A 113966-nucleotide genomic window follows, 5' to 3' on the forward strand; every position below is an offset into this window, starting at 1 on the left:
CGGCGCCCTGATGAGGAGGACAGATGAAGATCATGACGCTCATCCGGCAGGTGCCGGATGTCGAGGCGCGGCTACGCGTCACGGGGGGCGAGGTCGACCTGAGCGGCGCCACCTTAGTCATCGACGGGATGGACGAGTACGGGGTCGAGGCGGCCCTCGAGCTCAAGGAGGGGGCGCGCGGCGAGGAGGCCGTGGGCGCCGAGGTGGTGGTGGTCGCGGTCGGCCCTAGGCGCAACGAGGAGGCGCTGCGCACCGCCCTGGCGATGGGCGCCGACCGCGCGGTGCACGTTGAGACCGACCTCGCTCTCGACCCCATCGCGCTCAGCCAGGTCGTGGCCGAGCTCGTCCGCCGCGAGGGGGCCGAGTTGCTGCTTTTGGGCGCGCAGCAAGCCGACTGGGACTCCCAGGCCCTCGGACCGGCGACAGCCGAGCGCCTGGGGTGGCCGCAGCTCACCTGGACAAACGCGCTCACCGTACAGGGGGGGGTGCTGAGCGGCCGCCACGACGTCGACGAGGGGAGCGACGCCTTCGAGGTGCCGCTGCCCGCTGTTGTCACCACGCAGCAGGGGCTCAACGAACCGCGCTACCCGACCCTGCCCAACATCATGAAGGCCAAACGCAAGGAGCTGCGCAAAGAGAGCCTCGAGGCCTTCGGCGTGCGCCCGCTCCTGACGCGCGTCGCCGCGGACGTGCAGACGAAAGAGCGCTTGGGGCGCGTGGTCGACGGTAAAGACGCGGCCGCTGCGGCCGCGGCGCTCGTCACGTTTTTGCGTGAGGAAGCGAAGGTGAGCCGGTGATCTTGATCCTAGCCGAACACGACGGCGCGCGGCTGCGCAAGAGCGCCTACGAGCTCGTCTCGGCCGCCCGGGCGACGGGGCGCGAGGGGCCGGTGACGATGCTCGTCTTGGGCAGTGGCGTCGCGGCGGTCGCCGACGAGGCCGCCGCTTTGGCCGAACAGGTGTTGGTCGCCGACCTGCCGGAGCTAACGGCGTACGACCCGGAGCTGTGGGCGGCGGCGGCCGCGCAGATCGCGACGGAGGGGGAGGCGCACACGGTGCTCGTCGCGGGCAGCCGCAGCGGCCGCGAGTACAGCCCACGGCTAGCGGTCAAACTGGCGGCGCCGCTGCTCGAGGACGTGATCGCCCTCGTCGGCGAGGGCGACGCGTTGCGGGCGCAGCGCGGCGTCTTTCTCGCCCGCGTCACCGAGACGTTGCAGACCGACGCGCCGGTGGTGGTGGTGAGCGTCAAACCCGGCTCCTTCGCCCCCGCCCAGCCCGCTGACGCGCGCGGCGAGCAGTACGACGTCGAGCTGTCGCTCCCCGAGCGCCGCGTGCGGGCCTCGGACCGGCGCAGCGACAAGACCGGCCGCGTGCCGCTCACCGAAGCCGAGGTGGTGGTCACCGGCGGGCGCGGGTTGGGGAGCGCCGAGCGCTTCGCCGAGCTCGTCGAGGGGCTCGCCGACACCCTCGGGGCGGGCGTCGGGGCGACGCGGGCGGTGGTGGACGCGGGTTGGCGGCCCTACGCCGAACAGATCGGCCAGACCGGCAAGACGGTGCAGCCTAACGTCTACGTCGCGCTCGGCACCTCGGGGGCGGTGCAGCACCTCTCGGGGATGAACAAAAGCCGCTACGTGGTGGCGGTCAACAAAGACCCCGACGCTCCCATCTTCAAAGTCACCGACTTCGGCGTGGTGGGCGACGTCACCGAGGTCGTACCCGCGCTTATCCGCGCGCTCAAGGCCGGCTAAGCGAGCTAGCGAGAAGGGACGCCGTGCTGCCCCTAGACCACCAGATCGCCTTCGTCGTCTACGCGTGTTTGACCCTCACCCTCGGCGGGTGGGGGTTTTACCGCCTCTACAAACGCGTGCGCCGCGGCCGGCGGGCGACCGACGCGCGCTTTGACGCCCCCCTGCGCCGCCTCGGCTACGCCCTCCTGACGACCCTGACGCAGTCGCGCACCTTTCGCGACCGCCCCCGCTGGAGCACCTTCCACGCCTTTATCTTTTACGGCTTCGTCTTCTATCTGCTGGTCAACGTCGTCGACGCCCTCGAGGGCTTTACGCACGTGACGGTGCGCTCCACGACCCCGCTGGGGGCGCTCTACAACCTCCTCGCCGACGTGCTGAGTCTGCTCGTGTTGGTCGGCGTCGCCGCGCTCGCGCTGCGGCGCTTTTTCCTCACCGAGCGGCGCGACTTCCGCTTCGGCGCGCGCACGCCCCTGCACGAACGGGTGCGCGCGGGGATGATCCCCCTCGACTCGGCCGTGGTGTCGCTCTTTATCTTCGTCCACGTCGGGTCGCGCGCGCTGGCGCAGGGGGCCAAGCTGCACGGCGAGCGCGACCTCTTTCAGCCCTTCTCGAGCCTTCTCGCGGGGCTTTTCACCCCCGCGTCGGCCGAGGTGGGGCTCATCGTGGGTTACTGGGGGGCGTTGGGGAGCATCCTCGCCTTTTTGGCCTACTTCCCCTACAGCAAACACCTGCACATCTTCGCGGCCCCCGCGAAGTACTTCGTGCACCGCGAGGGGCCCTTGGGGGCGCTGCCGCCCTTGGGGACTGACATCGAGGCCGCCCTGGAGGCCGCGGCGGAGACCGGCGAGACCCCGCCGCTGGGGGCGGCGAAGCTCGAGGACCTCGCCTGGCCACGCCTTCTAGACGCCTACGCCTGCATCCAGTGCAACCGCTGCCAGGACGTCTGCCCGGCCTCGGCGACCGGCAAGGCGCTCTCGCCGGCGGCGCTTGAAATCAACAAGCGCATGGAGCTCAACGCCCTCGCCGGTTCGCCCCTCATCCTTAAAGAGGCCCCTTTTGAGGCGGGCGCCCCGAGCCCGCGGCCGCTGCTGTCGTTCGCCCTGTCGCCCGAAGCGCTCTGGGCGTGCACGACCTGCGGCGCCTGCATGCAGGTCTGCCCCGTCGAGGACGAGCAGATGCTCGACATCATCGACATCCGCCGCCACCAGGTGATGGTCGCCGGGGAGGTGCCCGCGCCCCTGACGACGGCCTTTCGCGGGATGGAGCGCTCGAGCAACCCCTGGGGCATCTCGCGCGACGCCCGCCTCGCTTGGGCCGAGGGCCTAAAGGTCCCCACGGTCGCCGAGAACCCCAACCCGGACGTGCTCTACTGGGTCGGTTGCGCCGCCGCCTACGACCCGAGCGCGCAGCGGACCGCCCGCGCGTTTGTGCAGCTGCTCGAGGCCGCGGGGGTGAGCTACGCCGTGTTGGGTAAAAGTGAGGGCTGCACCGGCGACGCGGCGCGGCGCGCGGGCAACGAGTACCTCTACGAGACGCTCGCCCGCAGCAACATCGCGGCGCTAGACGCCGTCAAACCCAAACGGATCGTCGCGACCTGCCCGCACTGCTTTAACGCGCTCGCCAACGACTACCCGCAGCTCGGCGGCCACTACCGCGTCACGCACCACACCGCGTACCTAGAGGAGCTGCTCGCCTCGGGCGCGCTGCCGGTAGAGACGGGTGCGCAGCGGGTGACCTACCACGACCCCTGCTACTTGGGGCGCCACAACGGCGTCTACGACGCGCCGCGCGAGTTGATCCGGCGGCTCGCGGGGGAGGTCTTGGAGCTCGAGCGCAGCCGCGAGGGGTCGTTTTGCTGCGGCGCCGGCGGGGCGCAGTTCTGGAAGGAGGAGGAGCCGGGGGGGGAGCGCGTCAGCGACAACCGCTTTCGCGAGATTCAGCGCCGCCTCGACGAGGCCACCGCGCGCGCGGCGGCGGCCGAACGCGGGGAGAAGGTACTCGCCGTCGGCTGCCCGTTCTGCAAGAGCATGCTCGCGAGCACCCCGAGCCGCGCCGAAGCCGAGGACGTCGCCATCAAAGACGTCGCGGAGCTGCTCCTAGAGCGCGTACCGGGGCTCGCGGCGGCCTCGGGGGCCGCCGCGCCGCGCGCACCGGAAGCAGCCGGCGTGCCCAACCTCGAGCGGACGCCGCCCGAGAACCTCCAAACCGCCCCCACCGGCGCCGCTGCTGGTGACCGACCCGCGGCGACCTCGGCGGTCGTCGCGGCGAAGGCCGCCGGGGAGCGCCCGGCCCGTAAGCCCTGGCGCCCGAAGGGGCAGGGCGAGGGGGCGCCCGCCGCGATTTCGGGTGAGGCGAGCGCGCCGCCGGAGCGCAAGGTGTGGAAACCTAAGCGCACCGAGCCCGACGCCGCCCCCCGAGCGGAAGGCGGGGCGGAGGCGCCCAAGCGCAAGGCGTGGCGGCCCAAAGCGTCCTCCCAAAAGGGGCAGCCGGCCCCCGACGCGGCGGAGACGCCGCAAGCCGAGGCCGCCGAGCCAGACGCGACGGAGCCCGACGCGGCGGGGGCCGCAGCGCCCCGCAAAAAGTGGCGGCCCAAAACCAAACCCCCGAGCGACGCCTAAGAGGAGCCCGCCGTGACCGACGCTCTGCTGATGATCGACCTTAAGCAGCCCCGCCTGACCCCGGACGAGCGCGCGTTTTTGGGCGAGCGCCGCGTGGGCGGCGTCTGCCTCTTCGCCCGCAACGTCGAAGACCGCGTGCAGCTCGGTGAACTCACCGCCGAGCTGCGCGCGCTCCTCGGCCCGGACGTGCTCATCGCCGTCGACCAGGAGGGGGGGGCGGTGGTGCGCGTGCGCGACGTCCCCTACCCGCCCAGCATGATGGCGCTCGGCGCGGCGGATGACCTAGGGCTCACCCGCAAGATGGGCGCGATGAGCGCGCGGGGGTTGCGGGCGGTGGGCGTCAACGTGAACTTTGCACCGGTAGCCGACGTGAACCACAACCCGCGCAACCCGGTGATCGCCGAGAGGGCCTTCGGGGGCGACCCGGAGGCGGTGGCGCGGCACGTCGCCGCCTTTGTCGCGGGGCACCAGGAGGCGGGGGTGGGGGCGGTCGTCAAGCACTTCCCGGGGCACGGCGACACCGACCTCGACTCGCACCTCGAGCTGCCGCACCTCGCGGCGGACGCGGCGCGCTTGGAGCGGCTCGAGCTGCCCCCCTTTCGGCGCGCGGTTGCGGCGGGCGTCGCGGGGGTGATGAGCGCGCACATCGTGCTCCCGGCGCTCGACCCCGCGCTCCCCGCGACGCTCTCTAGAGCGGTGCTGACGGGTCTTTTGCGCGAGCGCCTGGGCTTTGACGGGGTCATCTTCACCGACGCCCTCGACATGCGGGCGATCGCCGCGAGCTTCGCCCCCGCCGAGGCGGCGCTGCGCGCGGTCGCCGCGGGCGCCGACATGGCGCTCTACCTGGGCCCCTTAAAGGAGCACGAGGCGATCTTGCGGCGGCTCGAGGCGGGGCTCGCGAGCGGCGAGCTCGACCCCGAGGCCGTGGCGAGGGCCCGCGCGCGGCTGCGGGCCCTCGCGCGGCGCTTTCCTGTCGCGCCAGCCCCGGAAGCGGCCTGGGAGGTGGGCGACGAGGCGCGTCTAGAGGCGGCCGCCTTTCGCGGCACCGTGGCGCTCGGCGAGCTCCCCAAGCTTGAGCCCGGCGCGCGCGTGACGCTCGTGGCGGCCGCGGCGGTCGCCGCCGGGGGGGCGAGCTCCGCCGTGCGGGCTCCCGCCGAGGCGTTGGCGGCGGCCCTCGAGGGGGCGGGCGTGCGGGTCACGCGGGCGTTTTACGCGCGCGGCGCCGAAGGGGCGTCCGTGCTCGGCGCGCTGGCGGGGGCCGAGCTCGTCCTCTTCGCCTCGACCTCGCGGACCCGCATGGAGGGGGCGGAGTTGGCGCTCGCCAGGGCCGTGGCGCGCGCCGTGAGGCCGCCGCAGCGCTTTGTCCACGTCGCCCTCTGGAACCCGTACCACGCCCTCGACCTGCCCGGCCCCGCGCTGCTCACCTTCGGGTTTCGCGGCCCTTCGGCGCGTGCGGCGGCGCGCGCGCTGCTTGAGGGCGGGGCGCCGGGGCGGCTGCCCGTGGCGCTCGAGGTCGCGCGCGGCCCGTACGCGTAGGTGACGGCGTGCTGCGGCACCTGCCGCGCGGCTCTTGGGGGCGTCTGGTATCGTGGGGCCATGACCAGTGTCGGTGCATGGGGTTTCGTGAGCCTTGCGGCTCGAGGTGCCGGGTGAGGGGGGCGCTGCGGCGCCCCCTCGCGCGGGTCGCGCTGGGGGCGTGCTTGGCGCTCGGGGGGACGGGTGCGGCGCGCGCGCAAGGGGGGTGGCTCGACGCGGAGGCGGGGGGCGTCCGGTGGAAGACCGAAGCGCACGCGACCCCGAGTGCCGAGCTGGGCGAACTGCGCGGCATCTGGGTCGACGCCTTCGGGCCCGGTTTTAAAACCCCCGACGAGATCGAGGCGCTCGTCGCGGACGCGGAGGCGATGAACCTCAACGCGCTCTTTGTGCAGGTGGTGCGGCGCGGCAACTGCTACTGCAACCGCAGCACGCTCCCGCGCGCCGAGGACCCGGCGCTGGCGCCGGGGTTCGACCCCTTGGAGGCGCTTATCGCGCGGGCGCGCGCCGCCGGGTTGCAGGTGCACGCTTGGGTGGTGACCCTGGCCCTCTGGGGCGCCGACGCGCCGCCCCAGGACCCGGCGCACCCTTATAACCGCCACGGCCCCGCGGCGGTCGGTGAGGCGAACTGGCTGACGGTGCGCTACGACGGCGTCACCCGCCCCGACCGGGACGTCTACCTAGACCCCGGCCACCCGGCGGTGCACGACTACCTCGCCGGCGTGGTCCGCAGCCTGGCTGAAAACTACGACCTCGACGGCGTCGCGATCGACCGCCTGCGCTACCCCGACTTCAACTCGGGGGCGCTGCCGAGCTGGGGGTACAACGCGGTGAGCTTGTCGCGCTTCGCCGCCGAGACGGGCGCCCCCATCCCCCCGCCGCCCTCGGACCCCGTGTGGACCGCGTGGCGCCGCGAGCAGGTGAGCGCCCTGATGCGGCGGCTTTACGAGGAGATCAAGGCGGTCGACCCCACCCTCTGGGTGAGCGCCGCGACGATCGCCTACGGCGCCCCCCCCGAAGATGAAACGGACTTCGCCTCGAGCCACGCCTACAAGGTGGTGTTGCAGGACTGGGCGGGGTGGGCGCAAGGGGGGTTTTTGGACCTCAACCTGCCGATGAACTACAAACGCGCCGATTACCCCCAAGCGGCGGTCTGGTTCGACGCCTGGAACGCGCTCGCACCGCGCCTCGCGGGGGAGGCGCAGACGGCGATCGCCACGGGCCTCTACCTCAACGACCTGCCGGGGTCGCTGGCGCAGCTTGAGTCGGTGCGGCGCACGGAAGGGGTCATCGGTTGGGTCGGCTACGCCTACCGCAGCCCGGAGCGCCGCGCCTTGGCGGGGCAGGTTCCCTTCGAGGCCTCGCTCGCGGCGCTCGCGCGTGAGCTGACGGCGCTAGGCGCCCCCTTCGCGGCGGCGGCGGCCTTCGGGCGTCCCGGCCCCGCCGCCCCAGCAGCCGTAGAGGCCCCTTTAGATACCCTGGTCGGCGCGCCCGAAAACGCGCCCGCCGCCCCTTGGTACGCGCAGGCCGAAGTGGGCGGCCTCGTTGAGGGATGGGAGATACGATGACACTCTACCCGCTCGAGCTCGAGCGCTTTTTGAGCCCCCGCCTGTGGGGCGGGGACCGTTTGGTGTCGTACCTGGGCATCGCCGAACCTGCCGAGGAGGAGCCCCTGGGTGAGTCGTGGCAGGTCTACGCGGGGTGCCGCATCCTGAACGGTCCGCTGCAGGGCAAGACGTTGGCCGAAGCGAGCCGCGATCACGGCGCCGCCCTCCTCGGCACGGCCCCGATGGCGCGCTACGGGCACACCTTCCCGCTGCTCGCCAAATTTATCGACGCGGGCGAGGCGCTCTCCATCCAGGTGCATCCGGACGACGCTTACGCGCGTGAGCACGAACCCGAGACGGGCTTTTTGGGCAAGAGCGAGGCCTGGTACATCTTGGAGGCGGCGCCCGGAGCCGGGGTCATCTGGGGCTTCAAGGACGCCCTGACGCCCGAGGAGGTGCGGCGCGCGGCCGAGGAGGCGCGGCTCGAGGCGCACCTCAACTTCGTTCCGGTGCGCGCCGGTGAGGTGGTCTACAACCCCGCCGGGACGGTTCACGCCATTGGAGCGGGGGTCTTTCTCTTCGAGATCCAACAGACTTCGGACCTCACCTACCGCCTCTACGACTACGGGCGCAGGGGTGCGGACGGCAAGCCGCGCGAGCTGCACCTAGACCGCGCCCTCGAGGTCGCCGACCTCACCCCCGGCGAGCGCGCCAAGGTGCCGCCCAAGGAGCTGGGTGAGGGCAAGACCGAGCTGCTGAGCACGGAGCACTTCGTGCTCGAGCGTTGGGACGTCGCTGGCGACCGCGAGGAGAGCACGCGTGAGACCAGCGTCGAGCTGCTCACGACGATCTCGGGCGGGCTCGAGCTCTACGCGGGCGCGTCGCACGTGCGGCTCCCGCAGGGGCGGTCGGTGGTGCTGCCCGCGGCGCTGGGCGCCTACACCCTTAAGGGTGAGGGGGCGCTGCTGCGGGCGTTTGTCCCGCCGCGCTGAGTGCCCGCACGACCTTGAGCGCCTCGTCGACGTGCCGCGTGGCGTGAAAGAGGTCGTTAAAGACGTGCCGCACGGTGCCCCTTTCGTCGAGCACGAAGCTCACCCGGCCGGTCATGAGGCCTAGTAGCGCCGTGGCGCCGTACGCCCGCGCGACCTCGCCCTTCGGGTCGCTGAGCAGGATGAAAGGGAGGTCGTGCTGCTCGGCAAACGCCCGGTGCGACGCCTCGCTATCGGTGCTGATGCCGACGACCTCGGCGCCCGCCTCCTTAAAGACGAGGTAGTGGTCGCGGAAGGCGCACGCTTGGGCGGTGCAGCCTTTGGTGTTGTCCTTGGGGTAGAAGTAGACGACGACGGGGCCTTTGCCGAGGAGGTCGCGGAGCGCGACCGTGCGGCCGCTCGCGTCGCGCAGCGCGAAGTCGGGGGCGCGGTCGCCGGGTTGGAGGCGTGCGGGGGGCTTCATGCCCCCAACCTATCCCGCCGACGCGCCCGCAAACGCGGTGGCCGCTCACCTTGGTCTCGCGCTGCCCCCGGCCGCGCCGCTGCGCGCTCGCCAGAGAGGCTTTTAGGCCGAACCGCTCGGCGCGCTAGCGGTCCTGTCTGCGCTGCGCGAACAGCCAAGCGTAGAACGCCGGGTCGCGGTAGGTGCGGGTCCAGGCGTCGTGTGTCACATCCGGGTAGACCGTGAGCTTGGCGTGGCCCCCGGCGGCGTTTACGGCCCGCACCATCCGCTCGGACTCCTCTAGGGGCACCACCTCGTCCTCGGCGCCGTGAAAGGCCCAGATGGGGAGGTCTGTGAGCCGGCTAGCCAGCAGCGGGGTGCCGCCGCTGCAGACCGGCGCGAGCGCCGCAAAGCGCTCCGGGTGCTTTGTGGCGAGCGCCCACGCGCCGTAGCCGCCCATGCTGATGCCGGTGAGGTAGACCCGCGCGGGGTCTACCGGCAGCCTCGCGAGCGCGTCCTCTACAAGGGCGCTCAGGTGGTGGAGTTCAAACGGCCACCACGACTCCGCCGGGCACTGGGGGGCGAGGACGTGCGCGGCCTCGGGCAGCGGGTCGCCGGCAGAAAGCTCCCGCGGTAATCCGTGCGTTGTAACCCGCTTCAAGTCCTCCCCGCGCTCGCCCGCCCCGTGCAAAAAGAGCACGAGGGGTGCGGGTCGGCCCGGCGTCTGCGGGGCGTAGTGAAGATAGGGGAGCGGGCCAGTCGTGACGTGTTGGGGGCGTAAGCGCGTGGACACGCCACAGCATACGCCGCCTGGCGTACCATGTTCGCTGGAGGGCGCCCCCGCCGCGTCGACGGCGGTACGCTAGCGGTCTCATGATGCCTCGTTCACGCGCAGCGGACCCTCCCCGAGACCGCAAGGGGGCGCTAAAGACCCTGTGGCGGCTCATCCGCCCACGCTGGGCTCAGGCGGCCTCCCTCTCGCTCCTACTCACGCTCACCGCCGCCTTGGGGCAGGTGTTTCCGCAGTTCGTCCGCCTCGTCATCGACGACCTCATCCCGCGCGGTGAGGGGCGCCTGTTGCTCCTCGTGGGGGCGGGTATGCTCCTCTTTTACCTTCTTACCGCCGCCCTCGGTTACGCGGCGATGTACTTCTCCTACGCCTTTACCCAGCGGGTGATCAGCGAGGTGCGCCTAGAGGCGTACGGCAAGCTCTTGCGCCTGCCGCTCGCGCGCTTTACGAGCGAGCGTTCGGGGTCCTTGGTGTCGCGGGTGGTCTCGGACGTCAACGCCCTAGAGACCATGATTCAGTCGGGCGCGTCGCGGCTTCTGGGCCAGCTCTTTAGCGTCGTGTTCGTGCTCGCGGTGCTCTTTGCCACCGACTGGGTGTTGGCGCTCGTGGCGCTCGCGATCGTTTTCGCCATGGCCTTTTTCACGGGTGTCTACCAGGGGCCGCTGCGCGAGTCGGCGCGGCGCATCCGCTCCCGCGTGGGCGAGCTGACCGCGACCGCCACCGAGGCTATCGGCAACATCGGGGTGGTCAAGAGCTTTGCGAACGAAGGGCTCGAGTACCGGCGCTTCGAGCGCGACAACGACCGCTACGTCGCGGGTAACTTGGAGCGCCGCAAGCAGGTCGGTTTGATGGAGGCGCTTGTGGGCCTCTCCGCCGACCTGGGGCTCGCGGCGGTGCTCGTGCTGGGGGGCTGGCTGGTCGTGCAGCGCGGCCTGACGGTGGGGGAGCTCTCGGCCTTTCTGCTCTACCTGGGCAACCTCATCGGGCCGGTGCGTTCGGTGATGTTTTTTAACAACGCTCTGCAGGCGGGGTTGGCGGCCCTAGAGCGGGTCGACGAGCTGTTACACGACCGCCCCGAGCAGGAGGGGGGGCGCACGGCGGTGCCGCACGGCGGGCTCTCGTTTCACGGGGTGACGTTTCGCTATCCGGGCGGCGGCGCCCCGGCGCTCCGCGGGCTCTCCTTTACGGTCGCGCCGGGGCAGACGGTCGCCCTGGTCGGCCCCTCGGGGGCGGGTAAGAGCACGGTCGCCAAGCTCGTCAGCCGCCTTTATGACCCCGATGAGGGCGAGATTCTGCTGGGCGGTTTCGACCTGCGCACGTACGCCCTTAGCGCCCTGCGCGGGCGCGTCGCGGTGGTGCCGCAGGAGCCGACGCTCTTCTCGGGGAGCGTGCTCGACAACATCCGCTACGCCAAACCGGAAGCGGCGGACGACGAGGTCCGTGAGGCGGCCCGGCTCGCCAACGCCGAGGCGTTTATCCTGGGGCTGCCGCAGGGGTTTGACACCGAGATCGGTGAGCGCGGCGTCAAGCTCTCGGGCGGGCAGAAGCAGCGCGTCGCCATCGCGCGGGCGATCCTCAAAGAGGCCGCGGTGCTCATCTTGGACGAGGCCACGAGCAGCTTGGACACCGAGTCCGAGGCGGTCATCCAGGACGCTTTGGCGGGGCTTTTCGAGCGGCGCAGCCGGGTGACGACGTTGATCATCGCCCACCGCCTCTCGACGGTGCTGGGCGCCGACGCCATCTTGGTGCTAAACAACGGGCAGCTCGTCGAACGCGGGACGCACCGCGAGCTCGTGGCGCGGCGCGGGCTCTACTGGGCGCTGCAGCGCTTGGCTCAGGAGGATGGGCGGCGCCGTGCGGAGGTTCTCGGCGACTAGCGCGCGGGACTCAGGCGTTTAAGGCGGTCTAGAATGAGCTGCTCGAGCGCCTCGAGGGTCTGGCACCCATCGATCTCCGCTTTGGTGAGCCAGGGCTCGACGGTCCCCGCACGCCGCACGAAAGCCGCCGGCAGCGGCACGCCGAGGTCGCTGTAGGCGCGCCGCAGCTCGTCGGCGTGCAAAAAGCGGGTTCGCACCCCGAGCCCCGCGATGAAGCGGCGCCACTGCGGGCGCATCCGCACGCCCCCGTAGGTCAGCGCGCAGAGGCTGCAGGGGTAGGTCTGCGGCGAGACGAGCTTGTGCAGCGCGTCGCCGAGCGCGTTGAGGAGGCCGCTGTCGGCGTTGTAGACGAACACCAGCTCGAGCTCGTCGGCTGGGGGGCGGTCGGGAGGGGTGTCCATACGGTGGGTACGGGCGCGCCGTACGCTTCGGGGCCGCGCGCGTTAGAGTGCGCAGCGTGAAAGGGTTTTTTAAAGGCGTGGGTCTCCTCGCCCTCCTCGCTCTGGCCTTCGGCGCGGGGTACCTCTACCCCATCTTAAACCGTCCGCCCCTCGTGCTGCACCAAGACGCGGTCGTCGCGGGCGTCCCCCGAGAAGGCGTGCGGGTGCGCTGGCGCGAGGAGGCGGGCGGCTTTATCGACATCGTGCCCGCTGCGGGCGCGGACACGCTCCTGATCCTCTACCCGGGGGGGTTGGTCCGCCCCCAAGCCTACGAGTGGCTCGGGGTCGCGCTCGCGCCCCGCGGCGTACGCACCGTGATCCCGGCGTTTCCCTTCGACCTCGCGGTCTTGCGGCCAAACCGCGCGGCGGCCCTTTTGGAGGCGTTCGCCGTGGACCCCACGACGCGCGTCGTGCTGGGCGGCCACTCGCTCGGCGGGGCGATGGCGGCGCGCTTCGCCGCGCGGCGGCCGGACGCTCTCGACGCGCTCGTCCTGATGGGCGCCTTTAGCGCCGAGGGCGACGACCTGAGCGCCGCACCCCTGGACGTGCTGGTGCTCGCCGCCGAACACGACGGCCTTGCGACCCTCGCGGAGGTGCGTTCGGGGCTGGGGCGGCTCCCACCATCGGCCGAGCTCGTCGTCATCGGGGGGGCGGTGCACAGCTTTTTCGGGCGTTACGGCCCGCAGCGCGGCGACGGGTTGCCGACCACCACGCGCTCGGCGGCGGAGGCGCAGATCACCGCGGCGCTGGGGGCGTTTTTGGCGCGCTGAAGCTCAGCCGCTTTTCAGCGGCTGGGGCGTACAATGCCCCCATGGAAGCCTCTTTGCGCGCCCAAGCGGCGGCGCACGCCGAGCTGCTCAGCGCTTGGTACAGCGCCCTGCCCGAGCTCGAGCTCGCTACGCTCGACCCTAAGACCACCGCGCTCGTCAGCGTCGACGTCCTCGAGGGCTTTACCCGTTTGGGGGCGCTCGCAAGCCCTCGCGTCACCGCCATCATCCCACACGTGACCGAACTGCTCACGCGTTTAGACGCTCTGGGCGTGCCGCATGAGCACGTCGCTATCATCCAAGACGCCCACCCCGAGGACGCGGAGGAGTTTAACGCTTATCCACCCCACTGCGTCGTCGGGACGCCCGAAGCCGAGGCGGTCCGCGAACTCCGGGCGCTGCCCAACTGGGGCAGCTACCGTCACTTTCAAAAGAACAGCATCGCCAGCCACACCAGCGAGCCGTTCGTGGCGTGGTTGGAGGGGCTCGCGGTCGACACGATCATCGCCGTCGGTGACGTCACCGACCTCTGCCTCTACACCCTCGCGCTGCACCTGCAGGTGCGCACCCTCGCGCGCGGCTTAGGTCAGCGCGTCGTGGTCCCCGAACGCTGCACGCAGACCTGGGACGCCCCCGACCACCCCGGCGACCTCTACCACCTGCTCTTTTTGCACCAGCTCGCGCGTAACGGCGTCGAGGTCGTGCGCGCGCTCCGTTAGCCCGGCTAGTCCGTTAGCCCGGCTAGCTACCCAGCGCGGCTGTGCGCGTTGCCGCACGGCGCACCAAGGTTTCTGATAGCATGGCGTGCCCCCGGCGGAGGCTCGGGGGATAAATGGAATAAACCTATGGATTTTATAGACTAAAGGGTTGAGGAAAGGCGACTATGAGTTGGGAAGCCTGGTTTAGCGTCTTCGTGATTCTTTTCAACGTGGGGCTCTTGATCTTTACGCGCGTCGGCGCCGACATCGTGCTCGTCTCAGGGGTAACGCTTTTGCTGCTGACCGGGATCCTAACCCCTTCAGAAGCGCTCTCGGGGCTCGCGAACGAGGGGATGGTGACCGTCGGGGTCCTTTACGTCGTGGTAGCGGGGCTGCGCGAAACGGGCGCCATCGGTTGGCTGGGGACGCGGCTCTTCGGGCGACCCAAGTCGCTGCCGGGGGCGCAGCTTAGGATGATGGCGCCGATCACGGCGCTTAGCGCCGTTTTAAACAACACCCCGCTGGTCGCCATGATGATCCCCGCGGTCGGCGACTGGGCCAAACGGCAGAACCTGGCCCCCTCGAAACTCATGATCCCGCTCTCGTATGCAGCCATCTTGGGGGGGACGTGCTCGCTTATCGGCACGAGCACCAACCTCGTGGTCTACGGGCTCATGACCGAACGCACCGAGCTGCGCTTTGGGCTTTTCGACATCGCTTGGGTCGGCGTCCCGTGCGCGGTTGTCGGTATCACCCTCGTGGTGCTCTTTCACCGCTGGCTCTTGCCGGACCGCCGCTCGGCCATCGGCCAGCAGGGGGACCCGCGCGAATACACCGTCGAGATGCTCGTCGAGGAGGGGGGACCGTTGGTCGGCAAGACGATCGAGGAGGCGGGGTTGCGGAGCCTGCCGCAACTCTACTTGGCCGAGATCGACCGCGGCGGGCGGGTGATCCCGGCGGTCGGGCCGCAGGAGCTGCTGCAAGGCGGCGACCGGCTGCTCTTTGTCGGCATCGTCGAGTCGGTCGTGGACCTGCACAAGGTGCGTGGCCTCATCCCGGCGCCCGACCAGCTCTTTAAGGTGACGACCCCGCGCCCCCGGCGCATCCTGGTCGAGGCCGTGGTCTCGAACACCGCCCCCTTGGTCGGCAAAAGCGTCCGCGAAGGGCGTTTTCGCTCGTTATACAACGCTGTCATCATCGCCGTAGCGCGTAACGGCGAACGCATCAACCGCAAAATCGGCGACATCGTGCTGCAACCCGGGGATACGCTGCTCCTCGAGGCCTCCCCCGAATTCGCGCAGGCGCACCGCAACTCGCGCGACTTCTTCCTCGTCAGCCGCATCGAGAACTCCAACCCGCCGCGCCACGAGCGGGCGCTTCTGGCCCTCGGCATCCTCCTCGGGATGGTCGCTACGGTCACGCTGGGGTGGCTCAGCATGCTCCAAGCGGCCCTTCTCGCCGCCGGGCTCATGCTCGTGACGCGCTGCATCACGGGTTCGGTCGCGCGGCGCAGCGTCGACTGGCAGGTGCTTATCGTTATCGCCGCCTCGTTCGGCCTCGGTCGCGCTTTGGAGGTCACCGGCGCCGCCGAGACGATCGCCTCGAGCCTCGTGGCGCTCGCGGGCGGCGACCCCTACTTGAGCCTCGTCATGATCTACCTCATCACGATGCTTTTCACCGAACTGATTACCAACAACGGCGCGGCGGTGCTGATGTTCCCCATCGCCCTCGCGACCGCGACGGGGCTCGGCGCCAACTTCGCGCCCTTTGCCATCTGCATCATGATGGCGGCCTCGGCGAGCTTCTCGACCCCCATCGGTTATCAGACCAACCTGATGGTCTACGGTCCGGGCGGTTACAAGTTCACCGACTACTTCCGCGCCGGCATCCCGATGAACTTGACGATGGCGGCCGTGACGCTCCTGATCGCCCCGCGCGTGTGGCCGTTATAGGCCGGTAAGGCGTTCTGAGCGGTGAGCGACCGGCACAACCCCGAGCTCATCGCTCGTTGCGCGCTGGCCTAGTAGTACACGCTCACCTCGCCGTTGGTCAGGGTGATCCACTCCTCCGCGCTAAAGAGCACCCCGCCTGTAAGCGACGCGCCCAGGTAGTACCGCGGTTGGGCGATGAGCTCGGCGAGCGCGCCGCTATGGTTGGGGCCGCCGATGAGCACCCGTTGGGTCACGCCGGGGGTGAGCGTGATGGGCTCCGAGAGCGGCACGTCGGCGTCGCTCGGAAAGACGCAGGGGCTTTCGGGCGGGGTGGTGCGGCCGTACACGCGCACCGTGGCGGGGCCGTCCCCCACCGAAGTGTAGGTGGCGTCGGCGCGGTAGTCGGCGCCGCGAAAACCGCTTGGGGCGGACTCGGTGATGGGGCTAGGCGCGTAGCAGATGAGCCCCGCGCTGCTGTTGCCGGGGATCGTCACGTCACCGACGGGGACGCGGATGGGCGCAAACGAACAGCTCGCGAGCAGCGCGCTGCAGGCTGCGGCGCTCGCAAGCGTGGTGCGTAGCGAGGAAGGCGTCATCTACTCAGGATAAACCCCCGACGGTTAGAAACCGCCGGGGGCACCACAAAGCGCTCTTTCTGCGCGCGTGGCGGGGGGCGGGTGCTACTGCACCTGCGCCGCTGAGCTGACGCCCGCCTCGTCCCCCTTGGGCGGGACGAAGTCGGGCTGCGACTCGTCGAGGAGCATGATCTTGATCACCTCGTTGAAGTCGCGCACGGTCGTCACCTTGAGGTCGTTGAGGATCGCCTCGGGGACATCCTCGAGGTTGGCCTCGTTGGCCTCGGGGATGATGACGTGCGCGATCCCCGCTTGGTGGGCCGCTAGGAGCTTCTCTTTAACCCCGCCGATGGGGAGCACGCGGCCGCGCAGCGTGATCTCGCCGGTCATGGCGATGTCGCCCCGCGCGGGGCGTCCGGTCAGGGCCGAGACCACCGCTGTTGCCATGGCGATCCCCGCCGAAGGGCCGTCTTTGGGCGTCGCGCCCTCGAGAACGTGCACGTGCAGGTCGCGCTTTTCGTGGAAGTCGGCGGGGAGGTTGAAGTCGTGGGTGCGCGTGCGCAAGTAGGCGATCCCGGCCTGCGCGGACTCTTTCATCACGTCGCCGAGCTGCCCCGTCAAGGTCACCTTGCCCTTGCCGGGGGTGCTCACCGCTTCGATGTCCAAGGTCACGCCGCCGACGGCGGTGTAGGCGAGGCCGTGGGCGAGGCCGACCTGCGGTTCGCGCTCAGCGCGCTCGTCGCGAAAGGGCGGCACGCCCAGGAGTTTGCGTACGGCGCGCTCGTCAAGCACGCGCTCCCCCTCCCAGGGGCTGCTCAAAAACTCCTTGGCCGACTTGCGCGCAAGCTTTGCCAGGGTCCGGTCCAAGTTGCGCACCCCCGCCTCGCGGGTGTACTCGGTGATGGTGCGGCGCAGCGCGCTCTCGGTGAGCGCCAGCTTGCCCTCCAAACCGTGCGCCCTAAGCTGACGCGGGACGCGGTAGCGGCGCGCGATCTCGAGCTTTTCGTCCAAGGTGTAGCCCGGGATCTGGATGACCTCCATCCGGTCTAAAAGGGGCCGCGGAATGGTCGCGAGCGAGTTCGCCGTGGTGATGAACATGACCTTCGACAGGTCATAAGGGATCTCTAGGTAGTGGTCGGCGAAGGTGTTGTTCTGCTCGGGGTCGAGGACCTCCAACAGCGCCGACGAGGGGTCGCCGCGAAAGTCCGAGGTCATCTTGTCGATCTCGTCTAAGAGGAACACCGGGTTGAGTTTGCCGGCCGTTTTCATCCCCTGGATGATGCGCCCCGGCAGCGAGCCGATGTAGGTGCGGCGGTGGCCGCGGATCTCGGCCTCGTCGCGGACGCCGCCCAAAGACATGCGCACGAACGCGCGGTTTAAGCTGCGGGCGATCGACTTGCCGAGGCTCGTCTTACCGACGCCAGGCGGCCCGACAAAGCAGAGGATGGGGGCGCGGTAGTCGCTGTCTTGGCGGTCTTTGGTCAGCTGGCGGACCGCCAAAAACTCCAAGATGCGCTCTTTGGGCTCCTCGAGCGCGTAGTGGTCCTCGTTCAAGATGCGCTCGCTGTGGGCGATGTCGAGGTGCTCTTCGTCGACCTCCGACCAAGGCAGGTCCAAGATGGTGTCGAGGTAGGTGCGCACGACGGTCGCTTCGGGGCTGCCGCCGGGCATCTTCTCGAGGCGTTCGATCTCCTTGAGCGCGCGCTTCTCGGCCTCTTTGGGCATGTTCTTTTCGGAGACGCGTCTGCGCAGCTCTTCAACCTCGCTCAAGGTGTCCTCGCCGCCGCCGAGCTCCTTTTGAATCGCCTTCATCTGTTCGCGCAGGTAGTACTCGCGCTGGTTGGCGTCCATCTGCTGTTTGACCCGCGCCGAGATCTGCTTTTCGGTGTCGAAGCGCTCGAGGTCGCGCGACAAAAAGCCGTAGACGAGCTCCAGGCGTTTGCCCGCGTCGCTCTCCTCCAAGACCGCCTGTTTGTCGGCGACCTCCCAGGTGCTGTACTTGGTCACCACGTCGGCCAAAGCGCCGGGGTCTTTGAGGCTGCGCAGGTTTTCGAGGTGAAACGAGTCGAGGCGCAGGTTTTTGTTCTGCTGCGCGTAGTCGCCAAAAGCCGACTTGACCTGTTCGACGAGCGCGCGGGTGCGGGTCTCCCCGCTCGTGTTGGTCTCGCTCAGCGTGCGGACGCGCGCGCGCAGGGTCATCCCGGGGAGGTAGCCGATGACCTCGGCGCGCTCTTTGCCCTCGACCAAGACCTGCAGGGTGTCGTCGGGGAGGCGGATCACTTGTTTGATCACACCTAGCGTACCGGTGGTGTAGAGGTCGTCGCCGCTCGGGTCGTCGATGCGGGGTTCGCGCTGCGCGAGCAGCAGGACCCGGTTGTCAGCGGCCTGCGCCTCCTCGAGCGCGCGCTTGGACTTCGGCCGACCGACGTCGACGTTCTCCAAGGTGCGCGGCAGCACCACGACGGTGCGAAGGGCGATCACGGGCAGTTCCCATTCCATAGCGCTAGTAAACCGCACGGGGGTGCCTTTTACCGTAAGGTGGCTGACGCGAGAGCGCGCTCTAGAGCGAACAAATAGCCAGCTCCCCGGGGGTAGCCGTGGTGATCGTCGCCCGGGCTGTGGCGTCTAAAAGCCGCGCCGCTACGGGTTGAGGGGGCGTTTAAAGATGAGCGACGAGTTGGTCAGGTGCAGCTCGTGCGCCGCTTTGGGTTCGTCGACCGAGCTGAGGTTGAGAACGCCCGCGAGCTCCCAACCCTGCGCGCCGAGGTCGTTGAGAAGGTCGACGAGGCGGGTGCCCGCGCCTATGGGCGCCTGCTCTTGCCCGCGGCCAAGGACGATCAGGCGGCTGTGCCCCTCTTTCACCGGTTTGGTCGTCATCATCACCTGCAAGTATTCCCAAGCCATGCCCCTAGCCTAAACCAGCGAGCGGCACTTTGCACAGGCTTTGAATAGGCGTCGTGCCCCTCTAAAAGGGGCTTGGCAGGTGCAAACAAGCCAGCGTACTCGTCGCCGCAGCTGTATACGCCTTACAGCTCCCCTTATGAGTACACATCGAGCGGGTCCTTGACAGCCCCGAGGGGCTACCGTATAGTCCGGGCAATTTGCACGTGACAGGGGGGCATGAGCGTTTGGGTGGCGAGGCCACCGCACGGCTTTGCGTCGCGTGGGTGCTGCGGCGCCACACGTAAGCAGCGCTCGAGGTGGCGACCTCGAGCTGTGGAGCTTTCGCTCAGTAAGGAGTGGCAGATGAAGCGTGCTTGGTACCGACGGATCGCGCTGACGGTGGGTTTGGCGTCGCTTTTAGGGGTGAGCGCGGCCCAGGAGGTTCGCTGGACGATGGCGACCTCGTGGCCCTCGAGCCTCAACTTTCACCAGCTCGCCGAGGAGTTCGCGCAGAACGTCGAGCGGATGAGCGGTGGGCGCATGGTTATCGACGTGCAGCCGAGCGGGGCGATCGTGGGCGCTTTCGAGGTGCTCGACGCGGTCGACTCGGGCATCGTCGAGATGGGGCACTCCTGGTCGGGTTACTGGATCGGCCGTCACCCGGCGGCGCCCTTTTTCGCCTCCATCCCGATGTCGTTCGAGGCGCCCATGTACATGGCCTGGTTTTACGACGCGGGGGGGATCGAGCTGTGGAACCGCCTCTACCAGGAGCTGATGGGTCTAGACATCACCGTGATGCCCGTCGGGGTCTATCACCCCGAGACGTTCGCGTGGAGCAACGTCCCCATCCGCACCCTCGAGGACTTTCAGGGGCTGCGCTACCGCACCGCCGGGTGGTGGGCCGACATCCTGCGCGACACCGGGGTGTCGGTCGTGTCGCTGCCCGCTGCCGAGCTCTACCCCTCGCTCGAGCGCGGCGTCGTCGACGCCGCCGAGTTTAGCACCCCCTGGGCCGATCAGACGCTCAGCTTCCACGAGGTGACCCGCTACTACACCGGCCCCGGGATGCACCAACCGGCGATCGTCAACGAGCTCATGATCAACCGCAGCGCGTGGGAAGCGCTCCCCGAAGACCTCCGGGCGATCGTCGAGGCGGCCGCCGAGGCGATGGTGGTGCGCAGCTGGTCGCGCGATCTGGTGCGCAGCATGGAGGCGGTGGCCTTTTTCGACGAGTCGGGCCAAGAGCGCGTCGAGGTCGACGTCGAGACGCAGCGGGCGCTACGCGAGGCGTCGTTTGCCTACCTCGACGAACTGGCGACCCAGGACGCCTTTTTCGCCGAGGTGTGGGAGTCGGTACAAGCGTTTTACGACCGCTACGTCGAGTACGAGGCGTTTATGGTGCCGGTCCGCGCGGAGCCGCGCGAGTAGCGCGCGTTCGAGCTGCCGATCGAAGAGGAGCACAGCTCCTCTTTTCGCTTTTTCGCTGTGGAGGGCGCTGTGTCGGGAAGGGCGTTATGGCTGTTTTAAGGGGGCTTCTCAAGGGGATCGACGCGCTGACGGCGGCGATCGCCAAGGTCGTGGCGTGGCTTTTGCTGCCGCTCGTGCTCTTTATCGCCTACGAGGTGCTCATGCGCTACGCGTTCAACCGCCCGACGCTCTGGGTGTTTGACATGAGCTACTTTTTGACCAGCCTCGTCGTGAGCCTCGGCGCGGCCTACACCCTGCAGCGCAAGGGGCACGTGAGCGTCGACGTGTTCTACGAACGCTTTCCCGAACGCGTGCGCGCCTTTATCGACGTGCTCTTTTATCTCCTGCTCTTTTTCACCACCTGGCTCCTCATCATCAACGTCATGGTGCCGCACGTGATCAACTCGTGGCAGCGCGGCGAGCTCGCCGCGACCGGCATCTGGCGCCCCCCCATCTACCCCTTTAAAACCTGGATCCTCGTCGGGGTCGTGCTCCTCGTGTTGCAAGGGGTGGCCGAGTTTATCCGCGCGCTCTTCGTGCTCTTAGGGCGCCCGCTTGAGACCCCACCCCCCGCTGCCGCCGAGGGCGACGTGCGCGACGAGATCTTGCTGTGAGCGTGTGATGAGCGTCGAACTGATCACCTTTTTCATGTTCGCCTCGGTGCTCGTGTGCATCCTCCTGGGGTTTCCCATCGCCTTCGTCCTGGGGGGGCTGGCGGCGGTGTTCGGCTACTTGCAGTTCGGTCCGGCGGTCGCCAACATCTTCATGCTGCGCCTTTTCAGTGTGCTGCAGGACAACGTGCTCATCGCCATCCCGCTTTTCGTGCTGATGGGGGTGGTGCTCGAGCAGACCGGTATCGCCGGGCGGCTGTACGACGCGGTCCGCCTGATCCTCGGCCGCCTCCCGGGTGGTCTGGCGGTCGCGACCGTCGTTACGGCGACCATCTTCGCCGCGGCGACCGGTGTGGTCGGTGCGGCCGTGGTGACCATCGGTCTTTTGGCGGTGCCGTCGATGCTCAAGTACAACTACTCGCGCCCCCTGGCGACCGGCGCGATCTGTGCGGGCGGTACCCTGGGCATCTTGATCCCGCCCAGCATCCTCCTCGTCGTCTACGGCCCCATCGCCGGGGTGTCGGTGGGTCAGCTCTTTATCGCCTCTATCGTGCCGGGGCTTTTGCTGTCGGCGTTTTACATCCTGTACGCGGTCGTCCTCTGCTCGCTGCGCCCCGAAGCCGGCCCGCCGCTCAGCCGAGAGGAGGCGAGCGTCCCCGCGCGGCGCAAGCTGTGGCTCTTCGTGACCTCGGTGTTGCCGGTGTCGCTGGTGATCTTGGCGGTGCTCGGAACCATCTTTTTCGGCCTCGCGGCGCCGACCGAGGCGGCCGGGTTCGGCGCCTTCGCCGCGCTCGTCCTCGCCGCCTTGTACCGCCGGCTCACCCTAGCGACGCTGTGGAAGTCGGTCGAGAACACCCTGCGCGTCTCCGCGATGATCTACCTCGTGCTGATCGCGGCGGGGTTTTTTACAAACGTCTTTACCCGTATCGGCGGGGGGCGGGTGGTACGCGACGTGATCTTGGGGCTCCCTTTCGGCGAGCTCGGGACGCTCGTCGTGATGCTGCTCTTTATCTTCGTGCTCGGCATGTTTATCGATTGGCTGGGCATCATCATGATCGCGGTACCGCTCTTTACGCCCATCGCCACCTCGCTCGGCTACGACCAGCTGTGGTTTTCGATGATGATCATTATGGTCTTACAGACCTCGTTTATGACCCCACCCTTTGCCTACTCGATCTTCTACCTCAAGGGCATCTCGCCCCCCGAGGTCAAGACCACCGACATCTACGTGGGCGTGCTCCCGTTTTTAGGGCTACAAGCGCTGGTCATCGTGCTGCTCTACTTTTTTCCCGCCATCGCGCTCTGGTTACCGTCGTACATGCAGCAGTTTAGGTGAGGCTCAGCGTCTCGGGGAAAGCCTGGCGAGCTGCGCCGCTTCGGGGTGCATGTCTAGGTTCTGTTGACGTTTCACCGTAGCCAGATGAGGGTAGAGGCAAAATGGAGGAAACTGAGGTAATTGCGAGCGAGCTTGTCGAAGCGCGAGAAGCAACGTCTGTAGTGTTTCAGCTTGCCAATGAAACATTCGATGAGGTGGCGTTCTTTGTAAAGCTCCGGGTCATACGCGCTGGGGTCTTTGCGATTTGACCTGGGTGGAATAACCGCTTGTGCTCCGTTCTCGGCGATAGTGGTGCGGATGTGTTCGGCGTCGTAGCCTCTGTCGCCAAGAACGAAGTCGGCTTCGTACCCCGTCAGCAAGGCCTCAGCGTGAGGTGCCTCGTGCGCTTGACCTGCCGTGAGCAAGAGACGCAAAGGATTGCCCAAAGCATCGACGGTTACGTGAATCTTGCTGCTGAACCCACCTCTGCTGTAACCGAGGGCTTGCGCTTCTTGCCCCCTTTTACTTTGGGTGCGCCCGCAGCACAAGCATGTGCGCGAATCACTGAGCTGTCAATCATTACGCTTTCCATATCGGGGTCGGCGGCAAAATGCTCGAACATCTCATGCCAGACTCCCCGCTCGCTCCAGCGGTCAAAGCGTTTGTAGACGCTGTTCCAACTGCCATACTTCTCTGGCAACAAGCGCCACTGTGCGCCGCTGCGGTCCATCCACATCACAGCCTCGATAAAGCGTTTGCACTTACGCGCTTTGCCCACATGTACCCGAGGGTGCTCGCGTAGAAACTTGAGGATTTTTCGCCACTGGTCTTGCCTGAGTTCTACCGTGCTCATACCTATTTCTAGCATCTACGCTCGTTAAAGTGTCAACAGAACCTAGCTCGAGGGCCCACGCGTGCGCGGCAGCGAGCGCGTGCGCGGCAGCGAGCGCGTCCGGCTCAGGCTGGCGCGTGAGCAGCGCGACCCAGAGCTGCAGCTCGAGCGGGCGGTGGGGTGCGCGCCGCGCGGCGCGGCGACCCCGTTGTAAGGCGTCGGTGGCCGCCGCGCTGTCCCGGGTGACGAGCCCCAAAGCGAGACAGGCCCTGGCTTCCCCTATGGGGTCGGCTGCCTGAGCCAACGCGCGCGCGGCGAGCGCTTGGGCTTTGCCCCAGTTGCCCCAGAGACCCTGCGCCTGCGCGAGCCCCGCGAGCGGTTGGGTCACCGAGACGCCGCCTAGCTCGGTGAGGCCGAGGGCGCGCCCGAAGGGCACCAGCACCTTTTGCCGCTCCTGAAGCGCTAGCGCGACCTCGCCCAGCCCGCAGAGCGCGGCGACCGTAAGGGGCCGTGCCTGAAGGCGTTCACCAGCCTCTAGCGCGCTCCGGTAGTGCACCTCGGCCGCCGCGTAGGCGCCGAGAAAGCGCTTCGCGTGGCCCAAGTGGAGGGCTGCGTAGGGGTCGTGGAGCGTGGCGAGGAGCGCGGCGGCCTCGTGCAGGCGCCCGGCGCGAACGTGCTCGATGCCGGCTACAACCTCTGCGCGCGTCTCCACGTCCCAAGCTTACCGCGACGCGCGCTACGGCGCGCCCCGGCGACCGCCGAGTAGCGTAAGCGCATGAACGCGCTTATTGTCGGGGCAACCGGGGGGATCGGTTCGGCACTCGTGACGGCGCTCAAGGGGTCCTACGCGCTCACCTTGGTCGGGCGCGACGCGCGCAAGCTGCAGGGGTTGGGCGGCGGGGCGACGCTCGTCCCAACCGACGTCACCAGCGAGCTCGAGGTCGAGGCGCTGTTCGAGGACCTGCCGCCGCAGGACCTGCTCATCTACGCGGCGGGCGCCATTCAGCCGGCGCCTTTGAGCCGCACCTCGGCCGAGGCGTGGGCGCGCGTCGTGGACACCAACTTAACGGGGCTCTTTTACACGCTGAAGCACGCCGAGCCGAAGCTCGTGACGGGGGCGCGGGTGTACGTCCTCGGCGCCCGCCCCGAGCTCGTGAACTTTCGCGGCTTCGGCGCCTACGCGGCGGCCAAAGCGGGCGTCGCGGCGCTCGTCAAGGTGGCCGCTGCCGAGTGGCGGCGCAAGGCGCACCTCACGCTCGTACTCCCCAAAGCGGTCGCCACGGACTTCTGGCAGAGCGTCGGGCAGCCGCCCAAAGACGCGCTCTCACCCGAGGACGTCGCCGAAGCCATCGTGAACAGCTTGCAGGGGGAGCCGCAGGCGGAGCTGCGCGTCGGTTAGACCGGCGCGACCGCCGTCCAGCGGAGTTCGTTGTCGATAATGCTGAGCTCGACGCGCCCCGTCTCCCGCAGATAGCTGAGGTACGCGCTCACCACGCAGAGGTTGAGGTGGTAGCGGGGGAGGTCGTTTATGACGATGCCGAGCGCTCGGCAGCTGGCCCGCAACACGGCGCTCGTGGGAACCCCCGTGCAGGCCGCTGCCACCGCCGCCGCCGCCCGCTCGAACGCCGCGAGGTTGGCCCCGACGAGCGCGGCGACGTCCTCCGTCGGATCGCCGTGTCCCGGCAAGACGGTGCGCGCGCCCACATCGGCGACCCGCTCGGCGCTCGCTATCTGCCGAGCGACGTCCTGACCGAAGGGCAAGGGGTACTTGTCCAGCACGTCCGTCCCGAACACCGCGTCGGCGGCGATGAGCACACCGTCTACGTTGACCGCGTAGTGGGTGTGGGCGTGCCCGGAGGTGTCGAGGATCTCGAGCGCCAAGCCGGCCAGCTCGAGTCGCCCCGGCGCCAGCAGCTGGTTCACCGGCGACGGTTTCGCCATCAGCCATTTGGAGAGCAGCTCCTGGGGCGGTTTGGCGCCGTGAAAGAGGTAGACGGGCTCGAGGTAGGGGTTTTGCAGGATGCTCGCCTCGAAGGGTGGCGCGTAGACGCTGAGCCCCAGGTTGCGCACCAAAAAGTCGTTGCCGCCGTAGTGGTCGGCGTGGGCGTGGGTGTTGAGGATCGCTATGGGGGTCACGCCGAGGTGCGCGCACGCCCCCTTGAGGCGCCGTCCGGCGTCCTTGTCCTGGCCGGTGTCGACGATCACGGCCTCGCGCTCGTCGCCGACCACGAGCGCCGCGTTGACGCTGCCGGGGAGGTAGAAGACGCGCTCGCTGAGTTGGATGGGGGCGTCTGCGGGCACGCTTCAGCGTAGCTCGAGGGGTGGGGGTTAGGAAGCAGTAGCTAGTAGTCAGGGGTCAGTAGCTAGTAGTCAGGGGTCAGTAGTCAGGAGTTCTTCTGCGTTCTGACCCCTGACGACTGCCTTTTAAACCGCGCGATAAAAAAGCCGTCCAGACCCCCCAGCGGCAGGACGCTCGAGCCCTCCGGGGCGTTGTCGGCGGGGAGGTCGAAGAGAAACGGCTCGGCCTCGAAGTCCGGGTGCGTCTCCAGAAACCACCGCGCCATCTCCGGCCCCTCGGCTTGGGTGAGCGCGCACACCGCGTAGACGAGCAGACCGCCCGGGGCGGTGACGGCGGCGGCGCTCCGGAGCAGCTCGCGCTGCAGCGCTGCGAGCGACCGGGTCGCCTCCGGGGTCACCCGCGTGCGCAGCTCGGGGTGGCCGCGCAGCGTGCCGGTACCCGTGCAGGGGGCGTCGAGCAGGACCTTGGGGGCGGGGGGGAGGTCGGGGGGGGTGCGCAGGTCGTGCACCACGCCCCGCGCGCGAAGCCCCAAGCGGCGCAAGTTGGCCGCGGCGCGCTCGAGCTTGTTCGGGTGCAGCTCCACGCTCGTGACGTCCGCTCCCAACGCGGCGAGCTGCGCCGCTTTGACGCCGCTCCCGCTCGCGAGGTCGAGCACCCGTTCGCCGGGTGCGACCTCCAAAAGCCGTGCGGGGAGGCTCGAGGCCGGGTTTTGCGGCTGCACCCACCCGCGCCGGAACGCTGCGAGCTCCCCCAAGGGTTTGCTGGGTCGCACGGCGAGGGTCCCCTCGATGGGCCCCAGGGTGACCTCGCAGCCCTCCTCTAAAAGCGCGTGCGTCGCTTGGGGGTGGTAGGCGAGCAGCCACAGCGGTTCGCCCGCGACCATCGCCGCCGCGACCGCCTCGGCCCGCTGACGCCCGAAGCGCGCCTCCCACTCGGCGTAGAGCCACGCCGGCAGGCCGTAGCGGGTTGCAGGGGGGAGCTCTCGCGCCTCGACGCGCCGCAACACGGCGTTGACCAACCCCGCGAGGCGGCCGTGGCGACGCTTGACGATCGCCACCCACTCGTTGACCACCGCGCGCCGCGGCGTCCCCGAGTAGAGGGCCTCAAAGGCGCCGAGCCGGAGCGCGTCCAAGACGCCCGGCGGAAGTTTGGCGGGGTTTTGAAGGAGCGGCCTGAGCTGCGCGTCGAGGGCGAGCTCGAGGCGCAAGCTGCCGTAGACGAGGTGGGTGACGAAGCCGCGGTCGGCGGCGCTCAGCCCCCCCCTGGCGAGCGCGTCGGAGAGCACCGGCGCAGCGAAAGCGCCGCGGTGAACGCGGCGCAGGATGCTGAGGGCGGTTTCCCTGGCAGTCATGTGAAAGGCAGAAGTCAGGGGTCAGTACTCAGGCGTCAAAGGCTTCTGACCTTGACCTCTGACCACTGGCTACTCGCTTACCGCCTGCTCGCCATGATGAAGTACAAGAGGTAGGCGATCGAGGTCGCGGCGGCTGCGACGTAGGTCATGGCGGCGGCGGTGAGCACGCTCCGCGCCCCGCCCGTGTCGCGCTGCGTCACCAGACCGAGCTGGTTGAGCTGCACGAGCGCGCGCCGGCTGGCGTCAAACTCGACCGGCAGCGTGATGACCTGGAAGAGTACCGCCGCCGAGAAGAGCAAGATGCCCAAGTTGAGCATCCCCGTAGCGCCCAAGAACAGCCCCATCATCGCTGCGAGCAGGCCGAACTGCGAACCGATGTTGGCCACGGGCGCGAGCGCGCTCCGCCACTGCAGGGGCGCGTAGGCGCGCGCGTGCTGGATCGCGTGGCCGACCTCGTGCGCGGCGACCGCCATACCGGCGACGCTAGCGCGCCCGTAGATGCCGTCAGAAAGCCGCACGACGCGTTTGATGGGGTCGTAGTGGTCGGAGAGCTGCCCCGGGACGCGCTCGACTCGGACGTTGGTGATGTTGTTCGCGCGCAAAATCGCGTGCGCGACCTCCGCGCCGGTGAGCCCAGAGGCGTTTTGTACCCGCGACCAGCGCGCGTAGGTGGCGCGTAACCAAGCGCTCACGGCGAGCGACACGAAAAAAGCGACGAAGCCGATGAGGTAGTATCCGGTTACCCCTACGCCGACCGTTTCTCCCTGCATGTTTCCTCCTTGCGAGCGCCCCGCACCGTCGGGTGGGGGCGGATACCGTCTAGTTTATCACAAAAAATGTGAGTATGGCTCGCTCAAGTTTAACGATCCGTTCGCGGTGCGGTCACGCCGCTGTCACGGTTTCGCGAGGTGCTGCCGAGGTGCCGCGCTCCGAGGCTGCGCTGCCGAGCCCCGCACCCGAACGCTGACGCGAAAGGGGCCCTGTGGGGCCGTGGCCACGTTAGGGGGATTCAGGCGACGTCTCTAGGGCGTACGCGCGGACGGTAAAGCGCACGGCTGTGCGCTCCTCGTGCTGCAGCTCGAGCTTGACGAACGAGGGTTGGGTGGTGAGCTCGAGCCCGTCGGGCTCGATGTACGAGCGCGCGATCGCAATCGCTTTGACCGCCTGGTTCACCGCTTGGGGCCCGATCGCTTGCACCTCGACCTCGTGCTCGCTGCGCAAAAGGGCAGCGATCGCCCCGGCGACGGAGTTGGGCCGGGAGTTTCCCGAGACACGTAGCGTTTCGATGATGAACCCTCCTTTAGGCGGGTATGGCGGCGCCTAGTGACCTCGCAGGGCACAGCAGGCGACCGGATGTCGTTCATGATAGCCGTATTAAGGTGAAAAAACTATCCCTTACCCCAGTCGGCGCGACACAATCGGCCACCTGCCTCCCGGGTAGGGTGCCCCGGCGAAGCGGGCGCCACGGCGCGCCGTACGCCGAGCAGCGCGCATAAAGTTGCGAAGCGTTGCTTGACAGTTTCGCCCCCCTCTGTCATACTCCGCTGTAGATGACACCCGCTCCGACCCCCCCCAGCGCGAGACCCCTTTTCGGTGACGCTCTGCTGCCGGTAGCCGCGCTAGTCCTCATTCTAGGGCGCAGGGGCGTGGTCTAGTCGCGTTTACAGACCGCTACGACGCCCCCGCCCCACGAGCGGGGGCTTTTTTTGGTGGCTAGAAAGGAAGCGTATGGCTAGGAGGGGACGATGAACGGCGCAGCCGCACTGTTACACGCTCTAGAGCGCGAGGGGGTAGAGATCGTCTTCGGTCACCCCGGCGGGGCGATCATGCCGACTTACGACGCGCTCTACGACTCGCCCATCAAGCACGTGTTGGTGCGTCACGAGCAGGCCGGAGCGCACGCCGCCGACGCCTACTACCGCGCTTCGGGGCGGGTCGGGGTCTGCTTGGCGACCTCGGGGCCGGGGGCGACGAACCTGGTGACCGGCCTCGCGACCGCCTACATGGACTCGTCGGCGGTGGTCGCGATCACGGGCAACGTCCCGATGTCGCTCATCGGCACCGACGCCTTTCAAGAGGCCGACGTCTACGGGATCACGCTGCCTATTACCAAGCACAACTACCTCGTCAAACACGTCAACGACATTCCGCGCGTGGTGCGCGAAGCGTTCTACATCGCCGCCTCGGGGCGGCCGGGGCCCGTTTTGATCGACATCCCCAAAGACGTGCAGCAAGCCCCCTTTACGGGCAGCTTCGAGGTGGCGCTCGACCTCCCCGGTTACAAACCCACGACGGTGGGCCACGCCAAACAGCTGAGGCGCGCCGCCGAGGCGATCCGCGCGGCCAAGCGCCCGGTGATGATGGTGGGTGGCGGCGGTCAGGCGGCCGCCGCGGAGATCATGGCGTTCGCCGAGCGCACCGGTGTGCCGGTGATCACCACGCTGATGGGGCTCGGCGCCTACCCCGCCGGGGCCGAGAACGCCCTCGGGATGCCGGGGATGCACGGCACCGTGACGGCCAACCGCGCGATCACCCACTGCGACCTCATCATTGGGGCGGGGCTCCGCTTCGACGACCGCGTGACGGGGAACCTCAAGCGCTTCGCCCCGAACGCCACGGTGGTGCATATCGACATCGACCCGGCGGAGATCTCCAAGCTCGTCCGGGCGCACGTACCGGTCGTCGGCGACCTCCGCGACGTGCTGCCGCGCCTCGGCGAGCTCTTAGAGCCCCTTAACATCCCCGAGTGGTGGACGCAGCTCTCCGAGTGGAAGGGGCGCTACCCGGAGCGGTTTAAAAAGGACAAACCGCTCGTCTCGCAAGAGGTCATCCAGATGTTTCGCGAAGCGACCGGCGGCAACTGCGTGGTGACGACCGAGGTCGGGCAGCACCAGATGTTCGCCGCACGCCTTTTCCCCACCAACCGGCCCCGCACCTGGATCACCTCCGGCGGCCTCGGCACGATGGGTTTCGGGCTCCCCGCCGCCATCGGCGCCGCTTTCGCGCGCCCCGGCGAGCAGGTGGTGTGCGTCGCGGGCGACGGCTCCGTGCAGATGAACATCCAGGAGCTCGCGACCATCTATAAGCACCAGCTGCCGATCATCGTCGCTATCTGCAACAACGGCATGCTCGGGATGGTGCGGCAGTGGCAGGAGATGTTTCACGCGCAGCGCTACAGCGAGGTCTACTTGGCCGACTCGAACCCCGACTTCGCCAAGCTCGCCGAAGCTTACGGCTTAGACGGCTACAACATCTTCGACCGCGAGACGGCTGCGCAGCTCATCCCCGAGGTCTTGGCCAAAGGCAAGCCAGCCGTCATGAATTTCGTCGTCTACGAGGCTGAAAAGGTCTTCCCGATGGTGCCCGCCGGGGCCGGGGTCGATGAGATGCTCATCGGCGACCAGGAGCCCGAGGACCTGACGCCGCAGCAGGTCGCTGCGACCGAGGTCACGGCAGCCGAGCTCGTCGCCGCCGACCCCAGCTTGGAGCGCGCGCCGGAGGGGGAAAAGGAGCCCGCATGAGCGTTCACAAACACGTCTTGAGCGTGACTGTGCGCGACCAACCGGGGGTCTTGATGCGCATCGCGGGGCTTTTCGCGCGGCGCGGCTTTAACATCGAGTCGCTGTCGGTGGCGCAGTCCGAGATCCCCGGTATTAGCCGCACGACCTTTACGGTCTCGGGTGAGGACGCCACCATCGAGCAGGTGCAGAAGCAGCTGCAAAAGCTCATCGACGTGCTTAAAGTCATCGATCACTCCGAGGCCAAGTTCGTCGACCGCGAACTCATGCTCATCAAGGTCGCGGTGCGCTCGCCCGAAGAGCGCGTCGAGCTGCGGCAGGTCGCGCAGGACTTTCGCGCCCGCATCGTCGACGTGCACCGCGACGCGCTCGTCTTCGAGGTCACCGGCGACGAGGGCAAGATGGACGCCTTTATCGAGCAGATGCGGCCGTTTGGCATCTTAGAGCTTATCCGCACGGGCCGCGTGGCCCTCACCCGCAGCGCCGCCGACAGCAAGGTCACGGGTCGGCCCACCGTCAAAGCCGCCTAGCGCAGCACGCCGCACCACCCCAAGGAGTTTTTATGGCCAACATCTACTACGACACCGACGCAAACCTCGCGCACTTAGAAGGCAAGACGGTCGCCGTGATCGGCTACGGTTCGCAGGGTCACGCCCACGCCCTAAACGCCAAGGAGTCCGGCGTTAGGGTGGTGGTGGGGCTGCGCAGGGGCAGCGCCTCGTGGGCCGAGGCCGAGGGTGCAGGGCTCGAGGTGATGGAGGTCGCCGACGCCGCTCGCGCGGGCGACCTCGTGATGATCCTGTTGCCCGACGAGGTGCAGGCGCAGGTCTACCGCGAGCAGGTCGCGCCCCACTTGGAGGAGGGCGACGCGCTCCTGTTTGCCCACGGCTTTAACATCCACTTCGGGCAGATCCGCCCACCTGAGCACGTCGACGTCTTTATGGTCGCGCCCAAAGGGCCGGGGCACCTCGTGCGCCGCACCTTCACCGAGGGGGGCGGGGTGCCGTGTCTCGTGGCCATCCACCAGGACGCCACGGGCACCGCCAAAGCGCGCGCCCTGGCCTACGCCAAAGCCATCGGCGGGACGCGCGGCGGGGTTTTGGAGACCACCTTTCAGGAGGAGACGGAGACCGACCTCTTCGGCGAACAGGCGGTGCTCTGCGGCGGCGTCACTGAACTCATGCGCTCGGGCTTCGAGACGCTCGTCGCGGCGGGCTACCAGCCGGAGGTGGCCTACTTCGAGTGCGTCCACGAGATGAAGCTGATCGTCGACCTCATCTACGAGGGCGGTTTCGAGCGGATGCGCCACTCGATCTCGAACACCGCCGAGTACGGCGACTACGTGACGGGGCCGCGCCTGGTCACCGACGAGACCCGCGCCGAGATGAAGCGCGTGCTACGCGACATCCAGACGGGCAAGTTCGCGCGCGACTTTCTCTTGGAGAACCAGGTCGGTCAGCCCACCTTAAACGCCGGACGGCGCGCGACCGCGTCGTCGCAGGTCGCCGAGGTCGGCGCGCGGCTGCGCAAGATGATGCCCTTTATCGGGCGCAAAGGCTAGCGCGGGCGGGGCGTTCACAGCGGTTTTCGGATGCATCAGGATGTCCCCAAGCAGTCTATGTTGGCCGCCCTGCGCAGGCTGACCGAACAACCTGCGACTCCAGCGCTCCTCGACCTCTGGCCACTGATGACTGGCTCCTGACTTCTGGCCCCCGAAAGGAACCACCATGGCCTACATTAAAATCTTTGACACCACCTTGCGCGACGGCGAGCAGACGCCGGGCGTGACCCTGAACACCGCCGAAAAGGTCGAGATCGCCAAGCAGCTCGCCCGCTTGGGCGTCGACATCATCGAGGCGGGTTTTCCGATCACCAGCACCGGCGACTTCGAGGCAGTCAGCCGCATCGCCAAAGAGGTCTCGGGGCCGACCATCTGCGCGCTCGCGCGCACCGCGCGAGCGGACATCGAGCGCGCAGCGCAGGCGTTGGAGGGCGCTGAACGGGCCCGCATCCACGTCTTTACCTCGGGGTCGAAGATCCACTTGGAGCACATGCTCCGCAAGACGCCGGAGGAGGTCATCGAGGCGTCAGTCGAGAGCGTACGCTTGGCGCGACAGTTCACGGGCGACGTCGAGTTCTCCGCGCAAGACTGCACGCGCAGCGAGCTGGCCTTTCTCTACGCGCTCTACGGCGCGGCCATTGAGGCGGGCGCGACGGTCATCAACATCCCCGACACGGTCGGTTACGGGATGCCGCTCGAGTACGCCGAACTGATCCGCAATATCCGCGACAATGTTCCCGGCGCCAAAGAGGTCGATATCAGCACGCACTGCCACGACGACCTGGGGCTGGCGGTCGCCAACTCGCTCGCGGCGATCGGCGCCGGGGCGACGCAGGTCGAGTGTACGGTCAACGGCATCGGCGAGCGCGCCGGCAACACCTCTCTAGAGGAGGTGGTGATGGCGCTCGGGACGCGGCGCGACGTCTGGGGCCACGAGACCGGCATCAACACCCGCGAACTCTACCGCACCAGCCGGATGGTCGCGATGTATACGGGCGTCTCGGTGCCGCCCAACAAGGCCGTGGTCGGCGACAACGCTTTCGCCCACGAGTCGGGCATCCACCAAGACGGGGTGATCAAGGCGCTTGAGACCTACGAGATCATGAGCGCCGAGACCGTCGGCCGCGACGCCGGGGTGTTGGTCATGGGCAAGCACTCGGGCCGCCGCGCGTTTCGCAAGACCCTGGAGGAGCTTGGGTACGAGCTGGACGACGAGAAGGTCAACGTCTTGTTCAAGCAGTTTAAAGACCTCTGCGACCGCAAGCAGAAGGTGACGTCCGAGGATATTCGCGCGCTCATCGACGCCGAGACGGCGCGCGTGCCGCAGACCTACGAGCTCATGAGCGTGCAGTTCCAGTCGGGCACCGGGATGATCCCGGTGGCGACGGTGCGGCTCAAAACCGACACCGGCATCTACGAGGAGGCGGCGACCGGCGACGGACCCGTTGACGCGGTGTATAGGGCGCTCGAGCGGGTCGCGGGGCTGCCGTTAAAGCTCGAGTCCTACGAGATCCGCAGCGTCGGGAGTGGCAAAGACGCCCTCGGCGAGGTCAGCATCCGCGCCTCGCAGGGAGAGAGGTTGGTGCACGGCCGCGGCCTCTCGACGGACGTCATCGAAGCCTCGGCGCAGGCGTACGTAGACGTGCTCAACAAGTTCGCGGCGGGGATCGGCAAGGCGTCGGCGCAGCAGGTGGCGACGCCGTGAGGCGCCTACGGAGATGTCAGTACTGATGACGGCCGTTGAAATCTACGACACCACCCTCCGCGACGGCACCCAGGGCACCGGTTTCAGCCTCACCTCCGAGGACAAGGTCGCCATCGCCAGGCGCTTAGACGCCTTCGGGGTCGACGTCATCGAGGGGGGCTGGCCGGGGTCGAACCCCAAAGACGCGCGCTTTTTCGAGCTGATGCGGGGGGTCGCGCTAACGCGCGCGCGCCTCGCGGCCTTCGGCTCGACGCGGCGCAAGGGGGTGCGGCCCGAGGAGGACGCCAACTTGCAGGCGCTGCTGGCGGCTGACACGCCGGTCGTGACCATCTTCGGCAAGTCCTGGACGCTGCACGTCCGCGAGGCGCTCGCGGTCAGCCTAGAGGAGAACCTCGCCATGATCCGCGACTCGGTGGCGTTTTTGCGCGCGCAGGGCCGCGAGGTCTTCTACGACGCCGAGCACTTTTTCGACGGTTACCGCGCGGACGCCGCCTACGCGCTCGCGACCCTCGAGGCCGCCTGCGAAGCGGGCGCCTCGCGGCTCGTGCTCTGCGACACCAACGGCGGTTCGCTCCCCGAGTGGGTGCACGAGCGCACCGCCGAGGTGTGCGCGCGCTTCGCGGTTCCCGTGGGTATCCACCCCCACAACGACGCCGAGTTGGCGGTCGCGAACGCGCTCGCGGCGCTGCGCTCGGGGGCGCGGCAGGTGCAGGGGACCATCGGCGGGTACGGCGAGCGCTGCGGTAACCTCAACCTGGTGAGCCTCTTGCCGACCCTTAAACTCAAGCTCGGCTTTGCGCAGCCGCAAGACCTGTCGGGTCTGCGCGAGCTCGCCCGCTACGTCGACGAGCGCGCCAACATGCCCCCCAACGTGCGCGCGCCGTACGTCGGCGACGCGGCCTTTGCCCACAAAGGGGGGGTGCACGTCTCGGCGGTCGCCAAAAACCCCGAGACCTACGAGCACATCCCGCCGGAAGCGGTCGGCAACCGCCGTCAGGTGCTCCTCTCGGATCTCTCGGGGCGGGCGAACGTGCTCGCCAAGTCGGCCCCCGGCGACGGGGCGCCGGAGGCGGCGGCGGCGATCCTCGCGCGGCTTAAGGAGCTCGAGCACCGCGGCTACGCCTTCGAGGGGGCCGAGGCGTCGTTTCACCTCATGAGCCTCAAGGTGCGCGGGCGCTACCGGCCCTACTTTACGCTCCACGGCTACCGCGTGACCCTGGACAAACGCGACGGCGACGCCGAACCCCTGTGCGAGGCGAGCGTGCGCGTCGAGGTCGCGGGGCAGCTCGAGCACACCGCCGCAGCCGGCCACGGTCCCGTGAACGCCCTCGACCGCGCGCTCGGCAAGGCGCTGGGACGCTTTTATCCGAGCTTGGCGCAGCTTAGGCTCACCGACTACAAGGTGCGCGTCCTCTCGGGCGCGGAGACGGGCACGGCGAGCGTGGTGCGGGTGCAGGTCGAGACCACCGACGGCGCCGACACCTGGGGGACGGTGGGCGCCAGCAGCGATATCATCGACGCGTCGTACAGCGCGCTCATCGACGCTATCGAGTACAAGCTCCACAAAGACGCCGTGACCCCGCAAGCGGACCTCGAGGGGCGCGCGGCGGGCGTGTCGGCTGAGGTCGTCGCGTGACGCCGCGGCCCGCACGCTGCTGAGTGTTTATGCAGCCTCGGCCGTGGGTGGGTGCGGCGATGGGGGTTGAGACGCCCCTACGCCGACACCTTTTGCGTGTTTTACACGGGTTTATGCATGAAAATTGACACCCGCTTGGGGGGGCGCTAAACTTAGGGGCGCCGCACGTCCCAGGCGGCACAACCACTACCAAGTACCCTCACCTTCTAGGCGCGCCGCGCGCCCTTTACCCCTCGCTGACGCTGCGGTCTTCGGTCACCTGCAGCGCTCTTTACCGCTTCCACTGCAGCTGTCTCGCCCGAAAGGAGCGCCCTTTATGAAGCAACCTAGGTCCAACCTCTCCACCCTCGCTTGGCCGCACGAACGCGACGCCTGCGGAGTGGGGTTTGTCGCCGACCTGCGGGGGCGCCCCTCACGCGCGGTGTTGCAGCACGCTTTGACGGCTTTAAACAACCTCTCGCACCGCGGTGCGGTGAGCGCCGACGGGCTCACCGGCGACGGCGCCGGGGTACTGACGCAGCTCCCGCACAAGCTTTTCCGGCGCGACCTGGACGCTTGGGGGGTGTCGCTCGGCGAGCGCGACCTCGCGGTCGGGGTGTTTTTCGTCGATAACGCCGCCCCCGTCGAGCGGATGTATAGGCTCGCCGACGAGGTCATCCGCGCCTCTAGGCTGCGGCTGTTGGGTTGGCGCGACGTGCCCATCAACGATGACGCTTTGGGCGAGGAGGCGCGCAGCCGCCGTCCCGTCCTCCGGCACGTGCTCTTGGGGCGCCCCGAGGGGTTAGGGGACGACGCCTTCGAGCGCCTTTTGTACCTGACCCGCAAGCGCCTCGAGCGCCGCTTGACGGAGGCGAACCTAGGCCGCTTCTACATCCCCTCGTTCTCGCACCGCACGATCTCGTACAAGGGCCTCATGGTCGCGCCGCAGCTCGCGCACTTTTACCGCGACCTGGCCGACCCCGACTTTGAAACGGCGATCGCCGTGTTTCACCAGCGCTACAGCACCAACACCATGCCGCGGTGGTCGCTCGCGCAGCCCTTTCGCTTTCTGGCGCATAACGGCGAGATCAACACGCTTCAGGGCAACGTCAACCTCATGCGAGCGCGCGAGGGGGTGCTCTCGAGCCGCGTCTGGGGGGACGCCGCAAAGGAGCTGTTGCCGATCATCCAACCCGGCGGTAGCGATTCGGCCGCGCTCGACAACGCCTTTGAGCTGCTGACCCTCTCCGGCCGCGACCCCATGCACGCGCTTATGATGCTCGTTCCCGAGGCCTTCGAGGAGCGCGCCGAGATGGACGCGGAGCTGCGCGCCTTTTACGCGTACCACGCGACGCTGATGGAGCCGTGGGACGGCCCCGCCGCGCTGGCCTTGACCGACGGTCGCTTTGCGGTCGCTGCACTCGACCGCAACGGGCTGCGCCCGCAGCGCTACTGGCTCTCGAAGGGCGGGCTCGTCGTCGTCGGCTCCGAAGCGGGGATGGTACCCCTGGACGAGACTGAGATCATCGAGAAGGGCCGCCTCGCCCCGGGGAGCATGCTGGCGGTCGACACCTTATCGGGGCGCCTCTTGCGCAACGAGGAGATCAAGGCGCTCGTGGCGCGCAAACAACCCTACGGGCGCTGGCTGGACGCGCACCTCGTGCGCCCGCCCGAAGTGGCCCCGGACGAGCTCGCGCTCCGCGCGTGGGACGAGGCCGCGCTGCGCCGCACCCAAAAAGCCTTCGGTTACCATCAAGAGGACTACGACCGCATCTTGGAGCCGATGGCGGCGGGCGAGACGCCGGTCGGCTCGATGGGTGACGACACCCCCCTGGCGGTCTTGTCCGAGCAGCCGCAGGGGCTCTTTCGCTACTTCAAGCAGCGCTTCGCGCAGGTCACGAACCCGCCCATCGACCCGCTGCGCGAGCGCCTGGTGATGTCGCTCGAGACCGTGTTGGGGCCGCGCGGGCCACTCCTTGAAGAGGAGGAGCGCTCCGCGCGGGTGGTCGTCTTCCCGTCGCCGGTCATCGACGAGGGGCAGATGGCGTGGCTACGGGCGCAGAGCTGGCTGAGGCCGCACCTGCTGCGCGCGCGCTTCGCCGTCGCTGCGGGGCCGGAGGGGCTAGAGGGGGCGGTCGAGGCGCTCTGCGAGGAGGCGGTCGCGGCCGTTCGCGGCGGCGCCGGGCTCCTGCTCCTCTCCGACCGCGAGATCGGCCCCGACTGGATCCCCGTGCCGATGCTGCTCCTGGTGAGCGCCGTGCACCACCGCCTCATCGAGGCGGGCTTGCGAACCCGCACGGCTTTGGTCTGCGAGTCGGGTGAGGCGCGCGAAGATCACCACGTCGCCTGTTTGATCGGTTACGGGGCGGCGCTGGTGCACCCCTACTTGGCGTTCGCCTCCGCGCGCGACGCCGGTGCCCGCGCCAAGACGCCGATTCCGGCCGCCGAGGCGAGCGCCAACTACCGCTACGCGCTCGAGGCTGGTCTACTCAAGATCATGTCCAAGATGGGCATCTCGGCGGTCTCGAGCTACCGCGGCGCGCAGATCTTTGAAGCCCTCGGGGTCGCTCAGGAGGTCGTCGACCGCTACTTTACGGGGACGCCCAGCCGCATCGGTGGCGCCGACCTCGCGGTCTTCGCGACCGACGCGCTCGCCTTTCACGCCGAAGCTTTCGGCGAGGACCCGGCGCTTAAAGACCGCGGCATCTACCGCTTCCGCAAGGCGGGCGAGTACCACGCGCTCAACCCCTTGGTCTTTAAGGCGCTCCACAAAGCGGTGCGCACGGAGAGCTTCGAGGCGTATAACGACTACGCGCGGCTCGTCGACGAGCGCCCGCCGTGCAACCTGCGCGACCTGCTGAGCTACAAAAAAGCCAGCACCCCCCTCCCCTTGGACGAGGTCGAACCGGTCGACGCCATCGTCACGCGCTTTACCACCCAGGCCATGAGTCACGGTTCGGTCTCGCGCGAGACGCACGAGGTGCTCGCCGTGGCGATGAACCGCTTGGGCGCCAAGAGCAACTCGGGCGAGGGCGGCGAGGACGCGGTGCGCTTTAAACCCTACGAGCGCGACATGCCCGAGCTCTCGCACGCCCCCTGGCACCCCAAAGCGGGCGACTGGGCGAACAGCGCCATCAAGCAGGTCGCTTCGGGCCGCTTCGGCGTCACCCCGGCGTACCTAGCTTCAGCCCGCGAGTTGGAGATCAAGATGGCGCAGGGCTCCAAACCCGGCGAAGGCGGGCAGATCCCGGGGCACAAGGTCACCGCGGAGATCGCCCGCATCCGCCGCTCGGTCCCCGGCGTCACCTTGATCTCGCCGCCGCCACACCACGACATCTACTCCATCGAGGACTTAGCCCAGCTCATCTACGACCTCAAACGGGTGAACAAGGAGGCGCGCGTCGGCGTCAAGCTCGTCGCGACCGCGGGCGTCGGCACGGTCGCTGCTGGCGTCGCCAAGGGCTACGCCGACAACATCCAGATCTCGGGCTACGACGGCGGTACGGGCGCTTCACCGCTCTCGTCGATCAAGCACGCTGGGGTGCCGTGGGAGCTCGGGCTCGCCGAGGCGCAGCAGGTGCTGATCGAGAACGACCTGCGCGGGCGCGTGACGCTGCGGGTCGACGGGGGGATGAAGACGGGCCGCGACGTGGTTATGGGGGCGCTTCTAGGCGCCGAGGAGTACGGCTTCGGCACCTCCGCGCTGGTGGCAGCGGGGTGCACGATGCAGCGGGCCTGTCACCTCAACACCTGTTCGGTCGGGGTCGCCACGCAGCGCGAGGACTTGCGCAAAAAGTTCCCCGGTCAACCCGAACACGTGGTTAACTTTTTCGTCTACGTCGCCCAGCAGGTGCGCATGATCCTCGCCGAGATGGGCTTTCGGAGCCTCGACGAGATCATCGGCCGGGTCGACCTGCTCGAGCCGCGCGAGGTGGCGCTACCCAAAGCCGCGCACCTCGACCTAGGCGCCATCTTGCGCGACCCCGACCCGAGCGGTACGCGCGCGCGCCGCGCCCAGCGCCGCCGCAACGACCGCCCCGAGGACACCCCGCCCCTAGACGAGATCGTCTACCAAGAGGCGGCGGGGGTGATTCAGAACCCGCGGCCCTACCGCAGACGCTACGCCATTACCAACCGTGAGCGCTCGGTCGGGGCGCGCCTCTCCGGCGAAGTCGCCCGCGTCCACGGCGAAGCGGGGTTGCCGCCGGGGACCGTGCAGCTCCACTTCACGGGGGTCGCCGGCCAAGCGTTCGGCGTCTTTAACGGGGCGGGGGTGCAGCTCACGCTCGAGGGCGAAGCCCAAGACTACGTCGGTAAGGGCATGGCCGGCGGCGAGATCGTCGTCAAACCGCCCGCCGAGTCGCGGCTGACGCCGCACGACAACACCATCATCGGTAACACCGTGCTCTACGGGGCTACGGGTGGTGCGCTCTACGCCTCCGGGCGGGCGGGCGAGCGCCTCGCGGTGCGCAACTCCGGCGCCCGCGTGGTGGTCGAGGGGTGCGGCGACCACGGTTGCGAGTACATGACGGGCGGGGTGGTGGTGGTCTTGGGCCGCACCGGGCGTAACTTCGGCGCGGGGATGTCCGGCGGGGTGGCCTATGTCTACGACCCTGACGGCGCCTTCGAGGGGCGCTACAACCCCGGTATGGTCGCCTTGGAGCGCTTGGGGCCCGGTTTGGACGACGAGCTGCTGCGCGCGCTCGTATCGCGGCACGCAGCCCTTACCGGCAGCCCACGGGCGACCGAGCTCCTAAGCGCGTGGGAGGAGGCGCGGGGCCGCTTCTGGAAGGTCGTGCCCAAGGCCGAAGCTGCCGACGTGAACGGGGTGGCGGCGGGGGCGCTCGAGGCGCTAGTGCAAGAGGCGCAGGTCGGGAGCGTGGCACTCTAGGGACAGGGATTCATCAGCCTCGCCAAATTGAAAGCCGAAGCCAACTGACGCTCCGGCTTTCAATTTTGTATCTCAGTTCTTATTACCGTCTACCAACCCACTACGCCGAACAAAGCGTTACGCCATCACGACGTTTTTCGACCATCTTAACGAGCAACTATAGGCGCGCTGGCAACATCACGGTAAAGGGTAGCTGCGTCAATCGTAAGAGTTGCATTACTCGTACCATTAACTGTCCGTATCAAACAGGTAAAGCCAGTTCCTAAAACTCCACCGGTATTGTTATCTCGGGGAACCGTATAGCTGTTTGAACAATTGGACCCTTTTAGCAGATACACAGTCCCTGTGTTAAAACCTCTGTTTGTGATGAACTCAATAATCGTGCGATAGTTGCTACTTGCAGTTACCGCACAGCGTGTAGAAGTTGGCAAGCTGCCCTGATTAACATCTACTGTGAATCTCGCTCTGCTGACAGGTGAGATCGTGTTTCCTGAGCATGTATTGTACTATTTTGAGGAAAGAGTACTGCACCATCCTCAAAGGCGACAAGAAACGCGGAAAGTGTTAAAAGGACGACCGGTAAGCTAAAACGCTTCAAGCTTTTCCACTTCATAAGCACCTCCATACGGCCAATGGTCCCCTTAAGGGCGATAAAAAAGCACAGGGCGAATGACGTCTTGGTAGTAAAGGCTGGGTATTTCTAAAATCAGGAGAGTTTTCCCTTCCGGTGATAGCAAATCAAAGTAGTAGCGGTCACTCAAATTTACAGCAACCTCTGCCTGAATCAGTTCTTCTAGCTCATCTGATGAAGTTTGGGGAGCAATCGTCATACTGCTACGGATACTACGTTCGAGTTTTGCTTGATCTAAACCAGTGGCTTCGCGACTTGGTTTCCCTAGTTCAAGTTCTACGCGCTCGACCCCACCAACTCTGACAGCAACAAGCTTATCCTCCACAACCCTAATCGAACTGAAGTCTTGGGTTTCCGATTGGTTTTGGAAATATTCTAAAAGACTAGTCTCAGCACGAGATAGTGAGTGCAAAAGTTCACTGTGAGCTTCACTGCTAGTAATATGTACCAAAGAAGGTAATTGTGCCGGCACAGCTGCTCCGGATTTATGTTCATCTCTGGAATGCATTGAGCAAGCGGCTAGTGAGAACATGGCTAACACGCTTACAACGCTGCGGATGCTTCGTCCTCTCATACTACCTCCCCGTGAGTTACACAAATGGTTACCTGTAATGACCGAGCAACAGCTATGCCTTTGCTAGCATCCCTTCCCTTAATATGTCTGAAACATCTCAGGTTACAACTCCCCAAACAGCGCGATGTGATATTTTTTACACTCGTTTTATATTAAAATCTTAGAAGCGTTTCCACCGCTTCTAAGACCCGCTTGGCGTTCGGCCGGTAGTGATGTTCGATGGACGAAAAGGGCGGGTAGGGTGAATCCCAACCGGCAACGCGCAGCACGGGCGCCTGGAGGCTGTCGATGGCCTCCTCGGCGATCCTGGCGGCGACCTCCGCGCCGAAACCACCCGTGCGCATGGCTTCGTAGACGACCACCGCGCGCCCCGTTTTGCGAACCGACGCGAGCACCGCTTCGGTGTCCAAGGGGACCAGGGTCTCGAGGTCGAGCACCTCGAGCGCTACCCCCTCGGCCTGCGCGACCTCGGCCGCTTTTTCGCACACCTCGACCATGCCGCCGTAGCACAGCAGCGTCGCGGCGCCCCCCTCGCGCACCACTCGAGCCTTGCCGAGCGGGTGGGTGTAGGGGGACGTCGGGACGGCGGCGCGCACCGAGCGGTAGAGCTTGATCGCCTCCAAGAAAAAGACCGGGTCGGGGTCGGCCACGGCCGCGAGCAGGAGCCCCTTGGCGCGCTCCGGGTTCGACGGGATGACCACCTTTACGCCGGGCGTGTGCGCCAGCAGCCCCTCGGGGGAGTCGGCGTGCTGCTCGGGGGTGTGGACGCCGCCGCCGTAGGGGGCGCGGACCACCAGCGGCAGGCTGTAGCGCCCGCGCGTGCGGTGGCGGTAGCGCCCGACGTGCGAGAGGATCTGGTCCAAGGCTGGGTAGAGAAAGCCCGCGAACTGCACCTCGGCGACCGGCCGAAACCCCGCTAGGGCGATCCCGACGGCAAACCCCACGATGCCCGACTCGGCGAGCGGTGTGTCGAACACCCGCGCCTCGCCGAAACGCCCCTGCAGCCCGTCGGAGGCGCGAAACACCCCGCCCATCTTGCCGACGTCTTCGCCGAAGAGCAGGACGCGCTCGTCATTTTCTAAAGCCTGCTCGAGCGCCTGGTTGATCGCCTGCACCATCGTCAGGTTTTGGGTCGCGCTCCGGGTGGCGGTTTCGGGGTCTTTAAGCGCGCTCACGCAGCACCTCCCAGGCCCGCAGTTGGTCGGGGGTCATGGTCTCGAAGACGTGTTCGACGATCTCCTCGGGGGCGGGGGTGGGGGCGTCGTCGGCCTCGCGGACGGCCGCCTCCAGCTCCGCTCTAAGCTCCTCTAAAAGCGCCTCCTCCTGCGCGTCGTCCCACAGCGTAAGGTGGGCGAGCGCCGTGCGCATCCGTTTGACGGGGTCGCGGCCGATCCAGGAGGCCGCCTCCTCCTCGGTGCGGTAGCGGCTCGGGTCGTCCGAGGTGGTGTGCGGCGCCACGCGGTAGGTCATCGCTTCGATCAAGGTAGGCCCGCCCCCTTCCCGCGCCCGCGCCACCGCCTCTTGGGCGACCTTCCACACCGCAAGCAGGTCGTTGCCGTCGACCGTCACGCCGGGCATCTCGTAACCGGCGGCGCGCGCGGCGACGCGCTTGGTTTTCATCTGCCGCGTCGTCGGCACCGAGATGGCCCAGCCGTTGTTCTGCACGATAAAGACCGCCGGCGCCTCGAAAACGGAGGCGAAGTTGAGCGCCTCGTGAAAGTCGCCCTCGCTGGTGCCCCCGTCGCCGACAAAGGTTGCGACGATGGGTTGCGACCCGTTTTGCGCCCCCCGAAGGCGCAGCGCGTGAGCCAAGCCGACCGCTTGCGGCAGCTGCGTGGCGATGGGGACGTAGAACGGCAGGATGTTCACGCCCTCCGGGAAACGCCACCCGGCGGGGTGCGCGCGCCAGTAGAGGATCAGGGTCGCCAGAGGGAGGCCGTGCGTCAGCGCGGCGGCGCTCTCGCGGTAGGAGGGCACCAACCAGTCGGAGGGCTCAAAGGCCAGCATGGTGCCGACCTGCGCGGCCTCCTGTCCCCTATAGGGCGGGTACACGCCCAGTTTGCCCTGGCGCTGCAGGACGCTCGCGCGCTCGTCCCAGAAGCGGGCGCGGCGCAGCGCGCGGTAGCCGCGCACGAGATCGTCGTCGTCAAAAGGTAGGTTGCCCTTGGGGATCCCCTCGTCGCTCAGGTAAGCAAGCGTCTCCACACGTCCTCCAGTCGTCGCGCCCCGCGCGCGGCTGGGGACCGCTGCGGCGCTCGGGCGCTCTCGTCAAGGCTCAATCCCTGTCGTCCGTCCCCGCCAGTTTAGCATCTACCCCCTGACGCTTCCGGCGCGCTGCGGGCGGCGGGTACACGGGCAGCGGGGCGGCTTTGGGTGGGGCGCTTTCGTGTAGAGCTGTGTGGAGCGCGCCGTGGGGTGGCGTAGACCTGGCGACAGAGCGCATGATGAGCGCATGACGACAGCTTTGGCTCTAGCGCCCGGCGCCGCAGGGAAGACCACGGGGCAGGTGGCGCAGTGAAAGCCGCCCTCATGCACGCCTTTCGCGAACCGCTACGGGTGACCGACGTCCCCGACCCGGAGCCGCCGGCTGGGGGCGTCGTGATCCGCGTGGGCGCCTGTGGCGTCTGCCGCAGCGACTGGCACGCCTGGATGGGGCACGACCCCACCATCCGGTTGCCGCACGTGCCGGGGCACGAGCTCGCGGGTACGGTCGCGGCGCTCGGTGCGGGCGTCACGCATTGGCGCGTGGGGGAGCGCGTGACGGTGCCCTTCTGCTGCGGCTGTGGGCGCTGCCAGACCTGCAGGGCGGGGTACCCGCACGTGTGCGACGCCGAGTACCAACCGGGGTTTACGGGGTGGGGGGCGTTCGCTGAGTACGTCGCACTGCCCTACGCCGAGGTCAACCTCGTGCGCCTGCCCGACGCTCTGGGGTTCGTCGAGGCCGCCAGCCTCGGTTGCCGCTTTATGACGGCGTTTCACGCGCTCACCGCCCAGGGGCGCGTGCAACCAGGCGAGTGGGTGGCGGTGCACGGCTGCGGCGGGGTGGGGCTCTCGGCGGTGATGATCGCCGCGGCGCTCGGTGCCCGGGTCGTGGCGGTCGACCTGGACGACGCCAAGCTCGAGCGTGCCCGCGCGCTCGGTGCCGAGCACGTCCTCAGGAGCGCGCACCCCGTCGGGGCGATTCTCGAGCTCACCCAAGGGGGCGCGCACGTCTCGCTCGACGCTCTGGGCAGCGCCGCGACGCTGCGCAACTCGGTGCGCTGCCTGCGCAAAAAGGGGCGACACGTGCAGGTGGGGTTGCTGCTCGGCGAAAGCCGGCCCACCGCGCTGCCGATGGGTGAGGTTATCGCCAAAGAGCTCGAGCTGAGGGGCAGCCACGGCATGCCCGCGCACGCCTATCCGCAGATGCTACGGATGATCGCCGAGGGCACCCTGGCGCCGCAGAGGCTCGTCGGTAAGACGCTCACGTTAGAGGAGGCCGGCGCGGAGCTCGCCGCGATGGGCCGCTTTGCGCCGCGCGGGGTGAGCGTGATCGTGTTATAGCAAAAAAGCGGCCCCTTTGGGGGCCGCCTCAGCACTGCGTCTTGGGGGCGCGCTTAGAAGTGGTAGTTAAAGCCCAGCGCGCCGCGGGGGTCAAGGGTGAAGGGGAACTGGATACCGGTCCCGATCTCGGCGAAAAAGCCGATCTCGCGGTTGAAGCGGTACTCGCCGCCCAAAAAGCCGGCGAAGGCGAAGCTCGGCTGGACGGGGAAGATCGTCCCGAGGTCGAGGCTCGGGCCGCCGTAGAGCTGGATGTTCTCCTCGAGCGTCGCGATGTCAAAGAGCGCGTCGACCCCGACGCCGAGACGCGAGGTGAAAAGGTTACCCGAGAAGCGGAAGCGCAGGTCGGGCTCCGCGCCGAAGAGCTGCACGTCTTTGATGCCGTAGTGCAAGCTCGCAGGGAAGGGGAGCGCGGCGCCGACAAACTGCGTCGTGTCGAACTCGACACCGGGCGCGGCCTCGACCGCGACGACGACCTCAGCACCCTGCTCGGTCACCTCGGCGTCAACGGTCGTGTCCTCTTGCGCGAAGGCCACACCCAACAGGGCGAGGAGGCTGAGCAGCGCAACGATTCGCTTGTGCATGTTATCCCTCCAAAGTAGGTGAGAAGGTTAAAGCGCCCACTCACGTTCTGGCCTTTATATCACGCGTTTTTTAGAGCGAACAAGTAGGGACGGCTACAGCTTTTGTGAGTGACAGCCACAATGTCCCCTCCCCGAGGGGGTTAGCTGCCGCGGGTGCGCTCGTAGTAGCGCCGCAGGGCGCCCCGCTGCAGGGGCGCCGCGCGGTTGCAGAGCGGCAGCGCGCCGAAACGCTCCTTAAAGGCCGCGAGCAGCGCCGCCTCCTCGGCTTGGGGGACGCGCGCGTAGCGGTAGCGCCAGTAGGCGGCCCGCTCGGCGATGCAGGGCGCGCCGGAGCGGCCCGCGAGGTGCTGGCGGATGCGGTTGGGGACGTCCTTGGCCGACTGACCGATGTAGATCACGCGTTTGGCCTCGTCGGCGAGCTCGTAGACGCCCGGCATGGCGTCGCGGCCGCGGGGGGGTGGGAGCGCCTCTAGGCGGCGCCAACGCGCGGCGATCGGCACCTCAGCCCTCGAAACCGAGCTCGCGCAGCGCCTCGGGGTCCTCGCGCCAGGCGCGGCGCACGACGACCTCGAGCTCTAAAAAGACGCGGTGCCCCAAAAAGACCTCGAGCTGTTTGCGGGCGCTGCGACCGATCTCGCGGATCATGCTCCCCCCCTTGCCGAGGACGATCATGCGGTGGTTCGCGCGCTCAACCCACAGCTCGGCCATGAGGTAAAGGGGTTCGTCCCCCTCGGGGTCGCGCCACTGCAGCACCTGCACGGCGACCGCGTAGGGCAGCTCCTGCCGCAGGTGGGTCATGGCGCTCTCGCGGATGATCTCGGCGGCCCACGTCTCGCGCGACTGGTCGCTGCGGATGTCTTCGGGGAAGAAGAGGGGACCTTCAGCGAGCTCACCGAGGAGCTCCGCGCGCAAAGCGTAGACCGCCTCCGGGTCCTCGAGGGCGCTTAGGCGGTAGGTGCGGCTCACGTTCGGTACCAGCTCCCCGTAGAGCTCCAGGGCCTCGTCGGGGTACTTGGCGGCGTCGAGCTTGTTGCCGACCAGGTAGACGCGCGTGCTGGGGTCGAGGCCGCGCAGCAGCCGCGCGACCTCCTTGTCCTCGTCGCTGGGTGGGCGGCGCAGGTCGACGACCCAGAGGATGACGTCGACGTCGACGACCGCCGCGCGCACCTCGCGGTTCATAAACTCGCCCAGAGCGTCTTTCGCGCGGTGAAACCCCGGGGTGTCGACGAAGACGAGTTGGCGCACCTCCGACGCCTGCCGGTCGGTGTAGACGCCGCGCACGCCGCGGCGCGTGGTCTGCGGCTTCGGGGTGATGGGGGCGACCTTGACGCCTAGAAAGGTGTTTAACAGCGTCGACTTGCCGACGTTCGGTTTGCCTAGGATGGCGACGAAGCCGGAGTAGGTCGGGACCTCCGCGCTGCTCTGTGGTGCGGGGGCGTCGAGGGGCGGTGAGGTGATCTCTGAGGGGTCAGACATGTCGTCTCCTTGGCGGGGCGCGTGCTCGCCGGCGGTCACGGTCACCCTCGGTGTTGGGTGGAGCTCGTCGTAAACGTCGTGTGCGAGCGCCTTCGTAGAGCCCTGCGTGAGCGTGAGTATACAGCACCTGCGCCGCGCTGCCCGTTCAGCGCGGCGGGGCGCGCTCAGGTCGTGCTGCGCCCTAGGGTTGCACCTGCGCGGCGAGCTCGAGGCGGGTGCGGACGCCGAACTTGTCGAACAAGTTAGCGACGTGGGTCTTAACCGTCCGCTCGGAGATACCGAGCCGCTCGCCGATCGCGCGGTTGCTGAGCCCTTGCGCGAGCAGCCCGAGAACTTCGCGCTCGCGCTCGGTGAGCTGCGGGGTGCTGAGGCTCCCGATGGTGCGCGTCAAGAGCTCGCGGCTCGCCCAGATCTCGCCCCGGCGGAGCGCCTGCAGCGCTTTAAAGAGCTGCGCGTCGTCGTCTTGAGGGCTGAGGTAACCGCGGTAGCCGCGCTGCAGCAGCCGGATGACGTCGTCTTCGGTCCCAGAAAAGAGCGCCAGGGTGGGCAGGGGTGGCGGGGGCGGAAAGGGCGGCGCGGTGCGCTTCAGGTGCCACAGAGCGACCTCGACCTCCGGCGTGTGGATCGCGTGGGCGGTGAAACCGAGGTGCGTAACGAGCTCGATAAGACCGCGTTGCAGCAGCCGCACGTCCGAAAACACCCACACATGCATGGCGCTAAAAGACCCCCGGCAGATGTCGTAGGCGAGATAGCGGTCTGCGGCGCCTGCCGAGCGGCGCGCGTAAGGGGAGCGCGCTCGGCGACCACGACGGCACTGTTGTAAAAAGTCTGATGACCCGCCTCCAGCGTTGGCGCCCGTTCCCGATATCCCCCGCTGCGCCGGTCACCGCGCTCGCGGCGGCGTTGGCAGGTGCAGCCCTTGCGGCGGGACGTGCAGCGTCTCCGGCCCTTTTACGCTAGCACGCCGCTCGCTTTTCAGCGTGTGAACTACTGAGCTTTGGCGCGCCGAAGCGCCCACGTGGGCGACGCCCCTTCGGCCCTGGGCGTAGGCCTCGAGCGGCCTGCGGAAGGAGAACTTGCGCGGCGCAAGAAACCGCTCGGGGGGCGCCGAGGGCTCAGCCGTTCGGCGCTTCTAGCCGGGCACAAGGGCTCTTTACAGTGCGGACGAACGCCCCACCCCTGGCCTGCACCCGGTTGGCGGTTGTGCAAGCGCCCGTGAGGAGACCAGCAGCTATGGTACGGCCCTCTTGCCCCCCGTCGTCGTCGCGCCTACCCCCTTGTCACCCGCCGCTCCCACGCTCGTACCCGCTTTGCCTGGCGTGTCTTTGCCTGTGCCTGTTGGGGGGGTTGCTGAGCGGTTGTTGGCGAGCGCCCCCAGCCCTCGACCACGCCGCGCAGCAGCTCCCCCCCGAGGGGGGGCAGTTGACGCTCCCGGGTGGGGTGTCGGTCACGCTTAGCGCGGGCTTTTTGGCGGCACCCGCCGAGGTGAGTGTGACGCGTGCGGCGGTGCCCGAGCCCCTCCCCGCCACGTTCGCCGCGGCGTACGCGGCGGAGGCGATCGCCCCCGGGGTCACCGTCCGCTTTCCGAGCCGCGCGCTCGGCGACGCGGGGGGGCTCGCCGTGCGGGTGCCGGCGACCGTGCCCAAGCTAGAGGGCGAGGAGCGCCTGCTCGCCGAGGTGCAGCTCTTTTTGGGGGACGGCACCCAGCACTTTTTCTTTCAACCCTACGCGCGCGTCGAGGGACCCTTTACCCAGCCCGCCGAGGGGAGCGATACGGTGACCCTGAGCGCGGCGCAGCTTCGGCCGACGGGCGCGCTGCGGGAGGCCGCGGTGCGGGTGCACGTGCGCCCGGTGCGGCTCTCGAGCCCGCTTGCGCCCCTCTCGCTGCCGCAGGGTTTTGCGTTAGAGGAGGTTGTGAGCGGCCTCAACCAGGGTGTAGCGTTCGCCTTCGCCCCCGACGGGCGCGCGTTTATCGCCGAGAAGGGCGGGGTCGTGCGGGTCGCCGAACAGGGCGTTTTGCGCCGCGAACCCTTTATCGACCTCTCCGCACAGGTCAACCACTACCAGGCGCGGGGCCTTTTGGGGTTTGCGCTGCACCCGCGCTTTCCGCAACACCCCTACGCCTATGTGCTCTACACCTACGACCCGCCGGAGCTGCAGGGGCGGACGGGGATGGCGGCGCCCGACAACGCGGGCGCGCGCGTCGCGCGCCTCGTGCGGGTCACCGCCGACGCGGCGCGAGGCTACGCCGTCGCCGTGCCGGGGAGCGAGCGGGTCTTGCTCGGTACAAATAGCACCGCCGCGACGATCGGCAACCCGGCTGCGCGTAACAGCAGCGTGCTCTCGTGCGGCCCCTTGGGACGCCCCCTCGAGGACTGCATCCCGAGCGACGAGATCTCACACACCGTCGGGGGGTTGCGCTTCGGCCGTGACGGCATGCTCTACGTCAGCATCGGCGACGGCAGCAACTTTCTCAAGGTCGACCCCGCCGCCTTGCGCGCGCAGGAGCTGGACAGCTTGGCGGGCAAGCTGCTGCGGATCGACCCGGAGACGGGGCTCGGGCTCCCCGACAACCCCTTTTTCGACGGCAACCCCAAAAGCAACCGCTCGAGGGTGCTGAGCTACGGCCTGCGCAACCCGTTTCGCTTCACCCTACACCCGCAGACGGGCGAACCGTTTATCGGCGATGTGGGGTGGAACACCTGGGAAGAGGTCAACGTCGGCGGGGGGCGCAACTTCGGGTGGCCCTGCTTCGAAGGGGGGAACGGGCGGGCGTTGCAGCAGGGGGGCTACCGCGCGCTGGGGCAGTGCGCGGCGCTCTACGGGAGCGCCCAGGCCACCGCGCCAGCGCTCTACGCCTACCTCCACGGGTCGGGCTCGAGCTCGGTGCAAGTCGGCGAGTTCTATACCGGGACGCGCTACCCGGAGAGCTACCGCGGCGCGCTCTTTATCAACGACTTTAACCAGGGGCGGATCCGCACCCTGCACTTCGGCCCCCGTGGCGAGGTCGCTCGCGTCACGGAGTTCGCCACCGAACCCGGGGTGGTGCAGATGGGGATGGGGCCGGGGGGGGAGCTCTATCTGCTCAACATCTACGACGGCAAGCTCAAGCGCCTGCGTTACACCGCGCCGGCGGCGGCGCCGCTGCGGGCGGTCGCGAGCGGCGCGCCGCTGCAGGGTCCTGCGCCCCTGACAGTAGCGTTGTCGAGCGCGGGCTCGAGCGGTCAGGGGGGGCTCACCTACCTGTGGGATTTCGGCAACGGCGAGCGCTCGGAGCAGCCGCACCCCAGCGTGACCTTCGCCGAGCCGGGCCGCTACCGCGTCACCCTGTGGGTGAGCGACGAGGGTGGCGACGCGGCGCGGACGACGCTCGAGGTGCGCGTCGGCAACGCGCCGCCGACCGCGACGATCCTCTCGCCCGCGCCCGGCGCGCGCTACCAGGTGGGGCGGCCGGTGGCCTTTAGCGGCCGTGGGAGCGACCCAGAGGACGGCGCGCTGCCGGGGGGGGCCCTCTCATGGACGCTCAACACCTACCACAACGACCACGTCCACACCGACAGCCTGCCCCCCACAACGGGCGAGACGGGGGCTTTTGTCCCCGAAGACCACGGCGACAACACCTCGTTGGAGCTCTGCTTGACGGCGCGCGACCGCCACGGCGAGAGCGCCAGGTCGTGCGTGCGGCTCCTGCCGGAGACCGTGCGCTACACCCTCGATACCGTGCCGACGGGGCTCGAGCTGCCCTGGGAGGGGGTCATGCGCCAAACGCCCTTTACGGTCAGCACCATCGTGGGCGCCACGCAGCAGCTGGTGGCCCCCGAGCGGCAGGGGCGCTACGCCTTTAGCCACTGGTCCGATGGCGGCGCGGCGATCCACGACGTCCGCGTCGGCGCCACCCCGAGGCGCTTTGTCGCCACCTACCGCCGCAGCCAACGCCTGCGGCTCACCGCCCTCTGCCGCGACCGCTGGCGCGTGGTCAACCTCTCGGCCGACGCGGTGCCGTACCGCTGGCGGGTGACGCGCAGCGGTCAGGCGGGTTCGGGTACGGTGAGACCGCACGAGAGCCTGACGCTGCGGATCCCGGCGGGGACGAGTACGGTCGCCTTCTACGCCGGCGGCGGTTTCCACAGCACCCTCCGACCGAGTCTCGAGCGCTGCCGCTAAAACTGCAACCACTCAGCTGGGTCGGCGCGTAGGCGCGCCGACCCAAAACGGCGCTACGAGGCCCGGTAGAGCCTTGTTTCTTTCGTGACCGTGACGTTCGTGCGCTTGTAGGGGGCGACGGGGTTGAGGATGTTGCGGCACTGCGGGTTGACGCAGCCGGGGCAGCGAAACCCGTACATCTTGCTGCACGCCTCGCCCGACTGCAGGTGCTCGTAGACGATCTCGGCGAGCGCGTCCTGAAAGAGCGGCAGCCCGTTGAGCGCCGGGGCGCGCTTGTAGTTGGTGATGCCGACCTTGTGCGCGAGCTCGCCGTACTCGATGTCGAGCTCGTGCAGCGTCTCGATGTGGTCGCTGGTAAAGGCGATGCCGACGACGAGCACGTTGCGGCGCTTTTTGTGGCCGAGCTCCTCGATCACCGTCTCTGTACTCGGGCCGAGCCACGGCACCGGTCCGACCTCGGACTGGTACGAGATCAGGTACTCGTAGGCGTAACCGAGGCGCTTCATCACCTCGTGGGTGGTCGCGCCGACCTCGGCGGGGTAGGCGTCGCCGCGGTTGATCACGCTTAAGGGCAGCGAGTGGGCGCTAAAGACGATGACGACGTCGTCGCGGTCGCGCTCGCTAAACTGCTCGAGCCCCTGTTTGACGGTCTCGGTCATCGCCTCGATAAAGCGCGGGTGCGTCGGCCAGCGGTCGATCACGCTCCACTGAAAGGCGCTCTGCAACCCGAGGCGGCGCGCCGCGCGCCACACCTCGTTTAGTGACGAACCGGTGGTCGCGCAGGAGAACTGCGGGTACTGGGTAAAGGCGACCGCCCGCGTCACGCCGTCTTCGTGCATCGCCCGCAGCGCGTCCTCGGTAAAGGGGTCGATGTAGCGAAACGCCACGTAGAACTTGTGGGGCGCCGTCTCGGGCGACATCGCGTCGAGGCGGCGGCACATCCCCTCGCCCTGCTCGCGCGTCCACTTGAGGATCGGGCTGCCGCCGCCGATATCGCGGTAGTTGTCCTGCACGCTCTTGGTGCGGCGTTTGGCGATAAAGGGGCCCAAGACGTTTTGGGCGGGGAGCTGGATGATCTCGCGGTCTTCAAAGAGCTTGAGCAAAAAGGGCTGCACTTCGTCCAGGTTTTTCGGACCGCCCAGGTTCATCATGACGATTCCGGTGGGGCCTCGGGTCATAGCGCAGCATACCTTTAGACGTCTAGGACGTGTGTCCCGCGGCGACACGGCGTTTGCAGGGGTGCGCTCGAGCGCCACGCAAAAAGCCCCACCGCGCGGTGGGGCTGTCGGGTCGTCGGTAAGGGGTTACTTCGCCTTGTTGTAGAGCTTCTGGGCGATCTCGAAGATCTCTTCGGGGTGAAACTCCGGCGCGAACGACTCGCCGATGGGGTCGAGGCGCGCGAGGTGCCCCCCCTCGGGCGGGCCGTCGACGACCTCGAGCGGACCGCTACCGTCGGGCGACTCACCCTGCCAGATGTGGGCGATGTCGCGGTAGTCGTTCGGGCTAAAGCGGTAGAGCTTGCGGTGCGACCCTTCGGCCTCGAACTTGCGCGCTTCGGGGAAGAGCGAGTTGTCGAGTTTGGGGATCGGGAGCATTTTCGACATCTCGACGCCGGTCAGCGTTTCGAGCGCCTTGGCGTAGGCGAGCGCGTGCACCCCGCCGCGGACGAAGAGGTAGCCGAGCATCTGGCGCGCGACCGGGTTGTCGGTCATCTCGTACACCCGCAGCTTCTGGGTGCGGGCGCCGTTTTCCAGGAAGAAGTTGTGCAGCAAGTCGAGGATAAGGTTGCCGCTCGAGAACACGTAGTCGCCACTCCAGGCCTGACCGAGCGAGTTGGCCGGCAAGATGGTCTGGCCGCTAGCGATGAAGTGGTGCGGGTTGCCCGCGTCTTTGGCGAACCCGAGCGGGGTGCCCGTCGGGTCGGGGGTTTCGCTGGGGCGCTCGGGCCCGTTGAGGAGGGAGTTCACCGTGGCCGCGACCAACTCGATGTGGCCGAGCTCCTCGGTAGCGATGTTGGCGATGAGGTCGTAGTAGGGTTTGAGCTTTTCGCGGCCGCGGAAGTTGAACGACTGATAGGTGTAGTTCATCAGCGTCGACATCTCGCCGAAGCGACCACCCATCAGCTCCTGTACGCGGATAGCGGCGTTGGGGTCGGCCTCGCGCGCCGCGGGCATCTCGATCTGCAGCTTGTCGATGCGTAAGTACATCCTGACCTCCTCCTGTTGGGTGTCCCCGGGGGGTTTCCCTTAGGGCCCTCTTACTGTAGCGAACGGAGCGTCATCATTCAAATCGATGGTCGCTATGGTTTAATAGAAACTAGCGATGACACTCACCCAGCTCAAGTACCTGGTCGCCGTGGCCGAAACGGGACACTTCGCCGAGGCGGCGCAGCGCTGCGGGGTCACCCAACCGACCCTAAGCATGCAGCTGCAAAAGTTGGAGCGCTCGCTCGGCATCGTGCTCTTTGATCGTCGCAAAAAACCCGTCGAACCGACCGAAGCGGGGGCTACACTCGTCGCGCAGGCGCGGCGGGTGCTGCACGAGTGCGCGCGCCTCGAGGGGCTCGCCCAAGAGGCGCGCGGCACCGTCACGGGCGAGCTGCGCCTAGGGATCTTACCGACGCTCGCCCCCTATCTGCTGCCTTTGGTCGTCCCCCGCTTTCTGCGGCGCTACCCCGGCGTTCACCTGCGCGTCCGCGAGGCGACCACCGCGCAACTCATCGGCGAGCTCGTGGGTAACGGGCTCGACCTCGGCCTCGCGTCGGACCACGAGCCGCACGCAGCGCTCCTCTCGCAGCCCCTCTTCCGGGAGCCGTTCGTCGCCTTTCTCGCGCCCGAGCACCGCCTCGCCCCCCACCGCGAGATCCCGACGAGCGCGCTGCACGTCAGCGACATGTGGCTCCTCAGCGAGGGGCACTGTTTGCGCGACCAGACCCTGAGGCTCTGTCGAGGGGGGGAGCTCGCCTGCGGGACGCGCCGCTCGCTGCACTTCGAGAGCGGCAACCTGCAGACGCTCGTCAAACTGGTCAAGCAGAGCGGGGGGATGACGCTGCTCCCTCTGCTCGCCACCCTGGATCTCAGCGACGGCGAGCGGCGCACCTACGTGCGGCCGCTCGTCCCGACGCCGCAGCGCGAGGTGTGGGCGCTCACCAGCCGCACCTCCGCCCAACGCCCGCTCTTCCGGGCGTTTATCACGACCGTTTTGGAGGCGCTGCCGGAGAACCTCGCGGCCCTCTAGACGCCGCGACTTAAGCGACCTGGCGCGGGGTGCGCAGCGCTCGGTGAGCGCCGCTTGCGGGCGCTAGGGGAGCCTCTCGCTCCCGGCGCTCGCCCAGTCGCGCGGTTGGAGAAAGGCCAGCATCGCCGCCTCGGGGCTCCCCGGTTCGGGCGCGTAGTCAAACGCCCAGTGAGCAAAGGGCGGCATGGACATGAGGATCGCCTCGATGTTGCCCCCCGTCTGGAGGCCAAAGAGCGTGCCGCGGTCGTACACCAGGTTGAACTCGACGTAGCGGCCCCGCCGCAGGAGCTGCCAGCGCCGCTCACGTTCGCCGTAGGGGGTGGCGTGGCGCCGCGCTAGAAGCGGCAGATAGGCCTCCAGAATGGTGTCTAGACCGTCGGCGACGAAGGCGAAGTCGCGCTCGAAGTCCCCTTGGCCTATGGGCGACAGCTCGTCGAAGAAGATCCCCCCGACGCCGCGCATCTCGCCGCGGTGGCGGATAAAGAAGTAGTCGTCGCAGGCCCGTTTGAGCGTCTCGTAGTCGCCGACGTCGTGGCGGTCGCACTGCGCTTTAAGGGTGCGGTGAAAGTGGATGACGTCCTCCTCGAAGGGGTAGTTGGGCGTCATGTCGGCGCCGCCGCCGAACCACCAGACCCGAGGCGCTATCTCGTGACCCCGAGAGGAGACCTCGGTCACCTCAAAGTAGCGGTAGTTGGCGTGAAAGGCGGGCGCGTAGGGGTTGAGCGGGTGGAGCACCATCGAAAGACCCGTGGCGAAAAAGGGTTTGCCTTCGGTGCCGGGGTGGGTCGCCGCGAGGCTCGGCGGCACCGCGTCGCCGCAAACCGCCGAGACGTTGATGCCGCCGCGCTCCAAGACGCGCCCCCCCTCGAGCACCTTGGCCGTCCCCCCACCGCCGCCGGGGCGCTCCCAGGTGTGCGGCCGGAAGGTCGCCTGGCCGTCGAGCGCCTCGAAAGCGGCGGTGAGTCTGGCCTGCGCCGCGCGCATAAGCGCGACCACGCGCTCTCGGCGGCTCGTCGTTGCGGGTGCGGCTAGGTGGCTCGTCAACGGTTCAGGCATGGCTGAGCTCCTCTGGCGTGGTGTGGGCGCGCCGGTCAAACTCCCGCACGACCGCGACGAGCTGCGCTAGGCGCTCGGGGTCGGTCTGCCGCATGATGCCGTGGCCCAGGTTGAAGATGTGCGGTCCGCCGAGGCCCTCGCGCAGCACCCGCTCGGCCTCCGCGCGCAGCACCCCTTCGGGTGCGAGCAGCACCGCGGGGTCGAGGTTGCCCTGGAGCGTTTTGCCGGGCAGCAGCGGCCTGACGTGCGAGAGCGGGACGCGCCAGTCGACGCTGACGACCTCGCACGGCAGGTCTTTGATCTCCCCGTAGAGGTGCAGCGCGCCGACGGCGATGTAGAGCCTGGGGACGCCGAACGCGGCGAGCGCCTCGAAGATGCGGGTGTTGTACGGTTTGGCGAACTCGCGGTAGACGCGCGCGTCGTGCAGCCCCGCCCACGAGTCGAAGAGCTGCACCGCCTGCGCGCCCGCCTGGAGCTGCACCTTGAGGTAGCGCACCGAGAGGTCGGTGAGTTTGTCGAGCAGGGCGTGCGCCGTCTCGGGGGCGTAGCGCAGGAACTGGCGAAACTCGTCGTAGTCCTTGGAGCCGCTCCCCTGTACGAGATAGGTCGCGAGCGTCAGGGGGGCGCCGCCGAAGCCGATTAAAGGCACCGGGCTCTCGGCGCGGATCAGCCGGATCGCCTCGGCGACGAAGGGGGCGATCTCGCCCCCTTCGGGGACGCGCAGCGCGCGCACCTGCTGGGCGCTGCGCACGGGCTCTTTGAGCACGGGGCCGGGGGAGAAGTCGATCTCGACGCCCATCGGCGGCAGGGGCGTCATGATGTCTTGAAACAAGATGGCGGCGTCGAGGTCGAAGCGGCGCAGGGGTTGGAGGGTCACTTCAGCGGCCAGCTCGGGGGTGCGGCACATCTCCCAGAAGCTGTAGCGCGCTCGGAGCGCGCGGTACTCGCTCAAGTAGCGCCCCGCTTGGCGCATGATCCAGATGGGGGCGCGCGCCGTGTCCTGACCGCGCGCCGCCTCGAGAAAAAGGCTCATGCCCCTAGTGTACGGCCGCGTTAGCGCTTAAGGGGTTGGACAAATGTCCAGCTTCCCTAGGCCCCGGCGGGCGTGGCGGCGCCCTAGCGCGCCGGTTTTTGCTGCGCGGGTGCTTGTCGGGCGCCCAGCGAGCCACGGGCCACAGGCCACCGACCCCTTGCGGACGCTCCAGGTACGCGCGAGGGAGGCAACGGAGCCTAGGCCTCCCCCTCGGGAGTAAAGCGGTACCCCACCCCCCACACGGTGTGGAAGTAGATCGGGCGCGCCGGGTCCGGCTCGAAAAGGCGGCGCAGGCGTACGACGAAGTTGTCCACGGTGCGGCTGCTCGGGAAGGCGTCGTCGCCCCACACGGCGTCTAAGATGTCGTCGCGGCTCACGACCTCGCCGCGGCGGCTGCTGAGAAGCTGCAGGATCTTGAGTTCACGCTCGCTTAGGAGCTCGGTGCGCCCGTCGGCGAGCGAGGCGGTCCAGCTGCGAAAGTCGACCGTGTGGCCGCCGAAGCGCAGCGCGGTGTCGGAGGCGGCGGCGCTCGCCCCGTGCTCCCCGCCCCAACCGCGGCGCCGCAGGAGGTTCTCGACGCGCAGCAAAAATTCGGGGAGGTGAAAGGGTTTGGGGAGGTAGTCGTCGCCCCCCGCGCGCAGCCCCGCGACGCGGTCTTCGGGGTGCCCTTTGGCGCTCAAAAAGAGCACCGGGGTGGCGTCGCCCTCCGTGCGGCGGGTGCGGCAGAGGTCGAAGCCGGAGAGCTGCGGCAGCATCACGTCCAAGATGACCAGATCCGGGCGCTCCGCGCGCCAACGCTCGAGCCCGCTCGGGCCGTCGCTCGCGACCAGGGTGCGGTAGCCCTCGTCGCGCAGGTTGTCGGCGACAACCTCGGCGATGGCGCGTTCGTCCTCGACGATAAGGATCGTGGCGCGCTCGGTGGTGTGCTGCTTGCGGGTGGACGTCGTGGGGAGGGTCATCGGGTCATGTCCTGGGGGGTGAGCGACGGAGTGCGTTCGGGGGTGGCGGCGCCGACGCGTTTGGGCAGCACCACGCTAAAGCGGCTGCCCCGCCCGGTCCGCGGGTCGAGGGGGGCGTCGCAGCGGACCCAGCCGTTCATCACTTCGGTCACCGAGCGTACCAGGTGGAGCCCCAACCCGACGCCCGAGGTGGCCCGCGTGAGCTCGTCGCCGACGCGGTAGAAGGGGTCGAAGATGCGCCGCCTCTCCCCCTCGCGCAGCCCGACGCCCCGGTCCTCGACGTGCAGCACGGCGAGGTGGCGCTGCCCCTCGAGCCTAATGGTGATGGGTTTGTCGGCCTCGGGGGTGTACTTAACGGCGTTGTCGAGGAGGTTGTTGAGCACGATGGCGAAAGCCGCGGGGTCGAGCGAGACGGGGAGCGCTTCGGGGCAGTAGTGCACCTTAAGGCGGGCGCCGCGCGCCTCTAAGCCGCCCTGGAGGGGCGCGAGCGCCTCGCGCAGGGCGTCGTTGAGGTCGACCTCGCGGAGCCGGCTGACCGCCAGGGCGTGCTCGAGCCGCGCCGCCGCGAGGACCTGTTCGCTGGTGGCCTCGAGGCGGCGCAGCTCGCTATTCATCCGCTCGAGGTAGTCGCGCTGTTTGGCCGGGCTCAGCGAGCGGTAGAGCACGCTCTCGAGGAGCAGCTTAAGGGTGCTCAAGGGGGTCTTGAATTCGTGCGACACGGCGTTGAGAAAGTTTTGCTGGCGGCGTTTGAGGTCGCGTTCGGCGCGCAGCGAGAGCGCGATGAAGTAGAGCCCGGCGAGCATCACGAGCACGTAAAAGGGCCCCTCGAAGGCGAACATGCGCAGGTGCCCCGTCTGCGCGTCGCGAAAGGCGCGCAGCTGCGCGGGGTCGACCTCGGCCCGCACGAAGCCCTCGGGGGTGCTCACCAGGCGCAGGTGCGGGTAGGTGGCTTCGATCTGCGCCCTGACGGCGCTTTCATCGTCAAACGCGAGCAACAGGTTGACCGTCGCCGCGTCGCGCTGCCACGCCGAGAGCGTCTCGCGCGTGACCCGCGCGATGTAGCGCTGCTGAAAGACGATCCACCACGTCACCTGAGCGAGCAGAAAAACGACCACCACGCCGAACGCGATGCGGGTCGCGGTTTGGGAGGTGAGCCGGAGGCGCTTCACCCCCTTAGTCTTTCACACACGGCCCCCTCACGCTGTTACGCAGCTCAGCCGAGCCAGCCCTTTGCGGCGGCCTCGAGGGCGTAGTAGGTGATGATCAGGTCGGCGCCCGCGCGTTTAATCGCCCAGAGGCTCTCCTGCACGGCGCTCGCTTCGTCGAGAGCACCCGCGCGCGCCGCCGCCTTGAGCGCCGCGTACTCCCCCGAGACGTGGTAAGCGGCTAGCGGCAAGGGGGTCGCGGCGCGCATCCGCCAGAGGACGTCGAGGTAAGCCAGCGCGGGTTTGACCATCAGCATGTCCGCCCCTTCGGCCTCGTCGAGGGCGGTTTCGACGAGGCCCTCGCGGGCGTTGCGGGGGTCCATCTGGTAGGTGCGGCGGTCTCTGGGGGGGAGCATCCCGTCGGGGGACGTCCCCCCCTGGGGCGCCGAGCCCGCCGCCTCGCGGAAGGGCCCGTAGAACGCCGAGGCGTACTTGACGGTGTAGGCCAAGATGCCGACCCCCGTGAAACCGGCGCGGTCGAGCGCGCCGCGCAGGTAGCCGACGCGCCCGTCCATCATGTCCGAGGGGGAGACGAGGTCGGCGCCCGCCTCGGCGTGCGTCACGGCCATCTCGGCTAGGGCGGCGAGGCTCGAGTCGTTGTCGATGACGACCCCGCGCGGCGTCGCCTTGAGGAGCCCGCAGTGGCCGTGGTCGGTGTAGCCGCAGAGGCACACGTCGGTGATCAACACGAGGTCGCTGCCAAAAGCGCGCCGCGCCTCGCGCAGCGCCCGCGCGACGGGACCCTGGGGGTCAGCCGCGCGCACGCCGCGGGGGTCTTTGTCCGCCGCACCGAGGACGCCGAAGAGCACGGCGGCGCGGACGCCAAGCTCGAGGCCCCGCTCGAGCTGCCGCAAAAGCCTGTCGACGCTGAGGCGCGAGACCCCCGGGAGCGCCCCGATGGGTTCTTCGGCGCCGGACCCCGCGATCACGAAGAAGGGGGCGATGAGGTCGCTCGGCGCGAGGCGCGTCTCGGCGACCAGGTCGCGCAGCGCGGGGCTCGCGCGGAGCCGCCGCGGGCGCCGCGGGAGGGCGAGGGGGCTGTGGGGTTCGGGCGCGGTGTTGGGTGGGGCGTGCGGTTGGGGCTTGGGGGGCGTCATAACGACCTCTCGGCGGTGGGGGGGTGGGTGTGGAGAGCGGCCCGCAGCACGGCCTCGGTGACCCCGCTGACGTCAGGTGTGGGCGCTCGGCAAGCGCGCCAGCCCCGCGCCGCGAGCGCCCGCTCGGTGCTCGGCCCGAGCGCGACGAGCCGCGCGCGCTCCCCGACGGTTTGTGGCAGCGCCGCTGCGGCCGACGGGCTCGCGAGCACGATGATGGTGGTCTCAGCCCCCCCTAGGGTGAGGGTGTCCGGCCACGCCCGCGCCACGGTCTCGTATAGCGGGAGGCGCGTGACGGCAAAACCGGCGCGCGCCAACCCCTCGGGGAGGGTGGGGAGCGCGTCCAGGGCGCACGGGAGGCCGACGCGCGCGGGGGGGGAGACGCGCTCGACAAAGCGCGCCAAGAGCCCCTCGGCGTTCGGCGGGTCGCCCACGAGCTGGGCGCGCCCCCCGTGCGCGGCAAGCTCGCGCGCCGTCGCCTCACCGACCGCGCCCAGGCGCGGCCGCGCGCCTGCGAGCGGGAGCCCCAGCGCGCACCACGCCGCTACCGCGCTCCGGCTCGTAAAGAGCAGCCAGTCGCAGCCTAAGAGCTCCCTGGCAGCGCGCGCCGACACGGGCAGGGGGCGCGTCGCGATGAGTGGCAGGTGGACGGGCTGGAACCCGCGCGCCGCGAGCGCTTCGGCGAGCCCCTCCAACCGCCCTTCGGCGTGCGTGAGCAGGACCGTCGGCGCCACTACGGCTCCTTGGCGGCGGCGCGCGCCGGGGCGGGGCGCCCGAGCGCGTCGAAGGCGAGGTAGGCCGCCCCCTCGGCGCTGCGGTGCTTGACCGTGACCCGCTCCCCCTCGTACCAGGCGGTCAGCTCGAGCTCGCCCCCTTGCAGCGCGGCGTAGGCGCCGAGGGCGAGCTGGCAGCCGCCCTGGAGCATCCCCATAAGGCCCCGCTCGGCGGCGACGGTTTGGTAGGCGTCGGGCGCGTGCAGCTCGGTGAGGAGCGCGGCGAGCTCGGCGTCGCCCCGCCGGATCTCGAGCGCCAGCGCGCCCTGCGCGGGGGCGGGGACGAAGCGCTTGGGGTCGAGCGGGTAGACGGTGAGGTCGCTCAGGTCGAGCGCCAAGCGCGCGAGCCCGGCGGCCGCGAGCACGACGGCGTCGTAACGCCCCTCGCGCAAGGCGCGCACGCGGGTCGGGACGTTGCCGCGCAGCTCGGCGACGCGCACGTCTGGCCGGAGGTGCCGGAGCTGCGCCTGCCGCCGCGCGGCGCTCGTCCCGACCACGGCGCCCTCTACGAGGGGGAGCGCCGCGCTCTCGGGCCGGGCGGCGCCGGGGCGGACGAGGAGCACGTCGCGCGGGTCCTCACGCTCGGTGACGGCGGCGAGCTCGAGCCCCGCTAGGCGCGCGCTCGGCAGGTCCTTGTGCGAGTGCACCGCGACGTCCGCGCGCCCCTCCAAGACAGCGTCTTGCACGGCTTTGGTGAAAAAGCCCTGCCCCGGCATCAGCCGGAAGGGGGTGCCCGCCTCTTGGGTGCGGTCGCCTTGGGTGTCTAGGGGGACGAGTTCGGTCGCGACGCCGAGCGCCGCCAAGCGCTCGCGGACCCAGGTCGCCTGCCAGAGCGCCAACGCGCTTTTACGCGTGGCGATCCGGACGACGCCGGTGTAGCGCGCCCGCGGCAGGTCGGCTAGAGGGCTAAAAGACCTACTCACGGGAGGCGTCCGCGGCGTACGCCTCGCCGAGGCGGAGCTCACCGAGCCCCGCTTCGGCCAGAAACATCTGCGCCGCCTCGAGCCCGTAGGTGCGGGCGACGGCGCGCAACCCCTTGACCGGCACGTGGGCGAAGCGGTGGGCGAGGCGGGCGGCCTCCTCGCTGCCGACGCCGTCGCCTAAAGCGTCGAGCGTGGTCGCGAGGTAGAGCTGCCGAAGCCGCTGGATGGAGGGGCCGAGCTGCCGCTCCGTCCACGCCTCGAGGGCCCCCTCCAGCGCCTCCTGGAGGATCACCTCGGCCGCGGCGAGCTTCTCTTGAAGCGCCTCGCGCCGCGTCCGGCCCGCCGCCTGCAGCGTGTCGACGTCGAGCACGCGGACGCGCGAGGCCTCAATGACCTCGGGGTGGACGTTGCGCGGCACCCCGAGGTCAATGATCAGCTTGAGCTCGGGGAGCCGCTGCACGAGCAAGGGGTCGATCAGCGCGCGCACCGGCGTCGCGCACACCAAGGCGTCGACGGGGGGCGGCGCTGCCAGAAACGCTTCGAGGCTCGAGCTGCGCGCACCCAGGTGCCGCGCGAGCTGCCGCGCCCGCGGGGCGCTGCGGTTGACGATGAGGAGGTCGAAGCCGGGCTCGCTGGCGAGCGTCTTCGCGGCGAGCGACCCCATCTCCCCAGCGCCGAGCACCGCCACCGAACCCCCTTGGGGGAGCGCGCGCAACAGGTCGGGCCGTGCGAGGCTAAAAAGCGAGGTTTTAAGGGGCGCTAGGGCGACCTCGCGGCGCACCTTTTTGGCGATGCGCAGGGCCGTGTGAAAGGCGAACGAGGTCAAAGGCCCCGTGCTGCCGGCCGCCTGCGCGGCCGCGAACGCGCTCCGGACCTGCGCCATGATCTGGTCCTCGCCCGGGTTGAGCGAGTCGAGCGAGGCGGCGATGCGGGTGAGCTGCTCCAAGGCCCCGTCGCCCGTGTAGGCGTACGGGCGGCAGAGCTGCCCAGTCGGGGTCAGCAGCGCCCGAGCCTGCGCGACGTCCATGGTTTTGGGTAGAGCGACGACCACATCCCAGCGGTTGCAGGTGACGATAGGCACCCACTCGGCGAAGCCCAGGCCTGCAAGCTCGCTGTAAGGGGGTTTAAAGGCCGCCTGCCAGGCTTCGAGGGCGGCGGCTCCGCCGCGCCGGTGCGATACGCCGATAAGCGCTAAACGTTCCACTGTCTTTAGTGTAATCGGAATGATTTTGAGAGGGTGTCACCAAAGTGTCACAGCCGCCGGTGCGCGCTGCGGCCGTGACAAGCACTTTGGGCATGGGCTTAAGATAGCCGAACCCCACCGCCGGCGCGCCACGGACAAATGTCACGCACGCACGCGCGCGTGGCACCCCCAACTCGCGGCGCGAGAACGATCAAACCGCGCTCATAGCACGTCGCACGCGCGCGGCGACCCTACATGCGACGAAAGGCTCGCCGCACCGCCTTATAGGGGCTCCTCGCCGCTAATGTCGGGCATCGCGGCGGCGGCGCCGAGCGGGTTGGAGACGGCGTGCCGCGCGCGCGCCCAGGCCTCTTTGAGGGCGTGCTCCTCGGGGGAGAGCAGCTCCTCGGGGGTGTCGGCGTAAGCGCCGACCTCGTCGGCTTTGACCTTCAAGATGTCGTTTAAAACCCGGTGCAGAGCGTTACGCACCTCGAGCCCCTCGCGGAGTAGGTCCTGCAACTCGAGCACCCGCCCGACCAGCTCGCTGTGGCTCATCGCCTCGAGCTCCTCCCGCGTGCGCTGCATACAAACCTCCTTAGGTGGGTCGCTCGCCGACCTCGGTTCAGAGAATCTTACTGAAGTGCGCGCGGGGGATGCTATAGCGTTTCGGGCCGCTCGGGCCCGCACCGCGGCGCTAGCGCCAGGGGAAACCGATGCCGCGCCACGCGAAGCGCACCTGCCGCAGCACGTCGCGGGTGCGCCACGCGTTCGTCTCCTCGACGGGTTTGAGAAGGCGCCACGCCTGCATCCGCAGCGCTCCGGAGAGCAGGAACAGGGTGTGAAAGCCCGTCCAGGTAAAGCCCAAGAGCTCCCCCTCGAGCCTCGAGAGGGCGAGCAGCAGCGGCCCCGAGAGGGTGCCGCCGACAAAGCCCGCGACGCCGGTTGCAAAGCTGTACATGGCGATAAAGGCGGTGCGGTTGTCTTTGGGGGCGCTCACCAGGGCCAGGTTGAAGATGGCGGGGCCGATGGCGCCCCACGCGAGCGCGTCGAATACGGCGCTCAACCATACCGGCCAGAGGTGCGTTGCGGTCGCTAGCATCCAGCTTAGGGGCATTGCGGTACCCGCGAGCGTGGTGCCGATGGCGAGCACCGCTTTGTTGCCGTAGCGGTCGGCGACGTGGCCCCAAAACGAGGTCGTCAGGAGCGCCGTGCAGGAGGCGATGGCGCTCCAGAGGGCGATCTGGGTAAAGCTCATCTGGAGGTGCTGCAAAAAGTAGGTAAAGACAAAGGGCGCGGCGAGCATCACGGCGGCCTGCCAGTAGATGCCGAAGAGGAGGAAGCGGCGGAAGTTCGGGTGCTGCCACGGCGTGCGAAAGGTCTCCCGAAACCCCGGACGCGCGCCCAAGGTCTGCGGTTCGTAGTGAAAGAGGAGGAGCACGACGCCCACAAGGGCCGCGCCGACGCCGACGCCGAGGACGACCTGAAAGTTGAGCGGCGCCTGAAGCCGGTCCAAGAGCCACCCAGCGCCTAGGTTGGCGACCATCCCCACGACCCCGACGACCCCCGTGCGGAAGCCGAAGTAGCGCCCGCGCCGCCCTTCGGGGACGACCTCACCCAGCCAAGACGCCCAGAGCGTCGCGGTGCTCGCCTGGAAAAAGCTCGAGACCATCACCAGCAGCACGATAAAAGCGGGCCGCTGCGCTTCGGGTACCCCCAACAGGGGTAAAAAGGCGGCGAGCAGCCAGAGCCCGCGCCCCAAAAGGGCGGTGAGCGCCGTGAGCAGCTTGAGGCGCCCGAACAGCGCCGCGCCCCACGCTGCCAAGGGGCTCGCGACCTGCGCGAGCATCGGCACGCTCCCGATGAGGCCGATTTCGGTCGGTGAGGCGCCTAGGTGCAGGGCGTAACCGACGATGACGCTGCCCGTCGTCCAGTTGAGAAACGCCTGGGTCAGCCCCCCTTCGACGACCGAGAGGCGCAGGGTGCGCCGCACCTGCGCCGGTGTCGGCGCCTTTCGTGCCTGCACCGTGCGTACCGGTGTCGTGCGTGCTGCCTCCGGCAAGGGTGTGGGCGAGGCGTCCGGTGCTGCGGGGGGTGTCGGGAGGGCCACCGGTGATGAGGTGCCATGGGGGACGCTCGCGGCGGGGGCGGCGTCGGCGAGGGGGGTCGGAAGCTGCTGAAGGGGGGCGTCGGTAGGGGGGCGGGGCGGCGTCATAACCGCCCCTCACTCTACGCCTCCCACCATGAAAAGTGAACACAACTGAACGTCAGCGAACACCCTTTTGATCCCCTCGCCGGCGCGGTAGGGAGCGGCAGCCGCCACGCCCGTCCCCGCCGCCGCTGACCGGACACGTTTGCGCTGAAGAGCTGCGCGCTATACTCGGCAGCATGTTCGAGATCTTTCCAGCGGTCGACATCCAAGGGGGGCGGGCGGTGCGCCTCGTCGAGGGGCGCGCCGAGGACGAGACCGTGTACTTCGACAACCCCGTAGACGCGGCGCGGCACTGGGTCGACCGCGGGGCGACCTGGTTGCACCTCGTCGACCTAGACGCGGCCTTCGGGCGGGGGGACAACCGAGAGGTCATCGCGCGGATCGCCAAGCTGCCCTGCAAGTGCGAAGTCGGCGGCGGCGTGCGCAGTTTCGAGGCTGCCGAACGCCTCTTGGACGTCGTCGAGCGGGTGATCCTCGGTACCGCCGCGGTCACGCACCCGGAGCTTCTCGACGCGCTTTTGGCGCGCTACGGCGCCGAGCGCGTCGCGGTCTCCATAGACGCCAAAGGCGGCCTCGTGGCCGTCAAAGGCTGGACGGAGACGAGCGCGGTCGCTGCGACGGTGCTCGCCGAGCGCGTGACGGCGCAGGGGGTGAGGCACCTGATCTACACCGACGTCGCGCGCGACGGGACGCTTTTGGGCGTCGACCCGGAGCCGGTCAGCTTGATGCGCCGCGCGTGCCCGCACACGCTCGTCGCGGGGGGTGGGGTGGCGAGCGAGCGCGACCTCGAGCTCTACGAGAGCCTGGGGCTCAACGGGGCGATCGTCGGCAAAGCGCTCTACGAGGGGCGGGTCCGCTATCCCCGAGCTGCCTGAAGTCGAGACGGTGCGCCGCGAGCTCGAGCCCTACGTCCGGGGTCGGGTGATCCTCGCAGCCACCCTCGTCGACGCCCCCCCGGGGCCCAAGTACGCTCGGCTGGAGCGCGCCGTGGGCCAGCGCATCCTGGCGGTGACGCGGCGCGGCAAGTTTTTGATCCTCCCCCTGTCGGGGGGGGACGACCTGATCATTCACCTCGGGATGACGGGTATTTTGAGCCCCGAGCCCGCGCCCAAGCACGTCCGCGTGCGGCTCGAGCTCTCCGAGGGGGGCGCGCTCTACTTTCGGGACGCGCGGCGCTTCGGCCGCTTTCTGGTGGTGCCCTCGGGCGCCTACGAGGCGCTGCCGACTTTGAGCGCGATGGGGCCCGAACCCTTGAGCGCGGCCTTTACGGGGGACGCGCTCTACCGGGCGCTGCAGCGCTCGCGCACGCCCATCAAACCCTTTTTGCTCTCGCAAAAACCGGTCTCGGGGGTCGGCAACATCTACGCCGACGAGGCGCTCTGGCGCGCGCGCATCCACCCCTTGACGCCCGCTAACGAGGTCTCTAGAGCCAAAGCGGCGCAGCTCGCTGGGGCCATCCGTGAGGTTCTGGCGGCGAGCTTGCGCGCCAAAGGGACGACGTTGCAGGACTACCGCACGGTCAACGGCGAGGTGGGCGCCTACGCGCTCCAGCTGCAGGCCTACGGCCGCGCCGAAAAACCGTGCCCGCGCTGCGGGAGTCCGCTGCGCAAAGTGACCCTCGGGGGGCGCGGTACGCACTTTTGCGCGCGCTGCCAACGCCCACCCAGAGCGCGCCCGGGCGCACCGTAGCGGGGGCTCTACAGGGCGCGCCGACGGGGGCCCTACGATGGGGCCATGCCTCACCGGACCGACATCCAGGTGCGCTTTAGCGACACCGACGCCCAGGGCCACCTCAACAACACTGCCTACGCCGTCTACGCCGAACTCGCCCGCGCCGACCTCTTAGACGCGCTGCGCGGCCCCGACACCTACCTCTTGCTCGCCGAGATGACGCTGCGCTTTCAGAGCCAGGTGCGCTTCGGCCAAGCGGTGCACGTCACGACCGACGTCCAGGAGGTCGGGGAGAGCAGCGTGACGCTCGAGCAGACCGTCTACGCCGACGACGAGGCCGCGGCGACGGTCACCTCGGTCGTGGTGCTTTTCGACGCGCGCGCGCAGGCGCCCAAAGCGTTTCCAGAGCGCGTCAGGAAGCGCCTCGAGGCGGGCGAGCCGCTCGGCTAGGGGCTCCAGCGGTACCCCACGAGCCAAGGGCTACAGACCACGGGCCACTCACCCATAGAGCCGCTACTGGCAGCTTCACCTCCTACCGCCGTCCTTTCGGAACGCGCGCGCAGAGCGAGCTCTGCTCATGCGCCGTAGCTAACCGGGCGACCCCCGCTAGCGTAAGCGGCGCCAACGTTTTTACCACCACCAAGAGCGCGCGCCCGCCGCGAAGCGGCGGCGCGGTATCCTCACCTTCTATGGAACCCTTTCGCACCGACATCCAAGTGCGCTTTAGCGACACCGACGCCTTGGGGCACCTCAACAACATCGCCTACGCCCTCTACGCCGAGCAGGCGCGCGTCGACCTCTTTAACCGCGTGCTCCCCCGCGAGGGCCGCGGGAGCGTGTTCGTCATCCTGGCGCACATCGCGCTCGACTTTCTGCGGCAGATCCGCTTCGGCGAGGCGGTCTACGTCATGACGCGGGTCAGCAAACTCGGCCGCACGAGCGTCACGCTCGACCAGGAGGTGTACGCCGACGATGAGCTCGCCGCCAAGGTGCGTTCGGTCGTGGTGCTCTTCGACTTTAAGGCGCAACAACCCACCCCCTTGCCCGAGGCGCTGCGCGCGCAGCTCGAGCCCGCTAAAGAACCGGCTTAAGACCCCTCTCGGTCGCGAGGTGCGTCACGCGCCGGTCGTGCCTCTCGGCGGGGAGCTGCGCCACGACGAGCGCCTCCGGCACGACCCCGACGATCGCTACGCCGGGGCGCAGCTGCGGGAGCAGGCGGTCGTAAAAACCCTTGCCGTAGCCCAGGCGGTGGCCTTGGGGGTCGAACGCGAGCCCCGGAACGAACGCGAGGTCAATGCGCTCGGGTGGGGTGGGGGCGCTCGGCGGCGGCTGCAAAAAGCCGTAGGGGTGCCTTCGGAGCTCACCGCCCGCCCCTAGCGGGTGGACCGTGAGCGCGCCGTCGCTACCGGTTCGCGTGGCGTAAAAGGTCTTGTGCGGGGCCGCCTCGAGGAGCCCGCCCAGCTCGAGCTCGCCGCCGAAGGCGAGGTAGATGAGTACATGCTGGGCCGCCCCAAACGTGGGCCAGGCGAGCACGTGTTGGACGACCCGCTGGCTCAAGGCGGCGGTCTCCAGCTTCGCGCGCACCCCCTTGGCCCAGCGGCGGAGCCGCCCCTTTTCCCGCTGCGCGCTACTCACGTACCGACCTGCGTGCTGCGCCACGCTACCAGTGTACCGGGTCGTGCCGGACTCAAAGCCCCTCTATCGCCGGCGGGTGAGCGCGGCGCATACTGGTGCTATGGCGACAAAAACCACCACCGTCTATCACCTCGTCGACAAACGCTTTGTCGGCATCACCCCCGAAGGCCAGCGCGTCATGATCGACGGCGAGACCCACGCGCAGACCGGGATGCGGCCGATGGAGCTCCTTTTAAACGCCCTCGGCGCGTGCGCGGCTTATGACATCGTAGAGATGCTTAAAAAGCGCCGCCTCGAGGTGCGCAGCTACCACATCGAGCTCACCGGCGAGCGGCCCGACGCGACCCCCGCGCCCTACACCCGCATCCACGCCAAACACGTCTTCGACGTCCCTGGCCTCGACGAAAAGACGGCGACGCGCTTTGTCGACCTCGGGATGAACAAGTACTGCTCGGTGGCGGCGAGCCTCAACGCGGCGATCTCGTTTGAGGTGCACCTGCAGGCTGCTGAAGGGGTGCGCGCTACAACGTAGAGCGGAGCGGATTGGACCCGAACCCCGGACGCTTCACGCAGCGCTGCAGGGACCTCATCTATCGGCGACGTCCGGCAAAAGACTCCGCCACAACACCCTGAGTCGGAGACGGCGATTTGCTACGCTACACCTCATGGCCGAGCCCGACCTGAGCGACCCTAAGCTCTACTTCAACCGTGAACTCTCGTGGTTACAGTTTAACGAACGCGTCCTCGAGGAGGCCGAGGACGAGGAGAACCCGCTTTTAGAGCGCCTGAAGTTTCTGGCGATCTTTAGCACCAACCTAGACGAGTTCATCATGATCCGCTACGCCGGGCTCAAAGAGCAGGTCGCGGCGGGGATCGTCGAGCGCTCCTTTGACGGTCTGACGCCAGCGGAGCAACTGAGGGCCGTTTCAGAGGCCCTCAGGCCGCTGATCGCGCGCCACCGCAAGGTGCTGCGCCAAGACGTGCTCCCCGCTTTGGAGCAGCACGGGCTCAAGCTGCTTTCGGTCGGTGAGCTCGCGCCGAGCGATCGCGAGATGGTCGACGACTACTTCGACCGGGAGCTTTTCCCCGTGCTGACCCCCTTGGCGGTCGATTCCGGCCACCCCTTTCCGCGCCTGCCCAACCTGAGCTTTTCGCTCCTCGTCGAGCTCTTCGACCCCGATCGCGGCGAGGCCAAAACCGCTGTCGTGCAGGTGCCGAGCGTGCTGCCGCGTTTTCTGCGGCTGCCACCCCTCGATGACGGCGACCGCACCTTCCGCTTCGTCCTCTCCGAGGAGGTCATTCGCAGCAAGGTCACCGCGCTGTTTCCGGGCTATGAGGTGCGCGCGACCTACGACTTTCGGCTGACGCGTGACGCCGACTTCGAGATCGCCGAGGACGAGGCCGACGACCTTTTGCAGGTGATCGAGGACGAAGTCCGTAAGCGCCGTTGGGGGGAGGCGGTGCGGCTCGAGATCACCGCGCGTATGCCCGAGCACTGGGCCGACTTTTTGCGCACGACCCTCAAGCTCAGCGAAAACGACGTCTACCGCGTCGACAATCACCTCAACGTCGGCGACTTTATGGAGCTCACGCAGCTCGACCTCCCCGAACTGCGCTACCCGCCCTTTAACACGCGCCTGCCGACCGAGTACCGCGGCCGCTCCGACGTTTTCGCCATCGTCCGGCAGCAAGACGTCTTGATCCACCACCCCTTTCACTCGTTCGACGCCGTTTTGAACATGATCGAGCAGGCCGCCGACGACCCCGACGTGCTCGCCATCAAACAGACGCTCTACCGCGTCGGGGGGAGATCGCCGGTCGTCGCGGCGCTCGCCCGAGCGTCGGGCAACGGCAAGCTGGTCACGGCTCTGGTCGAACTCAAAGCGCGCTTCGACGAGGAGAACAACATCGTCTGGGCGCGCGAGCTCGAGCGCGCCGGGGTGCACGTCGTCTACGGCTTTGCGGGCCTTAAAACCCACTGCAAAGCGCTTCTGATCGTCCGCCGCGAGGGCTCGGAGATCCGCCGCTACGTCCACCTCGGTACGGGGAACTACAACCCCGGCACCAGCACCGTCTACACCGACTTTGCGCTGCTCTCTTGCGACCCCGAGTTGGGCGCTGACGTCTCCGAGCTTTTCAACTACCTCACCGGCTTCTCCAAACAGCGCAGCTGGCGCAAGCTGTGGGTGGCGCCGGCGACGCTGCGGGGCGAGCTCGCCGCAGCTATCGAACGCGAAGAAGCGCACGCCAGGGCGGGCGGGGAGGGGCGCATCATCGCCAAGATGAATTCGCTCGTCGACCCGCGCGTCATCCGTGCTCTCTACCGCGCATCACAAGCCGGGGTGCAGTGCGACCTCATCGTTCGTGGCATCTGCTGTCTGCGCCCCGGCGTCGAAGGCGTCAGCGAGACGATTCGCGTGCGCAGCATCGTGGGACGCTTTTTGGAGCATTCGCGCGCGTTCTACTTCGCTAACGGGGGCGACGAACGCCTCTATCTGGGTTCGGCCGATTGGATGCAGCGCAACCTCACCCGTCGGGTCGAAGCGGTCTTCCCCGTCGAGGACCCCGCGGTGAAAAAGAAGGTGATGCAGGTGCTCGACCTGTGCTTGCGCGACAACGTCAAGGCGCGCGAACTCCAACCCGACGGCACCTACGTGCGCGCCAAGCGCAAAGCTGGCCAGCGTCGGCTCGACGCGCAGGAGCGCCTGCTGGAGATTTCAGCGCGGCGCGCTGCGCTGATGGGGGGGCGTTAGGCCTGTAGGGGGCCGCGCTGAGGGGGGGGCGGGGTCGTGCCGCTCCCACCGGCACCCGCCGCGTAACCCGTGTGGAGCCCCATCAAGTACGCCAGCTTGATCATAAAGGTCAGCGTGGCGACGTCTCCGGCCTGGATGCGGTTTTCGAGGTAGGCCTCGGTCCCTTCGGGGAGCTCGATAGCCTCGATCTCCTCGGCGTGACGCTCGCGCATGCCCTGCAAAAACGATTCGATCAGCTCTTTGCTCATCTGGCCTCCTTCTCGCCCTCGTGACGTTCTGCCCTGCGCTCCTCCTCGCCAAGCTGCCGCTCGAGCCAGGCCATGATCGCCTCCGCCGTCCCCAGGTTCGTCGCTAGCGGCACCTCATGCACGTCGCAGATGCGCATCAGCGCCGAGACGTCGGGTTCGTGGGGTTGGGCCGTCAAGGGGTCGCGGAAGAAGATCACCGCGATCACCTCGTCGGCGGCGATGCGCGCCCCGACCTGCAGATCCCCCCCCTGCGGTCCGGAGAGCAGCTTTTCGACCTTTAGCTGCGCTTTACGCTCGAGGACCCCGCCCGTGGTGCTCGTCGCGATGAGCGGAAAGCGCCTCAAGACCTCCGCATGGTCTTTTGCAAAGATGGCCAGGTCGAGCTTTTTCTTGTCGTGAGCAATAAGCGCAACGCTTTTCATGGTCTATTTTACGGCGCTACGGGGGGCAAAGCTACAACGCCCGAGCACCCCGCTGCGTGCAACCCCGGAGCCGTTGAGCCCCTACCGGCCCCCGGCTTTGCGGGGGGTTGACATAACGGGGCCTCTAGGTATAAGCTCTTTTTTGCCGCCCGCGAGGCGGCGCGAACCATGACAGCGGAATAGGCGATAAGGAGCGTTAAAGCGGAGGGGTGTGTTGATGCACTCTGATGCGCGTTCTTAGGAGAAGGTCTAGGGGTTAAGTTACTAAGGGCACACGGTGGATGCCTAGGCAGTCGAACCGAAGAAGGACGTGGCTACCTGCGAAAAGCCTCGGGGAGTTGGAAGCAAGCGGTGATCCGGGGATATCCGAATGGGGAAACCCAGCAGAGCGAACCTCTGCTACCCATACCTGAACACATAGGGTATGAGGAGGGAACCCAGGGAACTGAAACATCTAAGTACCTGGAGGAGAGGAAAGAAAACTCGATTCCGTGAGTAGTGGCGAACGAAAGCGGAGGAGCCCAAACCGAGGTCTACGGGCCTTGGGGTTGTAGGACCAGCTCATTAGACCCGAGTGTTTAGCCGAAGCGTACTGGAAAGGCGCACCATAGAGGGTGAGAGTCCTGTAGGCGAAAGGCACGGAGGCGAGGCTGGCACCTGAGTAGCTCAGGCCACGCGAAATCCTGAGTGAATCTGCGGGGACCACCCCGCAAGGCTAAATATTCCGACTGACCGATAGCGAACCAGTACCGTGAGGGAAAGGTGAAAAGCACCCCGTGAGGGGAGTGAAAGAGTCCCTGAAACCGTGTGCTTACAAGCAGTCACGGCACCATAGGTGTGTTGTGGCGTGCCTCTTGAAGCATGATCCTGCGACTTACTGTGTGTGCCGAGTTTAAGCCGTGAGGCGAAGGCGAAGCGAAAGCGAGTCTGAAGAGGGCGAATAGGCGCACGTAGTAGACCCGAAACCAGATGAGCTAGCCATGGCCAGGATGAAGCTCTCGTAACGGGGAGTGGAGGTCCGAACCCGTTGAGGTTGAAAACTCTTGGGATGAGCTGTGGTTAGGAGTGAAAAGCTAACCGAATCTGGAGATAGCTGGTTCTCCCCGAAATAGCTTTAGGGCTAGCCTCGGGGGATAAGCAGTGGCTGTAAAGCACTGATTGGGCTAGGGGGCTTACCCGCTTACCAAACCCTGTCAAACTCTGAAGGCTACTGTTCGAGACCCCGGGAGTCAGTCTGCGTGAGCTAACTTTCGCAGACGAGAGGAAAACAACCCAGACCGCCAGCTAAGGTCCCGAAGTCAGCGCTAAGTGGAGAAGGATGTGAAGACGCCGAGACAGCTAGGAGGTTGGCTTAGAAGCAGCCATTCCTTTAAAGAGTGCGTAATAGCTCACTAGTCGAGTGTCTTTGCGCCGAAGATGATCGGGGCTAAGCGCTGCACCGAAGCTGCGGCATTGTTGGAGGTATGATCTGTCAATTGACAGATGATATTTGCCACCGATGGGTAGGGGAGCGTTCCGTAGGCTGTTGAAGCGTGACCGGAAGGACACGTGGAGGCATCGGAAGTGCGAATGCAGGAATGAGTAACGATAAGAAGGGTGAGAATCCCTTCCGCCGAAAGCCCAAGGGTTCCTGAGTAAAGGTCGTCTTCTCAGGGTTAGGCGGGACCTAAGGCGAGGCCGAGAGGCGTAGTCGATGGACAACGGGTTAATAGTCCCGTCCCGCTTTCGTGGAGCGATGGGGTGACGCATTAGGATAGGCCAACCGGAGCAATGGCTAAGCCCGGCGGGCAACGGAGCTTGCAAGGAGAGGCAAATCCGCCTTGCGTGAGAGTGACGTTGTTCGGGAAGCCCCCACGGGGGTGATAACTGGTTGAATCCAGGGTGCCAAGAAAACCCTCTAAGCGAAGAAGCGAGAGCGCCCGTACCGAAAACCGACACAGGTGGGCGAGTGTAAAAGCACTAAGGCGCGCGAGAGAACTCTCTCTAAGGAACTCTGCAAAATGGCCCCGTAACTTCGGGAGAAGGGGTTCCGCGGGTACCGTGAGCGAAGGCTTGCGGGAGGCGGGCACAGGAAATCGGCTCTAGCGACTGTTTACCACAATCACAGCACTCTGCGAACCCGGATAGGGGAGGTATAGGGTGTGACACCTGCCCGGTGCCGGAAGGTTAAGTGGAGGGGTGAGAGCCCTGAAATGAAGCCCCGGTGAACGGCGGCGGTAACTATAACCGTCCTAAGGTAGCGAAATTCCTTGTCAGGTAAGTTCTGACCTGCACGAATGGTGTAACGACTGGAGCGCTGTCTCGGAGAGAGACTCGGTGAAATTGAACTGGCCGTATAGATGCGGCCTACCCGCAGCAGGACGAAAAGACCCCGTGGAGCTTTACTACAGCTTGATATTGGCGTTAGGACCGATCTGTGTAGGATAGGTGGGAGACGTTGAAGCCGGTGCGCCAGCATCGGTGGAGTCGCTGGTGAAATACCACCCTGATGGGTTCGGACGTCTAACCTGCGCCTGTGATCCAGGTGAGGGACAGTGTTAGGCGGGTAGTTTGACTGGGGTGGTCGCCTCCCAAAGCGTAACGGAGGCGCACAAAGGTTCCCTCAGCACGGTCGGAAATCGTGCGTAGAGCGTAAGGGTATAAGGGAGCTTGACTGCGAGACATACAGGTCGAGCAGGGACGAAAGTCGGTCCTAGTGAACCGGTGGTACCGAGTGGAAGGGCCATCGATCAACGGATAAAAGTTACCCCGGGGATAACAGGCTGATACCGCCCGAGCGTTCATAGCGGCGGCGGTGTTTGGCACCTCGATGTCGGCTCGTCATATCCTGGGGCTGGAGAAGGTCCCAAGGGTCCGGCTGTTCGCCGGTTAAAATGGCACGCGAGCTGGGTTCAGAACGTCGTGAGACAGTTCGGTCTCTATCCGCTGTGGGCGTAGGAAAGTTGAGGAGAGCTGTTCCTAGTACGAGAGGACCGGAATGGACGCACCGCTAGTTTCTCAGTTGTCTACCAAGGGCATAAGCTGAGTAGCTATGTGCGGAACGGATAAGCGCTGAAAGCATCTAAGTGCGAAGCCGACTCCAAGATGAGCTTTCCCATCCCCTTGTGGGAGTAAGACCCCCGGAAGACCACCGGGAGATAGGCTGGGCGTGTACGCACGGCAACGTGTTTAGCGGACCAGTACTAATCGGTCGAGGACTTAACCTCTAGTTTATGGACTCATCCCCCTTATCGCCGTTTCGCTGTCGTTATTTTGCTCTTCGCGCCTATAGCGGCATGGACCCACCCGATCCCATCCCGAACTCGGAAGTTAAGCATGCCAGCGCCGATGATAGTTGGGGGGCGACCCCCTGCAAAAGTAGGTCGGCGCGAGGACCTTATCTTGAGGTGGGGGATCAGCGTGATGATCCCCCGGTACGCGGGAGTAGCTCAGTTGGTAGAGCACCACCTTGCCAAGGTGGATGTCGCGAGTTCGAATCTCGTCTCCCGCTCCAAACAAGCCGCGTGAGCGACGCGTACAGGAAAACCCGCCACTTTAGGCGGGTTTTTTTGGGTTTGCGCCCACGGGGGTGCGCGGACGGTGTGTGGCTGTGGCCCAAGCGGCCGGCTGACAGCGCGGCTTGGTCGGGCGGCGGCGCCGCGACGAGGCTCGTGTGGAGCGCACCTGCTAAGCGCATATGGGATCTGGAAAACAGCGTAAAACGCCCCGTGTGGTAGCGTAGCGGGTGTGTTTTGGGTTCGTGCCCTTCTCGTGCTTGCCTGCGGCTCGCTCCTAAGCGCTGCCTTTCCCCCCCTCGGCCTCTGGCCCTTTGTGGTGTCGCTCGGCCCGGTACTCCTGCTTAGCGCGAACGCACCGCGCAAAAGAGATGCCTTTTGGGCGGGTTTTTTCTGCGCTGTAGGGTTTTTCTTCCTGCACCTGTTGTGGCTCCCGCAATCGTTTGCCCCCTATTCGGGGGGGTTGTTTTGGCTGCTCTACCCACCGCTGATCGCGGTGTTGGGGTGTTTTTGGGGGATCGTGACCTTCGCTGCTCGAGCCCTTGGTGGCCGCGGCGCGGGGGCGCTCTGGTTGCTCCCCGCGCTCTGGGTGCTGATGGAGTGGGCGCGTACGCAGGGTGTTTTCGCCTTTCCCTGGGGGGCGCTCGGCTACGTATGGGTGGGAACACCGCTCGTACAGCTCGCCGATCTCGCGGGGGTCTATGGTGTCAGCTTGGTGACCCTCGTCGCCCTCGCGCTGTCTGTATCCCCTTTCGCCTACAGGCGGCCCCGAGCCACGCGGGGGCGGCGCGCGAGGCAGCCGGTGTGGCGACCGCGCGTCGGGATAGCTGCGGCTCTCCTGGGCGCGCTCGCGCTCCCGGTTGCGGGCTACGGCTACGGCACCCACCGCCTGCGCACGTGGGACGTCGCGGTGGACCGCCGCGCGCTGCTCGTGCAGGGGAGCACCGATCCTTACGGTCGGGCGCTCGAGCTCGAAGGGGAGCTCGAGCTCTACACCCGTCTGACGCGCGAGGGCGTTGGGGAAGGTCCAGCCCCCGACCTCGTCGTCTGGCCTGAAGGTGTGACCTTAGAGCTTCTGGCGAGCGGTCTCGACCTGGTGCACTGGGGGGCGCAGGCGGTGCGCGACGAGATTCAGGCGGCTGCTGGCGGCGCGCCGGTGATCACCGGTGGGGGGGCGATCGACGGGCGCGAAGCGTTTAGCGCCTCGAACAGCGCCTTTAGCCTCGAGGGGGGCAACGTCACGGACCGCTACGACAAGGTCTACCTGGTGCCCTTCGGGGAGTTTTTCCCGCTGATCGACGTGCTCACCCCCGTCTACCGGACGGTTTTTGGCTGGTTCGGTTATCCGCTGCTGCAGAGCCGCCCGCCGGGGCAGGAGATCCGGCCGCTCACCCTGCAAGAGGTCGTGGCGGCAGCGTACATCTGTTACGAGTCGGTGTTCCCGCAGGTACCGCGCACGATGGTCGCTCGTGGTGCCGAGGTACTGGTCAACATCTCCAACGACGCGTGGTTCGGCTTCGGCGGCGGCGCGGAGCAGCACTTCGCCATGGGGACGGTGCGGGCGATCGAGACGCGGCGCCACCTGCTCCGCGCGGGTAACGATGGGATCACGGCGGTCGTCGATCCCCTCGGCCGGGTCGGCGCCCGGCTGCCCCGCGGCGAGCGGGGTTCTCTGGAGGTGAGCTACAGTGCAGCGGACGTCATCACCCCCTACGTCCGCTTCGGCGACCTGCTCATCCTCGTGTTAGGGGGGTATGTCGCCCTCTTCAGCGGTGCGCGCGCCGTCAAGGCCCAGGCGTCACGCACCGCCGTCATCGTCGTGCGCACTTAAGCCCACCTAGTCGCGGCGGGTGGCGTGCCGTGGGTTGCGTGGTCTACGCCGCGCTCACCCGGGCGAAGTGGTCGCGCAGCCGTTTGAGCGCTCGTGTCTCCCCGATGAGCACCACGTTGTCGCCGGGTGAGACGACGAAGTCGGGGCCGGGTCTTAGCTCGAGCTTGCCGTTGCGGTTAACGGCGATGACCTCGACGCCGAAGCGGTTGGCGAGCTTGAGGTCTCTGAGTTTGCCGCAGAGGTTGCGCTGCGCTTGAAACTCGATGACCTCGTAGTTTTCGCCGAGCGGAAAGGCGTCGACGATGCTCGGGGTCGCGAGCGTCTTGGCGACGCGCACGCCCATGTCGTGCTCCGGGCGAACGACCTGGTCGGCGCCCACCTTGAGCATGACGCGGGCGGCGATCTCGCTCGTCGCTTTGGAGATGACGTAGCTCGCCCCGCGGTTTTTGGCGGCGACGATGCTGAGGATGCTCGCCTCGAGGTTGTTGCCGATCGCCACGACGACCCTATCGAAGGTGTTGAGGCCGAGCTTGGCCAACGCCTCCTCGTCGGTGGCGTCCAGGATGACCGCGTGCGTCACGCGGTCCATGATCCGCTCGACGCGCTCCTCGCTGCGGTCGACGACGACGACCTCGTGACCGAACTCGTAGAGGGTCGTCGCGAGGGCTGAGCCGAAACGGCCCGCGCCGATCACCAGAAACTGCTTTGCTTTCACTCCAGGTCCTTTCGGGGTCGTGACATGTCGCGCGCCTATTATGCATCCTCACGGCCCCCCGGTCGGTTGGCTGCGTTAGCCGATCATGACCCCCTCGTCGGGATAGGTGATGGGGCTGTCGCGCGGCTCCTGCACGAGCGCCACGGCGAAGGTGAGCGGTCCGATACGCCCGAGGTACATGAGCAGGGTCACGATGAGCTGTCCCGGCGCGCTAAGTTCGGGGGTGAGGTTGAGCGACAAGCCGACGGTGCCGAAAGCCGAGAACGCTTCGAACATCAAAGGCACCAAAGGCACCGTCTCGCTGATGCTCAGGAGCAGCATGGCGCCGAAGACGATGCCGAGGCTGAGGAGCGCTACCGACCCCGCTTTGACGACGGTCTCGGTGGTGACGCGGCGCCCAAAGGCGGTCAGCTCGCCGCGTCCACGCACCATGCTCCAGGCGCTCGCCGCGAGCACGGCGAAGGTCACCGTTTTGATCCCCCCCGCCGTCGACCCCGGCGAACCACCGATGAACATGAGCGCCATCGTCACGAGGAGCGTCGGTTCGCGTACCTGCGCGTAGTCGAGGGTGTTAAACCCCGCCGTACGCGGCGTTACGCCCTGGAAAAAACCGGCGAGGAGGCGGCTGGGCCAGGGGAGCGCGCCCAGGGTCTGCGGATTGGTCCACTCAAAGAGGCACACCGCCACCCAACCGAGGAGGCCGAGGCCCAGGCTCGTCAGCAGGACGAAGCGGCTCTGCAAGGTGAGCTGAAAGTGGCTGCCGTGACGCAACCGCGCCCAGAGGTTGAGGTGCACGAGAAAGCCGAGCCCTCCGGTGATAAAGAGCGCCGCCAGGACGAGGTTGACCGTGGGGTCGCGCACGAACCCCGTGAGGTTCTCCGAATAGAGGGCGAAGCCGGCGTTGTTAAAGGCGCTCACGGCGTGAAAAAAGGCGTAGAAAGCGCCCATGCCGGGGCCGTGCAGCGCGGCGAAAGTCGGGTACAAAAGGAGCGCCCCCACCGCTTCAAAACCGAGCGAGATCAGGAAAATCGTGCGCACGAGTTTGACGATGCCGCCCGTTTGCAAGGCGTTCACCTGCGCCGCCGCGCGCAGCCGTTCCCGAAACCCTACCCGCCGTCCCAACAGGAGCGCGACGAGGGTGCCGAGGGTGACGATGCCGAGCCCGCCGACCTGGATAAGCAGCATGATCACGACCTTGCCGAAGATGCTCCACGCGGTCGCCGTGTCGACGACGACGAGCCCCGTAACGCAGAGGGCACTGGTGGCGGTAAAGAGCGCCTCTAGCAGACCGATCTCGGCGCCGGGCGCGTGGCTGATGGGGAGCCAAAGGAGCAGGGTGCCGACAGCGATCGCGCTCACGAAGTAAAGGGCGATGATCTTGGCCGGGGAGGGGGCCGCTCGCCGCGGGGGACGGATAGAACCGCGGTCAACCATGGTGCGGGGTCGGTCTCGAAGGGAGTGGGTGATGCCGGAGGTCGGTCGCGGTCCCCGGCGGGGTGCGCAGAAGCACGGCATAAGCTATCACACCGACGCTGCGCCGAGTCTGGGGCGGGTGACCAAAAGGGCGGGGGTAAGGGCCTCGACCCCCACCCCCGCCGCGAGCGCCTCCGCCTTGGCAGGTGCGCTGTACGCTGTACGTCGTGCTGGGTCGCTAAAAGCGGCTCAATCCCCCGTCGACGACGAGCGACGCCCCCGTCACGTAACGCGACAGGTCGCTCGCTAGGTAGAGGGCGACGTCGGCCACGTCTTCGGGTTTGCCGCCGCGCCCGAGCGGGATGCTCTGCAGCATCTGCTCACCCGACTCGGCGCCGAAGAGCGCTACGTCACCCGTGGTCATGGTGGTTTCGATCAGGCCTGGGTGGATGTTGTTGACCCGAATCCCCTTGGGGCCGAGTTCGTCGGCGAGCGCGTACGACATGAGGCGCACCGCGCCCTTGGAGGCGCAGTAGGGGACGTACTGCGCGGTGCCCTGGAGTCCCGCGACCGACGAGAGGTTGATGATGCTGCCGCCACCCTTGCGGATCATGCGTTTGGCGGCGAGCTGCGAGCCGAAAAAGACCCCTTTGACGTTGATCGCCATCATCGTGTCGAACTCGTCTTCGGTCACCTCGAGCACGTCTTTGCCGCGGAAGATGCCGGCGTTATTCACCATCACGTCGAGGCCGCCGAAGGCGTCGGCAGCGTCTACGGCCGCCTCGAGCTCGCCGAGCGCGGTGACGTCGCAGCGCACGAACGCGGCTCGAGCGCCGCGCGCTTGCACCTCCTCGTGCACCGGTGTGCCGCCCTCACGGGGTTCCGCCTGCAAGTCGGCGATGACGACGCTCGCGCCGTGCTCGGCAAACCGCAGCGCGATGCTGCGCCCGATGCCGCTCGAGCCACCCGTGATGAGCGCCACTTTACCTGCTAACAGCTTGTCCATGTTCGTCTCCTTACAGCTCTACCCTAGCGGTGTCGGCGTCGGGGTAATGGGGTCGCGGGTAAGGTCACCTGGAGGTCAGCGTGCTAGGGTAGACGTTTGGGCGGGCTTGAGCCCTGCGCGCGCCCCGTTTTTGTATGCTAGGGCGCATGAACGTCGTGATCGTCGGCGGCGGCGAGATCGGTTCGCAGATCGCCGAGGCGCTCCAGCACTCACACAACATCACCATCGTCGACACCGACCCCGACCGCGCGGCGGCCTTTGAGGCGATGGACGTGCGTTTCGTGCACGGCAACGGCGCCGACCCCGAGGATCTGCGTACCGCTCAGGCGGGGCGCGCGGACGCCTTTATCGCCTGCACCATCAACGACGACGTCAACGTGCTCGCGTGCCTCGCGGCCAAAGGTCTGGGCGCGAAAGAGACGATGGCCTTTGTGACCCGCAAACGCTACGTCGAGGCGTTCGCCGAAACGGGCTCGATGAAGACGGTCGGGTTGGTGATCGACCGGCTCCTCTGGCCGCAGCGCACCCTGGCCAAGCAGATGGTCGACATCGTGCGGGTGCCGCGGGCGGTGATCAGCACCGCGTTCGCTGACGGGCGGGTGCGGCTTCTAGAGTACAAGCTCGAGCCGGGCGACCCCTTTTTGCACCAACCCCTCGCCGAGGTGCGTCTGCCCGCCAACGTGCTCGTCGCCGGCGCCATCCAGGGGGACGCGTTCGTGATCCCTTCCGGGCGCACGGTGCTGGCCCCTGGTGACAAGGCGATCTTTATGGGCACCGCCAACAGCATGCGGGCCTTTGAAGCGCGCTTCGCCCGCCGCAAACGCCACCCGAACGTGGTCATCATCGGCGGCGGCAACGTCGGCTTTATGGTCGCCGAGGAGCTGCAGGGCGACGGCGCGCACCTGACCGTGATCGAGCAGGACGAGGCGCGCTGCGAGCGCCTGGCGAAGTGGCTCCCCGGGGTGCTCGTGTTGCGCGGCGACGGCACCGACTTGGAGCTTTTAGAGAGCGAGCGTATCGAGGACGCCGACGCGCTCTTGGCGCTCACCGACGACGACGCCAAAAACCTGCTCGTCTCGCTGCTCGGCAAGCAGCTGGGCATCCCCAAGGTCATCACCCGCGTCGGCCGCTCGCGCAACCGGCGCCTCTTTGAGCGCGTCGGCATCGACATCCCCCTAACGCCGCGCACCGCCGCCGTCCAGGAGGTGCTCAACTGGTTGCACCTCGACAACGTCGAACACCTCGCCAGCATCGAGGACCGCGCCGAGGTGATGGACGTCGTCTACCCCCCCTCGTGCAAAGTGGGCCGCATCCGCGACCTGGGGGCGCCCCCGAGGAGCCTCATCGGGGCGGTGTTGCGCGGGGATGAGGTAATCATCCCGACCGGCGAGACGACCCTGCGCCACGGCGATCACCTCTACATCGTGACCACACCCGACAACGTCGGCGCGGTGCAACGCTGGCTCGGTCAGCTGCAGAGCGTCTACTAACGCGGTAGGCTGCAGGTCGTGCGCGGACGCTTTACCCCCTTCGTCGTCGGCGTAGGGCTGTTGGGGCTCGCGCTGCTCAACCTGGTCTTCGCGCTCTACGCCCTTCTCATCGGCGACCCGACCCTCGGGTTTGTCTGGACGGTCGCTTTCGCGCTCCTCGTCGGGGCGCCCCTGACCGTGATCGGGCGGCAAGACGCGCGCCCCGCGCGGCGCGAGGCGCTCATCGGCGTCTCTTTGCTATGGCTGTCGCTGACCTTCGTGGGCGCGGTGCCCTACGTGGTCAACGGCGGTATGGGCTGGATAGACGCCTTTTTCGAGTCTTCGAGCGGGTTTACCGCGACGGGGGCGACTGCGCTAAACGTCTTCGAGGGGTTTGCGCCGAGCATGTTCATGTACCGCGCGGTGTCGCAGTGGCTGGGGGGGGTCGGCATCATCCTGCTCTTTATCGCCGTCTTGCCGCAGCTCGCCATCGCCGGACGGCAGCTGTTTTTCGCCGAGCTGCCCGGCCCCACCGAAGAGAAGCTGACCCCGCGGCTGTCACAGACCGCTTCGGCGGTGCTCTTTATCTACCTCAGCTTGACGCTCCTTTGCACGCTCGCCTACCGAGGGGCGGGCATGGGCTGGTTCGACGCGCTCGCGCACACCTTTACGACCGTGTCGGCGGCGGGGTTTAGCCCCTACGCGAACTCGTTCGAGGGCTTTGACGCGCCCGTGGAGTGGGTGGCGATCGTCTTTATGTTTTTTGCCGGCATCAGCTTCGCGCTCTACCAGCGGCTTTTGCAGGGGCGGACGTGGTTTTTCTGGCACGACGTCGAGCTGCGCGCCTACGTTGCGATCATCGCCGCCGTGTCGGCGCTCGTGACGCTCGGGTTGCTCGAGCTCTATGAGCCGCTCGAGGCCGTGCGCTACGCGACCTTTCAGGTGCTCAGCATCCTCACGACGACGGGGTACGCGTCGGCCGACTTCGCCGCCTGGCCGGAGCGGACGCAGGCGCTTCTGGTGATGCTCATGTTCGTCGGGGGGAGCGCGGGGAGCGCGGCGGGCGGGGTCAAGATCGTCCGCTGGCTGATGGTTGGGCAGAGCACGGTGCGCGAAATTCGCCGGACACTCCACCCACGGGTGGTCATGCCCATCTACCTGGGCCGCGTGACCATCCCCGAGGAGGTGATGCGGGCGGTGTCGGCCTTTGTCGCGCTGTTTTTCGGCACCGTGGGCTTCTCGACGCTCGTGCTCGCGTGGCTCGGGGCCGACCTCGTCACCGCCTTTACCGCCTCGGTGGCGTGTTTGGGCAACGTGGGGCCGGGGCTCGCGGGGGTCGGGCCGATGAGCGACTTTAGCCACCTGCACCCCGTAAGCCGCGTGCTGCTCAGCCTGATGATGATCGCAGGGCGGCTCGAGCTCCTCACCATGCTGGTGATCTTCGACCGGCGCTTCTGGATTCTGCCGCGGCGGCGCCCTCGGGGTCGGGCCACCCATTCCTGGTAGCGCGTACACCGCCGACGCGGGCCGCCCGACCTCGATAAGCGGGGGTAGACTGGTCTATGGACGCCGAACTCGCCGAGGTGCGCGACTTTCTGCGCGCGCACGCCCCCTTCGACGCGTTGCCGGAAGCGGCGCTGGCGCGGTTGCCGAGCAAGCTCTCGGTCCGCTACTTCCGGCGGGGGACGCGCATCTTGACCTGCGGCGACCCCAACGACGCGCTCTTCGTCGTGCGTAGCGGCGCCGTCGAGCTGCGGGACGCCGAGGGGGCGCTCGAGGCGCGGCTCGGGGCGGGGGAGGTGTTCGGTTACCCCTCACTGCTTAGCGACGGTCGGGCGAAAACGACGGCGACGGCGATCGAGGACACCCTGCTCTACGACCTGCCGGGGGGGGTTTTCCGGGCGCTCATGGAGGAGAGCGAGGCGTTCGCGCAGTTTTTTGCCGAGGCGCGCACCCTGCGGTTGCAGCGCGCCCTGCGGGGGCTGCACCGCTCCACCGAGCTGCCGCTACTCAACGTGCGGGTCAGCGACCTCGCGCTGCGGCCCCCCGTCACGGTCACCCCCGAGGTGAGCGTGCAGCGGGCCGCCGAGGTGATGTACGAGCACCTCATCTCGTCGGTCGTGGTGCTCGAGGAGGGGCGCGTCGTGGGGATCCTCACCGACCGCGACCTGCGGGGGCGGGTCGTCGCCCAGGGGCGCCCCTACAGCACCCCCGTGCGCGAGGTGATGACGCCGGCGCCGCGCACGGTCGACCAGGGCGCCTACGCCTTCGAGGCGCTGTTGACGATGACCCGCTTTAACATCCACCACCTGCCTGTAACGGGTGGTGGGCGGCTCTTGGGGCTCGTGAGCAGCACCGACCTGATGCGGCTGCAGACCTCGAGCCCCGTCTACTTGGTGGGCGACCTGCTCAAACAGACGACCGTCGCGGGGCTCGCCGAGGTCAGCGCCCGCCTGCCGGAGACCGTGCGGCGGCTTGTCGAGGCGGACGCCACCGCTGACGAGGTCGGGCGCCTCGTCACCACCGTCGCCGACACCCTCGAGGGGCGCCTTTTGGAGCTTGCCGAGGCGGCCCTCGGCCCGCCGCCAGTGCCCTACGCCTGGGTGGTGCTCGGTTCGCGGGCGCGCCTCGAGGCCACGGTGGGCTCGGACCAGGACAACGCGCTCGTGCTCGCTGACGAGGTGACGCCGGCGCAAGACGCGTACTTCGCCGAGCTCGCCCGCTTCGTCTCGGACGCGCTGGCCGCGTGCGGCTTCCCCTACTGCCCGGGTGGGGTGATGGCGACCAACCCGGCGTGGCGCCAACCGCTGGGGGCGTGGCGCCGCCGCTTTCGGGGGTGGCTCGAGCAGCCCGAACCCGAAGCGCTGCTACACAGCACCATCTTCTTCGACATGCGCGCCCTGCGCGGCGAAGACGCCCTCGCCGAGGCGCTCCTGAGCGAGGTCGCGGCGCGCGCGCCGCAGCACGGCGCGTTTTTGGCGCACCTCGCCAAAAACGCCCTGCAACACGGGCCGCCGCTCGGGTTTTTCCGGCAGTTCGTCCTCGAAGGGGGGGGCGAGCACGCGCAGACCTTGGACCTCAAACACAAGGGGATCGCGCCGATTGTCGACCTCGCGCGCGTCTACGCCCTCGCTAGCGGGCGCCGCGAGGTGAGCACGCGCGCGCGCCTGCGGGCGGCGGCGGCGACGGGGGTGCTCAGCGACGAAGGGGCGCGCGACCTAGAGGACGCGCTCGAGTTTATCGCCTATTTGCGGTTGCGCCACCAGGGGCAGCAGGTGCGCGCGGGACAGCGGCCCGACCACTTCGTGTCGCCCGCCGAGCTCTCCCCCTTTGAAAGGCGGCACCTCAAGGACGCCTTTAGCATCGTGCGGGGGATGCAGAGCGCGCTCGCCACGCGCTTTCAGACCCGTTTCGTGGCCTAGCGTCGCCCGATGTGGGACTGGGTGCTCGAGGCGCGGCGGCGGTGGTGGCGCCGACGGCGCGTCGCGCCGCCGCTGCAGCGCTTTCTGGCGCACGCGCTCCCCGACCCGCGCGGGAGCTGCCGCGACGCCGAGTACGTCGCCGTGGACCTCGAGACGACCGGCCTCCGACCACGGTGGGACGCCCCCTTGAGCGTCGGGTGGGTGCTCGTGCGCGCGGGCGCCATTGAGCTCGCCACCGCCCGCTACGCGGTGCTGCGGGCGAAGCGCGAGGTCGCCCAGAGCGCGACCGTTCACGGCCTGACCGACGACGCGGTCGCCGACGGCGAGGACGCGGCGGCGGTGCTCGCCGAACTCTTGGCGGTGCTCGCGGGGCGGGTGCTGGTCGCGCACCACGCGGCGATCGAGCTGCGCTTTTTAGACCGGCTCTGCCGCGAGCACTTCGGCGGCCCCCTGTTGGTGCGCGTGGTCGACACCTTGGCGCTGGCTGCGCGCAGCGCCGAGCGCCACGGCGCGGTGGACGAAAACGCGCTGCGCCTGCACGCGGTGCGCGCGCGCTACGGGCTGCCGCGCTACGCCGCGCACAGCGCGCTTTCGGACGCGCTCGCGACCGCCGAGCTGCTCCTGGCCCTCACCGCCGAACGGGAGGGTTCGGGCGGGTTGCCGCTGCGGCGCCTTTTACGCTAGGGCGCCCGCGTCATGAGCCCAAAAAAGACCGACCCGCCCCGAGGGGCGGGTCGCGGTGCTCTGGCGCGGGGCGCTAGCGGCCCGAACGCGAGATGGTGATGACCGGGCTTGTCCAGGTCTCGAAGTGGTTGGGGTTGTTGGGGTCGCCCAGGGCTTTTTGCACCGTCAGCTTGAGCTGGTAGTCCCCCATCGGCAGTGGGGTGCGGCGGCCGTTGACCTTGGCCGAGCCGTCCCACGAGAAGGCGAAGATGCCCTCGGGGGTGCTGTTGCGGCCGAAAAACTCACTCTCGAAGACGGTGAGGTCGCGCGCGCCGCCGACTTGGCGCAGCGGGACGACCTCGAGCTTGACCACGCGCGACTGGTGCTCGAAGTGCGCCACCACGTAGGCGATGTCGTCGCCCTGCATGGTGAAGGTGGTGTTGCTCGGCTGGTGGACGTAGGCGCCGTCTTGCCGCTTGGCGAGCCACGGGAAGCCGAAGCGGGTGGGCTCGAGCACGCGGATCGCCTGGTAGTCGCCCTTAAAGCCCGAGTAGGGGACGCTCGCGGCGACCGCGCCGTCGGCGGTGACGAGCTCGAGGTAACCGCCGTAGACGCTGAGGTCGGGGAGCGCGGGGTTGGGCGTGATGGTCACGTTGACCGTGGCGCTACCGCCGGCTGGGACGGTGAGGGTGTTCTGGCTAAAGGTGACGTTCGGCGACGAGGCGAAGAACGACGGGGTGTAGGTGTTGCCCCCCGTGGCGATCGTGTTGCCGCGGTTGCGCAGCGTGTAGCTCATCGTCGCGCTGCTGGTGTTGCGCACCGTCAGGGTGGTGCTAAAAGCGCCCCCTTGGCTTTCGCCGAGCGAGAGCTTGGACGGGCTGACGGTGGTCGCGCCCTGGATGGCCGCCGGGATGTTGATCATCCCCGCCCCCTGGCGGTGAACGGCGTCTAAAAAGCCGATGTTGGGGTTGAGGCCCCACGGCTTGGGCTGCGCGGTGTTCTGCAGAAGACCGCGCACGTCGGCCGCGCGGGTGTTCGGCCGCGCTTGCAGCAGGAGCGCGACGGCCCCGGCGACGTGCGGCGCCGACATCGAGGTGCCGCTTAGGGTGGCGTAGCCGCCGAGGTGAAGCGGGTAGGTCGAGGTGATCGAACCGCCCGGCGCACCGAGGTCGGGTTTGAGCGTCAGGTCGGGGGCGAGGCCGTACGACGAGAACGACGAGATGAGCCCCCCCGTGGGGTTCGGGAAGACGCCGCGCGCGTTTTCCCACGTAAGCGTCGTCGGCGCCCGTTCGCGGATAAAGAGGCCGTCGGCTTGAGAGATGCTCACCACGGGGATGGTCACGTTGCCGGAGACCGAACCCGCGAAGTTGCCGGCGACGTTGTTGTGCACCACGGCCGCGATCGCCCCCGCGTTCTGGGCGTTCAGGGCCTTTTCAGCGAAGGTGCAGTCGCCGCGGACGATGAGCGCGACCTTGCCGCTCGGGTCGCTCGCGAGCGCGTCACCGTTGCAGGCGCGGCCCACCCAGACGATCTCCGCACTTCCCGAGGTGGGCGGCGCGGCGGCGCCCGACATGGGGCTGTAGCCGATGCTGCGGCCCGCGACCGTCATCAGGTTGAGTTCGACCGCGGCGTTGTCGTAGGACGCCACCCCGATGACCTTGTGGCCGACGCCGGGGGCGCCCGCCGAGTAGACACCTGTTGCGCCGCTGTTGCCGATCGAGGCGACCACCACGACGCCCGCGTCGACGAGGTTGTCGGCCGCCTGCGCCGAGGGGTACTGCGGCCACTGGTAGGCGGCGCCGAGGCTCATGTTGACGACGTCCATGCCGTCGGCGAGCGCGCGCTCGAGCGCCAAGATGATGATGTCGGCCGTGGTCGAACCCTCACAACCGAAGACGCGGTAGGCGCCCAAGGACACTTCGGGGGCGACGCCCCGCACCCGCTCACCCGCCGCGCCGATAATCCCTGCGACGTGCGTGCCGTGACCGCCGCAGTCGTCCGGGTTGGGGTCGGGTTGGGGCGTGTTGGAGCCGTTAAAGGCGTCGCCGACGAAGTCGTACCCAGCGACGATGCGGCCCCGAAACTCGGGGTGGTTGACCGCTACGCCGGAGTCGATGACGCCGACCTTGACGCCCCGACCGGTGAGGCCCAGCTCGTTTTGCGCGGTGTCGGCGCCCGTCATCGCGAGCGCGAACTGCATGTCGGGTTCGCTCACCGCCCTCGGCTCGGGCCTCGGCACGTCGATCACGGGGTACACGGCGGTCACGTTCGGCAGCCGTGAGAGTTTGCCGAGCTCAGAGGCCGTGGCCCGCACCGAGAGCCCGTTAAAGAGGCGCTCGAAGTTGTAGCGCTCGCTGTAGCTGATCCCCTCGCCCGCGGCGGCGCTGCGAAAAGCCGCGCGCTGCTGGCGCAAGGTGGCGGCGTTGCCGCCCCGCGCGGTGGGGGGGCCGGCGAACTGCACGAACCAGTAGCGGGGGGTTTCGTCGATGATGCCGCTCGGCGGCTTCGGCAGCGGATTCGTCGGACGGACTTCGGAAGCTTGGGGTTCAACGCTCTCTAGCGTGTCCCGTTGCACGTTGGCGCACGCGCTTAGCGCGACGCAGACGCCCACGACGAGCGTGACGAGAGTTTTACGCACGGATCTCCTTCGGATGTAGCGGCCGACAGGTGGTGCCGCTCAGGAATCAACCGAAGCGTTTGGGCACAAAGGGGCAGAGTACGCGCTCCCAAACGCACCGCAGAAAAGCCACGTAGCGGTCTCGTCCTGCGAGACGTTTCCTTGTGCAGACTGTAACCCCCCACCAAATCTACGTTTGAGAAAGCTTAACCTAGCCTTGAGAAAGGTGAAACGTTGTACGCCGGACCGGTGGGTATAACGCCACGGCGAAGCGGAATATAGCGTAGAGGCCAGGGTTCGGCGGGTATGGGTTGCTCGAGGACCCCTCTCGTCGCCGTGGGGCATACGCTAAAACCCCTAGCCCGGTATAGTCGCCCTCATGAGCGCTCCGCTGTCGCCTCGCCTCGGCCTCGTCCTCCTCGTCGTGATCACGCTCATCTGGGGCAGCACCTTCGTGATCGTCAAGGAAACCCTCGCGACGCTGTCGCCGGCGCTACTCTTGGCGCTGCGCTTTTCGGTGGCGGCGCTCTTGCTCGTGTGGGTGCCGCTGCCGCGCGCCGTGTGGCGCGCGGGGCTCGTTCTGGGCGTGCTCTCGTTTTTGGGCTTCGCGACGCAGACGGTCGGTATGACGATGACGACCGCCTCCAAAGCGGCCTTTATCACCGGGTTTAGCGTCGTGTTGACGCCCCTGCTGAGCGCCCTCTGGTTCCGCCTCCGGGTGCCCGCGCGGGCGTACGTAGCAGCCCTCACGGCGCTCGCGGGTTTGGGGCTGATGACCTCCACCGGTCCTGTCGGCGTGAGCGCGGGCGACTTCTGGGTGCTCGGTACGGCGCTCGCGTACGCGCTCTACATCATTTATACGGGGGAGGCGGCGCAGCGGCACGGCGCGCTTGCGCTAAGCGCCGCGCAGCTCTGGCCGATGGCGGCCCTTGCGTGGGCGTGGGCGTGGCCGCAGCTGGGCGACCTGCGGGGCATCACCCCCGGGGCCGCGTTTTCCGTCCTGTACTTGGCCGCTGTCGCCACGGCGCTCGTGGCCGTGATGCAGATCGCCGCGCAGCGGGTCGTGGCAGCGCACGTCGCGGCGCTCGTGTTCGTGCTCGAGCCCGTCTTCGCCGCCGGGTTCGCTTACGTGCTGTTGGGCGAGTCGTTAGGCTTCTGGGGGTGGGTCGGGGCGGCGCTCGTGGGCGCGGCGATGCTCCTCAGCGAACTCAGGGTGCGCGCCGAGGAGCCCCTGCCGGCGCCGCCGACGCCGCACTAAGGCGCGTGCGGGTCGCCGCGCTCCCGAAGCGCCGCTAACGCCGCCTCTTTGGCCGCGCGGTCGCGGGAGGCGATGGGCGCGGCGAGGTGGCGGCGAAGCGTCTTTTCGTCGCGCTCCGGCCGAAAAAAGTCGCGAAACAGCTCGAGCACCCCTACGGTAGCCCCCGTGTAGGGCTCGAGCCGCACCTCGGCGCCCGCCCACACGTCCCCCTCGTGCAACACGCGGCAGTAGACGCCGGGGCGCTCGGCGTGGCGGAAGCGCTTCACGAAAGCCGGGTCCCCCATCCGCACCGCAAGGGTGACGCACGGGATGCGCGGGGCGGTCACCTCGAGCACCACCTCCCCGACCCTGAACCGGTCGCCTACCTGTAACGTGGCACTTTCTAGGCCGCTCACCGTGAGGTTTTCACCGAAGGTGCCGGGCGCCAGCGTTCGCCCCAACTGCTCGGACCACCACGCGTAGTCCGGGGCGCCGTAGAGGTAGACCGCTTGGTCCGGTCCCCCGTGGTTCTCGGTGTCGCAGATCGTGTCGCCCAGGAGGCCGTCACGGGTCACCCGCACCCGTTCTGTAGTAGCGCGTTTGAAGATACCCGAGCGCCCGCTCTTGGCCACGATCGCCCTGGCCTGACCAACGTTGACGCTGAGAAGCTGCATGGCCCTAAGTATAGTGCTCGAGCTGGGCGAACCAAGGTCCCGCTAAAGCTCGAGGCCCATCGCGTAGAGGTCGTGGAACGTGTCATCCACGTAGAACCCTCGGCGCACAGTGCCCTCGACGACGAACCCTTTGCGCAGGTAGAGGGCGCGCGCGGACGTTGTCCGTTCGCACCAGCAGGTTAATCTTTCGGATCACCCCGCCCGCCCGCGCCCACCCGAGCAGCGTCGCGAAGGGATGTACCTCTATCCGCACCACCATCATCACATTAGGTTTTTTGGCTGAGGCCGTAAGGGTCTCCTCTAGCAAAACCCAGAAGCTGCAGTGTTGTTTCAGCGGGTAAGTCGTCTTGGCTCAAGATGACCGTCCGCGCGATAAGCTGGTACGCCAGTTTAGCTACTCGGTCAGCTACCGCATCACGCTCCACCTTTTTAGAATCAAGAAAATTTTTGACCAGATCAACAACCTGTGGGCTTTGGAGAGTATTACTTTCGATGTTGTGAGCAAACTTGTTACGGAGCTTACTGAAGCTGCCAAGAGAGCGGAACTCGTATTTCTCGAGTAGCCCTAAAGCATAAGCCAGGTTTGACTTTCCAGCGAAAGTACTGAGGGGACCTCCTCCTTGAAAGCTGAACAAACTTTTGACTGTATTTTCAAGTTCCTGTGCCGATTGTGAAGCAGGGTTGAGCAATCTTCGTTGCAAAGCGAAGTATACGCGGAGTAGTTCCTTAAGCTCTTCTTCCAGAAATGCGCCTCCTACCAGGACGAGCCCTCGGTCAGACTCTTCTTCAAGCGAGGCTCTGAAAGCATCGACTCTTTTCTTTGCCTGTGCAGCATATTCCGGCAACTTCGCTTGCGACATTCATAAAGATTACGACGGCGAGCACTTTTACGGAGTGCTCGCCCCGCCTCGTTTATTCGAACTCTATCTACTCACCCCCGGCCGCAGCAGCTTCTCCACCACGCCCTTGTCTTCAAGCGTGCTGATGTCGCCCGAGGCCTCCTCGCCCGCGGCGATGTTGCGCAGAAGCCGCCGCATGATCTTGCCGCTGCGCGTTTTGGGCAGCGCGTCGGCGAAGCGGATGTCATCCGGGCGGGCGATGGCGCCGATCTCTTTGGTGACGTGCGCGCGCAGCTCCTGGTAGAGCGCTTCCGAGCCCTCGCGCTTACCCTCTAAGGTGACAAAAGCGACGATGGCCTGCCCCTTGACCTCGTCGGGGCGGCCGACCACGGCGGCCTCGGCGACAGCCGGGTGGGAGACCAGGGCCGACTCGATCTCGGCGGTGCCGAGGCGGTGGCCGGAGACGTTGACCACGTCGTCGACGCGTCCCATGATCCAGAAGTACCCCTCGTCGTCGCGCCGCGCGCCGTCGCCCGCGAAGTAAACGTGCGGGATCTCGCTCCAGTACTGCGCGCGGTAGCGGTCGTCGTCGCCGTAGACGGTGCGGAGCATGCTCGGCCAAGGGCGTTTGATGACCAAGTAGCCGCCGCTCCCCGCCTCCTGCTCGTTGCCCTCTAGGTCCATCACGGCCGCGTCGACGCCGAAAAAGGGTTTGCCGGCCGAACCGGGTTTGGTGTCGTGGACCCCGGGCAGCGTGGTGATCATGATGCCGCCCGTCTCGGTCTGCCACCAGGTGTCGACGATGGGGCAGCGCTCCCCGCCGATGACGCGGTGGTACCACATCCACGCCTCGGGGTTGATGGGTTCGCCGACTGTGCCCAAAAGCCGGAGCGACGAGAGATCGTGCTTTTTGGGGTACTCTTCGCCCGCTTTCATAAAGGCGCGGATGGCCGTGGGCGCGTAGTAGTAGATGGTGACGCCGTAGCGCGCGACCATCTCCCAGTGGCGGTCGGGGGCGGGGTGGGTGGGAACCCCCTCGTACATCAGCTGCGTCACGCCGTTTAAGAGCGGCCCGTAGACGATGTACGAGTGCCCGGTGATCCAACCGACGTCGGCCGGGCACCAGTAGAGGTCGTCGTCACGGAGGTCGAAGATGTATTTGACCGTCAGGTAGGTGTAGGTCTGGTAGCCGCCGGTGGTGTGCAGCACCCCCTTGGGTTTGCCGGTCGAACCCGAGGTGTAGAGGATAAAGAGCGGGTCCTCGGCGTCCATAGGTTCGGCGGGGCACACGTCAGAGGCGCTCTCGATCAGCTCGTGGTACCACCGGTCGCGCCCCGGCTGCATCTGCACGTCGTTCTCGCCGCGCCGCACGACGATGACGTGCTCGACGCTCTCGCAGCGCTCCAAAGCTTCATCGACGAGCGGTTTGAGGGCGAAGACGCTCCCGCGCCGGTAGCCCCCGTCGGCGGTGATGATGACTTTGGCCCGCGCGTCGTTGACCCGGTCGGCGAGCGCCGCCGACGAAAACCCGCCGAAGACGACGCTGTGGACCGCGCCGATGCGGGCGCAGGCGAGCATGGCGATGACCGCCTGCGGGATCATGGGCAGGTAGATGGCGACCTTGTCGCCCTTGCCGACGCCGAGCCCTTTGAGGGTGTTTGCGAGTTTGGAGACCTCGGCCAAGAGCTCGCGGTAGGTGTAGGTGCGCGTGTCGCCCGGCTCGCCTTCCCACAAGATGGCCTTTTTGTCGCCGCGGCCCCTCTCGACCTGCAGGTCGAGGCAGTTGTACGAGAGGTTCGTCTGGCCGCCCACGAACCATTTGACGAACGGCTCTTCCCACTCGAGCACCCGCTCCCAGGGTTTAAACCAGTGCAGCTCGTTCGCCACGGCCCCCCAGAAGCCTTCGGGATCGTCGAGCGACTGGCGGTAGAGGCGCTCGTAGTCGGCGGCGTCTTTGAGTTTAGCGCGCGCTCTAAACGATTCGGGCGGGCGAAAGCGGCGCCCCTCCTGCATGACCGATTCGATGCTTGCCATACGTCCCCTTTCCCGCCGCGTACGCTTCGCGCCGATCCGGCAGCCGGAACCGGCAGGTGCTTGCGCTCACGCAGCGTCGTCGGCAGCCGGTGGCGTCGGTAAGGGCCACGTGACGGGTGGTGCCAGACAGCGCCCCATCCGTTACGCGTCGCGCTACTAGCTTCCGTCGCCCCGGTGCAGCTTGCGTGCGCCTATCCTAACAGGCGCGGGCGCGATCGGCGACCCTGCAAGGCTATGCACGAGGGTGTGTAACACGACCGGTTTTACACCCCAAAAGCTGCAAAAAGTTGCTTGACGTCGGCAAAGCATCACGTTAAGCTTCTCTCAAGAAGCAAGACAGTGTGTAAATGTAACAACTGACACACGCCACACCTTGGGGAGCACAACGCACCTCCCCTCTCTCGGTGGAGCCGACGGAGGGATGCAAAGAAGGGGTCGGGTGAGAATGGCGAAGCTCGAAACGCTCGCAGCGCACCAAGACGAGGTAGCGCCACCTCGAGCGGTGCGCGAGCGCGCCACGCTGCAAGACTACGAGGCGCAGTACCGCCGCTCGTTAGGGGACCCCGAAGGCTACTGGGCCGAGGTCGCCGAGGCGTTCTCCTGGGTGACGCCTTGGCAGCGGGTGCTCGAGTGGGACGGCGTCCACCACCGCTGGTTCGTGGGGGCAACGACCAACATCACCCTGAACGCCCTCGACCGGCACGTCGCGGCGGGGAAGAAGAACAAGCTCGCCTACTTGTGGCTGGGCGAGGACGGCCGTGAGCGGGCGCTCACCTACGGGATGCTGCTCGCGCAGGTGAGCCGCGTCGCCAACGGCTTGAGGCGTTTGGGCGTCGTCAAGGGCGACCGGGTGCTCATCTACATGCCGCTCACCCTAGAGGGCGTCATCGCCATGCTCGCCTGCGCCCGCATCGGCGCGGTCCACAGCGTCGTCTACGCGGGGTTCGCCGCGGGCGCCCTAAGGGCGCGCATCGAGGACGCGCAGGCCAAGGTCGTGATCACCGGCGATGTGGGCTACCGGCGGGGCAAACGCGTGGACCTGCTCACCATCGCGCGGAGCGCCGTTCGGCCGCTCGAGTTCGTCGAGCACGTGGTGGTCTTTCGGCGCGAAGCGCGCGAGGCGGCGCAGGGTGAGGCGCCCCTAGAGGGGCTCGAGGTGCCCTGGGAACGCCTGTTGGAGGAGCCGCCGCACTGCGACGCCGAAGTCGTCGACGCCGAGCACCCGCTCTACATCCTCTACACCTCGGGCACCACCGGCAAACCCAAAGGCGTGGTGCACGTCCACGGCGGCTACATGGTCGGCACGGCGCACCAGCTGCGCACCTTCTACGACCTTGACGAGGACGATGTCTTCTGGAACATGAGCGACATCGGTTGGGCGGTCGGCCACTCGTACATCGCCTACGCGCCGCTCGTCAACGGCCTCACCACGATCTTCCGCGAGGGCGCCCCCGACACCCCGCACCCCGGCGCCGCTTGGGAGATCGTCGAGCGTTACGGCGTCACGGCGATCCTCACCGCCCCGACGGTCGTGCGGATGTGGATGCGCTACGGCGAGGAGCCCTTGCGGGGCCGACACCTAGACACGTTGCGGCTCCTGGCGGTCGCCGGCGAACCGTTGAACCCCGAAGCGTTTCGCTGGGCGCAGACGCACCTCATGGGCGACCACGGGATGGTCCGCGACAACTGGTGGCAGACCGAGACGGGCGCGCCGACCCTGGGGACCTTCCCTACGCAGGCGTACAGACCCGGTTTTGTCGGACGCCCCGTCCTGGGGGTCGAGGCGGCCGTCTTGAGCGAGACGGGCGAGCGGCTGCCGCCCAACGAGGGGGGGCTGCTCGCGCTGACGCGCCCCTTTCCTAACCTTTTGCGCACCATCCACGGCGCTCCGGAGCGCTACGAGGCGGCGTGGCTCGAGTTTCCCGGCTACTACCTCACGGGCGACGTCGCCGTGTGCGACGAGGCGGGCCGCTTTAGCGTCTTGGGCCGCGCCGACGACGTCTTGAGCGTCGCGGGGCACCGCATCGGCACCGCCGACGTCGAGTCGGCCCTGGTGTCGCACCCGGCTGTCGCCGAAGCGGCGGTGATCGGCGTCCCCGACGAGCTCAAAGGGGAGGCCATCGTCGCCTTCGTGGTGCTCCGCAGCGGCCAGACGGCCTCCCCGGAGGCGCTCACCGAGCACGTACGGAACGAACTGGGCGCTATCGCCGCCCCCGCGGAGGTTCACCTTGTAGAGACCCTACCCAAAACGAGAAGCGGCAAGATCATGCGCCGCCTGCTGAGGGCGCAGGCGCTCGGGCAGGACCCGGGCGACACCTCGACGCTCGAGTCCTGAGCCCTCGGCCCGACAAGCACCCGACGACAAGCACCCGACGACGAGCACCGAGCACGAGCAGCGAAGGAGACGTTGTGAGCAGCAAGAAGATGAGCGATAAAAAAAGACGCGCGAGCCGCGTGGTGGTTCGCCCCGAAAGCTCGCCCAAAACCTCTCGCCCCGCCTCCAAAGGTCCGGCGCCGCGCGCCGATCAGGCGACCCTCGACGCCTACTGGCGGCGCAACCTCAGTCTCACGCTGACGCTCCTGGCGATCTGGTTCATCGCCGGCTACGTGTTGGCGATTATCTTCGCCCCGGCGCTGAACGCCTACACCTTTCTCGGCGCGCCGCTGGGCTTCTGGATCGCTCAAAACGGTGCGATCTACGTTTTTGTCCTCCTGATCCTGATCTACGCCGTGCGTATGAACCGTCTCGACGACGAGTTCGATGTGGGGGAGTAGGCGATGACCAACGTGCAGCTTTGGACCCTCGTCTTTATCGTTCTGACCTTTGGCCTGTACATCGGCATCGCCATCTGGTCGCGCGTGTCGACCACCTCGGGTTTTTACGTCGCCGGGCAGGGGGTGCCCTCGGTCTTTAACGGCATGGCGACCGCCGCCGACTGGATGAGCGCGGCGTCGTTTATCTCGATGGCGGGGCTGATCTCGTTCCTGGGCTTCGACGGCGCCATCTACCTCCTAGGGTGGACCGGCGGCTACGTCCTGCTCGCCTTGCTGCTCGCCCCCTACCTGCGCAAATTCGGCAAGTTCACCGTCCCCGAATTTATCGGCGACCGCTACTACTCGGGGACTGCGCGCGTCGTCGCAGCGCTCTGCGCGATCGTCATCTCGTTCGTCTACGTCGCTGGGCAGATGAGCGGGGTCGGCATCGCTTTCAGCCGCTTTTTGCAGGTCGACCTCGCCATCGGCGTGATCGTCGGGATGGTCATCGTCGCCCTGTACGCCGTGCTGGGGGGGATGAAGGGGATCACCTACACGCAGGTCGCGCAGTACCTCGTCTTGATCATCGCCTACACCATCCCGGCGGTCGCCATCGCGCTCACGCTCACCGGCAACCCGGTGCCGCAGCTGGCGTTCGGTGAGATCGCCTCGCGGCTCGACGGCATCGAGGTCGACCTCGGCTTCGGCGAGTACACCTCGCCTTTTACCAACATAAGCGGCCTCAACGTCTTTTTGATCACCGCCTCGCTCATGTGCGGGACCGCCGGGCTGCCGCACGTGATCATCCGCTTTTACACCTCCAAAAGCGTGCGCGGCGCGCGCTGGACGGGGTTTTTTGCGCTCCTCTTTATCGCCATCCTCTACACCTCGGCGCCCGCCGTGGCCGCTTTTGCCCGCTACAACCTGATCCAAACGGTCTCCGGGCAGCCCTACGCCGACCTTCCCGAGTGGGTGCGCAACTGGGAAGCGACCGGGCTGCTCACCTTTAACGACCTCGACGGCGACGGCATCGTGACCTACACCGCCGGCCCCGACAACGAGCTCACCATCAACCCCGACATCATCGTGCTCGCCAACCCCGAGATCGCCGGGTTGCCGGGGTGGGTCATCGGCATCGTCGTCGCAGGTGGCCTGGCGGCGGCGCTCTCGACCGCTTCGGGGCTGCTGTTGGTCATCGGCTCGTCGTTTTCGCACGACATCTACAAGCGCTTTATCAACCCCAACGCGTCGGAGGCCAACGAGCTCATCGTGGCGCGCATCTCGGTGTTGCTCGGCATCCTGGTCGCGGGGTACCTCGGGATCAACCCGCCGGGCTTCGTCGGGGAGGTGGTCGCGTTCGCCTTCGGGCTCGCCGCCGCGAGCTTTTTCCCGGCGATCGTGCTGGGCATCTTCGACAAACGCACGAACAAGCAGGGGGCGATCGCGGGGATGCTCGTCGGCATCATCTTTACCGCGACCTACATCATCCTGACCGCGCCGCGGATTTTGGGTATGGAGCCCTTTCTCTTCGGGATCACGGCGCAGGGTATCGGCCCGGTGGGGATGGCGCTATCGTTCCTGGTCACCTACATCGTCTCGCGGATGACCGCGCCGCCGCCCGTGGAGCTGCAGGAGTTCGTCGAAAACATCCGCTACCCGCGCGGCGCGGGGGCGGCGCACGCGCACGACTAGCTGTAGCTGCTAGCTGTAGCTGCGCCCGTAGCGAGCGGGTTCTGGAGGGATCCGCTCGCTTTGTCTAACCTTTCTTGGGCGACCTGCCGAACTTCCCCAACGCGTCTCGCGCGCCCACGCTCACGGCAGGGCGCAACGACCGGCCAGAGCGTCGAAGCGTTGAGGCAACTGCTAGCTTTAAAGCATGAGCGGGTGACATCCCGCTACCCTGCGGGTGAGACCGGCATCTCCTGGTGCCGTAACTCCTGGCTACCGATGCCCTGGAAACAGCGGCGGTCTACCAGCTAGCCGCACGCTCGCCGCCTAGAGAAAGCTCGAGCGTTCCGTCTCCGGCACCTTTGCTTGCAACCACCCCTCGAGCCCCTCGGGTAGGGCGCTGCGCGGCAGGATGTCGGCGCTGCCGTCGCGGCGGACCAAGTAGAGCGCGCGCCTCGAGCTCACCAAACGCGACAGCTCGTCGTAGCGCACCTTCACGGTGTTTTCGGGCGTCTGGATGGTGTAACCCGCCTCGTCAAAGCGGTAGGTGCGCGGCGCGCGCAGCTGCGGGTACTTGCTCCAGAGCCCGCGCCCTACGAGCCACACCCACAGCAGGTAACCGAGCAAGGGGACGAGGGCGGCGAGGGCGAAGGCGCGTCCGGCGGGCCAGAGCCCTAGGATGCTGGCGAACGTCAGCAGCACGAAGCTGTAGAGGAGAAAGGGGAGCACGGGGCGGGCGAGCGCCTGCACCCAGGTGTAGTACATCACGTCGTCGCGGGTGAGGCGGACGCGCACGGCGCGCCCCACCGCGTGCGGGTGAGCAGCGGGCATAAGGAGAGTTTACCGCGCGCTCGCGACCTTTCAGACGTGCGCGGGCGGTATGAGGGGCGCAGGGTGGTGACGTCGCGTAGACTGGCGTATGGTCACGTTGAGGATCGGCTTCGGTGAGGACGCCCACCGTTTGGCCCCGGGGCGGCCCCTCGTATTGGGGGGCGTCGAGCTTCCGAGCCCGCGGGGGGCGGTCGCCCACTCGGATGGCGACGCGCTGCTGCACGCGCTCGCCGACGCGCTGCTCTCGAGCTTCGCCTTGGGCGACATCGGCGACTTTTTCCCCCCTTCGGACCCGGCGTTTAGCGACCTGGACAGCCGCGAGATCGTGCGGCGCGCGCTCGCCGAGGTGCGCGCGCGGGGGGGGGAGCTCGTCAACGCCGCGCTCACCGTCACGCTCGACGCGCCGAAGCTGGGCCCGCACCGCGCGGCGATCACCGGGCGCGTCGCGGCGCTTCTAGGGCTCCCCGAAGACCGCGTCGGGGTGGGGTTTAAAACGAGCGAGGGGTTGGCGCCCGACCACGTGCAGGCGCGCGCGACGGTGCTGGTCGCCGCTACGTAGCGTCCCGGCGCGGGGCTAGTCGCTCGGCAAAAACACCCACACCTCGGGCCGCCCGATGTTGCAGTGCACCGCCCGCGAGAGCAGGCTGAGGTTCGCCCAGGCGAGGAAGAGGGCGAGCCGCGCGGGGTGCCAGGGGGCCCAATGCTCGGCGGGCGCGGGCCCGCTCGCGGCCAACGCCGCCAGGCGCCGCTGGGTGGCGGGGATCGGGTGAAAAATCGTCTCGACGCCCTTGGGACGGCTCGGTTCGTCGTCTTGGTCGCGCTCGAGGCGCACGAGGGCGCTCGCGAGCGCGGCCCGGTCGACGCCCGCCTCGAGCGCGTAGCGGTCGGCCGCGAAGACGCCGACGCGCGAGGGGGTCGGTAGCAGCAGCAAGCCGATGAACGCCCAGAGCGTCGACCAGAGGCTCAGGGAAACGAGCCCCGCGACGTGCGCAGCCCCGCCCGCGGCGGCGTACGCGAGGGCGAAGCCGACGGTGTTCCAGCCGAGCGCGAGCAGCAGCCCCCGGGCGTAGGCGCCGCGCGCCAGCAGCGCCTCCTTGCGCCGCACGAGGGCGTCGTAGGCGGCGCCCCCGGGGTCGCGCCCCCACGCTTCGGGCAGCACCACGCGCGAGCGCCGCGGGGGCCCGGCGACGCCGCCGGTAAAGTGGCGTTGAGGCGCGCGCAGCACGAGCGCCCCTTGCGGCGCTCTGTGCGGCGCCGCGCTGAGCCCACCGACGAGTTTGGCCAGGGGCACCTGCCCCCAGACGAGGAGCGCGCTGAGCGCCAAGAAGAGGGCGAGCGCGAGGGCGAACCCACCTAGGCGGCTGGCGTTAAGGAGCGCGAGGCCGAAGAGCACGAGCAGCGCGCCGTGCAGCGCGGCCCCCCGGAACCACCGCAGCATAAAGGTGCTGAGCGCCTCATCGCTGCGGCCGTACTCTTTGGGCAAGACGTAGCCCCCGAAGAGGTCGAAAGCGCCCTGGAGAAAGGCGTAGACGAAGGTGGCGCCGACGAGCTGGGTGAGGTCGCTCCACGAGGGGAGGGTGGAGACCGAAAACACCCGTTCGGGCACCCTGAAACCCAGCAGAAAAAGCGACAGCACGGTCCACATGCCGACGCAGCTGATGCCGAGGTAGAGTCGCGCTCTGGCGTAACTCACGTCGCCTCCTATAGTCGGTGGGCCGAAGCTCGGAGCCCGGCGCACCAACCGCTTGAGATGCTGCTGCCCGTGATGAAAGCGTGCGCTCCTGCGGCGCGGAGTTCGGTGCTCGAGGTTCACACCGCGAGCGCGACGCTCCTTCCCTAGTGCAGGGTAAAGCGGTGGCGGCGTCTCGGCTAGGGTGCAGTGCACGGTGTGCGCCCGGCACAAAGCTCGCGGCCCCGACCGCGGTACCAAAGGTACCAAAGGCACAAAAAAAGCACCCCCGGAGGGGTGCTCGAGGACGCCCGAGGTAGCTTACGGGCGGAGGTTCAACCCGGCGGCGATCGTCGGGTAGAGCTGGTTGTAACCCTCGGCCGGCGCGCCGTCGAGGTAGTAGTCGGCGGTCCCTTCGACGAAGAAGGTGACGGGACCCGTGCCGAACTCCGCGCCGAGGAGCGCCCCCGCGAAGGGACCCTCGAAGGTGTTGGTGACAAAGAGCAGGTCGGGGAACTGGTACCCGCCGCCGACGCCGAGGTAGGCGCTCACGGCGCTCACCCCGAGGGTGTAGGTCAGGTGACCCGAGAAGGCGAGCGAACCCGCTTCGATGAGCGTCTGACGGCCGTAGTCGGCGGTCGCTCGGAGCCCGAAGCCCGCCACGAGGTCGTCGAGGCCCAGCGTGACGCGGGGGCGGAAGCGCGAACCGATGTCGGCGCTGTCGGTTTCGTAAAAGGAGCCCAAACCGAGGAAGAACTTGCCGCGCTCGGGAGCCGTCACCGCCGCGGGGGCAGCGACCGGCGCGGTGAGGTCGACCGCGGGTTCCTCCGGTGCCGCTTCCGTCACGTCGAGCTCCGCTTCGGGGGCCGGCGCCGCCTCGAGGCGCGCCTGCAGGTCGTTGACCTGCGCGTTAAGCGCCGTGACCTGCTCCTGGAGCGCGGCGACGTCGACCGCGGGGGCTTCGGCGCCGGCCGCCTCGAGCGCGGCGACGCGCTCCTCGAGCGCCGCGAGCTGCTCGGCCAGGGCGGTATCAGGGCCCGCCGCCTCGAGGGCACCCAGGCGCTCACCAAGGGCGCTGACCTCCTCGCTGAGGGCGGTGGCGTCGGCGTCCGGCGCGGCCGCCTCGAGCGCTTCGACGCGCGCGAACAGCTCGTCGAGGCCAGTCGAGAGCTCCTGCACGGCGTTATTCAGCGTCGCCAGGTCCTCTTCGCTCAGCGCGCTGGCGGCCGCCGCGTTCTCCTCGAGCACGTCTAAAAGGCGGCTGATGACGATGGCGGCCTGGTAGCGGGTGAAGGCTTCGTTGCCGCGAAAGGTGCCATCCGGAAAGCCGGTGAGGATGCCGAGTTCGACGAGCTCGGCGACCGCCTCGGCGGCGAAGTTGTCTTCGGGAACGTCGGGGAACGACGTCTGGGCGAGCGCACCACCCACGACGAGGGTCGTTCCGAGGGCTAGAGCCAGTTTTTTCATCGCGTCTCCTTCTCGTTGCGCAAAAGGGTTGAGGCCTCTGCTCGCGCGCTTTCGGGGGGTTCCGAAAGCGGTTTTACGCCCGCTCATGACCCCTGCGCGGTCGGTCTGCACATGACGCTAGCAGAGAGCTGAGACCGTCAACATTAGGCTGCCCTACAGAAAACCCCTAGGCCTCCTGGATGGCGACCAACACGCGCCCGTCCTGGACGCGCACGTCGTAAAGCCGCACCTTTTTGACGGCGGGGAGGGTGGGCTTACCGGTCTCTAAGTTGAACTTCGCCCCGTGCCACTCGCACTTGACCGCGCCCTCCAAAAGCTCCCCCGTGTGCAGGGGATAAGCCTTGTGGGTGCAGCGGTTTTCGAGCGCGTAGAAGCGCCCGCCCTGATGCACGAGGAGCACGCTGCGCCCGGCGAGCTCGAGCGGGTGCATGGTGTTGTCCGGAAAGTCGCTCGCGGCGCCGACGTCGATGAGGTTCTCAGTCATAGGTAGCAACGAGTACCGAGCAGCGAGCAATGAGTGCTTGCTATCGACTCATTGCTCATGCTCATCGCTCTAAAGCTTCTCGTCGACCCCTGGCACGCCGAGCTTGGCCTGCACGACGCGCTCGACGTACTCGGCGACCTTGGGCAGCGTCACGCGGCTCGTGACCTCGTGCAAAAAGCCCGTGACGAGCACGTGCTCGGCGACCTCGGGGCGGAGACCGCGGCTCATCAGGTAAAAGCGCTGATCCTCGGGAACCGGCGAGACGGTCGAACCGTGCGAGCAGCGCACGTCGTTGGCGCCGATCTCGAGCTGCGGGATCGAGACCGCCTCGGACGCGGCGTCTAGGAGCAGGTTGCGGTTGGTCTGGTAGGCGTCGGTCTTCTGGGCGCCCTCGTCGACCTGAATGAGCCCCGAGTAGACCGCGGTGGAGGCGTCGCGCAGCGCGCCCTTAAAGAGGAGGTCGGAGTGCGCGTGATCGGCGGCGTGGTGCTGCAGGGTGTACTGGTTGAAGTGCTGGCCTTTGTCGGCGAAGTAGAGCCCCAGCATCTCGGACTCGGAGCCGGGGCCGGCCATCACGCACTCGACCTCGGCGCGAGCGGCGTCGGCGCCCAGGGAGACGGTCAGCGACTCCAGACGGCTGTTGCGCTCGAGGTGCGCCCGGATGCGGCTTACGTGCGCGACCGTGCGGCTCCAGTTTTGCAGGGAGACGTAGCGCAGCTTGGCGCCGTCTTGGAGGATAATCTCCACCGAGCCCGAGGCGAAGAGCCGCTCGCCGAACTCGTCGGAGGTGTACTCGTCGATAAAGGTGGCGTGCGCGTTGGGCTCTAGGACGATAAGCGTCCGCGGCGCCGTGAGCCCGCCCGCGTCGGCGGTGTGAAAGGCGCCCAAGGGCAGCTTGACCTCGGTGTTTTTGGGGACAAACAAGAAGGTGCCGTTTTGCCATAGAGCGGCACTCAGCGCCGCGTACTTCGACTGCGTGGCGTTGACGACGCTGTAGAGGTGCGCTCTCACAAGCGCCTCGTGCTCTTTAAGGGCGGTGCGCAGGTCCGTAAAGATGACCCCCGCCTCTTTGAGCTTCGAGTCGCGGTAGATCGCCTCGCCGCCCTTGTAGACGAGCGCCCCCTCGGCGTCGGAGTCGGTGATGCGCATCGTGATGCGCTCCGAGACGGCCCGGTCGCGGGGCGCGGTGACGAGCTCCAAACCCGCCAGCGAAAAGCGCTCCAGCTGGGTGTAGCGCCACGCTTCGTCGCGGTTGGTGGGCCAGGGGAGGGCCTCAAAGGTGCGCCACGCCGCGCGGCGCTCCGAAGCGAGCCACGCGGGCTCCTCGTGCTGTTGGATGATCCCCTCGACGAGTTCGGGGGAGAGTGTGTCAGTTAGGCTCATGATGTCCTCTTTCAAAGCGTCTCGCGTTTGGCGGCGCGCATTGCACGTCAGCATCGGTCCGTCGTGGGTGCGTTGTGCGTAGCACGCAGCCCCCTAGAACCTGTCCTTACCGTAGTCGGGCGCTCGGCTCGTGTGCGCGACAGCCAGAATGAGTAGAAGGTCTTTCGTCAAAACGTAGAGGATGGCGTAAGGAAAGCGAGGGAGCAACCGGCGCCGGATACCCCTCGGGCTGACAACCGGGGCCGCTTCGGGAAACTCGAGGAGTAGGTCAACCGTGGCGCTAAACTCGCTGCGAAACGTTTTTCCGAGCCCCGAACTCTGCGCCTCTAGATAGGCTTCAATCTCAAGGAGTTCTTCTAACGCCGCTTCGGTATAAGCCTCACGGAACGTCTCGAACACGCCCGCGCGCTTCCTCGCCCATGACGACCGGTAGGTTGCCCTCCTCGACGAGACGTAGGCGCCGCTCGGCTTCCTCGACCCAAAGTGCCGCGAGCTCCTCTTGAGAGGGCGCCGCGAGCGTCTTGAGGAGCGCCTCGGCGAGTGCGGCCCGCTCCTTAAGGGGAAGGGTTAAAGCTTGAGTTTTGACGTCCTCGAAGCTCATCGTATAAGGGACCCCCTCTGGCACCGTTCTGGCTAAGAGGGAGGGGCGACCCGTACCGACGCCCTCCCTCCGGGCAACTCTAACTCTAGCCGACCGAACCTTCCATCTCGAGCTCGATCAGCCGGTTGAGCTCGACCGCGTACTCCAGGGGCAGCTCTTTGGCGACCGGCTCCAAAAAGCCACGGACGATCAACGCCGCTGCCTCGTCCTCCTCGAGCCCGCGCGACTGCAGGTAGAAGATCTGCTCGTCGTTCATCTTCGAGACCGTCGCCTCGTGACCGACGTGGGCGGTTTTTTCGTTGATCTCGATGTAGGGGTAGGTGTCCGTTTTCGCGCGCTCGTCTAAGAGCAGGGCGTCGCACTCGACGTTGGAGCGGGCGTTCGTGGCGCCTTCGTGGATCTCGACGAGACCGCGGTACGAGCTGCGGCCGCCGTCTTTGGAGATCGACTTCGAGACCACGCTGCTGCTCGTGTAGGGCGCCGCGTGGATCATCTTGGCGCCGGCGTCTTGGTGCTGCCCCTTACCGGCAAACGCGATCGACAAGACCTCGCCCTTGGCGCCCTCCTCGAGGAGGTAGCACGAGGGGTACTTCATGGTGACCTTGGAGCCCAGGTTGCCGTCTAGCCACCCCATCGAGGCGTCTTTGTGGACCAGCGCGCGCTGCGTGACGAGGTTGTAGACGTTGTGCGACCAGTTCTGGATGGTCGAGTAGCGCACCTGCGAGCCCTCTTTGCAGATGATCTCGATAACGCCCGAGTGGAACGAGTCGGAGTTGTAGGTGGGCGCGGTGCAGCCCTCGATGTAGTGGAACTTCGAGCCCTCTTCGCCGATAATCAGGGTCCGCTCGAACTGCCCCATGCTCTGCGCGTTGATCAAGAAGTACGCCTGCAAGGGCACCTCGATCTCGACGCCGGCCGGGACGTAGACGAACGACCCACCCGACCACACCGCCGAGTTGACCGCCGCGAAGTAGTTGTCTTCGGGCGGCACGACCGTCGCGAAGTACTCCCTAAAGAGCTCGGGGTACTCCTGCAGCCCGGTGTCGGTGTCGACGAAGATGACGCCCTTTTTCTCCCACTCCTCTTTCAGCGAGTGGTAGACCATCTCGGACTCGTACTGCGCGCCGACCCCCGCGAGCGCCTTCTGCTCGGCTTCGGGGATGCCCAAGCGGCGATAGGTCTCGCGCACCTCTTCGGGGACGTCGTCCCACGAGTTGGTGCCCTTGCGGTCTTGCGGGCGGATATAGAAGTAGATGTCATCGAAGTTCAGCGCGCTTAGGTCAGGGCCCCACTTCGGCCGGCCCTTTTTCTCGGCGATCTCGAGCGCGCGGAGCCGAAAGTCGAGCATCCACTGAGGTTCGTTTTTGTGGTAGGAGATCTGCTCGATGACGCGGCGGTTGAGGCCCTTTTCGGAGCGGAAAAAGTAGTTCTCCGGCAGGCTAAACTCGTACTGCCGCTCGTGCTGCATCCCTTGCAAGCTAGTAGCGTCAGACATAATGTCCTTTCCGCGACCCTAAGCCGCAACCTCTTCGCGAATCCAGTCGTAACCCCGCTGATCGAGTTCGACAGCGAGCTCTTTGGGGCCTTCACGGATGATCTGACCCTTGTACATCACGTGCACCTTGTCCGGCACGATGTAGTTGAGCAGGCGCTGGTAGTGGGTGATGACCAGAGCGCCGAACTCGGGGCCGCGCGCGGCGTTCACCCCTTGCGAGACGACCTTTAAGGCGTCGACGTCGAGGCCGGAGTCGGTCTCGTCGAGAAGCGCGTACTTGGGCTCCAAAACGAGCATCTGCAGGACCTCGCTGCGCTTTTTCTCACCGCCCGAAAAGCCCTCGTTGAGGTAGCGCTCCAAGATGTTTTCGTCCCAGTTGAGCTCTTTGACGGCGCGCTGGACCTTGTTGTAAAACTCCATCACGCCGACTTCGTCGCCCTCGGCGCGGCGGGCGTTAAGCGCTAGGCGCAAAAAGTTGGCCATCGAGACGCCCGGCACCTCGACGGGGTACTGGAACGCCAGGTAGAGCCCCTTGCGGGCGCGTTCGTCGGGCTCGAGCTCCAAGATGCTCTCGCCGTCGACCAGCACGTCCCCTTCGGTGACCTCGTAGGTCGGGTCGCCGGCGATGACCTTGGACAGGGTGGACTTGCCCGAGCCGTTGGGGCCCATGAGCGCGTGCACCTCGCCGCGCGGCACGATGAGGTTGACCCCCCGAAGGATCGGTTCACCGCCGATGCTGGCGTGCAGGTTGCGGATTTCAAGTGCGTTCATGTTCACCTCGTTTGGTGGCGTGTGGGAATAGCGGGTGGGTGGTCCTTTTTAGGACTCGTTCCGAGTTTAAGTATACACAGGGGGTTGGGGGGCGCGCGTGAGCTAGCTACCAATCCATAGTAGTCGACTCAGGATTGGGGGGGACGTCGCGAGGGGTACGCCGCTGGCGGGGGCGCGCCGCGCGGCGCAACCCGCGGGTGAGAGCTACGAGCGCCGGCGGCCGAGCCAACCGAAGCGCCCTTTGGGGAGGGGCTCTTCGGGGGGGGCGTCGGCGCCGCCCGGTTGCAGCGGGAGGTGTGGCCGGCGGCTCGAGCGCCCGAGGGCGGGGGGTGGGTCGTCGGGGGGGAGGCCGGTGGCCGCGGCGAAGGCGAGGACAAAGGCGCGTACGCTCTCGTAGCGCTTTTCGGGGTCGTAGGCCATGGCGGTCGCCACGACGCGGCTCACCTCCGGGCTCACCTCGGGGCGGTGGTGCCGGAGGCTCAAAGGGACGCCGGAGGTGTGGGCCAGCATCAGCTCGTCGGCCGTCTCGCCCGTAAAGGGGCGTCTGCCGGCGATGAGCTCGTAGGCGAGCACGCCGAGGCTGTAGAGGTCGGTCTTGGGGCTGGCGCTCGCCCCCCGAAACGTCTCCGGCGCCATGTAGAAGGCGGTGCCGACGCGCGCGCGCTGCGCTTCGCCGCTAAAGGCGTCGCCGATAAAAAAGCCCGTACCGAAGTCGCCCAGCTTGGCGCGGCCCGCTTTGACGAAGACGTTGGCGGGTTTGACGTCGCGGTGCACGATGCCGCGTTCGTGGCTGTGCGCGAGCCCCTGCGCGACGTCAAGAGCGAGCCGGTAGGCGCTCGCGAGCGGCAGGGGCTCACCGAGCGCGGCGTCGAGGCTACCCTCGCAGAACTCGAGCGCCAAGTGCGCCCCCGCCCCCGTCGGGTACCCCGCCAAGGCCGCGACGATGCGCGGGTGCGAGAGCGCCAGGGTCATCTGCACCTCGTTTTCGAACATCCGCCGCAGCACCGGGTCGCGCTCGAGCTCGTCGCGTGGCAGCTTGAGCGCGACCGTCCCGTAAAGGGGGCTTTCGGCCTCGTAGACGTGCGCGGTGCGGCCCGAACCCACAAGGCGGCGCAAGCGGTAACCCAGCGGGTGATCGGGGGGGGCGGACACGCGGGGTTAGAGCTCCAGCGCTTCGCCCGGACGTAAAACTACGACCTCCGCGTCCGTCTCGGCCTCGGCGCGCCGTTTAAACGCCTCCGCGTCCTGCTCAATGGGGGGGAAGGTGTTGTAGTGGATCGGTACGACGCGTTTGGGCTTTAAGAGCTTGATGGCTTCGGTGGCGTCGTCGGGGCCCATGGTGTAGTTGTCGCCGATGGGCAAAAGCGCCACGTCGAGGCCGCCGCGCCCGAGGAGCGCCATGTCGCCAAAGAGCGCCGTGTCGCCCGCGTGGTAGACGCGTTTGCCCGCCGCCTCCAGCACGAGGCCCATCGGCATACCGCCGTAGCTGCCGTCGGGGAGCGAGTTCGAGTGCCACGCCGGGGTGAACTTCACGCGACCAAAGGGGAACGCGTAGGCGCCGCCCACGTTCATCCCGTGGGCGTCGAGGCCCTTTCGGGCGGCGTACTGGGCGATCTCAAAGCTTGAAACGACCGTCGCGCCGCTGCGCGCGGCGATCGTTTCGGTGTCGCCGTAGTGGTCGGCGTGGCCGTGCGTGAGGAGGATGTGCGTCGGGGAGAAGTCGTCTGGCTTGGCCTGGGCGAGCGGGTTACCGCTCAAAAAGGGGTCGATGAGCAGGCTGTGCTCGCCGATCTGCACGTGAAAGCCGGACTGTCCGAGAAAGGTTAGCGTCACAGGTCACCTCTGCAAAGATCTCGCTATGCCTCGTGTGGTCAAGGGCCAGCTGCGCCGGCCCCGGGTAGCCAAGCGTACGCCGACCGGGCAGCGCCTAGGACCCCGCCCCGCCTTTTGCCGCGAGCGCATCCGGGTGAGCGAGCTGCCCCGCGTGCCCCGCTTCGGCGGCGCTACTCTCCGCCAGGTGCCCCAGTTTATCGCGTTTGGTGGCGAGGTAGCGTTCATTGTAGGGGTTTTTCCCCACGTGCAAGGGGACGCGCTCGGCGATCGCGATACCAAAGCCCTCCAACGCGACGACCTTGCGCGGGTTGTTGGTGAGCAGCTTGAGCTGGCGCACGCCGAGGTCGTGGAGGATCTGCGCGCCGATGCCGTAGTCGCGCAGGTCCGGGGCAAAACCGAGCTGCACGTTCGCTTCGACCGTGTCGGCGCCCGCGTCTTGCAGCGCGTAGGCCCGGATCTTATTGAGCAGCCCGATGCCGCGCCCCTCTTGGCGCAAGTACACCAGCACCCCGCAACCCGCGTCGGCGATCATCTTCAGGGCGGCGTCGCGCTGAAAACCGCAGTCGCAGCGCAGCGAGTGCAGCGCGTCGCCGGTGAGGCACTCCGAGTGCATCCGCACGAGCACCGCTTCGTCACGCGCGACGTCACCCAAAACGAGCGCGACGTGCTCGTTGTTATTGAGTTCGTCCTTGTAGCCGACCACGGTAAATTCGGCCCAAGGGGTCGGGAGCTTGGCGCTCGCGACGCGTTTGACGAAGCTGTCGTGCCCCAAGCGGTAGGCGATGAGGTCGGCGATGGTGCCGACTTTGAGGCCGTGTTCGGCGGCGAACTGCAAAAGCGCCGGCAGCCGCATCATCTCGCCGTTGTCGTGGATAAGTTCGCTAATTGCCCCCACCGGTTTAAAGCCTGCGAGGCGGCAGAGGTCGACGGCCGCCTCGGTGTGGCCGGCGCGGCGCAGCACGCCGCCGTCGCGCGCGCGCAAGGGGAAGACGTGGCCGGGGTGGGCGAGGTCGGAAGCCTGCACGCCGTCTTTAACGACCGTCAAGATGGTCGTGGCGCGGTCGCGCGCGGAGATCCCCGTCGTGACCCCCTCACGCGCCTCGATGGAGATGGTGTAGGCGGTCTCGCGTTTGGCGGTGTTGTGTTTGACCATTAAGGGCAGCTCGAGGTGGTCGGCCAGCGCGTTTGTCATGGCGAGGCAGACGACGCCGCCGGTGTGCTTGATGGTAAACGCCATGAGCTCGGGGGTGACCTTTTCGGCGGGGATGACCAGGTCGCCCTCGTTTTCGCGGTCGGGGTCGTCGACGATGATCACGGGGCGGCCGGCGCGCAGTTCATTGAGCAGCTCCGGTACCGTGGCGAGCTGCGCGCGCAGGTCGTCGGGGTGGGTCGCGGGCATCGGTTCGGCGCTCACGCGTGCTCCTCCGCTGGTGGGGTAAGGGACGCGCCCCCCATCAGGGTGAGGCGCTCGACGTACTTGGCGATGAGGTCGGCTTCGAGGTTGACGCGGCTGCCCACCTCGAGCTCGCCTAAGGTGGTGAGCTCGAGCGTGTGCGGGATCAGCCAGAGGGTAAAGTCCGTCGGGGCGAGCTCCGGGGACGAACCGCCGGGGCCGCCGACGTCGACCACGGTCAAGCTCACGCCGTCGACGGTGACGCTGCCTTTAGGAATGAGGTACTTGGCGAGCGCCTCGGGGGCGCGCACGGTGAGGACGTACGCCCCCGGTTCGCGCCGCACCCGCCGCACCTCACCGACCCCTTCGACGTGGCCGCTCACCAGGTGTCCACCCAGCCGCCCGCTTAGCTGCAGCGCCCGCTCAAGGTTGACCCGCGCGCCGGGGTGCCAGCGTGGCGCCGTCTTGGCGAGGGTCTCTTTGGAGAGCTCGACGGTAAACGCCCCCTCGGCGAGCGCGACGGCGGTGAGGCAGCAGCCCGAAACCGCGACCGAGTCGCCGAGTTCGAGCCCCTCTAGCACCGCGCGCGCCGCGATCACAACGCGCAGGTCGCCGCCCGCGCCCTCGGTGGGCTCGGTGTGCACGACGCGCCCGACCTCTTCGACGATACCGGTAAACATCTACGCCCCCTCCCGCGCCAGCTCGCGTTCGGGGGTGTCGGCGGGCTCGGGGTAGTGCACGCGCCCCGTCACCAGCAGATCCCCCCCGACCTCCTCGGTGGTGAGACCGCTCAAGGTGATCGCCCGCTCCATCTCGGTGACGCCGAGCCCGCCCAGAGGGCTCGCCCCGCCGCCGCCCAGGAGTTTGGGGCCGATAAACACCGCCACGCGGTCGACCGCCTGCACCTCGAAAAACGACCACGCGAGGGTGCCGCCCCCCTCCAGGAGGAGCGTCTGCACCCCCACCTCTTTAAGGTGCGCCAGGGCGCTACGGACGTCGGCGCGGCCCCGCGTCTCGGGGAGGACGACGACCTCGGCGCCCCGGTAGCGTAGCGCCGCGACCCGGGCCGCGGGCGCGCGCTCGGTGACAAAGAGCGTGACGCGCGCCGCCTCGCCCTGCGGGTCGGGGTGAAAGAGCTGCGCCGTCGGGGGGGTGCGCGCGACGGTGTCGAAAACGACCTTGTGTGGGGTGTGCCCCCCCGGGACGCGGCAGGTGAGCAGCGGGTCGTCGAGGAGCACGGTGTTGACCCCGACCGCGACCGCGCTCAGGTGTGCGCGCCAGCGCTGCACCCGCTCGCGCGCCGCCGGACCGGTGATCCAGCGCGAGCGCCCCGTGCGGGTAGCGATCTTGCCGTCTAGCGTCATCGCGGTTTTGTAGAGCACCCAGGGGCGGCCCCGGAGGTGCACGGTGCGAAAGACTTCGTTCTGCGCTTCGGCCTCGGCGGCGAGCACCCCCGTGACCACCTCGACGCCGGCGGCTTGCAAGCGCGCCACCCCGCTGCCGTCGACGCGTGGGTCGGGGTCGAGCGCGGCGATCACCACCCGGCGCACCCCGGCCTCGAGGATCGCCTCGGTGCAGGGGGGGGTGCGGCCCGTGTGGTTGCAGGGCTCGAGCGTGACGTAGAGCGTCGCGCCGCGCACCCTTGCGCCGCGCGAGCGCGCGTCTTGCAGGGCGCGCACCTCCGCGTGCGCCTCGCCGGCGCGCTCGTGCCACCCCTCGCCGATGATCTCATCGTCGCGGACGATCACGCAGCCGACCATCGGGTTGGGGGCGGTGCTGCCGCGTCCGCGCTCGGCGAGCTCCAGAGCGCGGCTCATGTAGCGTTCGTGTTCGGCCAAGGGTTCGGTTGCCGCGCCGCTCACGGGCGACCTCCGCAGCCGTAGCGTGGGTAAGCGATGTGATAGCAAAGCATAACGCGCAGCGCTGGGCTGACCCCAGCCTGCAACCTCCTTCTCTCATCCGGACTGTCACCGTCGGTTCCGGAGTTTCACCGGATCGGGCCCGGGCGCGGCTTTATCGCCTCGATTGCGCGGGCTTCGCGGACTGTACCGCCGGTAGGGACTTTCACCCTGCCCCGAAGGAATATGGAGCGCCCTTGGGCGCTTCTCTTAGTATATGCCTCTGGCGGGCGCCGCCTGTAGGCTGATCACCCGGTAGGTTGATCACCCGCGGGTTACTTCCGGCCACCTCGCCGGGCTCGCGCTAGCACTTCAGCCGCGCCCCTCTGGGCGCCTTTAACGCAGGGTGAGGCGGCTTGGTATACTCGAAGCTCGCCGGGGGCTGCACGACAACCGATGACGACGGGTGAGGGTGAGCCGGCAGCGTGCGGCGCCGACCGGGGAGAGCCTATGGGAAAAGCTTCGGAAAGGTCTGGGTCGCGCCGCGAGGGGGAGGCGTCGGGTGCCGAGGTGGAAGCCCCGGGAGGCGCGCTGGGGCGACCCGACGGGAGCTTAGAGGAGCTGGCGGCGCGCGTCCGCCTCCTCGAGCGCGAAAACGCCGCCCTAAGGCGCAGCCTCGGCGACCGCGGGTGGCTCCTTGACGCGCTCGACGCGACCAACAACACGGTGATCGTCACCGACCCCAACCAAGAGGACAACCCGATCATCTACGTCAACCGCGGCTTCGAGCAGCTGACGGGGTATACGCGCGAGGAGGCGCTGGGGCGCAACTGCCGCTTTTTGCAGGGGGACGACACCGACCAGGAGGCGCTGCCGGCCTTGCGCGAGGCCGTGCGCGAGGGGCGCGACATCCGCGTGGTGCTGCGCAACTACCGCAAAGACGGCTCGCTGTTTTGGAACGAGCTCTACGTCACGGCCGTCTGGCGCGACGGGGTGCTCGCGTACTTTTTCGGGGTACAAAACGACATCACCCCCCTCGTCGAGGCGCAGCGTCAGCTCAAGCTGCTCGAGGCGGCGGTCGAGCAAGCAGACGAGTCGATCGTGATCACCGGCGCCGAGCTCGAGCGGCCAGGGCCTCAGATCCGCTACGTCAACCGGGCCTTCGAGCGCCTTTCGGGCTACCGCCGCGACGAGGTGCTCGGCAAAACGCCCCGGGTGCTGCAGGGCCCCAAAACGGACCCGCAGGTGCTCGCCCATCTGCGGCAGCGCCTCCTCGGCGGCGAGGTGTTTCGGGGGGAGACCGTCAACTACCGCAAAGACGGTTCGGCGTTCGTCAACGAGTGGCACATCGCGCCGATCCGTTCGGGCGCCGGGGAGATCACGCACTGGGTGGCGACGCAGCGCGACGTCACCGAGCGCCGGCAGCTCGAGCGCCTCGTCGCCGAGGCGGCGACCCGCGAGCAGCAGCGCGTCGCTCGCGACCTGCACGACACCTTGGGGCAACACCTGGCGGGGACGGCGTTTTTGGCCCGCAACCTGGCCACGCGGCTGCGCGGCGCGGGCGCCCCTTACGCCGACGAGGCCGCGCGCGTCGCCGAGCTCGTGCAGGAGGCGGTGGCGCAGACGCGGAGCCTCGCGCGCGGCCTCTTTCCGGTCGCGCTCCAAGAGGGGGGGCTGCGCGACGCCTTGGAGGCGCTCGGCCGTAGCGCCCACGAGGTGTTCGGCGCGCCCTGCACCGTGCACGTCGCGGAGGACGTGGCGGTCAGCAGCGAGGAGGCCGAGCAGCTCTACCGCATCGTGCAGGAGGCGCTCAGCAACGCCTTGCGCCACGGGGGGGCGCAGCGCGTCGACATCACCCTGCAAACCCGCCGCGGCGCACGCGTCCTAACGGTGAGCGACGACGGAGTCGGTTTTCCGCCGGAGGTCCTCGGGGCGCAGCACGGTGCGGGGATGGGGTTGCGCATCATGCGCTACCGCGCGCAGCTTATCGGCGCTTCGTTAGGGCTCGCCAACGAGGGGTTGCCGCGGGGTGACGGCCGCGGCGCGCGCGTCACCTGCGCCCTGTTGGGGCGCCCCCCGACCGAGGAGCCGGCTCGAGGCTAGACAGCACGAAGCGCGCGGTATGCTGACGCATGACCTTTGACGACAAGCTCTCCGCCTACGCCGAACTGATCACCCACGTCGGCCTCAACCTGCGAGCGGGCCAGCAGCTGCTCGCGACCGCCCCCGTCGAGGCGTCGCCGCTCCTGGCCAAGGTCGCCGAGGCCGCCTACAAGCGCGGGGTGCGTTACGTGCACCCTGTTTACAACGACGACGGGGTCACCTTGGCGCGCTTTCGCTACGCGCCGCGCGATTCGTTTGACCTCTACCCGAGCTGGTTGGCGCGGGGGATGCTCGAGACCCTGGAGGCCGACGGCGCCCGGTTGTCGGTCACGGGCAACGACCCCGACCTCTTAAAGGACCAAGACCCCGAACTCATCGCCACCGCGCAGCGCCGCGCGCAGACCGAGCTGCGCCCCTTTATGGCCAAGGTCATGAACGACGCGGTGAACTGGTGCGTGGTCGCTGCCGCGACCCCCGCGTGGGCCGCCAAGGTCTTCCCGGACGCCCCCGAAGGGGAGCGTTTGGGGCGTCTCTGGGACGCTATCTTTCGCGCGGTGCGGGCGGACGGGCCGGACCCCGTGGGCACCTGGGAGGCGCACCTCGCGGCGCTGCAGCGGCGCCGCGAACACCTCAACGCGCGCCGCTACCGCGCCCTGCGCTACCGCGGCCCCGGCACCGACCTCACCTTGGGGCTCGCCGACGGGCACATCTGGAAGGGGGGGGCGTCGCAGAGCGCGGCCGGCACCCGCTTCGTCGCCAACCTCCCGACCGAGGAGGTCTTCACCGCGCCGCACCGCGCCCGCGTCGACGGGGTGGTCGCGAGCAGCAAACCGCTCTCGTACGCGGGACAGCTCATCGAGGACTTCTCGCTGACCTTCGAGGCAGGGCGC

Annotated in this window: 95 protein-coding genes, 1 tRNA gene, 2 rRNA genes, 1 pseudogene and 1 riboswitch (1 of these 100 cut by a window edge); of the genes and pseudogenes, 44 read left to right on the forward strand and 55 right to left on the reverse strand. The window is 67.8% G+C overall.

All coding sequences use genetic code 11. The features are described 5' to 3' along the window. Positions 1-23: 23 nt before the first annotated feature. The 6 genes from TRAD_RS00915 (at position 24) to TRAD_RS00940 (ending at position 8437) form a co-directional block, all read left to right on the forward strand. A complete protein-coding gene (locus TRAD_RS00915) occupies positions 24-797 on the forward strand; it encodes an electron transfer flavoprotein subunit beta/FixA family protein (RefSeq protein ID WP_013176699.1) in 774 nt (257 codons plus the stop codon). Continuing rightward, a complete protein-coding gene (locus TRAD_RS00920) occupies positions 794-1747 on the forward strand; it encodes an electron transfer flavoprotein subunit alpha/FixB family protein (RefSeq protein WP_013176700.1) in 954 nt (317 codons plus the stop codon). The genes TRAD_RS00915 and TRAD_RS00920 overlap by 4 nt, the downstream gene beginning before the upstream one ends. Before the next feature lie 23 nt (positions 1748-1770). After that, positions 1771-4365, forward strand: a complete 2595-nt coding sequence (locus TRAD_RS00925) for a (Fe-S)-binding protein (protein ID WP_013176701.1) — start codon at positions 1771-1773, stop codon at positions 4363-4365. Between the two features lie 12 nt (positions 4366-4377). Then, a complete protein-coding gene (nagZ, locus tag TRAD_RS00930; protein ID WP_013176702.1) occupies positions 4378-5901 on the forward strand; it encodes a beta-N-acetylhexosaminidase in 1524 nt (507 codons plus the stop codon). 113 nt (positions 5902-6014) lie between these two features. Continuing rightward, the gene (locus tag TRAD_RS00935) at positions 6015-7466 is read left to right on the forward strand and encodes a glycoside hydrolase family 10-like protein (protein WP_013176703.1); all 1452 of its coding nucleotides are present in this window, start codon (positions 6015-6017) and stop codon (positions 7464-7466) included. Further along, complete coding sequence (locus tag TRAD_RS00940) at positions 7463-8437, forward strand: type I phosphomannose isomerase catalytic subunit (protein WP_013176704.1); 975 nt, start codon at positions 7463-7465, stop codon at positions 8435-8437. Before TRAD_RS00935 ends, TRAD_RS00940 begins: the two co-directional genes overlap by 4 nt. Here the strand turns inward: TRAD_RS00940 and TRAD_RS00945 are convergent. Together TRAD_RS00945 and TRAD_RS00950 are read right to left on the reverse strand one after the other, a co-directional pair. Beyond that, positions 8391-8897 (reverse strand): peroxiredoxin, encoded by a 507-nt coding sequence (locus tag TRAD_RS00945; RefSeq protein ID WP_013176705.1) that lies wholly within the window; start codon positions 8895-8897, stop codon positions 8391-8393. The two genes, TRAD_RS00940 and TRAD_RS00945, sit on opposite strands and share 47 nt — an antisense overlap. 124 nt (positions 8898-9021) lie before the next feature. Continuing rightward, entirely contained in the window at positions 9022-9669 is a 648-nt protein-coding gene (locus TRAD_RS00950) for a carboxylesterase family protein (RefSeq protein WP_013176706.1), read from the reverse strand. A gap of 80 nt (positions 9670-9749) precedes the next feature. Between TRAD_RS00950 and TRAD_RS00955 the strand changes: the two genes are divergently transcribed. After that, complete coding sequence (locus TRAD_RS00955; RefSeq protein WP_013176707.1) at positions 9750-11543, forward strand: ABC transporter ATP-binding protein; 1794 nt, start codon at positions 9750-9752, stop codon at positions 11541-11543. On the opposite strand, the gene TRAD_RS00960 is transcribed toward TRAD_RS00955, so the two are convergent. Continuing rightward, positions 11540-11944, reverse strand: coding sequence for a hypothetical protein (locus TRAD_RS00960; protein WP_013176708.1), 405 nt, complete (start codon positions 11942-11944; stop codon positions 11540-11542). The genes TRAD_RS00955 and TRAD_RS00960 overlap by 4 nt on opposite strands. A gap of 56 nt (positions 11945-12000) precedes the next feature. Here TRAD_RS00960 and TRAD_RS00965 point away from each other — a divergent pair, with 56 nt between their 5' ends. From TRAD_RS00965 to TRAD_RS00975, 3 genes are all read left to right on the forward strand, one after another. Continuing rightward, positions 12001-12753, forward strand: a complete 753-nt coding sequence (locus TRAD_RS00965; RefSeq protein ID WP_013176709.1) for an alpha/beta fold hydrolase — start codon at positions 12001-12003, stop codon at positions 12751-12753. A 41-nt stretch (positions 12754-12794) separates the two neighbouring features. Continuing rightward, positions 12795-13469 (forward strand): cysteine hydrolase family protein, encoded by a 675-nt coding sequence (locus TRAD_RS00970; RefSeq protein WP_013176710.1) that lies wholly within the window; start codon positions 12795-12797, stop codon positions 13467-13469. A gap of 164 nt (positions 13470-13633) precedes the next feature. Then, positions 13634-15400 carry an SLC13 family permease gene (locus TRAD_RS00975; protein WP_013176711.1) on the forward strand — a complete coding sequence of 589 codons (1767 nt, stop codon included), beginning with the start codon at positions 13634-13636 and terminating at the stop codon, positions 15398-15400. A gap of 68 nt (positions 15401-15468) precedes the next feature. Here TRAD_RS00975 and TRAD_RS00980 read toward each other — a convergent pair whose 3' ends face one another. From TRAD_RS00980 to TRAD_RS00990, 3 genes are all read right to left on the reverse strand, one after another. Then, entirely contained in the window at positions 15469-15975 is a 507-nt protein-coding gene (locus tag TRAD_RS00980) for a hypothetical protein (protein WP_013176712.1), read from the reverse strand. 84 nt (positions 15976-16059) lie between these two features. Continuing rightward, positions 16060-18453 (reverse strand): endopeptidase La, encoded by a 2394-nt coding sequence (gene lon / locus TRAD_RS00985; protein ID WP_013176713.1) that lies wholly within the window; start codon positions 18451-18453, stop codon positions 16060-16062. A gap of 141 nt (positions 18454-18594) precedes the next feature. Beyond that, positions 18595-18858, reverse strand: coding sequence for a hypothetical protein (locus TRAD_RS00990; protein WP_013176714.1), 264 nt, complete (start codon positions 18856-18858; stop codon positions 18595-18597). 342 nt (positions 18859-19200) lie between these two features. Here TRAD_RS00990 and dctP point away from each other — a divergent pair, with 342 nt between their 5' ends. The 3 genes from dctP to TRAD_RS01005 all read left to right on the forward strand — a co-directional run bounded on the left by dctP (position 19201) and on the right by TRAD_RS01005 (position 22251). Continuing rightward, entirely contained in the window at positions 19201-20265 is a 1065-nt protein-coding gene (gene dctP, locus TRAD_RS00995) for a TRAP transporter substrate-binding protein DctP (RefSeq protein WP_013176715.1), read from the forward strand. Positions 20266-20351: 86 nt separating this feature from the next. Next, positions 20352-20918 (forward strand): TRAP transporter small permease subunit, encoded by a 567-nt coding sequence (locus TRAD_RS01000; protein ID WP_013176716.1) that lies wholly within the window; start codon positions 20352-20354, stop codon positions 20916-20918. A gap of 7 nt (positions 20919-20925) precedes the next feature. Further along, the gene (locus TRAD_RS01005; protein WP_013176717.1) at positions 20926-22251 is read left to right on the forward strand and encodes a TRAP transporter large permease; all 1326 of its coding nucleotides are present in this window, start codon (positions 20926-20928) and stop codon (positions 22249-22251) included. A gap of 71 nt (positions 22252-22322) precedes the next feature. Here TRAD_RS01005 and TRAD_RS15550 read toward each other — a convergent pair. Both TRAD_RS15550 and TRAD_RS15880 read right to left on the reverse strand, forming a co-directional pair. Then, a pseudogene (locus TRAD_RS15550) lies at positions 22323-23083 on the reverse strand (IS5 family transposase). Next, entirely contained in the window at positions 22992-23774 is a 783-nt protein-coding gene (locus TRAD_RS15880; RefSeq protein WP_013176718.1) for a hypothetical protein, read from the reverse strand. The pseudogene TRAD_RS15550 and the gene TRAD_RS15880 overlap by 92 nt, the downstream one beginning before the upstream one ends. Before the next feature lie 63 nt (positions 23775-23837). On the opposite strand from TRAD_RS15880, the gene TRAD_RS01015 reads away from it, so the two are divergent. Next, a complete protein-coding gene (locus TRAD_RS01015; RefSeq protein ID WP_013176719.1) occupies positions 23838-24461 on the forward strand; it encodes an SDR family NAD(P)-dependent oxidoreductase in 624 nt (207 codons plus the stop codon). Here the strand turns inward: TRAD_RS01015 and TRAD_RS01020 are convergent. The 4 genes from TRAD_RS01020 to TRAD_RS01035 form a co-directional block, all read right to left on the reverse strand. Further along, positions 24458-25363 (reverse strand): MBL fold metallo-hydrolase, encoded by a 906-nt coding sequence (locus tag TRAD_RS01020; RefSeq protein ID WP_013176720.1) that lies wholly within the window; start codon positions 25361-25363, stop codon positions 24458-24460. The two genes, TRAD_RS01015 and TRAD_RS01020, sit on opposite strands and share 4 nt — an antisense overlap. 83 nt (positions 25364-25446) lie before the next feature. Continuing rightward, positions 25447-26712: a transcription antitermination factor NusB gene (locus tag TRAD_RS01025; protein ID WP_013176721.1), complete on the reverse strand. Its 1266-nt coding sequence runs from the start codon at positions 26710-26712 to the stop codon at positions 25447-25449. A gap of 77 nt (positions 26713-26789) precedes the next feature. Beyond that, on the reverse strand, positions 26790-27482 hold the full coding sequence (locus TRAD_RS01030) for a zinc metallopeptidase (protein ID WP_013176722.1): 693 nt from the start codon (positions 27480-27482) through the stop codon (positions 26790-26792). A gap of 229 nt (positions 27483-27711) precedes the next feature. Beyond that, on the reverse strand, positions 27712-27999 hold the full coding sequence (locus TRAD_RS01035; protein ID WP_013176723.1) for a stage V sporulation protein S: 288 nt from the start codon (positions 27997-27999) through the stop codon (positions 27712-27714). A 458-nt stretch (positions 28000-28457) separates the two neighbouring features. On the opposite strand from TRAD_RS01035, the gene ilvB reads away from it, so the two are divergent. From ilvB to gltB, 6 genes are all read left to right on the forward strand, one after another. Next, positions 28458-30233, forward strand: coding sequence for a biosynthetic-type acetolactate synthase large subunit (ilvB, locus tag TRAD_RS01040; protein ID WP_013176724.1), 1776 nt, complete (start codon positions 28458-28460; stop codon positions 30231-30233). Then, complete coding sequence (gene ilvN, locus TRAD_RS01045; RefSeq protein ID WP_013176725.1) at positions 30230-30760, forward strand: acetolactate synthase small subunit; 531 nt, start codon at positions 30230-30232, stop codon at positions 30758-30760. Before ilvB ends, ilvN begins: the two co-directional genes overlap by 4 nt. A gap of 32 nt (positions 30761-30792) precedes the next feature. Further along, positions 30793-31791 (forward strand): ketol-acid reductoisomerase, encoded by a 999-nt coding sequence (ilvC, locus tag TRAD_RS01050; RefSeq protein WP_013176726.1) that lies wholly within the window; start codon positions 30793-30795, stop codon positions 31789-31791. Between the two features lie 166 nt (positions 31792-31957). Next, positions 31958-33496, forward strand: coding sequence for a 2-isopropylmalate synthase (locus TRAD_RS01055; protein ID WP_013176727.1), 1539 nt, complete (start codon positions 31958-31960; stop codon positions 33494-33496). Between the two features lie 25 nt (positions 33497-33521). Then, the gene (cimA, locus tag TRAD_RS01060) at positions 33522-35132 is read left to right on the forward strand and encodes a citramalate synthase (RefSeq protein ID WP_049772895.1); all 1611 of its coding nucleotides are present in this window, start codon (positions 33522-33524) and stop codon (positions 35130-35132) included. 316 nt (positions 35133-35448) lie between these two features. Next, positions 35449-40002, forward strand: a complete 4554-nt coding sequence (gene gltB, locus TRAD_RS01065) for a glutamate synthase large subunit (protein ID WP_013176729.1) — start codon at positions 35449-35451, stop codon at positions 40000-40002. Positions 40003-40643: 641 nt separating this feature from the next. Here the strand turns inward: gltB and TRAD_RS15885 are convergent. The 3 genes from TRAD_RS15885 to pdhA form a co-directional block, all read right to left on the reverse strand. After that, a complete protein-coding gene (locus TRAD_RS15885) occupies positions 40644-41174 on the reverse strand; it encodes a hypothetical protein (RefSeq protein WP_185095183.1) in 531 nt (176 codons plus the stop codon). A gap of 185 nt (positions 41175-41359) precedes the next feature. Beyond that, complete coding sequence (locus tag TRAD_RS01070; RefSeq protein WP_041947392.1) at positions 41360-42325, reverse strand: alpha-ketoacid dehydrogenase subunit beta; 966 nt, start codon at positions 42323-42325, stop codon at positions 41360-41362. Between the two features lie 43 nt (positions 42326-42368). Next, entirely contained in the window at positions 42369-43412 is a 1044-nt protein-coding gene (gene pdhA, locus TRAD_RS01075) for a pyruvate dehydrogenase (acetyl-transferring) E1 component subunit alpha (protein ID WP_013176731.1), read from the reverse strand. Positions 43413-43721: 309 nt separating this feature from the next. Here pdhA and TRAD_RS01080 point away from each other — a divergent pair, with 309 nt between their 5' ends. Then, complete coding sequence (locus TRAD_RS01080; RefSeq protein ID WP_013176732.1) at positions 43722-44750, forward strand: zinc-dependent alcohol dehydrogenase family protein; 1029 nt, start codon at positions 43722-43724, stop codon at positions 44748-44750. Positions 44751-44803: 53 nt separating this feature from the next. Here TRAD_RS01080 and TRAD_RS01085 read toward each other — a convergent pair whose 3' ends face one another. From TRAD_RS01085 to TRAD_RS16670, 4 genes are all read right to left on the reverse strand, one after another. Further along, positions 44804-45331 carry a hypothetical protein gene (locus TRAD_RS01085; protein ID WP_013176733.1) on the reverse strand — a complete coding sequence of 176 codons (528 nt, stop codon included), beginning with the start codon at positions 45329-45331 and terminating at the stop codon, positions 44804-44806. A gap of 140 nt (positions 45332-45471) precedes the next feature. Next, positions 45472-45831: a GIY-YIG nuclease family protein gene (locus TRAD_RS01090; RefSeq protein WP_013176734.1), complete on the reverse strand. Its 360-nt coding sequence runs from the start codon at positions 45829-45831 to the stop codon at positions 45472-45474. Position 45832: 1 nt separating this feature from the next. Beyond that, a complete protein-coding gene (era, locus tag TRAD_RS01095; protein ID WP_013176735.1) occupies positions 45833-46807 on the reverse strand; it encodes a GTPase Era in 975 nt (324 codons plus the stop codon). A gap of 181 nt (positions 46808-46988) precedes the next feature. Continuing rightward, complete coding sequence (locus TRAD_RS16670) at positions 46989-47513, reverse strand: response regulator transcription factor (RefSeq protein ID WP_049772896.1); 525 nt, start codon at positions 47511-47513, stop codon at positions 46989-46991. Between the two features lie 716 nt (positions 47514-48229). Here TRAD_RS16670 and TRAD_RS01105 point away from each other — a divergent pair. Further along, positions 48230-50971 carry a PQQ-dependent sugar dehydrogenase gene (locus tag TRAD_RS01105; RefSeq protein ID WP_148221152.1) on the forward strand — a complete coding sequence of 914 codons (2742 nt, stop codon included), beginning with the start codon at positions 48230-48232 and terminating at the stop codon, positions 50969-50971. 53 nt (positions 50972-51024) lie between these two features. Here the strand turns inward: TRAD_RS01105 and hemH are convergent, their stop codons facing one another. Further along, entirely contained in the window at positions 51025-52149 is a 1125-nt protein-coding gene (gene hemH / locus TRAD_RS01110) for a ferrochelatase (RefSeq protein ID WP_083770705.1), read from the reverse strand. Positions 52150-52275: 126 nt separating this feature from the next. Further along, a complete protein-coding gene (locus tag TRAD_RS01115; RefSeq protein ID WP_013176739.1) occupies positions 52276-53178 on the reverse strand; it encodes a manganese catalase family protein in 903 nt (300 codons plus the stop codon). 115 nt (positions 53179-53293) lie between these two features. Here TRAD_RS01115 and TRAD_RS01120 point away from each other — a divergent pair, with 115 nt between their 5' ends. After that, positions 53294-54208, forward strand: a complete 915-nt coding sequence (locus TRAD_RS01120) for a LysR family transcriptional regulator (RefSeq protein ID WP_013176740.1) — start codon at positions 53294-53296, stop codon at positions 54206-54208. A gap of 63 nt (positions 54209-54271) precedes the next feature. Here the strand turns inward: TRAD_RS01120 and hemF are convergent, their stop codons facing one another. The 10 genes from hemF to TRAD_RS01170 all read right to left on the reverse strand — a co-directional run bounded on the left by hemF (position 54272) and on the right by TRAD_RS01170 (position 64646). Beyond that, the gene (gene hemF, locus TRAD_RS01125; protein ID WP_013176741.1) at positions 54272-55264 is read right to left on the reverse strand and encodes an oxygen-dependent coproporphyrinogen oxidase; all 993 of its coding nucleotides are present in this window, start codon (positions 55262-55264) and stop codon (positions 54272-54274) included. Further along, positions 55257-56297, reverse strand: a complete 1041-nt coding sequence (gene hemE, locus TRAD_RS01130; RefSeq protein ID WP_013176742.1) for a uroporphyrinogen decarboxylase — start codon at positions 56295-56297, stop codon at positions 55257-55259. The genes hemF and hemE overlap by 8 nt, the downstream gene beginning before the upstream one ends. A gap of 197 nt (positions 56298-56494) precedes the next feature. Further along, positions 56495-57256 carry a response regulator transcription factor gene (locus tag TRAD_RS01135; RefSeq protein WP_013176743.1) on the reverse strand — a complete coding sequence of 254 codons (762 nt, stop codon included), beginning with the start codon at positions 57254-57256 and terminating at the stop codon, positions 56495-56497. After that, a complete protein-coding gene (locus TRAD_RS01140; RefSeq protein WP_013176744.1) occupies positions 57253-58425 on the reverse strand; it encodes a sensor histidine kinase in 1173 nt (390 codons plus the stop codon). The genes TRAD_RS01135 and TRAD_RS01140 overlap by 4 nt, the downstream gene beginning before the upstream one ends. Positions 58426-58469: 44 nt before the next feature. After that, positions 58470-59558: a porphobilinogen synthase gene (hemB, locus tag TRAD_RS01145; protein WP_013176745.1), complete on the reverse strand. Its 1089-nt coding sequence runs from the start codon at positions 59556-59558 to the stop codon at positions 58470-58472. Beyond that, complete coding sequence (locus tag TRAD_RS01150; RefSeq protein WP_013176746.1) at positions 59555-60289, reverse strand: uroporphyrinogen-III synthase; 735 nt, start codon at positions 60287-60289, stop codon at positions 59555-59557. Before TRAD_RS01150 ends, hemB begins: the two co-directional genes overlap by 4 nt. Next, on the reverse strand, positions 60289-61251 hold the full coding sequence (hemC, locus tag TRAD_RS01155; protein WP_013176747.1) for a hydroxymethylbilane synthase: 963 nt from the start codon (positions 61249-61251) through the stop codon (positions 60289-60291). The genes TRAD_RS01150 and hemC overlap by 1 nt, the downstream gene beginning before the upstream one ends. Further along, positions 61244-62455 carry a Rossmann-fold NAD(P)-binding domain-containing protein gene (locus TRAD_RS01160; RefSeq protein ID WP_013176748.1) on the reverse strand — a complete coding sequence of 404 codons (1212 nt, stop codon included), beginning with the start codon at positions 62453-62455 and terminating at the stop codon, positions 61244-61246. The genes hemC and TRAD_RS01160 overlap by 8 nt, the downstream gene beginning before the upstream one ends. 261 nt (positions 62456-62716) lie before the next feature. Next, positions 62717-63019 carry a hypothetical protein gene (locus tag TRAD_RS01165; RefSeq protein ID WP_013176749.1) on the reverse strand — a complete coding sequence of 101 codons (303 nt, stop codon included), beginning with the start codon at positions 63017-63019 and terminating at the stop codon, positions 62717-62719. Between the two features lie 109 nt (positions 63020-63128). Then, the gene (locus TRAD_RS01170) at positions 63129-64646 is read right to left on the reverse strand and encodes an MFS transporter (protein ID WP_013176750.1); all 1518 of its coding nucleotides are present in this window, start codon (positions 64644-64646) and stop codon (positions 63129-63131) included. A 173-nt stretch (positions 64647-64819) separates the two neighbouring features. Between TRAD_RS01170 and hisA the strand changes: the two genes are divergently transcribed. The 4 genes from hisA to TRAD_RS01190 all read left to right on the forward strand — a co-directional run bounded on the left by hisA (position 64820) and on the right by TRAD_RS01190 (position 67405). After that, positions 64820-65518: a 1-(5-phosphoribosyl)-5-[(5-phosphoribosylamino)methylideneamino]imidazole-4-carboxamide isomerase gene (hisA, locus tag TRAD_RS01175; RefSeq protein ID WP_013176751.1), complete on the forward strand. Its 699-nt coding sequence runs from the start codon at positions 64820-64822 to the stop codon at positions 65516-65518. 10 nt (positions 65519-65528) lie between these two features. Further along, entirely contained in the window at positions 65529-66332 is an 804-nt protein-coding gene (gene mutM, locus TRAD_RS01180) for a bifunctional DNA-formamidopyrimidine glycosylase/DNA-(apurinic or apyrimidinic site) lyase (protein WP_013176752.1), read from the forward strand. Positions 66333-66377: 45 nt separating this feature from the next. Beyond that, positions 66378-66764 (forward strand): acyl-CoA thioesterase, encoded by a 387-nt coding sequence (locus TRAD_RS01185; RefSeq protein ID WP_013176753.1) that lies wholly within the window; start codon positions 66378-66380, stop codon positions 66762-66764. Positions 66765-67003: 239 nt separating this feature from the next. After that, a complete protein-coding gene (locus TRAD_RS01190) occupies positions 67004-67405 on the forward strand; it encodes an acyl-CoA thioesterase (RefSeq protein ID WP_013176754.1) in 402 nt (133 codons plus the stop codon). Here TRAD_RS01190 and TRAD_RS01195 read toward each other — a convergent pair. Further along, positions 67389-67973 carry a 5-formyltetrahydrofolate cyclo-ligase gene (locus tag TRAD_RS01195; protein WP_221401625.1) on the reverse strand — a complete coding sequence of 195 codons (585 nt, stop codon included), beginning with the start codon at positions 67971-67973 and terminating at the stop codon, positions 67389-67391. The two genes, TRAD_RS01190 and TRAD_RS01195, sit on opposite strands and share 17 nt — an antisense overlap. 76 nt (positions 67974-68049) lie before the next feature. Between TRAD_RS01195 and TRAD_RS01200 the strand changes: the two genes are divergently transcribed. Together TRAD_RS01200 and ppk1 are read left to right on the forward strand one after the other, a co-directional pair. Continuing rightward, positions 68050-68481 (forward strand): OsmC family protein, encoded by a 432-nt coding sequence (locus tag TRAD_RS01200; RefSeq protein WP_013176756.1) that lies wholly within the window; start codon positions 68050-68052, stop codon positions 68479-68481. A gap of 133 nt (positions 68482-68614) precedes the next feature. Next, a complete protein-coding gene (gene ppk1 / locus TRAD_RS01205; RefSeq protein ID WP_013176757.1) occupies positions 68615-70702 on the forward strand; it encodes a polyphosphate kinase 1 in 2088 nt (695 codons plus the stop codon). On the opposite strand, the gene TRAD_RS01210 is transcribed toward ppk1, so the two are convergent. Together TRAD_RS01210 and TRAD_RS01215 are read right to left on the reverse strand one after the other, a co-directional pair. Continuing rightward, on the reverse strand, positions 70699-70950 hold the full coding sequence (locus TRAD_RS01210) for a hypothetical protein (RefSeq protein WP_013176758.1): 252 nt from the start codon (positions 70948-70950) through the stop codon (positions 70699-70701). The genes ppk1 and TRAD_RS01210 overlap by 4 nt on opposite strands. Continuing rightward, the gene (locus TRAD_RS01215; protein ID WP_013176759.1) at positions 70947-71372 is read right to left on the reverse strand and encodes a methylglyoxal synthase; all 426 of its coding nucleotides are present in this window, start codon (positions 71370-71372) and stop codon (positions 70947-70949) included. The genes TRAD_RS01210 and TRAD_RS01215 overlap by 4 nt, the downstream gene beginning before the upstream one ends. Positions 71373-71626: 254 nt before the next feature. Between TRAD_RS01215 and TRAD_RS01220 the strand changes: the two genes are divergently transcribed. The 4 genes from TRAD_RS01220 to lnt all read left to right on the forward strand — a co-directional run bounded on the left by TRAD_RS01220 (position 71627) and on the right by lnt (position 76697). Next, positions 71627-74578: ribosomal RNA gene (locus TRAD_RS01220) — 23S ribosomal RNA — on the forward strand. A 51-nt stretch (positions 74579-74629) separates the two neighbouring features. Further along, positions 74630-74746, forward strand: a 5S ribosomal RNA gene (gene rrf, locus TRAD_RS01225). 43 nt (positions 74747-74789) lie between these two features. After that, a tRNA-Gly gene (locus TRAD_RS01230) sits at positions 74790-74865 on the forward strand. A 257-nt stretch (positions 74866-75122) separates the two neighbouring features. After that, positions 75123-76697, forward strand: coding sequence for an apolipoprotein N-acyltransferase (lnt, locus tag TRAD_RS01235; RefSeq protein ID WP_281054498.1), 1575 nt, complete (start codon positions 75123-75125; stop codon positions 76695-76697). A 43-nt stretch (positions 76698-76740) separates the two neighbouring features. Here lnt and TRAD_RS01240 read toward each other — a convergent pair whose 3' ends face one another. From TRAD_RS01240 to TRAD_RS01250, 3 genes are all read right to left on the reverse strand, one after another. Continuing rightward, positions 76741-77451 carry a potassium channel family protein gene (locus TRAD_RS01240; RefSeq protein WP_425358646.1) on the reverse strand — a complete coding sequence of 237 codons (711 nt, stop codon included), beginning with the start codon at positions 77449-77451 and terminating at the stop codon, positions 76741-76743. A 36-nt stretch (positions 77452-77487) separates the two neighbouring features. Continuing rightward, the gene (locus tag TRAD_RS01245; RefSeq protein ID WP_342606922.1) at positions 77488-78927 is read right to left on the reverse strand and encodes a TrkH family potassium uptake protein; all 1440 of its coding nucleotides are present in this window, start codon (positions 78925-78927) and stop codon (positions 77488-77490) included. A 136-nt stretch (positions 78928-79063) separates the two neighbouring features. Then, entirely contained in the window at positions 79064-79831 is a 768-nt protein-coding gene (locus tag TRAD_RS01250; RefSeq protein ID WP_013176763.1) for an SDR family oxidoreductase, read from the reverse strand. A gap of 146 nt (positions 79832-79977) precedes the next feature. Between TRAD_RS01250 and trkA the strand changes: the two genes are divergently transcribed. The 4 genes from trkA to TRAD_RS01270 are packed head-to-tail and all read left to right on the forward strand — an operon-like array spanning position 79978 to position 85406. Next, positions 79978-81321 (forward strand): Trk system potassium transporter TrkA, encoded by a 1344-nt coding sequence (gene trkA, locus TRAD_RS01255; RefSeq protein WP_041947085.1) that lies wholly within the window; start codon positions 79978-79980, stop codon positions 81319-81321. A gap of 18 nt (positions 81322-81339) precedes the next feature. Then, entirely contained in the window at positions 81340-82806 is a 1467-nt protein-coding gene (locus TRAD_RS01260; protein ID WP_013176765.1) for a TrkH family potassium uptake protein, read from the forward strand. Between the two features lie 56 nt (positions 82807-82862). Next, positions 82863-84722, forward strand: coding sequence for a putative nucleotidyltransferase substrate binding domain-containing protein (locus tag TRAD_RS01265; RefSeq protein WP_013176766.1), 1860 nt, complete (start codon positions 82863-82865; stop codon positions 84720-84722). Positions 84723-84731: 9 nt separating this feature from the next. Next, entirely contained in the window at positions 84732-85406 is a 675-nt protein-coding gene (locus tag TRAD_RS01270) for a 3'-5' exonuclease (protein WP_013176767.1), read from the forward strand. Positions 85407-85479: 73 nt separating this feature from the next. On the opposite strand, the gene TRAD_RS16675 is transcribed toward TRAD_RS01270, so the two are convergent. Further along, on the reverse strand, positions 85480-88023 hold the full coding sequence (locus TRAD_RS16675; RefSeq protein WP_013176768.1) for a S8 family serine peptidase: 2544 nt from the start codon (positions 88021-88023) through the stop codon (positions 85480-85482). Between the two features lie 358 nt (positions 88024-88381). Between TRAD_RS16675 and TRAD_RS01280 the strand changes: the two genes are divergently transcribed. Then, positions 88382-89260, forward strand: coding sequence for a DMT family transporter (locus tag TRAD_RS01280; protein ID WP_013176769.1), 879 nt, complete (start codon positions 88382-88384; stop codon positions 89258-89260). Here the strand turns inward: TRAD_RS01280 and TRAD_RS01285 are convergent. The 3 genes from TRAD_RS01285 to acs form a co-directional block, all read right to left on the reverse strand. Continuing rightward, positions 89257-89913, reverse strand: a complete 657-nt coding sequence (locus TRAD_RS01285) for an MOSC domain-containing protein (RefSeq protein WP_013176770.1) — start codon at positions 89911-89913, stop codon at positions 89257-89259. The genes TRAD_RS01280 and TRAD_RS01285 overlap by 4 nt on opposite strands. A gap of 266 nt (positions 89914-90179) precedes the next feature. Further along, complete coding sequence (locus TRAD_RS15555) at positions 90180-90773, reverse strand: MltR family transcriptional regulator (protein WP_013176771.1); 594 nt, start codon at positions 90771-90773, stop codon at positions 90180-90182. A 63-nt stretch (positions 90774-90836) separates the two neighbouring features. Continuing rightward, complete coding sequence (acs, locus tag TRAD_RS01295; protein WP_013176772.1) at positions 90837-92786, reverse strand: acetate--CoA ligase; 1950 nt, start codon at positions 92784-92786, stop codon at positions 90837-90839. 445 nt (positions 92787-93231) lie between these two features. Here acs and TRAD_RS01300 point away from each other — a divergent pair, with 445 nt between their 5' ends. The 3 genes from TRAD_RS01300 to TRAD_RS01310 all read left to right on the forward strand — a co-directional run bounded on the left by TRAD_RS01300 (position 93232) and on the right by TRAD_RS01310 (position 97232). Next, on the forward strand, positions 93232-95121 hold the full coding sequence (locus TRAD_RS01300) for an acetate--CoA ligase (protein WP_013176773.1): 1890 nt from the start codon (positions 93232-93234) through the stop codon (positions 95119-95121). 89 nt (positions 95122-95210) lie between these two features. Next, the gene (locus TRAD_RS15560; RefSeq protein ID WP_083770894.1) at positions 95211-95561 is read left to right on the forward strand and encodes a DUF4212 domain-containing protein; all 351 of its coding nucleotides are present in this window, start codon (positions 95211-95213) and stop codon (positions 95559-95561) included. Between the two features lie 3 nt (positions 95562-95564). Next, on the forward strand, positions 95565-97232 hold the full coding sequence (locus TRAD_RS01310) for a sodium:solute symporter family protein (RefSeq protein ID WP_013176775.1): 1668 nt from the start codon (positions 95565-95567) through the stop codon (positions 97230-97232). A 303-nt stretch (positions 97233-97535) separates the two neighbouring features. On the opposite strand, the gene TRAD_RS01315 is transcribed toward TRAD_RS01310, so the two are convergent. After that, on the reverse strand, positions 97536-98039 hold the full coding sequence (locus tag TRAD_RS01315) for a YcxB family protein (RefSeq protein WP_013176776.1): 504 nt from the start codon (positions 98037-98039) through the stop codon (positions 97536-97538). Positions 98040-98127: 88 nt separating this feature from the next. Here TRAD_RS01315 and ispF point away from each other — a divergent pair, with 88 nt between their 5' ends. Further along, positions 98128-98598, forward strand: coding sequence for a 2-C-methyl-D-erythritol 2,4-cyclodiphosphate synthase (gene ispF / locus TRAD_RS01320; RefSeq protein ID WP_013176777.1), 471 nt, complete (start codon positions 98128-98130; stop codon positions 98596-98598). Positions 98599-98613: 15 nt separating this feature from the next. On the opposite strand, the gene TRAD_RS01325 is transcribed toward ispF, so the two are convergent. From TRAD_RS01325 to ribD, 13 genes are all read right to left on the reverse strand, one after another. Continuing rightward, positions 98614-99732 carry a hypothetical protein gene (locus TRAD_RS01325; protein WP_013176778.1) on the reverse strand — a complete coding sequence of 373 codons (1119 nt, stop codon included), beginning with the start codon at positions 99730-99732 and terminating at the stop codon, positions 98614-98616. Between the two features lie 297 nt (positions 99733-100029). Further along, positions 100030-101175, reverse strand: coding sequence for an S-layer homology domain-containing protein (locus TRAD_RS14940; protein ID WP_013176779.1), 1146 nt, complete (start codon positions 101173-101175; stop codon positions 100030-100032). Positions 101176-101341: 166 nt separating this feature from the next. Then, a complete protein-coding gene (locus TRAD_RS01335; RefSeq protein WP_013176780.1) occupies positions 101342-101659 on the reverse strand; it encodes a Rieske (2Fe-2S) protein in 318 nt (105 codons plus the stop codon). A 69-nt stretch (positions 101660-101728) separates the two neighbouring features. Beyond that, on the reverse strand, positions 101729-103042 hold the full coding sequence (sufD, locus tag TRAD_RS01340) for a Fe-S cluster assembly protein SufD (protein ID WP_013176781.1): 1314 nt from the start codon (positions 103040-103042) through the stop codon (positions 101729-101731). 93 nt (positions 103043-103135) lie between these two features. Then, positions 103136-103441 carry a type II toxin-antitoxin system RelE/ParE family toxin gene (locus TRAD_RS01345; RefSeq protein WP_013176782.1) on the reverse strand — a complete coding sequence of 102 codons (306 nt, stop codon included), beginning with the start codon at positions 103439-103441 and terminating at the stop codon, positions 103136-103138. Then, positions 103422-103667, reverse strand: a complete 246-nt coding sequence (locus TRAD_RS01350) for an addiction module protein (RefSeq protein ID WP_148221155.1) — start codon at positions 103665-103667, stop codon at positions 103422-103424. Before TRAD_RS01350 ends, TRAD_RS01345 begins: the two co-directional genes overlap by 20 nt. 61 nt (positions 103668-103728) lie before the next feature. Next, on the reverse strand, positions 103729-105111 hold the full coding sequence (gene sufB, locus TRAD_RS01355) for a Fe-S cluster assembly protein SufB (RefSeq protein ID WP_148221282.1): 1383 nt from the start codon (positions 105109-105111) through the stop codon (positions 103729-103731). Between the two features lie 45 nt (positions 105112-105156). Further along, on the reverse strand, positions 105157-105909 hold the full coding sequence (gene sufC / locus TRAD_RS01360; RefSeq protein ID WP_013176785.1) for a Fe-S cluster assembly ATPase SufC: 753 nt from the start codon (positions 105907-105909) through the stop codon (positions 105157-105159). Positions 105910-106113: 204 nt separating this feature from the next. Next, positions 106114-107061 carry a serine/threonine-protein kinase gene (locus TRAD_RS01365; RefSeq protein ID WP_013176786.1) on the reverse strand — a complete coding sequence of 316 codons (948 nt, stop codon included), beginning with the start codon at positions 107059-107061 and terminating at the stop codon, positions 106114-106116. Between the two features lie 6 nt (positions 107062-107067). Continuing rightward, positions 107068-107742: a metal-dependent hydrolase gene (locus TRAD_RS01370; RefSeq protein ID WP_013176787.1), complete on the reverse strand. Its 675-nt coding sequence runs from the start codon at positions 107740-107742 to the stop codon at positions 107068-107070. Between the two features lie 94 nt (positions 107743-107836). Beyond that, positions 107837-109141 (reverse strand): bifunctional 3,4-dihydroxy-2-butanone-4-phosphate synthase/GTP cyclohydrolase II, encoded by a 1305-nt coding sequence (locus TRAD_RS01375; protein WP_049773161.1) that lies wholly within the window; start codon positions 109139-109141, stop codon positions 107837-107839. An 11-nt stretch (positions 109142-109152) separates the two neighbouring features. Further along, positions 109153-109815, reverse strand: a complete 663-nt coding sequence (locus tag TRAD_RS01380) for a riboflavin synthase (protein WP_013176789.1) — start codon at positions 109813-109815, stop codon at positions 109153-109155. Further along, positions 109816-110997, reverse strand: coding sequence for a bifunctional diaminohydroxyphosphoribosylaminopyrimidine deaminase/5-amino-6-(5-phosphoribosylamino)uracil reductase RibD (gene ribD, locus TRAD_RS01385; RefSeq protein ID WP_013176790.1), 1182 nt, complete (start codon positions 110995-110997; stop codon positions 109816-109818). An 81-nt stretch (positions 110998-111078) separates the two neighbouring features. Continuing rightward, a riboswitch (FMN riboswitch) is annotated at positions 111079-111221 on the reverse strand. Between the two features lie 322 nt (positions 111222-111543). Here ribD and TRAD_RS14945 point away from each other — a divergent pair. Both TRAD_RS14945 and TRAD_RS01395 read left to right on the forward strand, forming a co-directional pair. Continuing rightward, positions 111544-113076 (forward strand): PAS domain-containing sensor histidine kinase, encoded by a 1533-nt coding sequence (locus tag TRAD_RS14945; RefSeq protein ID WP_245523521.1) that lies wholly within the window; start codon positions 111544-111546, stop codon positions 113074-113076. Between the two features lie 29 nt (positions 113077-113105). Further along, positions 113106-113966, forward strand: the 5' portion of a protein-coding gene (locus TRAD_RS01395) for an aminopeptidase (protein ID WP_013176792.1). 369 nt of this gene lie beyond the right edge of the window; the window shows 861 of its 1230 coding nt (coding positions 1-861); its start codon is at positions 113106-113108; its stop codon lies off the right edge, out of view.

Source organism: Truepera radiovictrix DSM 17093, assembly GCF_000092425.1.
Taxonomy (GTDB): domain Bacteria; phylum Deinococcota; class Deinococci; order Deinococcales; family Trueperaceae; genus Truepera; species Truepera radiovictrix.

What these genes read in the sequence shown, in the direction of transcription:
- TRAD_RS01120 (WP_013176740.1), top strand. Translation starts at nt 53,294, where the DNA reads ATGACACTCACCCAGCTCAAGTACCTGGTCGCCGTGGCCGAAACGGGA.
- ppk1 (WP_013176757.1), top strand. Translation starts at nt 68,615, where the DNA reads ATGGCCGAGCCCGACCTGAGCGACCCTAAGCTCTACTTCAACCGTGAA.
- TRAD_RS00955 (WP_013176707.1), top strand. Translation starts at nt 9,750, where the DNA reads ATGATGCCTCGTTCACGCGCAGCGGACCCTCCCCGAGACCGCAAGGGG.
- ilvB (WP_013176724.1), top strand. Translation starts at nt 28,458, where the DNA reads ATGAACGGCGCAGCCGCACTGTTACACGCTCTAGAGCGCGAGGGGGTA.
- era (WP_013176735.1), bottom strand. Translation starts at nt 46,807, where the DNA reads ATGTCTGACCCCTCAGAGATCACCTCACCGCCCCTCGACGCCCCCGCA.
- ilvC (WP_013176726.1), top strand. Translation starts at nt 30,793, where the DNA reads ATGGCCAACATCTACTACGACACCGACGCAAACCTCGCGCACTTAGAA.
- TRAD_RS01375 (WP_049773161.1), bottom strand. Translation starts at nt 109,141, where the DNA reads ATGCCCGCGACCCACCCCGACGACCTGCGCGCGCAGCTCGCCACGGTA.
- TRAD_RS14940 (WP_013176779.1), bottom strand. Translation starts at nt 101,175, where the DNA reads ATGAAAAAACTGGCTCTAGCCCTCGGAACGACCCTCGTCGTGGGTGGT.
- sufC (WP_013176785.1), bottom strand. Translation starts at nt 105,909, where the DNA reads ATGAACGCACTTGAAATCCGCAACCTGCACGCCAGCATCGGCGGTGAA.
- TRAD_RS01030 (WP_013176722.1), bottom strand. Translation starts at nt 27,482, where the DNA reads ATGCAGGGAGAAACGGTCGGCGTAGGGGTAACCGGATACTACCTCATC.
- TRAD_RS01245 (WP_342606922.1), bottom strand. Translation starts at nt 78,927, where the DNA reads ATGCCGTGCTTCTGCGCACCCCGCCGGGGACCGCGACCGACCTCCGGC.
- TRAD_RS01300 (WP_013176773.1), top strand. Translation starts at nt 93,232, where the DNA reads ATGGCGAAGCTCGAAACGCTCGCAGCGCACCAAGACGAGGTAGCGCCA.
- TRAD_RS00970 (WP_013176710.1), top strand. Translation starts at nt 12,795, where the DNA reads ATGGAAGCCTCTTTGCGCGCCCAAGCGGCGGCGCACGCCGAGCTGCTC.
- TRAD_RS01335 (WP_013176780.1), bottom strand. Translation starts at nt 101,659, where the DNA reads ATGACTGAGAACCTCATCGACGTCGGCGCCGCGAGCGACTTTCCGGAC.
- TRAD_RS01200 (WP_013176756.1), top strand. Translation starts at nt 68,050, where the DNA reads ATGGCGACAAAAACCACCACCGTCTATCACCTCGTCGACAAACGCTTT.
- TRAD_RS01210 (WP_013176758.1), bottom strand. Translation starts at nt 70,950, where the DNA reads ATGAGCAAAGAGCTGATCGAATCGTTTTTGCAGGGCATGCGCGAGCGT.
- TRAD_RS01055 (WP_013176727.1), top strand. Translation starts at nt 31,958, where the DNA reads ATGGCCTACATTAAAATCTTTGACACCACCTTGCGCGACGGCGAGCAG.
- TRAD_RS01265 (WP_013176766.1), top strand. Translation starts at nt 82,863, where the DNA reads ATGGACGCCGAACTCGCCGAGGTGCGCGACTTTCTGCGCGCGCACGCC.
- TRAD_RS01310 (WP_013176775.1), top strand. Translation starts at nt 95,565, where the DNA reads ATGACCAACGTGCAGCTTTGGACCCTCGTCTTTATCGTTCTGACCTTT.
- hemF (WP_013176741.1), bottom strand. Translation starts at nt 55,264, where the DNA reads ATGCCTGAACCGTTGACGAGCCACCTAGCCGCACCCGCAACGACGAGC.
- acs (WP_013176772.1), bottom strand. Translation starts at nt 92,786, where the DNA reads ATGGCAAGCATCGAATCGGTCATGCAGGAGGGGCGCCGCTTTCGCCCG.
- TRAD_RS00960 (WP_013176708.1), bottom strand. Translation starts at nt 11,944, where the DNA reads ATGGACACCCCTCCCGACCGCCCCCCAGCCGACGAGCTCGAGCTGGTG.
- TRAD_RS00975 (WP_013176711.1), top strand. Translation starts at nt 13,634, where the DNA reads ATGAGTTGGGAAGCCTGGTTTAGCGTCTTCGTGATTCTTTTCAACGTG.
- ilvN (WP_013176725.1), top strand. Translation starts at nt 30,230, where the DNA reads ATGAGCGTTCACAAACACGTCTTGAGCGTGACTGTGCGCGACCAACCG.
- TRAD_RS01285 (WP_013176770.1), bottom strand. Translation starts at nt 89,913, where the DNA reads ATGCAGCTTCTCAGCGTCAACGTTGGTCAGGCCAGGGCGATCGTGGCC.
- sufB (WP_148221282.1), bottom strand. Translation starts at nt 105,111, where the DNA reads ATGCAGCACGAGCGGCAGTACGAGTTTAGCCTGCCGGAGAACTACTTT.
- TRAD_RS00915 (WP_013176699.1), top strand. Translation starts at nt 24, where the DNA reads ATGAAGATCATGACGCTCATCCGGCAGGTGCCGGATGTCGAGGCGCGG.
- dctP (WP_013176715.1), top strand. Translation starts at nt 19,201, where the DNA reads ATGAAGCGTGCTTGGTACCGACGGATCGCGCTGACGGTGGGTTTGGCG.
- TRAD_RS01380 (WP_013176789.1), bottom strand. Translation starts at nt 109,815, where the DNA reads ATGTTTACCGGTATCGTCGAAGAGGTCGGGCGCGTCGTGCACACCGAG.
- TRAD_RS01085 (WP_013176733.1), bottom strand. Translation starts at nt 45,331, where the DNA reads ATGCACAAGCGAATCGTTGCGCTGCTCAGCCTCCTCGCCCTGTTGGGT.
- trkA (WP_041947085.1), top strand. Translation starts at nt 79,978, where the DNA reads ATGAACGTCGTGATCGTCGGCGGCGGCGAGATCGGTTCGCAGATCGCC.
- hemB (WP_013176745.1), bottom strand. Translation starts at nt 59,558, where the DNA reads ATGACGCCCCCCAAGCCCCAACCGCACGCCCCACCCAACACCGCGCCC.
- TRAD_RS00980 (WP_013176712.1), bottom strand. Translation starts at nt 15,975, where the DNA reads ATGACGCCTTCCTCGCTACGCACCACGCTTGCGAGCGCCGCAGCCTGC.
- TRAD_RS01185 (WP_013176753.1), top strand. Translation starts at nt 66,378, where the DNA reads ATGCCTCACCGGACCGACATCCAGGTGCGCTTTAGCGACACCGACGCC.
- TRAD_RS01000 (WP_013176716.1), top strand. Translation starts at nt 20,352, where the DNA reads ATGGCTGTTTTAAGGGGGCTTCTCAAGGGGATCGACGCGCTGACGGCG.
- TRAD_RS15555 (WP_013176771.1), bottom strand. Translation starts at nt 90,773, where the DNA reads ATGTCGCAAGCGAAGTTGCCGGAATATGCTGCACAGGCAAAGAAAAGA.
- TRAD_RS00990 (WP_013176714.1), bottom strand. Translation starts at nt 18,858, where the DNA reads ATGGCTTGGGAATACTTGCAGGTGATGATGACGACCAAACCGGTGAAA.
- TRAD_RS01135 (WP_013176743.1), bottom strand. Translation starts at nt 57,256, where the DNA reads ATGACCCTCCCCACGACGTCCACCCGCAAGCAGCACACCACCGAGCGC.
- sufD (WP_013176781.1), bottom strand. Translation starts at nt 103,042, where the DNA reads ATGAGCCTAACTGACACACTCTCCCCCGAACTCGTCGAGGGGATCATC.
- cimA (WP_049772895.1), top strand. Translation starts at nt 33,522, where the DNA reads ATGACGGCCGTTGAAATCTACGACACCACCCTCCGCGACGGCACCCAG.
- TRAD_RS00945 (WP_013176705.1), bottom strand. Translation starts at nt 8,897, where the DNA reads ATGAAGCCCCCCGCACGCCTCCAACCCGGCGACCGCGCCCCCGACTTC.
- TRAD_RS01025 (WP_013176721.1), bottom strand. Translation starts at nt 26,712, where the DNA reads ATGACTGCCAGGGAAACCGCCCTCAGCATCCTGCGCCGCGTTCACCGC.
- ispF (WP_013176777.1), top strand. Translation starts at nt 98,128, where the DNA reads ATGGTCACGTTGAGGATCGGCTTCGGTGAGGACGCCCACCGTTTGGCC.
- TRAD_RS01315 (WP_013176776.1), bottom strand. Translation starts at nt 98,039, where the DNA reads ATGCCCGCTGCTCACCCGCACGCGGTGGGGCGCGCCGTGCGCGTCCGC.
- gltB (WP_013176729.1), top strand. Translation starts at nt 35,449, where the DNA reads ATGAAGCAACCTAGGTCCAACCTCTCCACCCTCGCTTGGCCGCACGAA.
- lon (WP_013176713.1), bottom strand. Translation starts at nt 18,453, where the DNA reads ATGGAATGGGAACTGCCCGTGATCGCCCTTCGCACCGTCGTGGTGCTG.
- TRAD_RS01015 (WP_013176719.1), top strand. Translation starts at nt 23,838, where the DNA reads ATGAACGCGCTTATTGTCGGGGCAACCGGGGGGATCGGTTCGGCACTC.
- TRAD_RS01270 (WP_013176767.1), top strand. Translation starts at nt 84,732, where the DNA reads ATGTGGGACTGGGTGCTCGAGGCGCGGCGGCGGTGGTGGCGCCGACGG.
- TRAD_RS01070 (WP_041947392.1), bottom strand. Translation starts at nt 42,325, where the DNA reads ATGGTGCAGGCGATCAACCAGGCGCTCGAGCAGGCTTTAGAAAATGAC.
- TRAD_RS01115 (WP_013176739.1), bottom strand. Translation starts at nt 53,178, where the DNA reads ATGTACTTACGCATCGACAAGCTGCAGATCGAGATGCCCGCGGCGCGC.
- TRAD_RS01215 (WP_013176759.1), bottom strand. Translation starts at nt 71,372, where the DNA reads ATGAAAAGCGTTGCGCTTATTGCTCACGACAAGAAAAAGCTCGACCTG.
- TRAD_RS00940 (WP_013176704.1), top strand. Translation starts at nt 7,463, where the DNA reads ATGACACTCTACCCGCTCGAGCTCGAGCGCTTTTTGAGCCCCCGCCTG.
- hemH (WP_083770705.1), bottom strand. Translation starts at nt 52,149, where the DNA reads ATGACCCGAGGCCCCACCGGAATCGTCATGATGAACCTGGGCGGTCCG.
- hisA (WP_013176751.1), top strand. Translation starts at nt 64,820, where the DNA reads ATGTTCGAGATCTTTCCAGCGGTCGACATCCAAGGGGGGCGGGCGGTG.
- TRAD_RS01280 (WP_013176769.1), top strand. Translation starts at nt 88,382, where the DNA reads ATGAGCGCTCCGCTGTCGCCTCGCCTCGGCCTCGTCCTCCTCGTCGTG.
- TRAD_RS01005 (WP_013176717.1), top strand. Translation starts at nt 20,926, where the DNA reads ATGAGCGTCGAACTGATCACCTTTTTCATGTTCGCCTCGGTGCTCGTG.
- TRAD_RS01250 (WP_013176763.1), bottom strand. Translation starts at nt 79,831, where the DNA reads ATGGACAAGCTGTTAGCAGGTAAAGTGGCGCTCATCACGGGTGGCTCG.
- TRAD_RS01170 (WP_013176750.1), bottom strand. Translation starts at nt 64,646, where the DNA reads ATGACGCCGCCCCGCCCCCCTACCGACGCCCCCCTTCAGCAGCTTCCG.
- TRAD_RS15560 (WP_083770894.1), top strand. Translation starts at nt 95,211, where the DNA reads ATGAGCGATAAAAAAAGACGCGCGAGCCGCGTGGTGGTTCGCCCCGAA.
- hemE (WP_013176742.1), bottom strand. Translation starts at nt 56,297, where the DNA reads ATGAGCCTTTTTCTCGAGGCGGCGCGCGGTCAGGACACGGCGCGCGCC.
- TRAD_RS01165 (WP_013176749.1), bottom strand. Translation starts at nt 63,019, where the DNA reads ATGCAGCGCACGCGGGAGGAGCTCGAGGCGATGAGCCACAGCGAGCTG.
- TRAD_RS01190 (WP_013176754.1), top strand. Translation starts at nt 67,004, where the DNA reads ATGGAACCCTTTCGCACCGACATCCAAGTGCGCTTTAGCGACACCGAC.